The sequence below is a fragment of the Collinsella aerofaciens ATCC 25986 genome, assembly GCF_010509075.1.
GTDB lineage: Bacteria > Actinomycetota > Coriobacteriia > Coriobacteriales > Coriobacteriaceae > Collinsella > Collinsella aerofaciens.
In genome coordinates this window covers 172,342-285,350 of sequence record NZ_CP048433.1, presented here as the reverse complement: position 1 = coordinate 285,350, position 113,009 = coordinate 172,342, and the positions used below count along the sequence as shown (strand labels likewise).

Genomic DNA, 113,009 nt, shown 5'->3' with positions numbered 1-113,009 from the left:
TGCGGCGCCTCGGTCTGGGCACGTGGTGCCCGTGTCGGTGCCGTACATCATCGACGCGCCCACGGGAATCTTCGCCGCCTGCTCGGCGGTGACGACCACGCGCGTGACGCCCGTCTCGGCGAGCGCGGGGTGGATCTGGATGTTGAAGTCCGTGCAACCCGGGAAGTCCACCTGGGAGGACTTGCAGAGCGTCTTGGTCAACTGGTGGAAGTTGATATACCACTGGTCATAGACGCTCATGCCCGAGTAGCCCGTGGTCGCGGTCTTGCAAAGGTCGACGAGCGAGTCGTGCGACGTCGTGCGGTTGGCGGCCTTCGCGCCCGAGACGGAGCGCGGGCGCCCGTCGGCGTCGATGCTCATGGGATACGTCGGCGTCAGCATGTACGGTCGCAGCGTGCCGTCCGGCAGCAATGCCTTGGGGTTCGGCTGCGAGCCGCTGAATCGGCTGTCGGACCACGAGACGAGCAGGTTGCCGTTCGTCAGCACCTCGACCGCCTGCCAAACGACCGGCGCGATCTCGTAGACGTTGTTGCCGTGTCCGTTGTCCACGCGCGAGAATCCGTAGTCGACGCCGTCGATGGCCTCGACCCACGGCACGCCGTCGACGTCGGCACCGGCGTTGGCGGACACGTGGAACCACGGTCCGCCCTCGGTGTCGAACGGGTCGACAGCCGCGCTCGTCGCCGTCGCGGGCACGAACTCGGTGGAGGCCACGCGCTTCGCGGCAGCGCTCATGGGCTGGATGTCGGTGGGGCTGCCCGCCGGGATGAGGAACGTGTACACCAGCCCCGTCTTGTGCTTGTCGACCATCGCGGCGACGCTCTCGTTGGAGTAGCGGCCCGTCGAGGCGTCGCGCTCGAGCGACTTCTGGTCGCCCAGATTCTTTACCGCGCCGACAAGCGCCCACACCGCCTTGTCCGATGCCAGCGGGTCCGCGTACTCGAACCCCTCGGTTGCCTGCTCGGTTGCCTGCGTATCGGCCATTTAGGCACCTACCTTTCGCATCTGGCAAATCTTGCCGTTTACCTTCTTGAGTCCCAGCGCCGTCACGGCAGCCGCCGAGTCGATAATCGACTGGTAGTTCAGGGCTGCCGTCTTGGCGTCCTTGAGCGCCGCCTGCGCGTCGGCGAGGGCTTTGGTCGAATCCTGCTCGCGCTTCTGCTCGGCGGTCTTGCGTCCGGCCTCAGCCTTCTTGCGCTCCGTCTCGTTCCGCCCGCGCTCGGTCTCTTTCTCCTTGCGCCCCGCCTCGGCGTCGGCGCGGTCCTTCTCCGCCGTTTCGACAGAAGCCTTGAGCTGCTTGAACTCGTTGTTGACCTTGTTCACGCCAGCCGCCGCGTCCGTCGCGGGCTTCTTGAGCTCCGCGATCTGCTCGGCGGTGAGGTCGCTGTATCTCAGCGCGTCGCCCTTCGGCACGCCGACGACCAGCACGTTGCCCTCCATCGCCGCCGTTGCCTCCGAGCCCGAGGCAAGAGTCGTGGCGCGTGCCCCCTTGACCTCGGCGGCGACAGCCTTGTCGCGTGCGGCCTCCGCCGCCTTCTGCGCGGCCTTGGCCTCGTCTCGCGCCGTCTCCGCATCCTTGATGGTGCGCTGGTCGCTCGGCTCGTAGATATACTCGGCGGGCTTGGCTCGCCTCTTTACGTCCCAGAGCGCCTCGATACGCGTGCGACCGCCGTATGCCTCGTCCGTGATGTAGGCCCATGCGTACACGCGCCCAGCCGCCTGGAGCAGCTCGTCGGGAATCTTCGCCTTGCCGTTAGCCACCGCAACCGTGTAGCACGTCCCCGTGGTCGACTTGGCGAAATGCACCTGCTCGCAGCCGACAACCTCGACCTCTCGCCCGGTGTCCCACTGCCACAGCTCGCCGTCAAGCACCTGCAATGCCGCCATCACTCATCACCTTCCTCATCCTCGTCGCCCTCCTGGGCACCCTTCGCGTTCGCCGCCAGGGCGGGCGGCAGCGCTGCCATGCGCTCCTCCTGCTCCCGCTGCTTGCGCTCCAAAATCTTCGCCCTCTCGTCGGGCGTGATGTTCGGCAGCTTTCGCAGGATCGTCTCCTCGTCCAGCCACTCGGCCTCCAAGCACACGGTCTCGACCTGCTCCTTGGTGTTGCTGATGCGAGTGCGCGTGAACACGGGCGTGTCCTCGATGCCCTGGAGGGCGAGGATGTCCATGATACCCTCGCGGATGTGGCGCTCAAACTCGGCGGCCTCCTCGTCCATCGGCTGGTATGCCGCGTCGATATGGTCGTTGGTCGCACCCGCCGCGATGGTGTGGACGTCCAGCGCGCCGAAGTCCTCGTAGATGTCGGCCTTGATCTGCGCCAGCGTCTCCTTGCGGCCCTCGACGGGCACCTCCTGCGTGTACGGCGTCACGGACTGCCCCTGCTCGGCGTCGACCTCGGCCACGTGCGTCAGCTTGAGCTTCGCCCTCCACAGGTCGAGGTCCCTGTCGTCCATGCCGCCGGCTCCGTTGATGAGCCAGTAGATCTGCGCGCAGTCGCGCGTGTCGTTCACCAGTCCGCTCTTGATCAGGTCGTAGGCGTCGATGCTCTCGCGCATGCCGACAAGCGTGCTCTGGTGCGCGTCGCTGCCCCAGACCGCCACGATTGGCAGACGGGAGTAGTTCTCCGCATCGACGGCCAGCTTCATCCCGTCCGCCGGTATCTCCTGATACGTGACCTTGTAGGCGCGCTTGGCCTCGGCCACCTCGAAGTCGAAGCCGCTGCCGCCCGACACCATCTCCGTGTAGCCGTCCTGCTCGTAGAGGGTCGCATGCCACGGGTGGTCGGAGTCGAGCCGCCAGAACCTCACGCCGGCGTATAGCGCCCCCGAGTACTCGTCCCACACCGGACAGAACTCATCGGCGGTGAACACGTCGATGTGGTCGAGGTTCCAAAACGGGAATGACACACCGTGGATGAGCGCCTTGAGCCCCATCTCCATGACGTCGTCGTCGAAGCGGTCGCCAAGCCCCTCCTTGGTCGTGTCCTTGCCGCCCGCCGAGACGTCCACGAAGCTCACGCCCTTACCGAGCGAGTACGTGCAGCGCTGAACGTTTAGGCGCTTGAACAGGTTACTCGCCAGCCTTAGCTTCGAGGCCGTGAAGTCCTCGGCCTCGGCACCGGAGCACGAGTAGATCTTCTGCACGAAACGGTTGATCGTGACGTTGTGCTGGCGGTAGTACTCGTTCGCGGTGACGGCGTTGCGGTACATCTCGCTCGACATGTGCCGCTCGATGGCATCTGCCGCGAATGCCGTCGCCGACGCCGCCGCCTTGAGGTCGCCATCGGTCACCAAAGGACCTTTAGACAAAGCCGCTACCTCCCTTCAAAAAATGGGTTTACCTGCCGTTTCGCAGGCTTGTACATGCGCAGTGTTGCCACGCCGTAACGGAGCGCGTCGCAGCTGTGGTCCTCGACCTTGACGGGCCTGTCGCCGTCCGCCTTGGCGTCCCAGCAGTAGCCGCCGAGCTCGCCTATCAGCCCTGCGCAGGCGTCGGAGATGCGCACCGTGCCGTTGCCCAGGCACACCCCCGTCTCTCGTATGCCGTCCGCGACGTCGTTGCGCCCCTTCTTGGTCTTGAACCCGGCCTGCCGCATCGCGGCGATGAAGCTCGTGGCGCTCGGGTCGATGATGAACGTGGGCGGCTTGCCCAACCCGCGCACGAAGTCGGCCATGTCGGCCACGTAGTCGGCGTCCGTCTTCTGGTGCCCCGTGTCGCGGCCCGAGTAGCGGTACTCGTCCACCGCGTGCCACACCTTGCCGTCAAATGCCCACAGAAGCGCCGCGAAGGCGTTCTGCGTTCCGTAGTCGCAAGACACCGCGTACTTGGCGGCGCTGCCCGTATATCGACTCTCGAGGGCACCCTCCCACTCGGGGTAGACCAGGCCCTCGGCCAGCGTCCACTTGCCCAAGATGTAGCGGTCGTAGTACACGCCGCTGCCGTAGTCCTTGATGAGGGCTTCGATGACATCCGGTGCCAGCGCACCGTCCCAGATCGTGTAGTCCTGCCTGTAGATGTCGCTGTCGCCGTCGAGGAACCGCTTGAACCAGTGGTTCGGGCTGTCGGGGTTGCAGGTGCCGTCGAAGTGGCTGTGCTCGCAGCGCAGGCGGCTCTTGAGCATCTGGAACACGTCTTCGCTCCACGTGGCGACCTCGTCGCCGTAGACCCACTCGAACGTGGCGCCCTGAATCTTGGATACGCTTGTCTTCTTATCCGCCCCGAGGCAGTAGACCTTGCGCCCGAAAATCTGAGCCGTGTTGTCCCGCCCGATCTGGCTGACGACGTCTTCGCTGTAGAGTGAGCGCATCGGCTCGAGGATGTTGCGCTCGAGCGTCGAGCGGGTGTTCCCGATCATCACCGCCAGCCCCTCGCCCCTCATGGCGAGAAGCCTCTGCGGTATGGTCACGGCTATGTCGACGTAGCTCTTGCCCGAGCCCGTCGCCCCGCACTTCACGTTGTAGCGGTGCGTGCAGTTGGCGAGGTACTCGCGCTGCATCCTCGTGAGCGGCATCGGCTACTCGTCCCCGCCGATTGAGGACGGCACGGACAGCACCAGCTCCTTGGCGGCCTTGAGCACCGCCGTGTCGGTGGTATCCATGATGCGCTGCGCCTTGGCGTACTCCTGCGGGTACTTGCGCTCCAAAAGCCACGCCGCCGCCTGCCAGCTGTCGCCGCTCGCGTCCATGATGCGGCCCACGAGCGTCGCCTTGCGCTCGACCTCGGCCTTTTTTAGAACGTGACACAGTTGACGCTGATTGTCTGTTCTGGGGTGGTTGATCCAGCGGCTGTATGTCTCACGTGCGACCCCGAGATACGCGGCGATGTCCCTGTCGGTCATTCCGGCACGGCACAGGCGGACGGCATCCTCGATGCCCTCCTTGGTCAGTTTTTCACGCCCTTTTCCCGCCACAAAATCACATTTCCGCTGGTAAATAGCCATGTGGAAACGCGAACGTTCCCACCTTTTTACGCACGTGGACAAGCGTGTGCGTTTGCCCACGAGCGTAAAAAGGGGGTAACGTTTAAAGAAAAGGCCCCGGTTTCCCGGGGCCTTTCGGCTACTCGACCTTGGTCGACTTGATTCTGATCACCTCGGCCAGCCTCTCAAACGTCTCCGTCTAGCTTCTGCCGTCTGTGCGCGGCCTGTCGTATGCGGTTGCTCTCCGCCTCTTCCTCGAGCCGCCTCTTCCGCTCCGCCAGATAGCACCCCTTGCACAGCCTCCACTTCTTCGCCTGCGCCGACGTGTCGAACACGGGCCGCGCGTCGCACACGATGCACAGCCCATCCGTTCCGGTCGAGAAGCGCCCGTACCGCTGCCGCGCGTGCCTCACGGCGCTCGGCGTCACCCTCAGCTCCGCCGCGATCTCCGCCGCCGTCCGCTCCGGGTACGCCTGCATCCGCCTTATCATCTCGTCCGTCCACAGGACGTAAGAGGAGCGCCCCTTCCGGAGCGCCCACTCGTCCCTCAACGGATGTGTTGACTTTGTAGATGGGCCTTTTGGCCCATCTCCCATCTTCCAAGTACCCCTCAAAGGGTCCCCCAAACGCTCTGAGGGGAGGGCGCCGCTCGGGTGCCCTCCCCAGTCCGTCAGTACGGTATGCCGAGCCGCCTGAAGATGTGGCGGCAGGCCTCTATCCGCAGGCCGGTCCTCGCCGAAACCTGCGCCGGCGTGAGGTTGCGCTTGAGCGCCAGCTCCTCGGCGCGCTCGCGCATCATCCTCTCCCAGACGCCTCGCCTATAGCTCACCGGTCGCCATCACCTGCACCTCCCATCGCGCTTGAGCATCTCGACGTTGCGGCGCGAGCGCATGAGCGCGCGGGTCCTGGCGCGTTGCCATTTCGGGTCGAGCCCCTTGCAGAGTGCCCTCACCTCATGCGCCGCGCCTCGCAACACGGGTGTGAGTGAACTGTTGAAACCCGCCGCTACGTTAGCCATGATGGCAGCAGCGGCCTTCGCGGCTGGGCCGTCGGGCCTCAACAGCTCGACGGATGGCGACAGTATCGGCTTCATTTCATAGTTAGGCATTCGTCAAATCCTCCCCGCACCACGGGCAATACCGTGGGATCGTCTCGAACTCGGTCCAGCTCGTGATGTACGTGTCGTCATGCTCGTAATGCACGACGCCGAAGACGAGGTCGCACCTAGGGCAATGGACGGCGTCGACTGGGTCGACGTCCTCTATCGCGACCATCTCACCGATGTCTACCAACTTGCGTGGCTTCCACTTTTGGTGTGACGGACGCGCCCCGCATGTCGGGCAGTCGCATGGCCTCGCGAACTTAATTCTGCGTCCCATCGAGGACCACCCTCCCGCACCCCGGGCAATAGTTCCACGTGCCGCTCACGCGGTAGTGCTCCTCGTCCTCGACCTTGCAGCCGCAGACCGAGCACAGGAAGCCGTTGTCGCATGAGTCCTGGACGCTCCCGTCGTAGACGTTCTTGCACTCGCCGCGGCCTATCAGGTCGGCGAGCGCGTCGAGTGCCTCGTGCACCGTGGTATCCACATCGTCTAGGCCGAAAGCCATGTGGATGCTATCGGTGAGGCGGCGGTCCGACATGCGGATGTCCGGCATCATGCAACGCCAAGCCTCGGCCTGATCGCGCAATTTCTCGGCTATCTTGCGGCGCTCTTCATCGGTAATCATTCGTCCACCTCCACAATGAGGTCGCGCGGGTCGATGCCCATCTCTCCGGCAATGGAGAACAGCTTGTTTAGCGAAATGCTCTTACGATTGTTCAGCAGCTGGCTGAAATATGAAGCCGAGATGCCGAGCGTCTTGGCGAAATCGCCTTGCGTGAGATCGTGGTCAATCAGATAGCGCTGGATGGCCTTCCTGTTGAGCACGTAGTCAGTTGTCGCCCTCATAGCTCACCCTTCCGTTCCAAAAGCTCGCGGCGGCCTCCATCGCCGCACGCGAGTCCTCGTACCCGTAGACCATCGGGCCCTCGGCACCGCATCGGTAGCACCGGGCTGCGTAGAGTGTTACGCCTGAGCTCGACACGCGCTCGCTCCTAATCGTGGTACCCTGCCTGCCGCAGAATGGGCAGGGCTTCAGCTCGATTTCGTCCATCAGTCCTCCTTGGATATGGCCAGCGCCACGTACTTCTGGGCGAGGCCCTCGAAGTCGTCGAGGATGTAGTCGATTCGGTAGGTCGCCCCGTTGAGCGGATGCCTTGCCGCCGCCCCGACGGCGTAGCCTTCGTTCGTGACGACGTCGAATACGATCTTGTCGCCGACCTTGAAGTTGCGGTCATTCTTGCGGACCTCAAACGTCTTGGTGCCGTTCATGATTGCGTCGGCGTATTTGATAAGGACCTTGAGTCGGTGTGTCGTCATTTGACCTCACCCCTCAGCATGCGGATGCGGGTGAGAATGTCGCGCATGGCAACCCTTTCGCAGGTTCCGCCTTTGTCGGCGATGCACGATGAGCAGTCGCACGCGCTCATGCCAAAATAGGCGCAGGCTTCGTAATTAAGCGCGTCCGCGCCCCTGTCCAAGTCCTCTTCCAACTTCTCCCAGCTGTCGGGCGGGGTGGAGTAAAGCTCGTTCGGTCGCATCGAGACGCAGCAGAGATTCTCTACTTTGCCGACAAGGCACGAGAGGGACACCTTGGTGATATGGCGATAGTCAGTCAGCCTGATACCGACCACCCTGTGCTCGGTTCCGCGTCCGTCGTAATACGAGCCGCCAAACTCGATCTCCTCGCCGTCGGCGGTCTTGATGTCGATATTCATCACTCAACCTCCTCGTAGTCGCGGCACTCGCCGCACTCGTCCTCGCAGTACAGCAGGTTCCCCATGAGCCACGCCACGGCCCACTTCGCCAGGCGCCAGAACCCTTCCTTGCGGTCAGGCGCCTCCGCGTCGTAGGCGCGCTCGAACCCGAGGTGGCAGTAGCCGTAGTCGACGTGGATGTCGCTGCCGCAGAAATGCCTGCAGTTCCCGCACATCCTAGGCTCGCAGGCCCCGCCGTAGCAGCGTTCTATCGTGGCGTCGGTCACCCCCATCGGGTAGCCGCCGACCCTCGAGTCACTCATCGCAGTCCGCCCATTACAGTCTGAAGTGGGCCACCGATAAATTTCGATGGCGAGCATTCGGCGCATTGCCTACGATACGGGCAAGCCCCGAGGGGCCGCCGATCGGGCGCCTCCGGATGGCCGTCTGCCCCTGCCCCGTAGAGGGCCCGGGGGGTGTTGCCACCGGGGGCGCTCGCCGCTCCGGACGACTGATAGGAAACTGCCGGGCGCAAGCGCCACGGCCAGGTAATGTGGGTGTCGCAGGGAGGGGTTCCGATCGGCCTACCGATTGGAGGATAACACCGTGGCACCACCTAGAATGCCGGAAGCCGTCATCGGGCTCGATGTCGGGAAATTGTCCCATTGGGCATGCGTCGCGACCCGGGACGGCGAGATACTGCTGAGCGCCCCCGTCGCGAACAGGGAGGGCGATCTGGACTCGCTGTTCGGCCGCTTCCCCGACGCGCTCGTGGTCGTCGACCAGTCGCGCAACATAGGCGCCCTCGCGCTCGCCCGCGCCAAGGCGGCCGGGATGTCGGCGGCGTACCTGCCGGGACTCGCGGCACACGGGGCCGCCAGGCTCTTCGCCGGCGACGCCAAGACCGACGAGCGGGACGCAATGGTCATCGCGAAGACGGCGCTGGGCATCCCCGACGCACTCCTGCCGGTCGGGGATCCGGGCCCGACGGTCGCGGCGGCGAGGGCGCTGGCCGCCCAGAGAAACTTCCTGACCTGCGAAAACACCAGGAGCAAGAACCGGCTGCGCAGCATCCTGCTGGAATCGTGCCCCGCCTTCGAGGCGTTGGTCGACCTGTCCGACGGTCCCCAGCTGAGGCTCATGGCATCCCTCGGCGGGGCCTGGTCGGTGGCCGACGCCGGGCCCCGCAGGGCGGCGGCGCTCACGCGCGGGGCGGCGCGCGGCAAGATCGAGGCCCTCGTCCGCTCGACGGCCTCCTCGACAAGGCCGGACGCGGCGGCCATCGCCGCCGAGGACCGGGCGGTGAGGCTGCTCGCGCGCAGGATCTCCGAGAACTCGGCGGAGATCGATGTGATCACGGCGGAGATATCCGCCCTCCTCGAGGGCGACGATACCTACCGATGCCTCCTGACGGTGCCGGGGATCGGCCCCAAAACCGCTTCCGAGCTCGCGATCTCCATAGATATCGAAGACTTCCCAAGCCACGACAGGCTCGCGTCGTACTGCGGCCTGGCGCCGCGCAACCGCCAGTCGGGGACCTCGATCTCCTCGGTGACGGCATCGCGCCAAGGCAACAAGAGGCTGAAGAACCTGCTCATATTCTCGTGCAACTGCCTTACCCGGACAGAGGGAAGATGGGGCGATTACTACGCTAGGTGCCGAGAGCGGGGCATGCCGCACGGCAAGGCGCTCAAGGCGCTGGCACGAAAGAGGCTGAAGGTCATCTACGCGATCATGCGGGACAGGGTGCCCTACGCCGCCTAGTCGAAGCGCTCCGAACAGATTGGAGCCCATCGGCCGAAAGGCCTGGCGTTAGCATGTCGCGATTCAATCTCGAAAACAGCATTGCCCAGTTGACAAAACTATAGGAACACCCCCTACGCTCTCGTCGAGCAGGTCGATGGCATCCCCGACGGTCGCCTCGATGCTCGTCAGCTGGCGGCGCAGGTTCTGCACGAGGTTCGCGTCGGCGACCTCCGCCCTTCCCGCCTCGTAGGCGCGCTCGATCATGTCGGTCACCGCGACCTGCATCGCCGTGTCGTTGTAGCCGCGCCTGACGCGGTACTTCCCCAGATAGGCGTGCGCCCTGTCCTGCGGCCTGCACTCGCGGTCGAAATGGAACACCTCGACCGCGTCTGCCTTGATCTGATCCAAAGTCTCCATCACAGACGTCCCCTCTCTCGGTTCCTCTCGTTGCAGCGCTCGATTGCCGCGTCCACGTCCTCCTGCGTGAACCCCTCGGCATCGAGCAGGTTGACGACCGCCTGGACCACGTCCATGCACTCGTCGATAAGGCTCTCGCGGTACACCCTGCGCGCCGTCATGATCGGGCTGTACCGCATGTCGTCGCAGTCCTGCCACGCGCCGAACACCTCGGCCGCCTCCTCGAGCGGCTTGAGCGCCTGCACCTTGGGTTCGTCCGGCTTGTCGAACGCCCCGAACTCGAACCTGTATCCGTCGCGCATCAGATGCGCCTCCCTTCCGCCAGCGCCGCGCGCATGGCGTTGACCTCTCGGCCCGACTCACTCCTCGTTCCGAGGTACACGTCCACGGGCCGCTTGCTCGCGTCCCTTCGCGCCACGTTCTCGCACCACCCGCAGCAGTACCTCTGGTTCCTGTACGCCGTGCGGAACCGCCTGCCGCACTGCCCGCACACGAGCACGTAGCCCCCGCGCCTGTCCAGCGACTCAGCCCTCATGTCGCGCCTCCCAGTAGTTGCACCTCGCGAGCCCCTGCGTGGTGTGCACGAAGTCGGGGCAGCGCATGCACGTGTACCGTTTGCGGCCCTCGCCAGACGCCGTCATGACCGCCTCGCTCACGGCGCAGAACCCGCACGTCTCGCAGCGGGCGCTGCGCGGCCCGTCGTCGTAGATGCTCACAGACCCCTTCGGTCTGCCCATGTTCTCGTTTCTCTCGGCGTCCAAGCTCATGACGCTCTCCTCTCGCATGCGGCCCTCGCATCAAGCAGACGCCGCGCGTCCCGGTACGCCTTGAGCGCCACCGGGTCGGCGGTCGTCCCCCTCGGGGCCTTCACCCTCGCCGGGTCGATGCCCGGGTGTTCCTCGCGCCACCTGCGCTCGAGCTCCGCCCTCGTCTGCTCGGGCGTCCTCGTCGGCTTGAACGTGGCGGCCTCGACCTCCGAGGCGGTGGGCTTGCCCCTCGCCCGGTCGTCGGCGTCGATGCGCTTCTGGCGCCTGGACCAGTCGAGCGCGAGGGCGCCCCAGTTGCTCACCGGCTGGCCGTTGCCCTTGACCCAGCCCTGAGACTCGAAGTAGGCCCAGAAGGCGTCCGGGTCGCCGCTCAGGCAGTTGGCGCCGAAGTAACCGCGGGCCTCATCGAGGGTCGGCGGCTCGAACTCGGGCGGCGCGGCGGGGGCATCGCCCCCATCACAGGACAGCTCAGCACAATCCAGTTCAGGACAGGACAGGACAGGACAGGTTAGGTTAGGGTTTTCACTTTCGGAAACCTGCGTTTCGGGTTTGTCGGAAACTGGTTTCCCGTTTGAAAAACCTAGGTTTTCACTTTCGGAAACCTGCGTTTCGGGTTTGTCGGAAACTGGTTTCTTGCGCGGGCGTCCGCCCTTGCCGCCCCTGCCGCGCGCATCCTTGGAGTTGTCGATGGCGTTCTTCATCGCCTTGAAAACGCGGCGGAGGTGCTTCGGAAGGTCGGCCTCGACGCCGTGCAGCCCGTACATCATGATCGCGTCGGCGAGCATCGCGCGGTCGCGCAGGTCCTCGGGGTCGCTCGCGTCGAAGTCGTCGTAGACCTCGGCGAAGCTGTCGAACACGGTGAAGGCCATCAGAACCACCCCCATAGAAGCGAAGAGAAGAACAGGAAACCCGCGGAGAAGGAGGCGGCGAACAGGGCCGCCTCCCAGTGGTCGCGGATGATCTCGGGTACGTGCCTCATCAGAACGGCACGTCCTCGTCGTAGAACTCAGACTGCGGGACCGCGGCGTAGGCCTGCTGGGCGCTCCACTGCGGCGCGGCCTGCGCCTGTGGCTGCACGGGCACCGTGTTCGCGAGGCTCTGCTGCGGCTGGGCCTGCGTCTGCCCCTCACGGCGCACCATGACCTCGATCTCGTCGACGATAACCTCGAGCTTCGAGCGCTTCTGGCCGTCGCGCTCCCATGAGCTGTAGCGCAGCTTGCCCTCGATGGCGACCTTCATGCCCTTGGCGAGGAATCGCCCCACGGCCTCGGCGCGGTTGCCGAACATGGTGCAGTCGACGAAGTTGGGGTAGTCCTCCCATTCGCCGGTCTGCGCGTTGCGTCGGCGGTCGTTGACCGCGACGCCGAAGGACAGGACCTGCGTCCCGCCCGCCGTGGCGCGCAGCTCAGGGTCGCGGGTGAGGTTGCCGCTGATGTTCACTCGATTGATGCTCACTGCCCGTCCTCCTTTGTGGTCATGCAGCCCTTGATGGCATCGACGAGGCGCGGCCCCTGCATGTAGCCCAGGCTGCTCACGCGGCGGCCGTCGCGGACATGGCACGCCTCGACGATCTTCTGCGCCGTGACCGGGCCGATGCCCGGGAACGAGCGGGCGAACTCCTCGACCCTGAGCCTCGCCGCGATGGGCGCCTCGATGGCCGTCTCCGGCGGGATGTTCCCCGCCTTGCACGCCGCCTTGAACGCGGCGCGCTCGCGGCGCGTGTGGATGGCCTTCGCCATCGCCTCCCTGCGCTGCTCCGGCGTTCGGGTCGGCGGAAGGTTCTTCTCCTCCATGTCCTACATCCTCTCTACGTGTCCGTGGATGCCGTTGTCGACCATGACGGCCCTCACGCGACGCAGCTCGTCTGCCGTGGCGCACTCGATGACCACGCGGTAGCCCCTCTGCGGTGCTGGGGCCGCATCCTCGGCCACATCCGGCTCGGGGCGCGACGGCACCACCCGCACGCACCTCGGCACGCCCAAGGGCGGCTCAGGCTCGGGCTGCTCGTCGGGCAGAGGCTCGGGGTCGGGCTCCGGTGCGGGCGCCGTCGCCTGTTCGTAGGTCGACACGAGCGCGGCGGCCTTGGCGACCTCCTCGCGGTGCGCGGCGACCGCCGCCGCCACCTCGCCCGAGTCCGCCGGCAGCGTCCTCGTCCACCACGCCACGGCCCACGCCTTCTCGGACTCGTCCGCGTAGTCCAGCCCGTTGACGAACTTGAACTGGTGCAGCAGCTCGCCCACGCGGCGCTCGATGATGTTTTTGGCCTTGACCTCGCCGAAGCTCGCGTTGAGCCACCTGTCGTCGGCGATGCGCTCGTAGGGCACCAGCGGACCCATCTCGCCCGCGAGGTCGTAGTAGTGGCCCTTGAGCGCGGTGAGGCGGCGTTTCCTGCACTCGCCGTCGTATCGGTCGATCTCGGCCTTGTACTCATCGGATAGCTTGTCGATGGGCGCCGTTATCTCGCCGATGGTCTTGTCGAACGTCTTGAGCAGGTCGCTGTACTTCTTCTTCGCGGCCTTGCGCTGCGCCTCGATGGGCTTCTTAACGTCGTTGACCACCGCGCGGTACTTCTTCGCCGCCTTGAAGTCCTCGTCCTTCTCGATGTGCTTGACGTCCACGTAGTCCGCCAGCTTCTCGTCCACGTTCTTCTTGAGCTTCGCCAGCTTGTCCTCGAGTGTGTCGTCGATGGCGAGCGACGCCACCAGCGTGTCGAAGTCCTCATCGAGCGGCACGGCCTCGACCGCCAAAACCTCGTCTGCCATTAGAAGCCTCCCAGAAGGTCGTCGTCGGTCGCGTGCTCGGCGGGCGCGGGCTCATAGACGGGCACGGGCTCCGGCTCGGGTGCGGCGGGCTCGGAATGCGCCGAGCGGGCCGCGATCTCCTCCTCCATCCACGAGGCCGCGCGGCGCGCCTGCATGAGCGTCATGTCGTGCATGTTGCCCGACGAGCAGCCCACGGCGGCGCAGATGGCCGCCATGGCCCCGGCGCTGTCGAGCGCGGTCGCCGCCATGAACGGCTTGAACAGGTCGCGCACGGGCTGCAGGTCGGCCACGGGCTCGACGCTCTCGGCCTCGACGGTCTGAGAGCCTGCGCGCATGTCGCGCTCGACCTTCTGGTCCATCTCCTCGCCCGTGTACATCCCGCCGAACTCGCCGGGGTAGGCCAGACGCCACGCGCCGGCCTTGGCGCACTTCTCGATCATGACGCCCGGCATCTTCGCCCAGTTGCTCTTGCCGGTGCTGTAGTCGGTGAGCGCCAACTCAACGTAGGCCGGCTCCTTGCCGTCCTTGAACTGGACCTCGGCCCAGCCGCCGAGCAGCTGCTCGCCCACCTGCTTGTAGACGGCGCTGCCGCGCTTCTTGACGATCTGCCCCTCGCGCATCACCACGACGCCGCTCTTGATGCCGCCGTAGCTCTCCTGGCGGTTGGCACGGCGGTTGAACACCTGATAGCTAGTGATGATGCTCGCCGGGGCGTCCCTGTACTTCACCAGGTAGACCTCCTTGGTGAAGGGGTTCAGGTGCTGGCGGTTGCAAAGCTCCACGCACAGCGCCAGCTCGCTGTCGGTCGCGTTGGGGCACAGGCGCTCGCGGATGTCCTGCGAGGTGAACTTGACGGGCATGCCAGCATCGTCCTTGAACTCGATGACCTCGTTACTCATCGACGCTCACCTCGCATCCGTAGATCTTGGAGATCGTGGCGATGGCGCCGTTCTCGGCGTAGACGTCATCGCACTCCTTGCCGTACGCGATGATGACGGCCAAGAAGTCGCGGTCGAACTCGATGGACTCCTCGTCCATCAGTATGGGCGCGACCGCCATGCCGTAGGCGACGCCGCGGAGCACCGCGGGGTCGACGTCGCGCTCGAGCGCCTCGGCGTTGAGCTCCGTGTTGATGAGGACGTTGCCCACGGCCTGCCTCATGAGCTCCTTGAGTGCCTTTCGCTTCATTTCATGTCTCCGTTTCTACTTTTTCTCTTCGGCTGGGTCTGCCCAGCCGCGATATACCTGTATGTCCATGTGCGGTTCGATGCCGCGCCGACGGGGCCACTTGACCACGTGGACCTCGGCCACCTGGCTGTCGTCGCCCCAGACCACCCCGTTCATCCCGTCCATCACCAGCTTTGCGATGTTGTCCGCGTCCGGCTTGAACGTGTTCGGCTCCGACACGGTACGCTTCGGCCTCGATTTGGGCAGCGGCTCGTACACGTCAATGCGCACCGCGACAGGTACCCTGAACGGGAACAGCAGCCCCTCGAGCTCCGGGTACGCCTCCCGCATGGCATCGAGTGCCGCGTCGCGGATGGCGGCCTCGTTGCGGATGGTCTCGTCGGGCGTGTACATCCGGGCGTGCCTGCGGTCGAGCCTATGGCGCTGCTTGCCCGCCACGAACGGGACGGTGAACGCGAATCGCCTGCCGATCACAGTACCGACCCCATCCCGAGCGCCACGCGGATGCCGTCCGCCGCGAGCAGCATCGCCCGCAGGACGTACGGCATGAGCGCGTACACCGCGAACAGGAGCGCGATGTACGCAGCGCACCTAAGCAGCCTCGATGCCATGCGTTCCCTCCTCGATCCACTGCTCCACCCATTCCGGGCGCACCATGCGCCCCACCTTGCGCCCCTCGGGCAGCTGCGAGCGCAGGCGGCCCGCCTTGCACTCGATGCGCAGCGTGTCGTATGGCACCCCCGTCACCCTCGACGCCTCGCGCAGCGTGTACATCAGCTTGTGGCGGATGCCTAGCTCGTCGGCCATCTGCTGGAACGTTTTGGCTCTGCTAGAATCCATGAGTGACCTCCTTTCAGGTCTGGAGCCGTCCCCGCTTTCCACACCGGGCGGCTCTTTTTTGTTGCTTGCTTTCGGGGCCTCGCCCCCGGCACGGCACCGGTAGGGAACGTCCCCGCGGATGGTTATTGGAGAGCCGCGGGGCAACGGTGCCGCCCCGGGGATGGGGCCCGCGGGTATTGCCTGAGCGGCAATACCCGCGTTAACGCGTTACACACGCGTTAGGCTTCGGGCCATGATTCGTAGACAGCAGACATATCGCCCGAAGCACGTCCGACCAGCGGGCCCCCTACTCGTGCGGCTCGTCGACTGGGTCGAGCGGCACCCTCGCATCAGCGCCGCGATCGTCCTCGCCGGGTTCATCAACGACGCCTGTGACCTGCTTGGTCGCGTCGTTGATCTCGCGATGTTTCTCATGAAGCTCGCGGGTGTGCTCTAGCACGAACGCGACCGCGAGAACGTCGAGGAAGACCCGGACGGCCGCATGGATAAGGTTCAACATCGCCGCCGCCCCTACTTCGTGCCCACGATCGGCTGGGAGCCCTCGGGCACGACGACGAGGTTGCCGTCCTTTCCGATGCTCTTGAGCGCGTCGATGTAGTGCTGCTGGAGGACCTGGTCGTTGAGCGAGTTCGCGAGGACCGCGTTCGCGTCCGCCTCGCCCTGGGCCTCGATCTTCTTGGTCTCGGCCTCGACCTTGGCAGTCTCCTGCTCGTTCTGGGCCTTCTGCTTGGCGACCTCGGCGGCCTGCGCCTCGCTGTAGCTCTTGGTGATGTTCTTCGGGTAGCGGACGTCCTGCACGCTCACCTGCTCCACCGTGAGGCCAATGCCCTTCCACTTCTCGGTGAGGGCCTTCTGGACGGCCTTGGTGAACTGGGAGCGGTCGGTGAGCATCGTCACCGTGTCGAAGCCGCCCGAGACCTCGCGGGTGACGGCGCGGACGTCGTTGGAGATGTACTTCTCCACGAAGCTCTCCTGCGTGCCGTACTCGCTGTAGAGGCTGAGTGCGGCGTCGGGGTTCAGGGAGTAGTTGACTTGGATGTCGATGTTGGCGCTGGCGCCCGACTTGTCGTTAATGGAGACCTGCTTGCCCTCGTAGGAGCCGCCGTCCACCTCGTAGTCGGTGTCCCCGTAGAAGTTGATGAGGTTGTTGCGGACGTCGTAGGTCACGACGTCCTGCCAGGGGGCCTTGGCGTGGAAACCGGCCTCGGAGGTCGAGCCGGCGAGCGAGCCGCCGAGGTTGCGGATGACGCAGACCTCGCCGGTGTCCTGCGTGTAGAAGCAGGCGGTGGCGGCGATGATGGCGCCTACCAGGACGAGGGGCAGGGCGCACGCGGGCGAGAGGATGCGGGCCTCGTACTTGTTGCCCCAATGGTCCGCGGGCCCGGCGGCCCTCTCGCACTCGGCCTCGTTATACCGCTTGATGGCGACGGCGGCGGCCACGCCGCCGAGTCCCAGACCCGCTCCGATAATCAGTTGAATCATGTCTTTCTCCTTTTCCCGGCCTTCCAGCCGTTCAGATACATCTCCTCGGCACTCAGCACGGCCACCGGTAACGCCGCCCCGGCACCGAGCAGAAGCGTTATCCTCGAACGCATGGCGATACCCGCTACAACGACACCGAGAGAGAGGACGGATGCGATGAGCAACCCCTTCGAGAACGCATCGGAGCGCCTCAGCGCCCTGATAGAACGGGCGAGCGGCCTCCTAGAGGACATCGAGGACACCCCCTCGGCAACGCGGCGCGCCGTGGGCGCCGGGACCGTCGAGGCCGAGCCGCTCAGGCTCCTGCGAGAGGCGATAGAGCTGAACCGCGCCCAGCTGGAGGCCTTCCGCGAGTACTCCCGCAGGTACGACGACGAGCTCGCGGAACAGCGACGGAATGCCGCCGTGCAGGCGGAGCAGTCGAGGAAGGTGAACATCCTCAGCCTCGCTATCGCGGCGCTCTCGCTGGTCTTCGCGATCGCCGCCGTCCTCGCCCCCTACATCTGGCCGCAGCCCTAGCAGTTCGTCTCCCATGACGCCCTCCCCTACAGCTCGAAGTCGGAAAAGTCGCGGGCCTCGACGGGCTCGGCCTCGACCGTGATGGCCTCGGTGATGTTCCAGCCGCCCAGCTCGATGTCGACGTAGTTCTCGTTCATGGTTCTCTCCGTTTCGTTTTAGGGAACTTTAATTTCCCTTCATCGGCAAATAAAAATCACTGACCTTGCAGCCCAAGATGCTCGCCAGCTTCGTGGCGGTCGGGAGCTTCATCAGCGAGGGGTCCTTCTCATACGACCGGTAAGTCTGGACTGTAACCCCCAATTCCGCAGCTACCGCCTCCTGATTGAATCGAGAAGCCTTCTTTAGAAAAGGCTTCTGGCGTGCTTCTCGGATTGACTTAAGCTCTTGCATCTGACCTCCTTCCCTTTCGTTGAGACTATAGTACTTTCTTTTCCCTTTAAGCGCAATATCTTTTCTCTAGAAAGGGAAATCTTTTTTCTATAGCATAGAAAAATAAGGAGGTAGATGGTTATGGAGTTCTCTACCAGATTGAAGCGGATACGCTTAGATTCAGGCCTTACTCAGGCAGAACTTGCCGACAAGCTCGGAATAACAAACAGGGCTGTAGGTGCCTGGGAAAGCGGCAGATCAAAGCCGCGCCTCGACAAAATGAAGGAACTTGCAGTTCTGTTCGACACCACGGTTGCCGACCTCATGGGAGAGGACGCCGCCGAGGCCGCGATCAGCGGCACCTCGCGCATGGTCCCCCTGCTGGGCTTCGCCCACATGGGCGACTTCGAGGACGAGGGAAACCTCGCCGACGAGGTCGAGGTCCCCGCCTCCATCGCCGACGCGCACCCGCGCGGCTTCATGGTCCACGCGCAGGGAGGCTGCATGGACAACCGTTTCCCCCACGACGCCCTGCTGCTGGTCGACCCCGACATGGAGCCGCTCAACGGCCAGCCGGTGCTCGCCGAGACGGCCGACTACGGCGCCGTGGTGCGCAACTACACCCGGGGCCGCTCCACGGTCATGCTCACGGCTGACAGCCACAGCGGCGAGTACGACGACATCCTCGCCGGGCCGGGCGACGAGCCCGTGGTCTGCCGCGGCCGCGTCGTCTGGTACATGGGCGAGCGGGACGAGAGGTAACGGTATGGGGTTCTTCAAAGAGGCCCGCAACGCCTTCGTGACGGCGTGGCACGAGGAGTTCGACGGCAAGGACATGAAGAAGGAGTTCCGCGACGCCTTCATCGAGGGCTGGGAGAACGGGTGGAGCGGCGGCTCGGGGATATACGAGAACGGCCGCGAGGTCAGCAACGCCGAGATGGAGAGGCGGCGCCGGGCGCACGACGAGCAGGAGGCCGCATATATGCGCGAGCAGGTGGAGACGCGCAGGGCGCTCGCGGACGCCGGTGCCAACGTCGAGGCCATCGACGCGGCCCGCGTGCTGGCGGACGCCCGCGACATAGCCGACGGCCTGTGCCGCGCCCGCATCGGGGATGCCGCGAAGCCGTGCGAGCCGCTCATCGACTGGAGGCCGCTCACGAAGACCGGCAAGCTCCCGAAGTGCGTGGCCCGCGCCACCGCCGTCTGGGACCGGCCGAACGGAGACAGCGTGATAGTCCACATGGGCTACACGGCGGACGCGCGGCCCTACACGGCAGACGTCCACATATGGACGGCCGGCGAGCGCTACTCGTACAAGATCAGGACCGTCGACGGCGAGCTCGCCGTCGCGGGCGAGGGGCCGGCATAGCCTTTGAAAAACGGAAAAGCCACCCCGTTCAGGCTCAAATCGACCGCAAGGGGCGAGATTCCATGCATCTACATCTAGGGAGGTGATGCCCATGAAAGCAAAAAATCTCGGGACCGCAGGCTGATGCCGCGGTCCCGAGACTAAGGAGACGGCCCCTGCACTTTGGAACGTGAGACGGGGCCGGGGTCAGAACCGGGCGAAACGGAGAATAAGCCCGCGATCTGAACGGATCTGATTATATGACAAAGAAGCAGCGCCGCCGCGTCTGGGGTTCCGTGACCGAGATGAGGCGCGGCAAGAAGTACGTCCTGCGCTGGATGCAGAACACGCCGCAGGGCCGCAGGCGCAAGACCAAGACCGTGTACGGCACCTACCGCGAGGCGTGCGCGGAGCTCGACCGCATCCACGTCGAGCACGCCGACGACGCCCCCGTGCCCACCATAGCCAAGGCCTACGAGACGTGGCTCGTCCCCAAGATGGCCGCGCAGGTCGAGGCGGGGACGCTCGCCCCCAACACCCGCGACCTCGTGCTGCGCTCGTGGAAGAACTACGTCGGGCCCCGCTGGGGCGCAATGCCCGTCGACCAGCTGCGCGCCGTCGAGCTGCAGGACTGGCTGCTGACACTGCCCGCCGCCACAGCAGATACCGCCCTGCTCACCCTGCGCAAGGTCTACGCCTGCGTCTCGACCTTCATCCGCCTGCCGCTCGACCCGTTCGCCGCCAGCGTCAGGTACACCATGCCCACCCGCAAGACCCGCGAGCGCTCAAAGCGCGTCTACACCCTCGACGAGGCCCTGGGCGTCCTCGACGCACTGCGCGGCAACCCCCTGGAGCCCGCGTTCATCCTCGCGTGCTTCGGCTCCTGCCGCTCGGGCGAGTCGCTGGGCGTGCGCACCGAGGAGGTGCTGCGCTGGGAGCGTAGCGGCACCGTCCTCGCCTCCGCCGACATCTGCCGTCAGATGCAGCAGTCCGGCACCGAGCCGGTGGGCGCCCTCAAGACCGCCAAGTCCGCGCGCACCGTCGTGATCCTGCCGCAGGCCGCCGACCGCCTCGTCGAGATAGCGGCCGCCCGTGCCGCCGAGGGCCGCGAGTGGCTGTGCGACCGAGGCGACGGGCTGCCCATGAACCGGAGCATATGCAACAACCGCTGGCGGAAACTCTGCGCCGCCCGCGGCATCGAGCACATCCCGTGGTCGAACCTCCGCAACTCATGGCGTACGATAGCGGAGGTCGAGCTTCGCCTGCCGTGGGACCTCATAGAGATGCTGATGGGCCACGCCCTCCCCGGCGTATCGGGACGGCACTATATCCGCCCCACCGCCGAGCAGGTCGTCCGCGCCGCCTTCGACGCGCTTGGGATAAGTTAGGATATTCCCCCGCAAAGCCGCAGGTAGATGGCACGCCGTTAGTTGTGGCAGTATTAAGATTCGCAGCCCAAGCCACCGCAAAGGCGCCCGTCCCCTTTGCGGTGGCTTGGGGTCGCGCTACTCTCCGAGCATCTCTTGGAGCTTGGCTGCCACGGCGTGGCCCAGGCTCTCGTGGCTTTCGGGCATCATATGCAGATAGTCGATATCGCCCGGCTCGGCAAACTCCGCTGCATTCAAAAAGTCGCAGCCAAACTGCTCGGCTACGTGCGCGTAGTACTCACCAAAATGTTCCGAGGCTTCTACGGAATGCTCGTCAAAATCGGTCATATATACGTCGGCGATCTGCGGCTTAATCTTGATAGGCGCCATCAGCAGAATGCGCGGACAAGGCGCAGCGTCGGTCCACGGAAACGCGCGGACGGCGCGAATCAGCGCCATGGCGCCACGGGCGATATCGGAAGCTGTCACGTTAAAGACCGTCTTACAGTCGTTGGTGCCCAGCATGATCACAATGGCGTCCAGCGGCTTATGGGCCTCGAGCAGCATCGGAAGTGCGCGGATGCCGTTAAGATTGGTGTCCAGATGGCACATGTCGTCGCGTACCGTCGTGCGGCCGTTGAGGCCTTCTTCAATTACATGCCAGCCCTCGCCTAAGTCACGTTGGGCCACGCCGCACCAGCGCACATCCTGCGCATAGCGCACCGCGGTGCCGTCGCGCATGCCCGCCGGATCGTAACCATAGGTGTTGCTGTCGCCAAAGCATAGAACGTTTTTCATCGTAAGCCCCTCGCTCAGTAAAAAGCCGACGGAAGCAGCCTCTCCCGCCGGCTCGACCTATCTGTCAGCACGTACCGATTACAGGTACTTGCGCCAATCGTCCTCGTCCTCATCATCCTCGGTAGCAGCCTGGGTCTGCTCGGCGGCGCGAGCTGCCGCAGCGCGAGCGGCAACCTGGGCATAGGACTCCTCGTTGCGCTCGGGGAAGTTTGCCAGCACGTGCTCGAACTTGGCAAAATCCTCATCCCAGCGCGTAGAAGGCACGGCAAAGAAGACTTGCTTGACCTTAAAGTCGCCCGACGCGAGCTCCTTGCGGAAGAGCTCGGCCACGGCCTCTGCGTCAAAGCCGTTGTTGTCGCAGCCCCAAGCGCCCAGCACGAGCTTCTCGCGACCTAGCTCGTCGCAGATGGCAAGCACAAAGCGAATGCGGTCGCGCAGGGCGTCCAGCAGAGCATCGTCGCTCACGCGATACTCCTGGCGGGCGCGCTTAACGTTGGGCGCGGCGGCCACGATCACGTCGGCGTATGCATGCACGTGGTTGCGGTCGAAGCGCACCGCAGGCACCACCAGCGCACGGTTGCGGTAAAGCTCGCAGTTGATGTTGCGGCGACGGTTCTCGCCGTACCATTTGCGCTGCTTATCGAGAACGTTGTACAGATACGAATCGGCGCACAGCGTGGCCTCCTGGCCCAGATAGCCCTGGATGTAGCCACCGCCCGGGTTGGTGAACGAGGCAAAGGCGAGCACGGCCATGTCGCAGAACTGCGCATAGCCACGACCGTTGTCCAGGATGGCCTGCGTGGCGGAGGCATCGAGCACGGTGACCTCAGGCAGAACCGGAGCGGGCTCCTCAGCAGGCGCGGACTCAGCTTCGGCGATTTCCTCGGCAGGCTCAGGCGCTGCCTCGGTCTCGGGCGCCGTCTCGGTCTCGGCAGCCTCCGCGCCCTCGACGTCCTCGGCAACCTGTTCTTCGGCGGCCACAGCACTCTGAACCTTGGCCTTCATCGCCGCGACAAAACCGGCAGGCATACCATCGAACTCGCACACGCCGGCAAGCGAACGCTCGATATCCTTGGCGCACGCTTCGGACACAGTTGCCACGTGACGCTCGGCGGCCTTGGCACGGGCCTCGCGCTTGGGATTGGGCTGACCCGCTCGGTTGGACCTGCGGTTACGGTTCCTGTTGTCGACGTCTGCCATAAGTGGTCACCTTTCCTGTCGCTGCCGCTATCGGCTTTTCCCATCCATGATACCCCGCCGAGTACAAAAAAGACGGCCCCGAAGGACCGCCTTTCGCATCGATTTACACGCACGGCAAGCACCGCCGCAATTCGCCACTAGTCGCGACGGCCGAGGATGTTCAGAATGCGCAGGAACACGTTGATAATATCCACGAACAGGTTAGAGGCCATAAGCACGGCGTTGGGCAGCGTAGGCGGCACCGTCGTGGCAACATAGGTGTCGTAGCCAATAAAGCCGGCGAACACCACGATCACGATCAGGTCGGTGATGGTCTGTGAGACGCCCATGAACATCAGCACGATCTCAACCAGAATAGTAGCGAGCAGAATGCCAAAACCGATGCCATATACGCGCTGGAAAAACTTGGGGAACGTCACGCCCAAGGCGCCAAAGACAAAGGTGATGGCGGCCGTGGCGATAAAGGCAGTGTTGATGGTGGGCAGGTCGTAGTTGGCAAGGCCAAACGACGCGGTCAGGCCAAAGGTGCTCGCAAAGATTACGTAGCCCACAAGGGACAGGCCCACGGACTGCTTGCTGGCGGCGGCCGACATCATGACCATGCCGACGATGGTCAGAATAAATGAGCCAAAGACCAGCGGCAAAGCGGCGCCGCTCATCATCATGCGCGCAAACGACATGGTGCTCGTAAAGTAAGCACCGACGCCCATGGCGCAAAAGCCCAAAAAGATCAGGGCAGACATGACAAGGTTGTACGCGCGCGGCGACATCTCCTTGGCGCGGCTTGCGCCGCTCTCGACGGGGCCGTTCTGATAGCCCTGGATATCGTTCATAGGTTCGTCCTTTCAAAAAGTGCCGTGAAAGACGGCGCAGCAGGTGACAAGATTCCTGTCATTGTACCCGAATGCCGTACGTCCTTACCCACGGCGCTCGCCCTCGAGCGTACGGTCGAATGCCCACACCCACCAACGCATCAGATGGGCCTGCGAACCATCTGGTCGTTCGCGCGTCTGGTCCTCCAGATACAACTCGGTCGCGTGCCCGCCAAAACGCACCTTATAGGTTGCCGTACGAATGCCGTGGACCGTCAGGCCAAACCCAGTGGTCGAGACAATCTCGTCAATCGTAAAGCAGCGACCGTCGACCCAGCAGACGGTAACCGGCACGACTTGTCCGCCCGCGAGGATGCGAGCTACAACGTCCACATACTGCTTGTGCACGCGTCGAGTTTTGCCATCTGTCTGTCGATATTCCATGCCTCCTATTATCGAACGCATGTTTGCATGTTGTAAAGCGAACAGACTGTGGTTTTGGAGTGTCGTAGTAATCGCACGTGTCCGCATGGCGTGTTAGCAAAAAGAACACCCGCGGTCAACAGGGCTAATATTCAATTTTAGTGCCAAAAAGTTCACTTCTCCCATCAGAACTCGGTAAAGAAACCCACAGGAGGTGATACGATTTATCATGTTTTTGTAACGTGTCTGCAAACTTCGAGAAAGCCCATATATGGACGTAACGTTCTCAACCTTCCTCGGCCAAATTGTGTCGAACCCAGTCCTTGCCGTCACCGTGATCCTCGCGTTGGGCGCCATCTTCGTCAATGGATGGACCGACGCGCCCAACGCCATCGCGACCTGCGTCACTACGCGTTGCATGCCCGCCCGCGCCGCCATTCTCATGAGCGCCGCATTCAACTTCCTCGGCGTGCTCATCATGACGCACTTTAACGCGAGCGTCGCCAACACCATCTCGCATATCGTCGACTTTGGCGGAAATAGCACCATGGCGCTCGCCTGCCTATGCGCGGCGCTGTTCTCCATCGTCGTCTACGGCGCCACAGCGTCGCGTTTTGGTATCCCCACCTCGCAAAGCCACAGCCTTATCGCCGGCCTGACCGGTGCTGCTATCGCCCTCGGCGGCGCGAGCAGCGTCAACGTCCACGAATGGATGAAGGTCATCTACGGCCTGGCGCTCTCCATCGGTCTGGGCTTTGTCATGGGCTGGGTCCTGTGCAAACTCGTCTCGATTCTTTTCGCCGCCGCCAACAGGCGACGTGCCAATGTCTTCTTTAAATACGCTCAGATCGCGAGCGCTGCGGCCATGAGCTTCATGCACGGCGCGCAGGATGGACAGAAGTTCATCGGCGTGCTCTTTTTAGGCGTGGCCTTTGCCAGCGGCCAGACGAGCGTCGGCGATGCAGGCATCCCCATCTGGATTATGCTGCTGTGCTCGGCCACTATGGGTATCGGCACCAGCGTGGGCGGCGAGCGCATCATCAAGTCCGTCGGCCAGAGCATGGTCAAGCTCGAAAAGTATCAGGGCTTCTCCGCCGACCTCGCAGGCGCCGCAAACCTGCTGCTTGCCACCCTTACCGGCATCCCCGTGTCCTCCACACACATCAAGACCTGCGCCATCATGGGCGTCGGTGCCGTCAAGCGCCTCTCAGCCATCAACTTCGGCGTCGTCAAAGACATGATGTTCACCTGGTTCTTCACCTTCCCCGCCTGCGGACTCATCAGCTTTGTCATGGCCAAGCTGTTCATGATGTTCCTCTAGTCAAACCGAACGTCCATCCGGACTGCATTACCTCGCCCACCCGTCTTCGCCTCGAAAGGACCCACCCATGGCAAAGAAACCCGATTCGTTCTACTTCGACAACTACGTCGCCTGCGCCGACCTTGCCGTCCAGGCCGCCGAGCTGCTCACCAAGATTTTCGAGAACTTCGATCCCGCAAAGATTCACGATATGCTCAACAAGATGCACGCGATCGAGCATGCGGCCGACAAGAAGCACCATGAGCTTGAGGACGCCTTGCTCACCGCCTTTATCACCCCGCTCGAGCGCGAGGATCTGGATCTGATGAGCTGCTCACTCGACACCGTGCTCGACCGTATTGAGGGCGTCGTGCAGCGCGTCTACTTCACCAACATTCAGAGCATCCATCCCGACGCCATCGTCATCGCCCACAAGGTGACTGACGCCTGCCGCGCCATGAAAGACCTGATGGTCGAGCTTCCCAACTACCGCAAGTCCAAAACGCTGCGCGAGCTGGTCATCCAGATCAACACCATCGAGTCCGAGGCCGACGAGCTCTACATCAACGCCATGCGCAACCTGCACGTTAACGGCAAGGATCCGCTCGAGGTCATCGCTTGGCGTGACGTCTACGCCTTCCTGGAGTACTGCGCCGACTGCTGCGAGAATGTGGCCGATGTTGTGGATTCGATTGTCATGAAGAACAGTTAATTGGGGGTACGTGTCCCGGCGGCGAAGGGCCGGCACCTGTTTGCTTTCTCACTCCGGCTGCATGGCAGAGTCGTTCGAAAGTAAACAGGTGCCGGCCCTTCGCCTTACGTACCACCATTGGGAACTTTGGCTGATACTTTGAAAGCGATGGGGCTTTTGTTGGCGGGGCCTTTGGACCCGATTGGGAACTTTGGGACCGCCTTAAACGTTTGGGTGGATGGGGCTTTGGGTACCCTTTGTTTTACTTTGGATTGATTCGTTGAATTTGGAGGTCTTGGTTGTGAGTTATTTGGATCTGGCTCGTGGTCGGTATTCTTGTCGTTCGTTTGAGGACCGTTCTGTTGAGCAGGCTGTGGTGGATGCCATTGTTGAGGCTGGGCGGATTGCTCCTTCTGCTTGTAATAATCATCCTTCTCGTGTGATGGTGCTGGATACGCCTGAGCTTCTGGAGAAGGCTGCTGCTTGTCAGCCTCGGTTTGCTCGTGATGGATCTATCTTTGGCGCTCCGCTCATCTTCCTTATTTGTAGCGTTACCGAAGACGCTTGGGTGCGCCCATATGACCAGATGAATTCCAGTGAAATCGATACGTCCATAGTGTGCGATCAGATGATGATGGAGGCCACCGAGCAGGGCCTGGGAACGTGTTGGGTATGCCATTTTAAGCCCGAGGTGGCACAGGAGCAGTTCAACCTGCCCGAGGGCGTCTATCCCTATCACATGCTCGTCTGCGGATATCCTGCCGACCACATCGCCGATTCCGAGCATCGCGAGGCCCGTACCATTCCCCTCTCCGACTTCCTCCTCAAGTAGATTTTGGGACATGCCCTAAAACCTATCCTTGCGCTCAGGTAGTGTCGAGAAAGTTGGTGTAGAGCCCCATCCGAAGCGAGTCGGCCCGGCGTCCTGGAATCTGGAATACGGTTGATATCCTATGCCGCCTCGACCCTGTCCGCAAGCTCGAGGCCGGACTCGAGCATCTTCCTGGCCTCCGCCTCAAGCCGCGCCCAATCGACGGGACCGTCGATTCCCCGAGTGCGACCGTCATCGTAGAGCTCGTTCATCCTCACCTCCGAGAAGTACCTGGACTCCTGCCATATCTCGTCCTGCTCGCACATGACCGCGCCCGCGAGCCGCACCAGCGAGCCCGTGGAGGGGAACACCTGCACGACGCGCGACCTGCGCTTTATCTCCCGGTTGGTCCTCTCCTGCACGTTGTTGGTGCGCAGGCGCTTCCAGTGGGTCGGCGGGAAGTCGAGGTAGGCCAGCGCGTCAGGCTCGGCCTCCTCCAGCACCGCCGCCGCCCTGGGGCAGCACCCCTCCAGCATGTCGCACGCCGCGTGGTACATGGCCGTCACGGTGGCGGCGTCGCGCCCGCGGAACACCTGCGACACGATCCTGCCCACGCGGCGCCTGAGCTGCCAGGAGCCGGCCTCGCGCATGCAGTCGCGCATGAGGTGGACCGCGCAGCGCTGCCACGCGGCGCCCTGGAAGACCTCGCCGAGCGCCCGGACGAGCCCCGGGTGGGCGTCCGAGACGACGAGCCGCACGCCCGCCGCCCCGCGCGAGCGGATAGCCCGCAGGAAGGCGAGCCACGAGTCGTAGGACTCGGTGTCGACCACGTCGACGCCCAGGACGCGCCTCCAGCCGCCCGCATCGCAGCCGATGGCGGTGACCACGGCGGTGGAGGCGACGCGCCCCTCGCGGCGGCACTTGACGTAGGTCGCGTCGAGCCAGACGTAGGGCACCGGCGAGCCGCCGAGCGGCCTTGCGCACAGGTCCTCGATGTCTGCGTCCAGGCTCGAGGCGATGGCGCTCACCTGGTCCTTCGAGAGTCTGGAGACGCCCATCTTCTCGGCCACCCTCTGCACCTTGCGGGTGCTGGTGCCCGTGGCGTACATCTCGGCCACGGCGGCCACGAGGGCGCGGTCGACGCGCTGGTAGCGCTCGAGCACGTCCTCGGGGAAGAAGCTGCCGGAGCGCAGCTTGGGGATGCGCAGCGTCAGCGTGCCGACGCAGGTGGCGAGCGACCTCTCGCGGTAGCCGTTTCGGCTGTTCCCCCCGCCACCGCAGAGCTGGTCGGCCTCGGCGTCCATCACGGCGTTCACGACCTGCTCGGCGAGACGCCTGAGCAGCTCCTGCATGTCGATGGCGCCGTCGTCGAAACGGGGCATGGCGAGCATGTCCGGCGTCGGGTCTGATAAGATTTCCATAGCGGTCTTCGTCCTTTCCTAGAACCTGTTGTTGTGGTGATTTCAGATTCTAGGACGAGGGCCGCTCTTCGTTAAGCGGCCGCTGGGGCGTCACCCTTACACCAACATTTTCGACGCGATCACCGCTCACCCGTTCGCCGAGTTCTGCGCCATTATGTGCAGGGCTCGGTTTTTTATGTTACGCACTCCGGCACAGTCATAAAAAAGGACCCGCAAGCTGCGGGTCCTTTCTAGGCACTAAATTGTAGGCCGAATGTTAGTCCAGGTCGTCGGCAGCAAAGTTGTCGATCGGGGCGAAGGGATCGGCCACGGGGACAACCGGGTCAGCGACGGGCAGCGGCTCGGCGGGAACAGTCACTGCAGGAGAAGCGGCAGAACCGACCGGCGTGGAGGCCATCAGATCGGCCGGGAAGGAATTCTGGGCATCGTCCATGAAGTGCTGGATGAGCTTGAGATACTCTGCCTTGAACTCCTCACGGGAAGCCTTGAGACGATCGATCTCCTCGAGCTCGGCCTGCTTCTCGGTCAGAGCCTGGCGGATAACCTCGCGGGCCTTGGCGTCAGCCTCGTTGCGGATACGCTCAGCGTTCTCGTTGGCATCGTTGACGATGGTCTCAGCGGTCTGCTGGGCAGCGATCAGGGCAGCGGAAATCTGGCGCTCCTGAGCGGAGAAGTCAGGGGCGGGAGCAGCCACGGGGGCGGCAGGAACGGCCTGGGCGGTGGCATCCTGAGCCTGGGCAAGCTGAGCCTGCGCATCGGCAAGCTGCTGCTCGGTAGCAGTCAGACGACCCTTAAGGTCGACGATCTTAGCGAGCATAGCGTCAACCTCGGAGGACAGCGTCTCCAAGAAGACGTCGACCTCGGCAGGATCGTAGCCACGCTTGGCCTCAGAGAAAGTCTGAGCCTGGATGTCTGCAGGGGTAATAGCCATAACAAGTCTCCTTTTTCATCGCCTCGGCGCTACACGCCCGACGTAAGTTACTAAGACAGTTCTACACGAGTATACCTATAAGAAGCTGCAGAACCAGCCTCTGCACCAACTGCAACGCAATAATCGCAACGACCGGCGAAAAATCGATACCGCCCATCGGCGGGATGAAACGACGGAACAGGTTGAGCCACGGACCGCACACGCTATCAAGCACCGCAGCAATATCCTGAAGCAAACCACCCTGCTTCATGGGAATCCACGTCATAAAGCAGTAGACGACAATGAGCGTGGAATAGAAGTTGAACAGCGTGTTGACCAGCTGGACGATAGTGTAGATGTTGATGGGAATCTCCTCGTCTTGTCTTTACTTAAGGTAGCCGTCGGCACGAAGCTTCTTGAGATCGGAATCTTTGACCTCGCAACCGGCGGGCAGCACCATGAACACGCGGTCGCCCACCTCCTTGACCGTGGCACCCAGACCGCAGGCAAAGCCGTAAGAGAAGTCCAAGACGCGCTTGGCAACTTCGGTGCGTACGCCCACAAAAATCAGTGCGACAGGCTGCTTGGTGCGAACGCGGCGCACCACAGTCTCCACGTCGTCATAGCTCTCGGGGCGCAGGACATAGGCCGGCAGCTGCGGCGTGGCGTTGATGATATTGCTCGCATAGGCCGAGGCATCGCTCGGTGCAGGCGCGGGTGCAGCGGCGGCACGGGCGCGGGTATTCTCGGCGTAGCTCGACGGCGTGTCATAGGCACCGGGACGATAACCGCTCGCAACACTGTCCTGCGAGCGCGAAGGCGGGTTATACGTCGTGGCATGGCGGGAGTCATCGCCGACCAGCTGACCGGAGCGCGTATACACGGCAACCGACTCAGCTTCACCGCGGCGCGTCTGACCAAGCAGGCCGTTGCTCGGCTCGTCTTGGGTGTAGAAGCCCTCGCCCGAAGCACCGCTGTAGCCGTTGTTCTGATAGCCATCGTCGTAGCCGTCATCGTAGCCGTAGTCGTCGTCCTGGCCATAACCCTGGTCGTAACCCTGTTGGCCGCCCAGGTGCATCTTATTTTTAATCTCGTCAAGGAAGCCCATGGTTGTGTCCTCTCGCGGTTTAGTGCAGGCGCCCCGATAATCAGTGCGCACTTCAGAGCCTTATTTTACTGCAAACTCCGGGCTAAATACTACCCTGCCCAGGCGAACGAGCGTAGAGCCCTCCTCAAGGGCAGACTCAAAGTCCTCGCTCATACCGCAGGAAAGCTCAGGCAGGTTCAAATCGGGATGCGCCGCCTCCAGCTCATCCCTCAGCTCACGAAGCCCCGCAAAGGTGCGGCGTGCCACATCCTTATTCCCCCGGGGCGCCATAGTCATAAGCCCCTGTACGCAAATTCCCTCAAGTTCTGCAAGCTCACCCGCGGCGGCGCGAATCTCATCGGGTGAAAAGCCTCTCTTCGACTCCTCACCACTCACATTGACCTCAATGAGCACACGCTGGGGGCCGACGAGCTCGCCTGCCTCAATCTTGCGAACAGCACGGCTCGAGATCGCCTGCGCCAGATGCAGCGAACCCACCGAGTGAATCAGCTCGGCTGAGCCCAGCACCGCATTGATCTTATTGGTCTGCAGGTTGCCGATCATATCGAAGCGCACCTCGGGCAGCTCCGGATGCTCCGCCAGACCCGTGAGCTTGCGAACCAGCTCCTGCGGGCGGTTCTCGGCAAAATGGCGATACCCCGCCTGGATGGCGGCAACGGTCTCATCGACACCAACGGTCTTGGACACGGCAATGAGGCTCGCGGCGTCGTGGGGACGGCCCGCGCGATCGAGCGCCGCATAAAAACGTTCCAGAATCTGCTCGCGGCGAGCGCGCATCAAGTCCAAATAGTTATCCATTGCCAATCGCCTCCGCTGACAGCCAAACAAGTAGTCCCATGCTAACGCAAGAGCGCGGCCCCGCATGTGCAAGGCCGCGCTCACTTAGGTATTTACAATCTTTCGACGAACGGGGTTACTTACTCCTCGTCGTCCTCGCCATCGTCCTCATCCTCAAGATGATCGAGCAGGTAGCGAAGACCCTCGCTGACCTCGTTAACGGGCACCTTGGCAACGTAGCGTGCATCGACGGCGGGCCTCATGATAACACCCTCGCCCGAAGGCACGCGCATGCTCTCGAGCTCATCCTCATCAGTGCAGGCGATATCACCGGCAGTCATACGCTGTCCGGTCAACAGGAAGGTCAGACGGCAGGCGGCATCGATGGAAATCGAGGCGATGCGATCGAGATAGCGCGATACCATGATGGCGCGGCGCAGGTCGTCATAGTTGCTGTCGTCGTCCATAAAATCGCCCGTGTCCATGCGGTTAAAGGTGCGGAAGAACTTCTCGTAGGCGGCGTGCACTGGCTCGTCCTCGACGGCCAAGTTGCAGATGATGGACATGTCGTTGGTGACGAGCGCAGAAAGCGAAGAGCCCAGCACCTGGTAGACGGCCTCAGCCTCGGCCTCGACCGTGCCGACAAGCTCCTTGGGCAGCGAGATGTCGGCCTTGATCATATGACGCGTGGCGCGGCAAATCTGGCGAACCTTATCGGTCATGCGCTGCAGGTTAAAGTCGACGTAGATGATCGTCTGCAGCAAGCGGAAGTCGGAGGCGACCGGTGACTGCGTGGCAATCAGGTTGTAGCAGACGGCCTCCAGGTTGGCGCAGCGTGCGTCAATCGAAAGCGTGCGCTTCTTGGTCTTGGTGGCGAGCTTGCGGTCGTCGGTCACATAGGCCTTCACGGCATCGTGGAGGGCCAGATCGACGGCCTCGTAGATGCTCAGCATCTCGTGACGGGCCTCGATGAGCTGACGGGAAAACAGTTTGCGCATGGTTCACTCCAATCAGTTGGGTGCGGTCATGCCGCCCGCACAGTGAATACGCACCGGACCAGATCCGATCGGCTTGGGACTAGTCGCACCGATCAGCCAAAGCGGCCGGTGATATAGTCTTCCGTCCGCGAATCCACCGGGCTGGTGAAGATCGCGTCGGTTTGACCATACTCGATGAGCGTAGCGGGCTCGCCGGCAACTTCCTGCAAGAAGAATGCGGTGTAGTCGCTAATGCGAGCTGCCTGCTGCATTGAATGCGTGACGATGATGATCGTCATCTCGGGCGCCAGCTCGGCCATCAGATCCTCGACCTTAGAGACGGACGTGGGGTCGATGGCGGAGCAGGGCTCGTCCATCAGAAGGACATCGGGTTGCACCGCAAGCACGCGCGCGATGCACAGACGCTGCTGCTGACCGCCCGAGAGCGCCAAACCATCCTTGTTGAGCTGATTGGATACCTCTTTCCAGAGGTTGGCGCGCTTGAGCGATTCTTCCACGATGTCATCGAGGTCGCTTTTGCTAGTCACGCCCTGCAGACGAGGGCCAAAGGCGACATTCTCGTAGATGGATTTGGGAAACGGGTTGGGCTGCTGAAAGATCATGCCCACGCGACGACGGAGATCGACCGGATCGACACCCTCGGCATAGATATCGTTGCCGTCGAGCGTCATGGTGCCCTCGACGCGCGTGCCCTCGATCAGGTCATTCATGCGGTTGATGCAGCGCAAAAACGTCGACTTGCCGCAGCCCGAAGGGCCAATGAAGGAGGTGATGGCGTTTTTGGCGATGTTGAGGTCAAGCCCCGTCAGCGCATGAAAGTCACCGTACCAAAAGTTGAAATCCTTGGCCGTAATGGCCGCTTGCTCCAACGCGGGAGCGGACTGATAAACGGACATGGGACTCCTTAACTAGCGACGCTTGCGCGACAGGAAGCGCGCAAACAGGTTGAAGGCCAAAATGATCACCATCAGCAAGAGCGCGGTGCCGTAGGCTGCGTTCATGTTGATGCCGTCGTTGGCAAGCAGGTACAGGTGAACGGTCATGGGACGACCGGAATCGAGCGGCGAAATAGGTAGATTGATGGCCTGGCCCATGGTGTAGAGCACCACGGCGGTCTCGCCGATGGCACGGCCGATGGCAAGGACGATGCCCGTGGCAATGCGGCCAAAGGCCGAAGGAAGCACGATCTTGGAGACGACCTGCCACTTGGTAGCGCCCAGGCCGTACGCGCCCCAACGGATATAGCGCGGAACGGCGCGAATGGCTTCTTCGGTGGTGCGCATGACGATGGGAAGCATCAAGAGCGCGAGCGCCAGAGCGGCCGAGACCATCGAAAGGCCCAGGCCCATAGCCTCGACAAACAAGGCGTAGCCAAACAGGCCCATAACGATGGAGGGCACCGAGGCCAAAGCGTCAGCAGCGTAGCGAATGAGCTCGACGACCTTGCCCTGCTTGGCGTACTCGGCCAGATAGACGGCTGCCAGCACAGCGATCGGCGTGCAGATAAGCATGGCGAGCGCCGTCACGTAGACGGTCGAGACGATCGTGGGCCAAATTCCGCCCTCGGCGTTGACGCCCTGGGGCCAACCGAAGATAAAGTCGAGCGAGATGTGTGGCAGGCCGTTGATGACCACGTAGGCGATGATAGCGACCAGCACCAGCGTGGTGATGTAGGCAGCGGCACGAAACACGCCAAGCATGATCTTGTTGGACAGGTCCTTGTTGATGCGGCCCTTCTTGCCGTGGGAAAGGGCACGCTTGATGCGCTCGCGCGACGAGGTCGTATCGACCGTCGTGTCAACGGAATCGGACATAGCCTACCCCCTCTTCTTCTTGGAAATCAGACGGACGATACCCACCAGCGTGGCGGAGATGATAAACAGGACCACACCCATGCCGAACAGCGCCGAGCGGTGCAGACCCGAGGAATAGCTCATGTCGAGCGCAATCTGGCTCGTGAGCGTCGAGATGGGGCTCGCAATGCTGTCGGGAATAACCGGGGCGTTACCTACGACCATGAGCACGGCCATGGTCTCGCCGATGGCACGGCCCATACCCAGCACGATGGCATCAACGATACCCAGCTTCGCGGCAGGTAGCACGACCTTATAGATGGTCTGCCACTTTGTGGCGCCCATGGCATACGATGCCTCGCGAATGCCCATGGGAATGGAATTGAGAGCATCGATGGTGAGCGTGGTGATGGTAGGGACGATCATGATGGCGAGCACAAACCACGCCGTCAGCGCACCAAAACCAAGGCCGCCGGTCAGTTGTGCGATAAACGGGCGGATGATGATCATGCCAAAGAAGCCGTAGATGATGGAGGGTATGCCCGCCAGCAGGTCAACGGCGGGGCTGATGAGCTTGCGCACGCGCTTGCTGGCAATCTCGACCAGGTAAACGGCCGTACCCACGCCCAGCGGCACGCCCATGGCGAGCGCACCGACGGTCACCAGACCCGAGCCGGCAAGCAGCGACAAGATGCCGTAGTGGCCCTCGGAAGGCGCCCACGTAAAGCTAAAGAAGTCAGCCAGACCGATGTCAGTAAAGACGGGCAGCGCCGAGTACGTGGTAAAGACAAAAATCAGGATGACGGTAACGACCGCCAAGAACGCGCAGGCAAAGAAGATCCACTGCAGCGCCTTCTCCTTGATATAGGTACTGCGCGATACGAGCGCCAGCTCGCGCTTCTTGGGCGTCTGAACATTCTGCTCAGTCTGGGAGTTTTCCTGTGCTTCCATGCTACTCACTCCCCTTCTCGTCGTTGGTGACGGGAATAAAGCCCGCCTCGCGAATCTGCTTGTCCATCTTTTCGGACGTCACATAGTCGATGTAATCCTGCGCCTGCTGCGAAGGCACACCCTTCACAAAGAAGTAAAGGTCGCGCGAGATGGGATAGCCGCCACTCGCGACCGTCTTCTCGGACGCCTCAACATGATTGACCGAGACGGCCTTGACCGAGGTCTTGGCGTTGAGGCTCTCGACGAAGCCCAGCGAAATGTAGCCGATGGCCCCACGCGAACGAGATACCACGTCGCGCACCTGGCCCGTACCCGAAAGAACAGCCGAGCGGCGATCGAACGGCGTGCCATCCATCACGATGGTACGGAAGGCCTCGCGCGTACCGGACGCCTCGTCTCGGTTGATGACCTGAATCCTCAGGTCCTCGCCACCGACCTCTTTCCAATTGGTAATCTTGCCGGCGTAGATATCGCGGAGCTGCTCGGTCGAGAGGTTATCGACGGGGTTGTCGTCGTTCACGATGACCGCAATACCGTCGTGGGCAATGACGATGGGAGTCAGGCCCAGATCCTGTTCGTCGGCATTGAGTCCACGGGAGGAGCTGGCGATATCGGCCGTGCCGGCGCTGACGGCCTCGATGCCAGCAGAAGAACCCAAACCGGAAACGAGCACGTCGATGCCGGTCTCCTCCTTAAAGCCCTCGGCCGCAATCTCGGCGATAGGAAGGCAGGTCGTGGAGCCAGCGACGGTAATGGAAGAGGTAGAAGATCCCGAAGAACAGGCGCACAGCGTAAGCGTAAGCACAGCGGCGCTCAGGACCGATACGATCTTTCTCATAGCATCACGCCGATCGCAGCATGGCGCCCACAGGTGCCGCCCTCGTTACGGTAGGAATAAAAGCGGTCGTTCTGACGCACGGTCGAAAGCTGGGTATCCACGATATTATCCGCGTCGACACCGACATCTACCAGCGCCTCGCAAATGGCAGCGGAAAGATTGAGCATGCGAGAGGTGCTCGCATCGATGCACGAGAACTCGGCGGCAAAGCGATCCATGAGTTCCTGGGATACCTCATATTCGTCACCCAAGATATGGGGGCCGATATAGGCCGAGATGTCACTTGCATCGCAGCCGGCAGCATCGCAAAGCGCCTGGCACGCCTTGGCGGAAATACGTGCAATCGTGCCCTTCCAGCCGGAGTGCACCACGGCAAATCCGCCAGGGGCCACCAGCACCACGGGAACGCAGTCGGCAAAGCAGAGTAGCACGGGTACGTTATGCGCCGTGCAGACGATGGCATCGCAGCCCTCGGCAATCTGCTCGCGAACGTCCTCAAGGTCATCGGCGCCGTTCGAGGTCACCGCAACGATATGGTCACCATGGACCTGATTGGGAACGAGCAGGTTGTGCTCGCACTCGGCGGCACCCATAGCCTCGAGCGCGCGACGACGATTTTCTTGAACAGCAAAGGGGTCATCGCCAACATGCGAGCCCAAGTTGAGTGAGGAGTACGCATCTTCGGAAACACCACCGGCGCGTTCGGTGAAGGCAAAGCGAACATCGGATGTCGCGCCCTCCACCAACGTAACTCCATCATGGTCGACACGCGAAACGTTGTCCGCACGTGCTGCCATACTAAAGCCTCCTAATAACACCAGTATTGCGGCGACGCCGCAGCAGTCCGTGCCATACGGCTGCACACTTCATCAAAAAGGATACCCGCAGCGGTAAGGAGCAAACGTAAAGGGAACGTAAGGAGATTGGAGGCTTTCGTTTACAAAGGCGAAACACAACAAAAAAAGGGGCGCGCCCAATCGGACGCACCCCCTTGCAAGTCGTTGAGAAAAACGAACTAGAAGCTGCCGCGCTTCAGGAAGTCGGGAAGCTCGAACTGATCGTTGCCGAAGTTAGGAAGCTCGGTGCCACCGACGTTGCGGGTCGGAGCGGCCTGAGCCGGGCTCGTGGCAGGAGCGGTGCGCTGCGGCTCAGCGGAGGCAGCGGCCTTGCTCTGAGACTGCTGAGCAGCAAAGAGCTCGTCCTGACGGTTGACGTTGGAGTCGGAGAAGCCCGTAGCGATGACGGTGATACGCACCTGATCGCCCAGGGACTCGTCGACAACGGTACCGAAGATGATGTTGGCCTCGGGGTCGACGGCGTTGGCGACAACGTCGGCGGCGTCGCTGATCTCCTGGATGCCCAGGTCCTTGGAACCGGCGATGGAGAGCAGCACGCGCGTGGCGCCATCGATGGAGCTCTCGAGCAGCGGGCTGGAGATGGCCTGCTGGGCAGCGTCGACGGCACGGGTATCCCCAGAAAAGGTACCGATACCCATCATGGCGGTACCGGCCTGCTTCATGATGGTCTTAACATCGGCGAAGTCCAAGTTGATGATACCGGGGACGGTGATGAGGTCGGTGATGCCCTGGGTGCCCTGGGAAAGGACGCCATCGGCAATCGCGAAGGCCTCGAGCATGGTGGTCTTCTTCTCGGCGATGTCGAGCAGCTTATCGTTAGGGATGACGATCATGGTGTCGACGCAATCGGAGAGGGTCTTAATGCCCTCCTCGGCGCTCTTCTTGCGCTTGCGGCCCTCGAAGGTGAAGGGCTTGGTCACGACGGCGACGGTCAGCGCACCGACCTCGTTCATCGCGATATCGGCAACGATGGGAGCAGCGCCGGTACCGGTGCCACCGCCCTCGCCGCAGGTGATGAACACCATGTCAGCGCCAGCGAGCGCCTCGGCAATGTCGTCGCGGGACTCATCGGCAGCCTTGCGGCCAACCTCGGGGTTGGCGCCGGCGCCCAGGCCGCGGGTAAGGTCGGTGCCGATGTGCACCTTGATATCGGCATCAGAGATCGCGAGTGCCTGAGCATCGGTGTTGATGGCAACAAACTCGACGCCGCGGATGCCCTCTTCGATCATTCGATTGACCGCGTTGGTACCGCCGCCGCCGACGCCGACCACCTTAATGACGGCAAGGTAGTTGTTGATCTCTGTCTCGTGCATGTCGGTCCTCCGAACAAAGGTTATAGCCATAGCATGGGTCGACCCCGCGCACATTAACCTTCAGGTTGAAAGTAAATGCAAAGGTAAACCGTATTATGGTTGCACATTATGAACGTATCAGTCAAATAATTGACCGTGAAAACCAAACAAACCAGATAAACGGCGTGGTATGACCCCTCAACAAAGCATCAACCAGCGCTACGAGGTCGGAGCGTTCCTAAATGTATAGTTACCCGGAGAGCGCACATTGATATACGTTACGCCCTCTACCTGCGAAAGCAGCTTGGTGACTACGCGCTCCTTCTTGACGATATCGTTCGAATCACCCAGCGACACCTCAATGCCGTTATTGAGGTTTGCCGAGATGGCTTCGACCGAAGGCGTGGAAATATCCTTGACTTGTCCCAAGAACTCGCTCGAAAAACCACGCACATAATCCAAGCCAGCCTTAACGGCCTTGGAGCTCACCGCCTGGCCGGAAACCGGAGCGACATCCGCCGAGACATCAGTCAACAACACCGCGCCATAGTGCTTAGCGAGCGCCAGCGCGGCATCAATGCCGGTCAGGGTATTTGAGCCCTGCCCCGTCGTGATGACGTTGCCCTGGTCATCCACTTCGACCGACGTCGACAGCGGGGCGATCCAGGTGTCATCATCCCCGATGGCCCAGGCAAGGTCATCGGAGCTGATATAGGCAATTGCGATGACCTTGCGCTCCATCGGCGTAATGATGAGCGTATGCGGGAACTGACGCTGGACATCCACGCCCGACACCCACGGGTTCTGCTTGAGGTCCTCGGTAATCTGGTCAGGATCGACGTTAAAAAGCGACGTTCCCTCGGGCAAATCGATCAGCTGGATAGCATCGTGCTTCGTCACATGCTCGCTGCCTTGAATCTGAATATCAGTGGCGGTAAACAATCCAGAGTTGATCACCACGACGGCAACGACGACGAGCACGGCCAAGACGGCCAGAACGCCGCCCACGATTTTGCCTTTGCCTGTAACGAGAGAAGCGGCGTCTGACGTTTTATTTGCCATCGCCCCAAGTGAAGACAACGGGTTGACGCCTTTTTTACCCGAAGGCTTTTTGGCGGTAGCCGGCACCGATGTCAGCGAGCGCGGTTTCGATGCGCCCAGCGTGCGACCCGGACGCGCCGCCTTAGTTCCCGTCGAGGGCTTAGGAGTTGCCATGGGACGGGCAGGTTTGGCGCCCATAACAGGCTTTGACGTCACCGAGGGACGCGAGGACTTTTTTGCGGCCGGACGATTACCGAGCTGCGAGCCGACAACCGGACGACTGGTCTGTCGAGCATGCCCGACAGACTTAGAGTGCGCGACGGTATTGCGTTGAGGTTTGGCAGGCGCGCCGGAACGCCCTCCGGCGCGGCGGAAGGTGGGTTTCGATGCTCTAGAAGCCGAGGAATTTAACTTCCGGTCTGAGCTCGATGCCATACGCCTCCCTCACCTTTCCGTGCACATGTCTGATAACCGCGGCAACGTCATCGGCCGAGGCAGTTCCGTTATTAACGATAAAATTAGCGTGAACGGGCGAAACTTCCGCGCCGCCAATCGAAAAACCCTTTAATCCACAATCCTCGATAAGCTTGCCCACGCTCGCATCGGGCGGATTGCGAAAGACCGACCCGCAGGATGCGCGACCCATGGGCTGTGTACGCTTGCGCCTCGTAAGGTACCGCTCCATGCGCTCGCGAATGTCGGCCTTGGGCGCCGGTTTAAGCTTGAGCACGCACTCGAGGATGATCTCATTGCGGGGAAGGCTACATTCGCGGTAGCCCCAAGTGATCTCGGACCCCGCATAATGCTTGATACCGGATGCCGGGTCAAACGTTACGACATCCTCAACCAGCGAGCCAATCCACTCGGTCCGTGTGCCGGCATTCATAGATATCGCACCGCCGACCGAACCAGGGATGCCAACGGCAAACTCAAGGCCCGAGAGGCTACGCGACAGGGCATCGTTGACCAAGCGCGCAAACATCACGCCCGCACCGACCGTCAGCGTACAACCGTCATCGGCAACAACCGTGCGCTGAAACTCACGTCCGAGCGAAATGACGGCACCGCGATAACCGCCATCGGCAACCAGCAGATTGGAGCCCTTGCCGATGATGACCCACGGCACCTGCTCGCGATCGAGCACCGCCACGGCACGGCGGAGGGCATGATAGCTATGGCACGTCACAAAGAGGTCGGCCTTGCCGCCGATACGATAGCTCGTATGACGCGCAAGGCGCTCGTCCTCGATCACATCCGTGTCGATCATGCCCGAGAGCGCCATGACGGCGTTAAACAGACCCATTAGACTTAAGCGTCTTTCTTGGCAGTCAGATACTCAATGAACTCGGGACCGACGGTCGTAACGTCACCAGCACCCATAGTGAGCAGCAGGTCGCCCTCGCCCACCATCTGCTCGAGCTCCTGATTAAGCTCAAGACGGCTGGAGCAGTACACGACCTCCTTGCCAGGATGCTTGGCGCGCACGGTATCGGCGAGCATCTTAGAGGTGACACCCGGAATGGGCATCTCGCCAGCCGAGAACACATCAATCAACAGCAGTTTATCGGCATTGGCAAATGCATCGGCAAAGTCGTCGCACAGGGCCTGCAGGCGCGAATAGCGGTGCGGCTGGAACACGACGTCGACATGCTTGTAGCCCAGCGACGAAGCGGCAGCAAGCGTCGCCTTGATCTCGGTGGGGTGATGGCCGTAATCATCGACCACGGTGATGCCATCGATATCGCCCACGTGGGTAAAGCGACGGCGGACGCCCTCAAAGCTCGAGAGCGCCTTGGCGGCGGAGTCGATGTCAAAGCCCAGGACATGGGCGACGGTGAGCACCGCCGTGGCGTTGAGCATGTTGTGGCGACCGGGATTGCTCTTGATCTCCACAGCATGCTCAGTGCCGTCCTCAAAGCGAACGATAAAGTCACTCTGGATGCCCTTGACATCCGGGTGCATGCAGACGATGTCGTTACTCTCGGCAAAGCCGTAGGAAAGCACGTGACGGCCCGTCGACTTGGCGAGCTCGACCAGATGCGGGTCCTCACCGCAGACGATGACGGTGCCGTCCTCGCCCACCAGGCTCATGAATTTGGCGAAAGTTGCCTCGATCTCCTCGATACCCGAGTAGTGATCGAGGTGGTCGGCCTCGACGTTGGTCACGATGACCACGTTGGGGTTCAGGAACAGGAAGGAGCTGTCGGACTCGTCGGCCTCGGCGACAAAGTAGTCGCCCGAGCCGTTCTTGCCGTTCGTGTCATAGCCCTCGACAATGCCGCCGATCAAGAAGCTCGGATCCAGGCCCATGCGGTCGAGCATGGTGGCGCACATCGAAGACGTGGTGGTCTTGCCATGCGTGCCGGCAACAGCGACGGTGGTGTAGCCGTGGCCCAAAGCAGAGAGCATCTTGGCACGGGGCCACACGGGAATACCAAGCTCGCGAGCGCGCACGAGTTCAGGGTTGGACTCCGGAATAGCGGTAGAGACAACAACCACGTCGGGCTTGACCTCGTCGATCGTGGCGGCCTCATGGCCCACATGCACCTTCACACCAGCGCGGGTAAGCTGGCGGATATAACGTGACGTCTTAAGGTCGGAGCCGGTAACGGCATAACCGCGCTCGTGCAGAACGAGGGCGATGCCGCTCATGCCGGCGCCGCCGATACCGATAAAGTGGGCGCTCTTAAACTCGGGCGCGGAGGTTGCAGTCTGGGAATCAGCCATGTGCTCGTGTACTCCTTGCGTAAACACTGCCTGTAACCCGTTAACTGTACCGCACCAACCGCATCAGCGCGAGGGCGACCGACGATATCCCGTCTAACTAACGCAAACCCTCTACCGCATCCGCCAGAAGAGCGGCGGCCCTATCCTGAGCCAGACCACGCGCCGCCTGACGCATGGCGTCGCGCGCCGCCGCGTCATCGACCAGGTGCAGCAGCTCATCGGCAAAGGCAGAACCGTCGATATCGGCATCGGCGCAGAGCACGCCGGCCCCGGCGTCGACCAGATAACGGGCATTGGTGGTTTGGTGATCGGCCGTGGCGTGCGGGTACGGCACGAGCACCGAAGGCACGGCGAGTGCAGCGATCTCGGCCACGCTCGATGCGCCCGAACGCGAGAGCACCAAATCGGCAGCAGCCAGCATATCGCCCATGTTGTCGATGTAAGGCTGGACGCGGTAACGCTTCGCCTCCTCGGGCGTCAGCGCCAAAGCGCGCTCGGTCTCCTCAAAGCCGTCGGCACCCGTCGAATGCAACACATAGAGGTTCTTGCGCGAAAGCAGCTCGTTTTTGAGCGAAGCCACGCGCTCGTTGAGGTGCTGGGCGCCAAGTGAACCGCCAAAGACGAGCAGCAGCGTAGCGTCCTCGGGAACGCCAAGTGCCTTGCGGCCGCGAGCGCGATCGCCCTCGATTACCGAGCGACGTACGGGGTTGCCGGTCATGAGCACGTGGCCAGGGTCACCTTCGCGCTCAAAGACCGAACGCGCTGCCGGCACCGAGATGCACACGCGGGCGGCGTGGGAGTTCATCATCTTGTTGGCCAGGCCCGGAACAGAGTTCTGCTCATGCAGCAGATACGGGACGCCTGCGCCCTTGCACCACCCCAGCAGTGGAACCTCGACATAGGCACCAAAACCGATGGCGGCATCGGGCTTGCCGACCTTTGAGAAATGACTGGCGAGCGCACGCTTGGCCTTGTTGACACGCCACAGCGAGGTCAGCGCCGTCCAAGGACGGGAGCGGTCGAAGCCCGTGACCGTAATGGGCACAAAATCAAACCCAGCCTCGGGGACCAGACGACCCTCGAGCTTGCGCGACTGGCCCACGAACACAACGTGGTGGCCACGGTCACGCAGCTCTTCGGCCAAGGCGAGCGCGGGGTTGATGTGTCCTGCCGTGCCGCCGGCTGCAATAGCAACGGTCATTTTATCGGTCATGGTAGTCCCTTCGTACACGCGGTCCCTGGTCGTCGGTACGCAGACGCGCCGACGGGTCCGAGTTCAAATCGATTCGATTATATCCGCCGCCCGCATTGCGAGGAGTGGGGCGCTGAGGACGACCTTGCGGCACCGTTCGCTGACGCGGGCGGGCTGCCGGCTCGGTCGCAGAGCCATCCAGGACGGTAAAACCGTTACGCGAAGATCGCTCGCCGCGCACGTGGGGCAAGCCGGCGGTACTCTCATCCATAACGGCAAAGCTCTCACGGCGGCGGTCATACTCATCGCGGCGGGCGCTCTCGTACGAAACGCGCAGGATCAACCCGGCAAGCATGAGCGACACAATAATCGACGAACCGCCGTAGCTAATAAACGGCAACGGTTTGCCCGTCATGGGAAACACGTTGAGGATGCCCAGCGCGTTAATCAAAAACTGCACCGCGAGAATGACCGCGGAGCCAGACGCCATGAGCGCGCCCCGACGATCGGTCGCCTGCTCGGCAATGCGAAACGCCGAGTAGATCAGCATCGCAAACACCAAGAAGAACAGCACGGTTCCGACAAAACCGACTTCCTCGCCAATGATGGCCAAGATGTAGTCGTTGTGTGCCTCGGGCAGATACGAGTACTTCATGGTTGAGTTGCCGATGCCACGGCCGAACAGACCGCCCGAGGCAAAGGCCATGATGGCAAGCGTGGCCTGATAGCCGTCACCATACTCGTCGGCCCAAGGGTTCAAGGCAACCTGAATACGCACCATACGGTACGGCTCTGCGACAAGCGCAATCACGATCACGAGAATGCCGAAGATTAGCACGCCGATGATAAATCTGGGGTCGAGACCCGCAAACAACGCCATGCACATGAGGGTCAACAGGATGATCAGGACAGTACCGAAATCGGGCTGGATAAAAATCAGAAAGAGCGAAATGCCCAGGTAGATGCCCATCTTGCGAAGGAATTCGTTGATGTTGCCACCGGGCGAAAAGAAGCGATCAAGCATGATGGCCGAATACGCAATGGCAAATGGCTTTAAAAACTCGGAAGGCTGGAACTGAATACCGGCGATGTTGAGCCAGCGCGTGGCGCCGCGGCTGCCGCTGCCCACCAAGAACACCAGAAGCAGTAGCCCTATCATGCCGATAAGGAAGATCCTGAGCACATCCTCCCCAAACCAGCTGTCCGGCAAAACGCGCACGATGGCAATCAGCGCCAGAACACCGACCACGGCAAACGCGGCCTGTCGACCCAGAAAAAACGTCGCCGAGCCATTCTCGTGCAGCGCCTCGACCGAAGACGCCGAGTACACCATCAGCAGGCCAAAGCATACCAAGGTAAACAAGCAGGCCATGAATATCAAACGGGGGCGCATGATACGGGCGGGAACGCCGGCAATATAGCGTTCGCTAAACGACTGCCCGCCGCGGCTGGAACGCGGTGTGGTGCGACGTGAGGAAGCACGGTCCGAGTCGGGCCTCCTCATACCTTGTCGGGGGCTCTCCTCTCTCACCGCAACCCCTATTCCATTTGTGATTTCGCTGTAGCGGCAAGCTGAGCCACGTAGTCCTTAAACACGCGGCCGCGCTCCTCATAGCCCGAGAACTCATCGAACGAAGAGCAGGCAGGAGAAAGTAAGATCACGTCACCACGGCTCGAAAGCGAACGGGCAACGTCCACGGCGTCGCGCAGGTCATCCGCCTGGGCGATATCCACATCGCCATCGACATCGGCCTCGTCCATAGCGGCGGTGAAGCGCTCGCGCGCATCGCCAAAGCAGACGACCGAGCGCACGTTGTCCATAACGACGCGCGCGAAGTCCGTGAGCGGCGTGCCCTTATCGTGGCCGCCGAGCAGCAAGATCACGTCGTCATCGGGAAATGCCGTCAGTGCCTTCTCGACCGCATCGGTGTTGGTCGCCTTGGAATCGTTGACGTAGCGCACGCCGTCAATCTCGCCACACGGCTCCACGCGGTGCTCGAGCGGCTGGAACGAGGCAAGACCGCGGCAGACACCATCGACATCGGCACCGACTGCCAAGGCAGCCGTGGCAGCGCACAGGGCATTGATAACATTGTGATGGCCCGAGATCTTGAGCTCGGATGTAGCGATGAGCGGGGTCTCGACACCCTTCAGACGCACGATCATCTTGCCATCGCGCACAAAGGCGGCATCCTCGCCCTCAGGCTCGTCAAAGGCAACCTTGCAGATGCGACGACCCGGCGTGTAGATGTACTCATCGAACTCGTGAATGCCGGCGTCTTCGACGTCGACAACCACCAGATCGTCATCGACCATATTGTCAAACAGTTTGATCTTGGCAAGCGCATAGTTCTTATGGCTCTTATGCCAGCCCAAGTGGTCGGGAGTGATGTTGAGCAGCACCGCCACGCGGGGGTGGAGCTCGGTTGTCGTAGCAATCTGATAGCTCGAGAGCTCAGCCACAAACCACTCGTTGTGGGCTCGGCCGTCAATCTCGTTGACCGGCGGCTCGCCGATGTTGCCGACAGCAACGCTGGCCTCGCCGGCAGCCTTAAGCAGAAAATCAGTCAGCGACGTGGTGGTCGTCTTGCCGTTGGTGCCCGTGATGGCAATCCAGTTATCGGGCGACAGGCGATAGGCAAACTCGGGCTCACCCATAATCTGGGCGGCATGCTCGCGCCCGGCCTTAAAGAAGCCCGAGAACTCCGAGATGCCCGGGCACGTCACGCATACGTCATAGGCGCCCTCGACCTGTTCGGTCCCATAGACAAACGACGCACCAGCAGCCTCGAGCGCACGCGTGGCGTCATTGGGCTCAGAGGTGCCGCCGCCATACACGGTAACGGCGCTTACGCGCTCGGGATGTGCCAGCGCCCAGCGGGCGACATCGAGACCGGATTTGCCCTGACCCAAAACGAGCAGGCTAAAGACATCAGCAAGAGGCATGAAAGACCACTATCCCAACTGGAAGAACAGGGCAAGGCCAACGGCACCAAAGGCCGCAGCGATAATCCAAAAACGGATGACGACCTTGGTCTCGGCCCAGCCCTTCTTTTCGAAATGATGATGGATGGGCGCCATAAGGAAGACGCGCTTGTGCGTAAAGTGGAAGTAGACAACCTGAATCATGACCGACAGGGTCTCAACGATAAACAGGCCGCCGATGATGAGGGAGACGACCTCGGTGTTGGTCATGATGGACGTGCAGGCAAACGCGGCGCCCAGGGCAAGCGAGCCGGTATCGCCCATAAAGATGCTCGCCGGATAGCAGTTGAACCACAGAAAGCCCAAGCAGGCACCGGCACACGCGGTGCAGAAGATGGACAGGTTCACGTCTCCGTGCAAAAACGCCATGGCAGCCATGGCGAGCATGGCAATCATGGAGGTGCCGCCAGCAAGACCGTCAAGGCCATCGGTCAGGTTCACGGCATTAGAAAGACCGGCGATCATCAGCCAGCAAAAGACAATGTAGAGCCACGGGAACGAAAGGCCGCAGATGGTGGTCGAAAGCACGCCAAGGTCAATCGTCAGGCCGCCGGGAAAACGAATCTCGGGGGCGACGCCGCACCAGTTAACGGCAAGTACCGTAAAGGTGACACAGATAATGGTTAGGCCGATCATCTTGGCATGAGGCGTCAGACCGAGCGAGCGCCCATGCGTAACGGAGGTCAGGTCGTCGATCAGGCCCAGCACGCCGGTCGCCAGCGTGGCGAGCAGCACGAGCACGAGCTCGGTGGTGAGCTTGCCCATCAGCAGGCAGGTCAGCGAAATCGCGACGAGAATGACAACGCCACCCATGGTGGGCGTTCCCTGCTTAACCAAATGACGCTTGGGGCCGTCGGCACGAACCTGCTGACCGATACCCTCGACCTTGAGCAGCTTGATCCACCACGGCATGAGCAGCAGCGCAATGGCAGCGGCGATGCCAAGCCCCAAAAAAGCCTGATACGTTGGATACGAGGGATTGCCGAACATGGGCTAGCACACACCTTCCACAAAGCGGTCGAGCTCAACAAAACGGGAACCCTTGACCAGTGCAACATCATGTTTTTCAAGCGCGCCGCCCATGCGGTCGAGCACCTGCTGATAATCGGAGAACACCTGGATGCGGTCCTCGTCCATGCCCATCATGCGCGCGGCATCGGCCATAAGCTGGGCCAGCTCACCACCCACGCACGCCAGCATGTCGAGCTTCTTGGCGGCGGCATAGGCGCCCACGAGCTCATGCATGCGAGGAGCCTCATCGCCCATCTCGCCCATCTCGCCCAGGATCGCCATGCGAGACCCCGTGCACGAAAGCGAGCACAGCAGATCGAGGCCAGCAGCCATGGATTCGGCACTGGCGTTATAGGAATCGTCGATGACGCGGGCACCGCTCTTGGCGCGCTTGATCTCTTGGCGGTGACCGGTGATCGTGAGGCCCCTAAAGGCAGCATCGATCTGCTCGGGCGTCACGCCCAGGCGATAGGCAACCGCGGCGGCCTTAACGGCATTTGGGACGGACTGCACGCCGGGGATGGCAAGCATGGTATCGATTGTCTCGCCCTGACCAAAATCGAGCGTAAAGACCGGACGGCCCTCGTCATCAACTCGAACGTCGCGGGCACGGACCTCATCATCGTCCGAGACGCCGGCCAGCATCACGTCGATACCAGCAGGCTGGGCGAACGTATCGCGAATGAACGGCGTAAAGTCGTCCTCGCCGCCCAAAACCAGCAGCGGCAAGAAGTCGCCAGCGGCGCACATACCCTGGACAATCTCGGCCTTAGCGCGGGCGATGTTCTCGCGGCTACCCAAAATGCCGATATGAGAGGTACCAATCTTGCTCACGATGGCAAGGTTGGGATTGGCGGACTGGGACAGGCGCTCGATCTCGTGGAAATGGTTCATGCCCATCTCGAGCACCAGGACCTCGGTATCGGCCGGAGCGGAAAGCACCGTGAGTGGCATGCCGATCAGGTTATTGAAATTGCCCTTGGTGGCCCAGACACGATAGCGCTTGGCGAGCACAGCGGCGAGCACGTCCTTGGTCGTCGTCTTGCCGATGGAACCGGTAATACCAACGACCAGGCAGCCAAGCTCCAGACGGTACGTGTGCGCCAAACGCAGCAGAAACTCCTCGGGATCATCGGTCAGCAAGATGGCACAGCCCTTGTCCTGCGCCAGCGAGACCAGCTCGGCCTCGGGCTCACGCGTCATCACTACGGCGCCGGCACCCGACTGGACGGCACGGGAAGCAAAATCATTGCCGTCGACGTTTTCACCGGGAAAGGCGACGAAAATCGTCCCTTCCTCGACCTGGCGCGAGTCGATAACGCACCCGCGGCATACCTGATCGGCTTCTCCCGTCACGGTTCGGGCCCCTGTTGCGGCCGCGAGGTTGTTGACGGCGATCTCTATCATTGCAGCTCCCCTGTAAACCTAATAATGCTATCGGCGTATTGTATCCCAGCGCCGCGCATGCGTGGTGCAGGGCATGTGAACACCCCTCATATGGGACAACAAACCACGCCCCAAAGATTGTAACCCCCTACTTCGTGTGCGGGATACCCAGCACGTCGAGCGCGTTGGCCATAATGGACTGGAACGGCACCGCAGCGGCATCTGAGCCGCTCGGCGTTCCGTCGAGCGTGATATAGCACAGCACCTTGGGCGATTGTGCCGGTGCAAAGCCCATAAAGGACGACATGTAGTTCTCCTTGAGGTAGCCGCCGTTCTCGTCGGCTCGTTCGGCCGTACCGGTCTTACCCGCCACGTCATAGCCGTCAACCGCGCCGCCAACGCCCGTTCCCTCGGACACGACCGTCTGCATGCACGATGTCACCTGGGATGCGGCGTCCTCCGAAATCGCGCGCTCGCCTTCGCCCCAGTCCTTCTCGTCGCCTTTGCTGGACTTATAGAAGTGCGGGGTCATCATCACGCCGCCGTTGGCGATGCCGCCCACGGCACGTGCGATCTCAATCGGCGAGACGGACAGCGCCTGTCCAAAGCTCATCGAACCCAGCGTGGCGCCGTCATACTGGTCACGCTCCTTGACGATGCCCAGGCTCTCGCCCGGAAAATCGACACCGGAGCTGTGACCTATGCCCCACTTGTCCACATAGGCGGCAAAGTCATCCGCACCGATCTTGCGCCCCACCAGGACAAAGCCCACGTTGGACGAACGGCGCATCATCTCGCGCACATCCATGGTCATGGCATAGTCGCGCTTGTCGGCATCGGTGACGGTATCGTCACCCACCTTGATGCTCGCCGGCACCTCAAACGACGTACTCGATCGCACGACGCCCAAGTCGAAGCCGGCGCCCGCCACGAGCGTCTTAAAGACCGAGCCGGGCTCGTAGGCGTCGGTGACCAGGCGCAAGTTCATATCCTCGGTCTTGGCGTTTTCCAGATCGGTCTGGTCGTAGGTCGGGTACGAGCAGGCGGCGAGAATTTCACCAGTCGTGGGGTCGGTGACCAAAGCCGAGCCGTTCTTGGCCTTTGTCTTCTCGACAGCCTCCGCCAAAGCATCCTCAGCCGCTCGCTGCATATTGACGTCGAGCGTCGTCACGATGTCAACGCCGTCGACCGCAGCCACCTTTTTATAGGCACCGCCCGCGATATAGCTGCCGTCCCTCGCGCGCTCGCGCACGAGGGTACCATTCGTGCCGGTCAGAAGCTTGTTGTATTGCTTTTCGAGACCCGTCAAGCCGTCGTTGTCTACATTCACTACACCCAGCACCTGCGATGCCAGATTGCCGTATGGATATACGCGCTTCATGGCCTGCTCAAAAAGCACGCCGGGCAGGTTTTTCTTCTCCAGCGCCGCAGCATCGTCTTCGTCCACCTGGCGCTTGATATACACCCAGGTGCCATCGGACTCGACGAGCTTGCGGCAGGTCTTTTTATCGATTCCAGTTGCCTTGACCAGCGCCGACACCGTCTTGTCAACATCCTCGACAAGCTGCGGGTTCACGGCGATGTTGCGACATTCGACCGACGACGCCAGCACGTTACCGTTGCGGTCGTAGATGGTGCCGCGTTTGGCATAGAGGGTCTGTGCAAGCAGGCGGCGCGCATCGGCACGCTCGCGCAGTTTATCGGCTTCGACAATTTGATAGTCGGCAAGGCGAAAGACGCCCAAGCCCAAACCAAGCCCGATGAAGCCCATGATGGCTTTGCGGCGAGGCAGAGGCGTGCCTGTGAGCCATTCGGTCGACGAACTCTTGCGCGACCTGGTGTTATGCATTTGAGGGCCGTCCGAGCCGCGAAGTCGCGACGCCGGGTCGTTGCCACGGGACTGCCCGGCGTTGTAAGATTGCCGACCCGTTCCTTGATAACCAGAACGTCCCCGCGACGAGGGACGTCCAGAACCGCGGCCCCCATCGGAACCGCGGCGATAGTCATTTGTCATACTCAGCTACCGTCTTGCTACTGAGCGGTCGCGGTCGCGTTGGCGCCCGCGGCTGCATCCTGCGAAAAGTCAAGTGTAACGCTCTCGCTGGGCTCCACCATGCCATAAGCGCCCGCAAGGTCGCGAATGCGCGTGTCGGCGCCATAGACCGAATGCATGACCTCCAGGTCGGAGCTCTCATCGGTCGCCTTTTCGAGCGTGTTGGTAAGCTCGGCGTTGCTGTTGAGCACCTGGGCCGTAACGCCGGCGAGTGCCACGCGGGCGATGCCGATCGTCATGAAGATAGCCGCAATGATGCAAAACGTTTTAAGAACGCTCATGAAAACCGGGCTTACCGCCTGGTTTGCCTGACGGCCCGCGCCCGTGTAGACATCAAAGCGCGGCGTGCGCTGCTCACGGGGAGCAACGGGGGCCTGCGGCGTCTCACGATAGGCGGGCATGGCGTTCATATCATAGGCAAGTGCTGCGCTTGAAGTGTTGTAGCCCATGATATGCCGCCTCCCATCCCGAGTACGTTGGTAGTGTGTTTAAGCTTCGTTTATGGTGCGAGCGGGAGGTCCAATATCGCGCGGTCGCGCCTACAGACGCTGCGCCACGCGGATTTTGGCTGATCTCGCCCGAGGGTTGCGCTCAACCTCATCAGGCTGGGCAACCAAGGGTTTGCGGGTGATGACCTTGAGTATCGGCACGTTGCCGCACACGCACACCGGAATCTCCGGCGGACACGTGCACCCCTGGCTCATCTCCTTAAAGTGGTTCTTTACGATACGGTCCTCGAGCGAGTGATACGAGATGACGCAGATACGTCCGCCCGGGTTGAGCCACCTGGTGGCGGCATCAAGCCCTCGTTCGAGCACATCGAGCTCGTGATTGACCTCGATGCGAATGGCCTGGAAACTTTTCTTGGCCGGGTGTCCGCCATGCCGACGAGCGGCAGCCGGGATACCCGCCTTGATGATCTCGACAAATTGGCCGGTGGTTTCGATCGGTTCTTGCTCGCGGCGGCGCACGATCTCGCGCGCGATCTGCGAGGCAAACTTCTCTTCGCCGTAGACGCGTAGAATCCGGGCGAGGTCGTGTTCGTTATAGGTGTTGATGACCTCAGCTGCGTTTAAGGTGTTATTACCCGGATCCATCCGCATGTCCAATGGGGCGTCCTCGTTATACGAAAAGCCCCTGCCAGGGATATCGAGTTGCGGTGACGAAACGCCCAAATCGAACAGGAAGCCATCGACCCCGGGCACCTCGGCCGAGCAAAGCAGCTCGTCCAAGTCGCCGAAGTTGCCCTTCAGCAGCTGGTGCGGAACTCCGGGAACCTCGCGGTCCAGACGGGCGCCAGCGGCCTCGAGGGCCATGTCGTCCTGATCGACGCCGAGCAAAAGGCCCGTCTCCCCCACCTGCGCGGCCATCTTTACCGAATGGCCGGCACCGCCAAGGGTGCAATCGCAGACAACGGAGCCGCTCTTTAGCCGCAGCGACTCAAGCACTTCGCCGAGCATGACAGGTTCATGCCGATATTCTTGTGTCAAGATCCCACGCTCCATCCGTTACCCGTGCCTTGCCCTTACGAGAAGAAGAGGTCCAGCAGGGCCTCATCGTCATCGTCCTCATCGGCCGCGGCGCGATCCCAAACCTCAAGGTGGTCGTAGTTGCCCACAACCGTGACCTCGCGGTCGAGGTTCGCCTGCTTGCGGAGAGACTCGGAAAGACCGATACGACCGGCGCTGTCCACGTCCATCGACGTGGTGCGCTTGTTGATCGCCCTCATGAGCTTCTGGTCATTAATGTCACGCGGGTTAAAACCCTCGTGGCCCTCACGACCCGCGAAGAGTCCTTCGACCCACTTATCGAAGGCCTCGGCAGAGAACACGTACAGAGCATCGACATCCAGGGCTTTAAACACGCGAACGTGCTCTCCAAGCTCCTCGCGAAGGGGTGCAGGCAGGGATAGACGACCTTTTGCATCGAGATTGCGCTCGTATGCACCAGTCATTCCCATGTGCGCCCTCCCCTCGGTTACTCAGATGGCACGTACGCGGGGAACCACCCCGCCTGTCGACGTCATCAATAATATGGGGAACCGCCCCATTTTTCAACACCTTTCCCCACCCCTTCCCCCACCCAGCCCCACCATTCCACCCCCAATATGTTGTAAAACACCCCCGAGCATATGTTCGAAAACACAATATGTTGTGTTTACAGCAAAGGCGGGATGCCACCTGTGGCACCCCGCCTTTCAACCTCAACCTTCAAGTTGACCTTGAGGCGATTTTTGCGTCCTTTTACATGGCGTTCACATCGCCCCCAAACTCCCCCACCCAAGGCACGTGCGGCCCACCACCGCGACGACAAGTGGCGAAAAATGGGACGGGCCCCAGATTGCCCATGCGCGCGCAAAAGCACGCCGCAGCAATCTGGGGCCCGTCCCCAAATACCTATAAATATGCAGGCCAGCGATGTGTTAACGATGCGCCAGCGGATGCGCCGCCAGATAGACCTCGGTCAGTTGCGTGCGGTCGACATGCGTGTAGACCTGCGTGGTCGAAATATCGGCATGGCCCAAAATCTCCTGCAGCACACGCAGGTCGGCACCGCCCGCGAGCATGTGGGTGGCAAAGGAGTGGCGCAAGGTATGGGGATGGAGCCCCACCAGCCCCACCTGACGCCCATACCGCTCGCATATCGCATGCACGGCCTGGCGCGACAGGCGACGTCCGTTCTTATTTAAAAAGACCGCCGAGGTCTCGGTTCCGCGGGCATGGGCCGCCAAGCGAGAACGTCCCTCAGTTACATAGAGCATCAGAGCTCGCGCCGCGCTTCCCACCAGCGGGGACAGGCGTTCCTTTGAGCCCTTACCGCGAACGAGTACAAAGCCATCGTCAATATGGATATCGCCCACATCGAGCCCCACCAACTCGCTCACACGCAAACCGCATCCGTAGAGCACTTCCAAGATGGCATGGTCGCGCAAGCCCATCTCGCCCTCGGGGAAGTCTTGATCGAGCAGAGCCGAGACATCCTCCACCGATAGATACTCCGGCAAACGCTCAGCCTTTTTAGGCAGGCGCAACGCCGCCGTTGGATTTTGGGCTACAGCCCCATCGCGCACCAAAAAGGCATGCAGGCCCTTCACGGCTGCAAGCGCACGCTCCACCGAGGCATCGGAATAGCCCCCATCGCGACGGTCGGCGACAAAGCCCTCCACGACCTGACGAGTCACCTCTTCAAAAGACACAATACCCGCCCGCTCCAGATAGGCGCAGTACGTCGTCAGGTCACGACGATAGGCCGCAATCGTGTTGCGCGCCAAACCCCGCTCGACCGCGAGGTAATCGAGATACTCCCCCGCCGCCACGGCGAGCGACGAGGGAGTAGCTTCGGTATGTTCCTTATTCGCCGGCACCCTTAGTCCGTAGCGAGGTTCATGGGCGTCACCTGCAGACGGTCGACACCCTCGTGCTGGCCGATCGAAGCGCGTACGAACTCGCGGAACAGCGGCTGCGGGTTGGTCGGGCGGCTCTTGAACTCGGGATGAGCCTGGGTTGCCACATACCACGGATGCACGTCGCGCGGCAGCTCGACCATCTCGACCAGGCGCTCGTCAGGCGACAGACCCGAGATAACCAAACCGGCGTCCTCGAGCTGGTCGCGGAAGGCGTTGTTGAACTCAAAGCGGTGACGGTGACGCTCGTAGACGAGTTCCTCGCCATATGCCTCGCGAGCAAGGGTATCGGCGGCGAGCTTGCACGGATAGGCGCCCAGGCGCATGGTGCCGCCCTTCTCGGTCACGTCCTCCTGCGAGCTCATCAGATCGATGACACTATACGGGCCATCCGGATCGAACTCAGAGGAGCTGGCGCCGGCAAGGCCGACGACATTGCGCGCAAATTCGCACACGGCCACCTGCATACCCAGGCAAATGCCCAGATACGGAATCTTGTGCTCACGGGCAAACTCGGCCGCGAGGATCTTGCCCTCCAGGGCGCGCTTGCCAAAGCCGCCGGGGACCAGGATGCCCGAGGCGTCGCCCAGAACCTCGGAGACATTCTGCTCGTCGAGGCTCTCGCCGTCGACCAGCTGGACGTCCACATGGCGATCGTAGAAGACGCCCGCATGGTGCAGGGCCTCGATAACCGACAGGTACGCATCGGGCAGCTGCGTGTACTTGCCCACGACGGCGATCTTCACCTTGTCGGCGTGATGGTTGGCGTGATTCTGTTTGCGCAGGAACTCGTTCCACTCGCTCATGTCGCGCTCACGCGGGTCCAGACCCAGGCGCTCGCAAATGCGCAGGTCAAAGTCCTGCTCGGCAAGCAGCTGCGGAACATCGTAAATGCTCGCGCAGTCCTCGTTGGTAAAGACGCAATCGGTGTCGACGTCGCAGAAGCTTGCGATCTTTCCGCGGATAGCGTCATCGATATGGTGGTCGGAGCGCAGCACGATAATATCGGGCTGGATGCCAAAGCTGCGGAGCTCCTTGACGGAATGCTGTGTGGGCTTGGTCTTGACCTCGTGGGCGGCGGCGATATAGGGAACGAGCGACACGTGGATGTAGCAGACGTTCTCGGGGCCGGCCTCCTTGCGGTACTGACGGATGGCCTCGACAAACGGCTGGGACTCGATGTCGCCAATCGTGCCGCCCAGCTCGGTGATGACTACATCGGAGCCGGTCTGCTCCTCGATGCGGCGGAACTTGTCCTTAATGGCATTGGTGACGTGGGGAATCACCTGCACGGTACCGCCCAAAAAGTCGCCGCGACGCTCGCGGGCGATTAGGCTTTTGTAGATGGCACCGGTCGTAAAGTTGGAATCGCGGGTCAGGTTCTCATCAATAAAGCGCTCGTAATGACCCAGGTCCAGGTCGGACTCGTAACCATCCTCGGTAACGAAGACCTCACCATGCTGGAACGGGCTCATGGTACCGGGGTCGACGTTCAGATACGGGTCGGCCTTCTGCATCGTTACTTTGTAGCCACGCGACTTGAGCAGACGGCCCAGCGAGGCCGCGGTGATACCCTTGCCCAGGGACGAAACCACGCCACCGGTTACGAACACATGCTTGGTCATATTGAGTTACCTGCGCTTCCCGTAGAAGTTGTTTATCCACATCTTACGGGTCTTCATTGTAATACTCGCGCCGCGGACCGTTCGCAATTTTTCTCGCGTGCGATTGCATTTCTCAATCTTGAAACAAAACGCCGCCCGGTTTCCCAGGCGGCGTCGCTATGGCAAGGGTTACATGCTGCTATCGATCAGCAACCTCGTCCTCAAGCATTTCTTGAACGAGCATGCCGGTACGGACGCCCTCAAGATACCACTCGCCACGTTCGGTGAGGCAAATGCCATTTGCAAGCTGACCGCCGTCGTCGCTATAACGCGAGACGACATCAATCATGCCTTCGGAATCCAAGCGATCGATTGCGGCGCGGGCACGATACGGCGAAACCCCCACGCGCTCGGCAAGCGTTTTGCGCGAGAAACCATACGGCCCGCCATTGTCTTCGGTTTGCTGGTCGATTTCCATCAACACCAGCACCTCAACACGCTTCATATCGTTGACACTCGCACGACCCTTGCCCGCCATAGCAGCCTCCTCAAACCGAGCACGAGCATCTAACGCGCCGTGCGCGACCGACACACCTCACGATGGCAGGTAATATCCATCATGCGGCATCCCGCTAAGGATGAAACAGTTACGGTTATTGTATACCGCTCAAATTGTTTCTAGGCAGGTAAACGGCTATTTTTCGCCGAAATAGGCGCTTTATTGATCAAAAAGCCGTACCGGGCGCCAACCCGATACGGCCAAAATGCAATGCAATTACCGCGGTGCTTCAAACTTAGCGGTGGAAGAAACCGCGGCGCTCAAACTTGGGCTCGCAGCACACGTTGATACCCAGTTTGCGCAGTACCGTCTCGTCCGTCGGCGAGATAATCACGCTAAAGAAGGCATCGCAACCGCGCAGCTGCTCCAGGCCCGAAAGGACGCGAGCGGCCGTCTCACTCGTGGCCGAGGTGATCGACAGCGCCATAAGCGTCTCGTCGGTGTGGAGGCGAGGGTTTTTGCTGCCCAGGAAATGCGTCTTGAGCTTGCTGATGGGCTCGATCGCCTCATCGCTAATGACCTCGAGCTCAAGGTCGACGCCCGAGACATGCTTGAGGGCGTTCATAATGAGCGAACTTGCGGCGCCCAGGCGCGTGGAGGTCTTACCGGTCACCACGGAGCCATCGGGCATGACCATGGCACCCACGGGACCACCCGTCAGCTGCTCCCTGGTGAGGGCCGCCGAGCGCGCCGGTGAGTAGTTCTTATCGATGCCGGCTTTCTTCATAATAATCTTGAGACGGTCGACTTGCTCATCGCCCACGCCGGTACGGCGCACATTTTCGACCGCGGTAAAGTAGCGGCGGACGATCTCCATCTTGGAAGCGTCGCGGCAGGCATCGTCATCGGTGATGGCAAAGCCGACCATATTGACGCCCATGTCCGTAGGACTCTGATAGGGGCTCTTGCCCAGGATCTTTTCCATCAGAGCACGGACCACCGGGAAGGCCTCGACGTCGCGGTTGTAGTTGACCGTGGTCTTGTTGTAGGCCTCCAAGTGGAAGGAGTCGATGATATTGGCATCGTCGAGATCGGCCGTTGCTGCCTCATAGGCGATGTTGACCGGATGCGTGAGGGGCAGATTCCAGACCGGGAAAGTCTCGAACTTGGCGTAGCCGGCGGCGGTGCCGTGCTTGTGCTCGTGATAGAGCTGCGAGAGGCAAGTGGCGAGCTTGCCTGAGCCGGGGCCGGGAGCGGTGACCACGACGAGCGGACGCGTGGTCTCGACAAACTCGTTCTTGCCGTAGCCATCGTCGGACACGATCAGATCGACATCGTGCGGATACCCCTCGATGGGATAGTGCAGCTTGGCGGGAATACCGAGCGCGTTCAGGCGGTTGCGGAACACATCAGCAGCAGGCTGGCCAGCGTACTGGGTGATGACCACAGCCGCGACGGCAAAGCCGTTGCCGCGGAACAGGTCAACCAGGCGCAGCACATCCTCGTCATAGGTAATGCCCAGGTCACCACGAGCCTTGTTTTTCTCGATGTGGTTCGCGTTGATCGCGATGATAACCTCGACATCGTCGGCGATGCTCTTGAGCATGCGGAACTTGCTGTCCGGTTCAAAACCCGGTAGCACGCGGCTCGCATGATAGTCATCGAATAGCTTACCGCCAAACTCCAAATAGAGCTTGCCGCCAAACTGCGAGATGCGCTCCTTAATGTGAGCAGCCTGCAGCTCGATATACTTCGCGTTGTCGAAACCCTGGCGCATATATGGCTCCCGTCCCGTTTCCAATTAATGTTCTAGGCGATTATAACGGAGCAGACCCTCCCCAACGCCCAAGCAATCAACTGGCACCAACCAAACACGCCATCGATAAGTTGCGGTGAAATAGTTCCCGTTTAACCCCTCAAGACGGCCAAACAGGAACTATTCCACCGCAACTTCCCCTTTTTGGTTCAAACAAACCTGGCCTTTGTATCAATAATGGATACGTCGCAGGTTGAGCATAAGCCAGCGAAAGCCCGCCAGAGTAGGCAAAGCGCCCTCTGCACCAACAATGGAAAGCGCCGCAGGCAGAGGACGGACAGCGAGCGCCGTCCAGAACGTACAAGTTGGCATGAAAAAGGCGAGGCATAGACCTTTTGGTCATGCCTTGCCTTTTGAATGACAAATTGTCGTTCTGGACGGCGCGTAGCGTCGACCGGTTCCGCGGCTTGGTAAAACCGCGGAACAAAAAGTCGCCCCCTCCCGCGCACGGAACGGAAGGGGGCTAAAGGTAGGAGTCTACCGGTGGGTTTACCCCGCCGGACAGACGATGACCAGGTGATCCTCTACAGGATCGTCAAGGTTTCCGTGGGGTACCCGTTGGGTACTTAGATCAACACGCAGGCGACGGTCAGGATGATGGCGCAGACGACGGAGAGCGCGACGATGAGCTTAAGGGCAAACTTGAGCCAGGTCGTCCACTCGATCTTGGCCAGGGCGAGACCGCCCATGATGGCGCCGGAGGTCGGGGTGAATAGGTTCACGACACCGATGGCGGCGGAGAAGATCATGACCATGACCTCAGGCGAGAAGCCGAGCTTAACAGCCAGCGGTCCCATGATGGGCATGGAGACGGTGGCCATACCGGAGGTCGAGGGGATCAGGAAGGACAGGCCGAAGTAGACCAGGAAGCTCATGGGAGCGAAGATCACGCCGGACAGGCCAGCCAGGGCATTGGCGGCAGCGTCGAGGACGAAGACATCGAGGCCGGTGTTAGCCATGAGGACGGAGATACCACGGGCGAGGGCGATGACGAGAACAACGGACATCATGTCGGCAGCGCCGGTGATGAAGGTGTTAACGATCTGCTTCTCGGACAGGCCACCGATGATACCGATCAGGACGGCCATGAGGAAGAACCAGGTGGAAGCCTCGTCGAAGTACCACTGGCCAATGGGCAGGCCGGTGATCAGGGCAGACCAGCCCTGGACGACGGCGTTACCGTCGGCGTCGTAGACAGCGCCAGCGTCGAAGAAGTTGGCGACGCCCTCGTTGAGGTCGGCCAGCGGAATGAAGCCGACGATCATGACGACGAAGGTGAAGGCGAAGGCGATCAGAACACCCTTCTGACGACCGGTGAGCTTGACCTCCTTGTGGACCTCGGAAGCAGCCTTGCCGTGAGCCTCTTCGGCGTCCTTGAGCTCCTGCATCGACAGGATGGTGGAACCCTTGTCAGCCTTGACCTTCTTGGCATAGTTCATCACGAAGAAGATGGACATAGCGGTAGTGACAATCCACAGGACGGCACCGAGGCCGATGATGATGGACTGGTTGACCTCAATGCCAACGCCGGTCAGAGCGTCGACGGCAGCGCCGACGGCGAACGGGTTAACCGTGGAGCCCAGGCAGCCGCAGCCAGCGCCGAGCAGGACGGTAGCGGCACCGACCATGGGGTCGAAGCCAGCAGCCATCATGGTAGCGGCGAGCAGGGCGTAGAAGGGAACGGTCTCCTCGCACATACCATAGGTGGTACCACCGAGGGAGAAGATGAGCATCAGCACGGGAATGAGCATAATCTCGTTGCCCTTAAGCTTCTGCACCAGAACGGCGATGCCGTTGTCCAGGGCGCCGGTCTCGGTCATCATACCGAGGAAGCCGCCCAGGATCATAACGAAGAGGCAGACGGGCAGAGCGTCAGCGAAGCCCTTAATCGGGGCGGTGCAGAAATCGCTCAGACGGGCGGCAGTAACCGCGCCGCCGGACGTGCCGGAGACGATAACGGTAATCACTGCGACAATTGCCAGCAGAGCAAGAAGAATGGTGAACGATGAAGGCATACCGCGCTTTTTCTTAGCGGTCTCAGTCATAGTTCTCATCCCCCCTTCATAAATCATTTACTGATCTCGCCAGAAGCGGCTCTTCCGTGCCGTGCCTGCCGCTTGATGCGAGATTATTACCAGATAAAACCGCTCGGGGTGTGCAGCAATACACCCCGAGCGAGATGCTAGATGCTCTTACTTGAGCGTGGCGTACATGACAGCCTTGATGGTGTGCATGCGGTTCTCGGCCTCGTCGAAGACCTTGGAAGCGGGGCTCTCGAAGACCTCGTCGGTGACCTCCTGCTCGGTGATGCCGAACTGCTCGCACTTCTCGGCGCCAATGGTGGTGTTGGTGTCGTGGAAGCTGGGCAGGCAGTGCAGGAAGATGGCACCCGGGTTGGCCATAGCCATGACCTCGGAGGTGACACGATACGGGGTGAGCTGAGCGATGCGCTCGGCCCAGACCTCGTCGGGCTCGCCCATGGAGACCCACACGTCGGTGTAGATAACGTCGGCACCGGTGACGCCGTCCTTGACGTCTGTGGTCAGCTTGATGGTGCAGCCGTTAGCCTCGGCGATGGGCTTGCAGGCCTCGATGACGTCGTCAGCGGGCATGCACTCCTCGGGGCCGCAGGCCACGAAGTTCATGCCGAGCTTGGAGCAGACGACCATGAGGGAGCGAGCGACATTGTTCTTGCAGTCGCCCATGAAGACGAGGGTCTTGCCCTTGATGTCGTAGTTGAAGTTCTCCTGGACGGTCAGGATGTCGGCGAGCATCTGGGTGGGGTGCCACTCGGTGGTCAGGCCGTTCCACACGGGCACGCCGGACTTAGCAGCGAGCTCCTCGACGTCGTCCTGAGCAAAGCCACGGAACTCGATGCCGTCATACATGCGGCCGAGAACGCGGGCAGTGTCCTCGATGGACTCCTTCTTGCCCATCTGCGACGAACCCGGATCGAGGTAGGTGACGCCCATGCCCAGATCCATGCCGCCGACCTCGAAGGCGCAGCGGGTACGAGTAGAGGTCTTCTGGAAGAGCAGAACGATGTTCTTGCCCTCGAGATAGCGGTGCGGAACGCCAGCGCGCTTCATATCCTTGAAGTTCTTGGAGAGCTTGAGCAGGTACTCGATCTCCTCGGTGGTGAGGTCGAGAAGCTTGAGGAAGCTACGGCCGGAAAGGTTAACACCCATGGTTTGATTCCTTTCGAAGAAATGAATTACGTAAGTATTAGTGGTGCCCGTTTAACGGGCGAAGCCGGTGCGGTTGTAGGGGGACCGCACCGGAAACGGAAAGACTTAGAGGTCCTCGCGCCAGAAGGGCATGCTCATGCAGCGCGGGCCGCCGCGGCCGCGGGAGAGCTCGGCGGAGGGCACGACGAGAAGGTCCAGGCCCTCCTTGTACAGCACGTCGTTGGTGACGGTGTTGCGGGCGTAGACGCAGATCTTGCCGGGCTCGACGCACAGGGTGTTGGAGCCGTCGTTCCACTGCTCGCGGGAGGCCGCGATCGGGTCGCCGCCGCCGCAGGGGATCAGCTTGACCTGGTCGACGCCGGTGGCGTCCTCCAGGACGTGCTCGAGGGTGTCCTCGATCAGGCGGATGTTCACGTCGCCCGGGTTCTTGCCGGCGGTCAGCTCGTAGACGCGCAGGGTGCCCATGATGGCGGGGTGGATCGTGAACTTATCGACGTCGATCTGGGTGAAGACCGTGTCGAGGTGCATGAAGGCGCGCGAGACCGGGATGTCGAAGGCCAGGATGCGCTCGACCTTGGAGTCGGAGTTCCAGAAGATGTTCTGGGCCATGACGTCGATCGCGGCGGCCTGGGTGCGCTGGGAGATGCCGACGGCGAGGGTCTTCTCGTTGATGTTCAGCACGTCGCCGCCCTCGGTGTGGAACTGGCAGTCGCGGCGGAAGTACAGGGAGACGTCCTTGTAGTCGGGGTGGTACTTGAAGACGTACTTGCCGTACAGGGTCTCGCGGTTGCGGGTGACCGAGTACATGCGGTTGAGGTTGACGCCCTCGCCGACGACCGCGAACGGGTCGCGGGTGAAGTAGAGGTTGGGCATCGGGTCGATGATCAGGTCGGACTCGGACTCGGAGTTGACCAGGGAGTCGAGGGTCGTGGACGCCGTGAGGGGCATGTCGATCTCGGACTTGGTCATGCCGGCCATGGTCTTCTTGACGAACTCGAGGTTGTCCTCGATGGAGTCCAGCTTCTCGCGGACGATCTGCGGCATGTGCTGGCCGCGGATGCCGGCCTCGGCGATGTACTGGTCGGTGAACTCGGCGCGGGCGCCGGGGACCTGGTCGAACACCTCGGCGACGAGGTTCTCGAGGTAGAGGACCTCCACGCCCTGGTCCCTCAGGATCTGGGCGAAGGTGTCGTGCTCCTGCTGTGCGACCTCCAGGAACGGGACGTCGTCGAACAGGAGTCGCTCGAGCTCGTCGGGCGGCAGGTTGAGGAGCTCGTCGCCGGGACGGTGCAGGCAGACCTTCCTGAGCTTGCCGATCTCGGAAGGCACGTGCAGACCTTTCGTCATGGCCTCCTACCTTTCTTTCGGGCCCTTGTCAGGGCCGATTCGTTAGCGCCCCTCCGTGTGAGGCGTTATTGCTGACGACATATTTATATCCAAAATCAGCTCATACTTCCACCTTGCCCCCGAACGGTTTTTTATAGGGGGTGAACGGCATACACATATACTTCACGCATGGCACACTTCATCTTAATAAAGCGTATTTACGTGCTTAAACGCGTTTTAATCCTAAAATCAAATGGAACTAAACTTTGTTAAACCATCCTCAAATTGCATATTTCCAATAAAGCTATGAATAGAATTAGCGGTTCACACCGCGTCTCAACCATTTTCATTTTTATTCAGAAAAAAGTTTGTCCTATTCATTTCTGATAAATAAATTACCGTTTACCAGACGCTTGATACCGTTCACCGGAAACTCAGTATAAGGCCCAGCGGATACCGCCTCGCTTTACGGCCCCATTTGTAACAACTTGACTTCTCGGTATAGAAAAACGGACCCGCTTCCCCTAGGGAAACGGGTCCGTTTTCGATTATCTTCGGCTAATTTGGATAAGGCCCCCGAAGACCATCGGAATCCTAGCGATCGAACTCCGCCAGTGCCTCGCCCAAAAGCCTCAGGCCCTCGCGCAGAACGTCCTCGCTCGCGCAGTAGCCCAGGCGTGCGCCGCAGGGAAGCTCAAAACGGCTACCGGGGACCAGCAGCACTCCCCTCTCGGACAGCAGGCGCCTGCAGAACTCCTCGTCATCCTCGGGAATATCCAGCTGGATAAACGAGGTGGACACGCCCTGCGGGGCCGTCCAGGAAACGCGATGCTGCGTATCGATCCAAGCCTGCGCGATATCGCGGTTGCCAAACACGATCTTGCGATTGCGCTCGAGAATCTTATCCTTGTGCTCAAGCACATAGGTCGCCAGAGCATCGTTGAACACGCCGCCGCAGATCATGGTGTAATCGCGATAGGTACGGATGCGGTTGGACACCTCTTCGTCGGCCACGACCCAGCCCACGCGGGCCGCAGGCGTCGAATAGGTCTTCGACAACGAGTTGGTGACAATGGCCCTCTCGTACACGTCGACCATCGACATAAAGGACTCAGTGTTTTCGAGCGGCAGATACACCTCGTCGCACAGCACGTAGGCGCCCACCGAACGGGCGATCTCGGCAATCTGGCCGAGCATATCGGTATCGAGCACCGTACCGATGGGGTTCGATGCGTTGTTTATGCAGATAAGCTTGGTGTTGGGGCGCACCAAGCGCTTGAGTTCCTCGATATCGGGCTTCCAGCCGAGTTCCTCGCAAAGCTCCCAATACTCGACCTCGGCGCCCAGCGTGCGCGGAATCTCGTAGAGCGGCGCGTAGGTGGGCCACTCGGCGATAACGTGGTCGCCGGGCTCGACCACGGCCATGATGGCGTTGAGGTTCGCACCCGTGCAGCCATTGGTCTGCAGAATGTGGTCGGGATTGACCTCCCGACGATACAGCTTGGCAACCACGGCCTTAAACTCCGGCGAGCCCTCGATCCAGCCGTAGTTCATCTTCTCGCGGTCCAAGCGCTCGTAGAACGTGGCGCCGTCCTGCTCATCGAGCGCGCGCAGCTCGCCCATGGTGAGCGACGAGATCGTCGACTGGGCGATGTCCCACGTGGCACTTTTCTCCCAAACGTTGAGCCATTCCTCAACGCCAATCGTCTTGATGTCCATGGCCAAGCTCCTTACAAAAGCAGTCATCCAATCGTGTTGACGTCCCTCATACAAGATTGGGGCGGTGCGAAAACCCGCACCGCCCCAATGGGAGACATCTAATGGCAGCTAGATGTATGTATTATGACCTGTACGGGTCCTGAAAGACCTTAGAGGTCCTCGCGCCAGAAGGGCATGCTCATGCAGCGCGGGCCGCCGCGGCCGCGGGAGAGCTCGGCGGAGGGCACGACGAGAAGGTCCAGGCCCTCCTTGTACAGCACGTCGTTGGTGACGGTGTTGCGGGCGTAGACGCAGATCTTGCCGGGCTCGACGCACAGGGTGTTGGAGCCGTCGTTCCACTGCTCGCGGGAGGCCGCGATCGGGTCGCCGCCGCCGCAGGGGATCAGCTTGACCTGGTCGACGCCGGTGGCGTCCTCCAGGACGTGCTCGAGGGTGTCCTCGATCAGGCGGATGTTCACGTCGCCCGGGTTCTTGCCGGCGGTCAGCTCGTAGACGCGCAGGGTGCCCATGATGGCGGGGTGGATCGTGAACTTATCGACGTCGATCTGGGTGAAGACCGTGTCGAGGTGCATGAAGGCGCGCGAGACCGGGATGTCGAAGGCCAGGATGCGCTCGACCTTGGAGTCGGAGTTCCAGAAGATGTTCTGGGCCATGACGTCGATCGCGGCGGCCTGGGTGCGCTGGGAGATGCCGACGGCGAGGGTCTTCTCGTTGATGTTCAGCACGTCGCCGCCCTCGGTGTGGAACTGGCAGTCGCGGCGGAAGTACAGGGAGACGTCCTTGTAGTCGGGGTGGTACTTGAAGACGTACTTGCCGTACAGGGTCTCGCGGTTGCGGGTGACCGAGTACATGCGGTTGAGGTTGACGCCCTCGCCGACGACCGCGAACGGGTCGCGGGTGAAGTAGAGGTTGGGCATCGGGTCGATGATCAGGTCGGACTCGGACTCGGAGTTGACCAGGGAGTCGAGGGTCGTGGACGCCGTGAGGGGCATGTCGATCTCGGACTTGGTCATGCCGGCCATGGTCTTCTTGACGAACTCGAGGTTGTCCTCGATGGAGTCCAGCTTCTCGCGGACGATCTGCGGCATGTGCTGGCCGCGGATGCCGGCCTCGGCGATGTACTGGTCGGTGAACTCGGCGCGGGCGCCGGGGACCTGGTCGAACACCTCGGCGACGAGGTTCTCGAGGTAGAGGACCTCCACGCCCTGGTCCCTCAGGATCTGGGCGAAGGTGTCGTGCTCCTGCTGCGCGACCTCCAGGAACGGGACGTCGTCGAACAGGAGTCGCTCGAGCTCGTCGGGCGGCAGGTTGAGGAGCTCGTCGCCGGGACGGTGCAGGCAGACCTTCCTGAGCTTGCCGATCTCGGAAGGCACGTGCAGACCTTTCGTCATGGCCTCCTACCTTTCTTTCGGGCCTTACTGGCCGAATGTATCAGCGCCCCTCCGTATGGGACGCTGCTTGCTGACAGCTCTAGTTATATCCAAAAACCACCTGCAATTCCACCTCGCCCCCGAACGGTCAGCAAAGTGCGATGAACGGTATATCTCATATGATTCCCCCATGATGCACTTCGGTTCTCTAAAGCAGGTTTTCAAAGGTAAATGTTCTTTTTTCTAAGGAATTAAGCTAGATTGCACAAATATTTTCATGTTTAGGAATTGCATAGCTAAAACGGTTTTCTGCATATATATGTCGTTTGTTCATGATTCAATTTGGATTCGATTATATTCAGCTCGCAATCATTCTTATTCATACATCCTCACCAATTGAGTATGGATATAGATTGTTTCTAAACGAGTTGGGCAGTTAGTTGCATGCCTTGGCAGCGTAAGAAGTAGGTAAAGATACCGTTCACGCAATACGTCCGTGCCACAGGTCGACTAAATTGAGACAATAGTGAATAGTGTTAGGCTACCGTCCCCTGTGGGGACTGAACGGACAGATGCATATGCCGAGCAAAATCGAAAAGAAGCAAGCCGCCGCAAAGCTGCGCAAACCGCCGCGCGACTTCTCATACACGCAAAACCGAGAGCTCAGCTGGCTACGCTTTGACAACCGCGTGCTCGACGAAGCCTTCGACGAAACCGTTCCGTTATTCGAGCGACTAAAGTTCGTCTCGATCTTCGAGTCCAACCTCGATGAGTTCCTCATGGTGCGCGTGGGCGGCCTGTCCGATCTGGCGGAGCTCAAAAAACAACCTGTCGACAACAAGAGCAATATGACCGCCTCCGAACAGGTCGATGCTGTCATGGCCGAAATGCCCGGGCTCCTTACCCGTTGGGAGTCCATCTTTAAGAGCATCGAGGGCAAGCTCGACACCTTGGGCGTTCACCGCGCCCACATCGATTCGCTTACGCCCGAGGAGCGTACCTTTGTAACCCGCTACTTCCAGGCCTACGTGTCGCCGGTCATCTCGCCGCTGGTCATCGATCCTCGCCACCCCTTCCCCAACCTGCGCAACGGCGCGCTCTATCTGGCCTGTGGTCTGGACGGCGCCACCGACGAGGAGAGCCTACTGGGCCTTATCGAGATTCCCGCCTCGATGAACCGCGTGGTCGAGATCCCCTCGCCCACCGGCACCTACTCCTACATCTTGCTCGAGGACGTCATCCTCGCCTGCCTGGACAGCTGCTTTGGCTCCTATAAGCCGCTGGATCGTGCGCTGATCCGCGTCACCCGCAACGCCGACATCGATCCGGACGGCGAGGGCGTCGAAGAGGAAGAGGACTACCGCCAGCACATGAAGCGCATCCTCAAGAAGCGCCTGCGTCTGCAGCCGGTAGTGCTCGCGGTCTCGGGGTCGCTCGAGAAGGCAACGCTCAAGACCATCCGCAAGGCGCTCGAGCTTTCGCGCCGCTCTGTCTTTACCTGCGATATCCCGCTCGACCTGGGCTACGTCTTTGGCATTGAGGGCAAGATTCCCGAGCACCTGCGCAACGAGCTGCTCTTTACGCCGTTTAGGCCGCAGCCCAATCCCACCATCGACATGACCCGCTCCATCCGCGAGCAGGTGCTGCAGCACGACAAGCTGCTCTTTTATCCCTACGAGGCCATGAACCCCTTCCTGGATCTGGTGCACGAGGCCGCCTACGACCCCGAGTGCATCTCGCTGCGCATCACGCTCTACCGCGTGGCCAAGCAGAGCCGCCTGTGCGAGTCGCTGATCGATGCTGCCGAGAACGGCAAAGAGGTCACGGTGCTCATGGAACTTCGTGCCCGCTTTGACGAGCAGAACAACATCGAGTGGGCCGAGCGCCTGGAAGAGGCCGGCTGCACCGTCATCTATGGTTCCGAGGGCTTTAAATGCCACTCAAAGATCTGCCAGCTCACCTATCGCGAGGGCATGGCGCTAACGCGCCTCACGCTTTTGGGCACCGGCAACTTTAACGAGAAGACGGCCAAACTCTACAGCGACTTTATGCTCATGACAGCCCATCCCGGCATCGGCGAGGACGCCAACCTGTTCTTCCGCAATCTGTCGCTGGGCAACCTGCGCGGCGACTACCGCTTCCTGGGTGTGGCGCCCGTCGGACTGAAACCGCTCATCATGCGCGGGCTTGACCGCGAGATCCAGCGCGCCCTTGCCGGCGAGCCCGCCCGCGTGTTCTTTAAGCTCAACTCGCTGACCGACCGCGAGGTTATCGACAAGATCGCCGAGGCATCGTGTGCCGGCGTGCGCGTAGACATGATCATCCGCGGCATCTCGTGCCTCAAGCCCGGTGTTCCGGGCAAGACCGAGAACGTGCATGTCCGCTCCATCGTCGGGCGCTTTTTGGAGCACGCCCGTGTTTACGCTTTTGGCGTGGACTCGGACATGATTTACCTGAGCTCGGCAGACATGATGACACGCAACACCGAGCACCGCGTGGAAATCGCCTTCCCTGTGCTCGACCCCACCTGCCGCGCCCTGGTACACGAGTACATGGGCATGCAGCTGCGGGACAACGTGAAGGCCCGCAGCCTCACGAGCGACGGCACCTGGGTCCCTGTGGAGCGTGCAGAGGGTGAGAAACCCTTCAACTCGCAGGAAGCTCTACTGGAGCGTGCCTATCGCAACGCCGAGGCCGCCGCGCAGCAGCGTGCGCAGGAGAAGGAACGTGTGGCCGAGGAGGCCATTCAGGCCGAGGTTGAACACGGGGCAGCTGCCAAACCGGAAGCGGTTGCAGCTCCCCCGGTGAATGAGCCCGAGGCTGCCGCAGAGACCGCCGTGGAGAAAGCGCCCGAGCCCGCTACCGCGACTCCGGAGCCCGCCGCCGAGGCAAAGCCCACCCCTGCTCCTAAGCCGCAGCCGACCACACCCGAGGTTCAGAAGGTCCAGGCGACTGTCATTGAGCCCGAGCCCGCACCTGCACCTCAGCCCGAGCCGCAGGTCACCAAGCCCGTATCCGAGACGAGCACCCGTCGCGATAAGCCCGCCGGCAAGACCAAGGCCATCGAGCGCCATCGCCCCGGTCGCGTGCGCATGGGCCTGGGCCTGATCGGCCTGGGTCTTAAGACGCTCATTACCGGCAAGACGAAATAGTCGTTTGTAGAAGCAGTTTGTAGAAGCGCCCCGCATTTGAGGAAAGCCTCGGATGCGGGGCGCTTTTCCCTGCTACCATGGTGCGAGCAACAACGCGAATGACAGGCAGGAATATGAAGCTCACTATAGAATCGATGACCTACGGCGCCGACGGGCTGGCGCACGCCGACAACGGCAAGGCCGTCTTTGTGCAGGGTGCCGTGGCAGGCGACACCGTCGAGGCCGAGGTCGTACAGGACGGCAAGTCGTTCATGCGCGCCCGCACCACCGAGATTCTGGAGCCAAGCCTCGATCGCATTCAGCCTCCCTGCCCCTTCGTGGGCATCTGCGGCGGCTGCTCGTGGGGCAATCTCTCGCGCACGGCACAGCTCGCCGCCAAGGAGCAAAACCTGCGCTCCACGCTCGAGCGCATCGGCAAGTTCGCTCCTGAGCAGGTCGATGAGTTGGTACAGCCCATCTGCCACACCAAGGACGACTGGGGCTACCGCAATAAAATCGAGCTCGAACCGACCGTCGTCAACGGTCGCGTGCGCCTTGGCATGCACGGCGTCGACCCCAGCAAGATCGTGGCCGTCGATTCGTGCCCGCTGTTCGATAAGCGTTTTCCCAAGGCGCTCAAGTCAGTCGTCGGCGCGCTCAACTATCTGAGCGGCAGCCACAACCTGGGTCTGGAGCGCGTGGGCATTCGTGCCTCGCGTCGCACCAAGGCACTCGAGGTCGCGCTTTGGACGCCCACAGGCTCTTTTCCGCGCTCGCAGGTCTCCCGCGTGCTGGCGGACGCCGCTCATCCCACGAGCATCGTGCGCGTGATGAGCAAGGGCGAAAAGAAGGCCCGCCGTGTTTCCAAGGTCGAAATGCTCGCCGGAGAGGGCTCATGGACCGAGAATATCGCCGAGGGTCAGATGCGCCTGTCCGCCCCATCGTTTTTCCAAGTCAACACCAAGGGCGCCGAGATTTTGATCGAGCTCGTTATGGAGGCGCTCGATCCGCAGGAAGACGAGCTTGCCGTGGACCTGTACTGCGGTGCCGGCACCTTTACCCTGCCGCTCGCCCGCCGCTGCGACTTTGTCGCTGCCGTCGAGGCCTACGGCCCCGCCGTGCGCGATCTACGCCGTAACCTGGAAATCAACAAGCTTGATAACGTCGACGTCATTGGCGGAGACGCGGTGCGCGAGTTCCCCGACCAGGATGCCGACGTCTTGGTGGTCGACCCGCCGCGCGCAGGCCTCGCCCCCGAAGCGATCGACCTTATCGCCAGCACGAGTGCCCACGATGTCGCCTACGTGAGCTGCGACCCGGCCACCCTGGCGCGCGATCTCAAACGCTTTGTCGAAGAAGGCACCTTCTCCCCCGTAAAGATCACGCCAGTCGACCTGTTCCCACAAACCTTCCACTGCGAGACCGTCGTCCACCTCAAGCGCAACTAGACTGTTTGCCCAAAACCACGCCCGATGATTTTTCTGAGACGGGGATAAAAATAAATTTGCTCCGAATGATTATTTAATCCCCGCCCCGAAATTGAACCGCCCCCTCATTTCTTGAACATTAGAAATGGGTGCTTCTTTATGAACGGGAGAGTCAGGCACGATGCCACGCTGAGGACTCTTGCAGCAGAGCTTTGCGACAGGGGGTACGAGCGCGCCGAAGGCCGGCGGGAGGCCGAAGGGTGTCCGTACCCGGCCGGGGCCGGCGGCGTGCGAGGGCAAGCTCATGCGACGGAGCTGCTGCCCGGGCGCCTGAAGGACGAATTCTACAGGAACCGGACGTGGCGGAGCTTCGAGGAGTTCAAGCGGGACCTCGAAGCCTATACCGTTCACTGGAACAAGAGGAGGCGGGTTAAGCAAAAGGGACTGACCCCGGAGGAGTTCCGAAATCAGTCCCCATGTGCGGTATAGGCCGCTAATTGACCCGTCCAAGTATCGGGGCGCAGTTCATTTCAGCGCCGCCCGAGAAAGCTAAACGCCTTCTGGCAGGTTGTCCCGGGCCGAGGGCGGCCACCTTGATCGCCCTCGGCCCTCACCCACCTCAACTGCTCCTCAATTACATGGAGCTGGTCGAGAAGAGGCGCAAGCTAGCGGGCGCCTTCCTCTTCGTCGTTGGGCCGGTAGGTGATGAACTCGATAACAAAGGCCAGGACGGCAGAGACGAGCGAGGCGATGATCGCGAAGATCATGTGAGAGATCCCGGCGCCACCAGGGGTCCCGTCGATGAAGTTGAGCAGGTTGAAGACGCCGAGGCCGCCCGAGATGTACATGAGGGCGCCCGTCATTCCCACGATGGCGCCGCCAACGGCGGAACTCAGGCATGCCACGACGAATGCGCGCTTGTTGGGCAGGGCGATGCCGTAGATGCCCGGCTCGGTGACGCCGAAGAAGAAGGCGGAGATCATCGCGAGAAGGGCGATGCCGCGGAAGCGCTCGTCCTTGTTTCTGAGGTACATGGCAAAGATGACCGCTCCGAGCGCGAACCCGTGGCCGATGGTGGCGGCGAGCACGCTGTCGTGGCCGAGGGTGTTTAGGTTCATGATGGAGATGGGGATGAGGCTCCAGTGGAAGCCAAAGCTGACGAGGCACATCCACAGTCCGCCGACCAGGGCGCTGCCCAGGACGGAACCAACCACGGGAAGCTGGAAGATGAACGAGAACGCCGCGCTCAGCAGGTTGGTGATGAGGGTTGCCACCGGGCCGATGACGAGGTAGCCCAAGACGATGGAGACCGTCATCGTGGCGAGCGGTACGAGGAACATCTTGAGCGCAGTCGGCATCCAGCTCTTGAGCCAGCGCTCAAGGATAGAGCCGAACCACACCATGAGAAGGACGGGGATCACCGAGCTCACGTAGCCGGACACGGGCATGATGATGGGGACCCCGAGGGCGGTGGCGTACCACGAGAACGTGCCGGCCACGCCGAGGTCGATGCTGCCGAGCGCCTCGCCCGAAGTCAGGGCGACCATCGTCGGGTAGAGGAGCGCCACGCCGATTGCCACGCCAGTGAACTCGTTCATGCGGAACTTGCGCGCGGCACTGAACGCCAGGGCGACGGGAAGGAAGTAGAAGAAGCCGTCAGCCACGGTGTAGAGCAGCGTGTAGAGGCCGTCGTTTGCAAAGGCCGGGACGAAGTAGGTGATGAGGGCAAGCAGTCCCTTCATGATGCCTGCGGCGGCAAGCGGTCCCAGGATGGGCTGGAAGATGCCAGAGATGAGGTCGATGATGACGGAGGCAACGGTCTTATCGCCCTGGGGCTCGTCGTCGGCGCTTGCGCCGCCCGAGAAGTTGCCGGCCTCCATGACCGCGTCGTAGACGTCTTCGACGATGTTACCCACGACCACCTGGTACTGGCCGTTGGCCTGGATGACCTGGATGACGCCCTTGAGGGTCTCAATCTTGGCCGTGTTGGCGCGGGACTCGTCCTTGAGCTTGAAGCGCACGCGCGTGATGCAGTGCGCGACGCTGGCGACGTTCTCGGCGCCGCCTACGTTCTCGAGTATGGATCTGGCCAGATCGTCGTATTTTTCAGCCATTATTATCTCCTTAGTGATATTGCCCGGGCGGCTAGCCCAGGTCGCCTCCGTTGGTGGCGATGGCCTGTTGATACCAGTAGAAGCTCTTCTTGCGCCTGCGCTCGAGCGTGCCGTTGCCCAGGTTGTCGCGGTCCACGTAGATGAAGCCGTAGCGCTTCTCCATCTCGCCGGAGCCCGCGCTCACGAGGTCGATCGGCCCCCAGGTGGTGTAGCCGAGCATCTCGACGCCGTCCTGCTCGATGGCGTCGCGCATGGCCTCGATGTGCTCGCGCAGGTAGGCGATGCGGTAGTCGTCCTCGATCGTGCCGTCGGGAAGCACCTCGTCATAGGCGCCGAGGCCGTTCTCCACCACAAAGAGCGGCTTCTGGTAGCGGTCCCAGAGATCGTTGATCGTGATGCGGAATCCCAGCGGGTCGATGACCCAGCCCCAGTCGCTCGTGCGCACGTAGGGGTTCTCCACGCCGGCGAAGGCGTTGCCCTCGGCGACGCCGCCCACGGAGTCGGGGTCGCCCGCGGTGCAGCGCGAGGAGTAGTAGCTAAACGAGATGAAGTCGACGGTGTTCTCCGCAAGGATGCGCTCGTCCTCGGCGGTCATGCCCACGTCGATGCCCTCGCGCTCGAGCATCTTGAGCGCGTAGCCGGGGTAGCGACCGCGCGCCTGCACGTCCACGAAGAAGAGGTCCTCCTGGTTCTTGACCTGCGCCGCGCGAACGTCCTCGGGACGACAGGAGTAGGGGTAGTAGCTTCCCGCGGCGAGCATGCAGCCCACCCTGTTCTCCGGATCGACCTCGTGGGCGATCTTGGTGGCCCAGGCGCTCGCCACGAGCTCGTTGTGCGCGGCGCGGTACTCGGCCTCGCGGGCATTCTCCCCGGGCTCGAGGACGATGCCGGCACCCATGAAGGGACGGTGCAAGATCATGTTCATCTCGTTGAACGTGATCCACCAGCGCACGAGGCCGCGGTAGCGGTTGAAGAGCACCTTCACGAGCCGCTTGTAGAGCTCGATGAGGGTGCGGTTTCGCCAGGCGCCGTACTTCTTGACGAGGTGGATGGGGCAGTCGAAGTGCGTGATGGTCACGAGGGGCTCGATCCCATGCTCGCGGCAGCAGCGGAACACGTCCTCGTAGAAGGCGAGCCCGGCCTCGTTGGGCTCCTCCTCGTCGCCGTTGGGGAAGATACGGCTCCAGGCGATGGAGAGGCGAAAGACCTTAAAGCCCATCTCCGCGAAGAGGGCTATGTCCTCGCGGTAGTGGTGGTAGAAGTCGATGCCCGTCTGGGCCGGGTAGTAGTACCCGGGCTCAAAGTCGAGCATGCGCCTCAGGCCGCGACTTACGTCGTTGCGCTCCGACCCGTGTGGGATGACGTCGACATTGGCAAGGCCGCGGCCGCCCTCGTCATAACCTCCCTCGCATTGGTTGGCAGCGGTGGCTCCTCCCCAAAGGAACCCTTTAGGAAATGGCATAGTGCCTCCTTCTCTCTGGCACCCCCATCTCTGCGGGGGACGCTTTATAACGTCCTTGCGACCTCACGCGCCGGGCCCGTGGCCCTTTCCCTGATGCGCGCGGGCCGCCTGTGAAGGGGTGACTAGCTGACGGCTTGTCCTGCGGCGGCGCGACGTGCCTCCCGGCCTCCAAGCAGAGAGGGGACCTGTGCCAGGCACACGCCGGCGAGGATGATGGCGACGCCCAGCCACTCGACGACGCCGAGCGGCTCGCCGAGGACGATCATGGCGATGAGCAGGCCGGCGGGGAGTTCCGCGGCGGCCATGACAGTGGAGAGGCCTGCGGGCAGGTGCGGAGAGCCCATGCCGAAGAGCAGGACCGGGCAGAGCATGCCAAAGAAGCCGGCGATGACGGCAAAGGGCAGGATGCCCTGGGCGAGGACGCCCGAGACGACGTAGTCCGGGCATACCGTGAGCGACATGACCACGGAGCCCGCGCATACGATGACGCCACGCTGCTCGGACGAGCACGGGGCCTCGACCTTGCCGGAGAGGGTGACAAAGAGGGAGCAGGACACGGCCGCCCCCAGCGCGCAGAGCAGGGCCACGGGGTCGTACCCGGTGATGCCGGTCTTGTAAACGCCGCTGGCGAACACCGTTCCGAAGACGATGACCAGGGCGGAGACCACTTGGAGGACCCTCGGCGGTCGGCGCGTCATGACGGTCTGCCACAGGAGCCCCAGCCACGTGAACTGGAAGAGGAGCGTGAGCGCCACCGGGGCGGGCAGCACGCTCATGGCGTAGCAGTAGAGGATTGAGGTGAGGCAGGTGAGGGCCCCCAGGCCCATGAGCTTAAGGGCGAGCTTCCAGCCCACGCGCTGCCAGCGGTGCCCGAGTGCGTGGCCCGCGAGTGTGGCGAGGGCAAAGAAGAGGCAGCCGAACCACGCCTGGCTCGCCACCACCTGCGCCGAGGTGAAGCCCGCGGCGTAGGCGAGCTTGTAGGTCGTGGCCATCGCGCCGTAGCAGGCGCCGCCCGCAAAGACCTGGAGCGCCGCCTTGGCCTGTCCCGCGCCCGTGGCTCCTGCCCCGGCGGCCTGTTGCTTGATTGTGTTTGTTCCTGCCATTAGGCTCCCTTCCGTCTGCTGTCTTGCAGATGCACGTCTCGTGCGTCTGCTCCCTGCAGTCGGAAGGTGGGCTCGTGCGGTCTTCTGGCGGTACATGTGGTACCTGCTGCCAAGACGAAAAAAGCCACGCAACCGACTGCTCGGTTGCGTGGCAAAAAGGTGGCTAGCGCCCAGAAAAGTCCACGCGTTTTTAGACTGGGACAAAGTACTACAACAGGTGAGATTCCGTCAAGAAAAAACCGAGGAAAAAAGTGAGCCTCTGCCCGCCGCACCTGTGGCGGTCGTTTCCCCGAACGGGGCGGTGCCGTTGGGGACTGTCTCGATCTGTAACAGTAAGACCCGGTTTTGGTCCATAGATGTTACAGATTTAGACGTTTTGTCGGGGCGGTTTCCGTTTGTCTTGATCTGTAACAGTTGGGGGTCAAAAGTGGGTCTAGATGTTACAGATTGAGATTGTTGAGGATGGGTGAGGGTAGCTAATTCAGACGGGGCTATTTTAAACATTGGGAAATCGAGCGTGGCAAGCGGGGGTCTTCGGGGTATAAGACGGCTAATTGTATGCCGCCCTATGAAAGGAACCCTTATGCCCAGCGTTGCCGTTCTTGCCGCCGATGGCTTTGAAACGATTGAATGCCTGACCATGGTCGATGTCATGCGTCGCGGCGGCGTGCGCGCCACGCTCGTCTCGATTATGCCCACGCGCGAGGTCGTAAGCTCGCTGCAGATCCCCGTGACCTGCGATGCGCTCTTTGATGAGATCAACTTTGACGAGTACGACTGCGTCGTGCTGCCCGGCGGCCTGCCCGGTGCCACCAACCTGCGCGCCGATCAGCGCGTCTGCGACGTGGTCTGCGAGTTCGCCGCGACCAAGCACGTCGCCGCCATCTGCGCCGCCCCGTTTATCCTGGGCGAGCTCGACCTGCTCGAGGGGCGCCACGCCACGTGCTTCCCTGGCTTTGAGAAAAGCTTCCCCGAGGGTGCCTATACCGGCGAGAAGGTTACGCAAGACGGCAACATCATCACCGCCAGCGGCATGGCCCAGTCGCTCCCCTTTGCGCTTGAGCTGCTGCGCACGATCGCCGGCGACAAGGCTGTCGAGAAGGTCGCCGAGGGCATCCAACTATGATTTTGGCTTCGCAATCACCGCGCCGCATAGAGCTGATGCGCGAGGCAGGCTACAACATTCGCGTGATTCCCGCGGATATCGACGAAACGCCCTTTGATGGCGAGGCCCCGCTCACGCTTGTCGAGCGCTTGGCACGCGCCAAGGCGGCTGCCGTTGCTGCCGAGTATGCCGAGCCCAATGAGCTGACGGTCGCGGCCGACACCATCGTCACCTTCGACGGCAAGATTTTGGGCAAGCCGGCAACCGAGGGCGAGGCGCGCACCATGCTCCGTGAGCTTTCGGGCCGCACGCACCAGGTCGCAACCGGCGTCTGCATCGTTAAGGCAGGCGATACGGCCGCCCCGCATGCCGCCGAGAGCCTGTCGTTTGTCGATATGACCGACGTGACATTCTACGAGCTCACCGACGAGCAGATCGAGCACTACGTTGCCTCGGGTGAGCCCATGGATAAGGCAGGCGCCTACGGCATCCAGGGCACAGGCGGCCGCATGCTCGTGCACGATATTTCGGGCGACTTCTATAACGTGGTGGGCCTACCCATCGCCCGCGTCGCGCGCGCGATTCAAAAACTCTCGTAATTGCATCTGGCGCTGGGTATCCCCCAGCGCCTACAATTTTGGCGTACCGTACGGATCCCGACCGGGCACAAGGCGCGGCGGAAAACCGATAGGAGTTAAACATGGATACACTGCTCGAGGCCATTGACGTCTGCGATGTCGATGGCTTTTGCTATGGCAACTATACGGACGAGGAGGCCGGCACCGGTTGCACCGTAATCGTGGCACCCGAGGGCGCCACCGGCGGCGTTGACGTTCGCGGCGGTGCTCCCGCTTCGCGCGAGACCGACCTGCTGCGACCCGAGAACACCGTCGACAAGGTCCACGCCGTCTGCCTTTCGGGCGGATCGGCCTTTGGCCTCGAGGCTGCAAGCGGCGTCGCTCGCGAGCTTGAGAGCCGCGGCATCGGCCTTCCCGTCGGCCCCACGCAGGTGCCTATCGTGTGCTCGAGCTGTATCTTCGACCTCGCCTTTGGTAACCCCACCGTTCGCCCCGACATTGAGGCCGGCATCGCCGCCGTGCGCGAAGCACTCGACAACACCCCCACCAAGCTCGAACAGGGCAACGTAGGCGCCGGCACGGGCGCTACCGTGGGTAAGCTCATGGGCCCCGCTACCTGCATGAAGGCCGGCCTTGGAGCTGCCGCCGTGGCACTCGGCCCCATCAAGGTGGGCGCCGTGGTCTCGGTCAACGCCTGCGGCAACGTTGTCGACCCCTTCACCGGCGAGTGGGTCGCCGGCATGCGCGCCGCAGCCGATAGCGACCAAATCGTCGACATGGAACTCGCAGCCTTTGCCGCCGCCGGATCCATGCAGATGCCGCTCGACCGCACCAACACCACCATCAGCTGCATCGTCACCAACGTGGAACTCACTAAGGCACAAGCCACCAAGGTCTCCCAGATGGCCGCAGACGCCTACGCACACGCCATCCGTCCCACGCACACCACCAACGACGGCGACACTATCTACACCCTCGCCAGCGGCAAACTAGACGCTCAGACAAGCGCCGCCGTTCCCCTAGACCTACTGGGCATGCTCGCCGTAAGGGCCCTACAGACCGCCATCGTAAACGGAGCCAAAACCGCCAAAACCTCCCACGGCATCCCCGGCGCCGCGAAGTAGCCTAACCTGACCGGTTGCCCGGTGGGGCTTGGTTATGTTTGCTGCTCTACAGTCCTGGCTCGCACGAAGAACACATTAAGTGCTCTTCGGCTCGTGCGGAACTCGCGACAAACATAACCAAGCTCCACCGGGCAACCTACCAACCAGATTCTTTTCAGCCCAGGCCCCTGTGTACCGCGCGTCTAAGATCTTCAAATTCAGGCAGCCTGACAATCGATTCTTATAGCAGAAGCCCCTTGGCCTTTAGTTTGATACAAGTTCCGCACGAGCCGGAAAGCACTTAATGTGCTTTCCGTGCGAGCAGGACTGTTCGCAGTAGCAAACTAAAGGCCAAGGGGCCCAGTCAACCTATCAGCAGCGATTACTCGGCAGCTAGTTGAATTTGAAGATCTTTGAGGCAAGACGGTATAGGCCGAGTGTGGTTTTGTCTCCGGCCCGTCCGCGCAGATTGGTGAAGAACCCGACCACGCCGTAGCGGGCACGACGATACATGCGCTCGTCGTAGGCCTTCAAATCATTCCACAGCGTCTTTAGGCGCTCGTCGGCGCAATCTTCCTCGGAAAGCTTGGTGAGCACCGAGCAGATCGCCATCATCATGGTGAAATAGCCCATCATGTACGAGCGCAGACGCGACGACTCAACATCGCTGTACAGGTGGTACGACTCCATCATGATGCGCGTCACACGGAACTGCTGGTCCAGACGCTTGACCATCGTGGCCTCGTTGACACTCTGGCCCTCGCGACCGATAAAGTAGCGATAGAGGTCGATGTCGGCGTAGTACATGGTCTTGCAACGCGGCAGCGGCACGTAGGCGTAGATGTTGTCCACATAGAACGTGTGCGGCGGCATGGGAAGGTTGGACTCGCGCAGCACATCCGTGCGATAGCACAGGCTGTGCATGAGTAGGTTCTGGTCCAAGCGGAAATGACCGATCTGATCCCAGGAAAAGATCTTTTTGCGCGGCAGGGCAAATTTGTAGCCAATAGCGGTATGCGTGCCCTCGTAAACCTTCTCGTACACGTAGTTCGAGATAAACAGGTCAACGCGCTGGTCACGCTCTTCAAAGCCACGCAGAATCGACAGCATAGTCGAAAGAGCCGCAGCATCGAGCCAGTCATCCGAGTCGACGACCTTGTAGTAGGTGCCCTGTGCTTCGCGCAGACCCGAAAGGACGGCAATACCGTGGCCGCCGTTCTCCTGGTGCACCGCGCGAATGATACCGGGATAACGTGCCTCCCACTCGTCGGCCTTATCGGCCGTCTCGTCCTTGGAGCCGTCGTCCACTACGATAATCTCGATATCGGTGGCGTAATTGCTCCCCTCCAAGATGGAGGTGATGCAATGGTCCATGTCCTTGGCGGCGTTATACGAGGGAATACCGAATGTTATGACTTTATGCATGGCAGGCGATAATCTCATCCGAAAGATCGAGGGCGGAATTGGTCACAGCGTCCATATCGTAGTAACGATACTCGGCCAGACGACCCACCGGGTGGAAGTTCGTCAGGTTCTGGACGCGCTCAAGATAGCGCTCATAGAGCTCACGGTTCTCGGGCTCAAGAATGGCGTAGTACGGCGTCTCGCCCGAGCCGGGCGTATAGGCCTTGGAATACTCCTTCATGATGGTGGTCTTGCCGGGCAGGATCTGACCGGTCATGTTCTTGAACTCGGTAATGCGCGTGTAGTCCTCGCTCGTGGTGTAGTTGACGGTGCCCACGGGCTGGAACTGGTCCATATCGAGCGTCTCGAACTTCATGTCGAGCGTGCGGTACGGTAGCGCGCCCAGATCGAGATTGAACAGCTCATCGAGCGGACCGGTGTAGACGATCTCGCCACCATAGACCTTGCCGTCGATCTTGACGGTAGTCTCGTCGATTTCAAAGAGGTCACGGGCGTCCACGTCGCAGAACACGTCGATCAGGTCGTGGTCGAGCATGTGCTCAAAGAGCGCCGTGTAGCCCTCCTGCGGCATGCCCTGGAAGGGAGCTTGCGGGAAGTAGCGGTCATCATCGCCCACAAAGACGGGAACGCGGCCGGTGATCGAGGGATCGATCTGATCGGGCGTCTGGCCCCACTGCTTCATGGTGTAATGCAAAAAGACGTTCTCGTAGACGTAATCGGCGACCTCGGCAAGATCCGGGTCGTTCTTCTTACGCAGCTCCATAATGGGCACCTTGACATCCTTGCCAAAGGTCTCCACGAGCTTCTGATACAGCTCCTCACCGCGCTCGTCACCAAAGGCGAGCTTGAGACTCGCATGGTTGAAGGGCACGGGCATAAGGGTACCGTTGATGTTGGCGAGCACCTTGTGCTGATAATCCGTCCACTTGGTAAAGCGCGACAGGAAATTGTGCACGCGCTCGTTAAAAGTGTGATAGATATGCGGACCGTACTCGTGGATCAGGATTCCGGCCTCGTCAGTGCAGTCATAGGCATTGCCCGCAATGTGGCTACGGCGCTCCAAAACGGCAACACGATAGCCGATGGTCTCGGCAAGACGGCGGGCGCAAACGGCACCGGCATATCCAGCACCGACGACAATCATGTCGTACGCGCCGGCGTTAAAGCCTTCAGGCAGGCCTGAGGTAATCTGCATCGATACTCCTTGTCAAAAGCCACGGGCTCGTTAGCTGGGCTTTTCTCGAACATTCTTCGAGACATATTTATCAGAGCGATTATAGCGCTAATGCGTCCTATAATGAGCTTGCCACACAAGGAAAGCTCAAGCACCGCGGCGTACATAATTGAAAGGTAAACCCGCTAGCAGCGGGTTTATTCGTGAACAGCCGGGTGCCTGGAGCTTAGCGAAACGCTTGTAAGGAGTAACATGAGCGATTTCCTAAACCGTATGAAGTCTGCCGCCAAGGCCGACCTTAAGACGATCGTCCTGCCCGAGGGCGAGGATCCGCGCACTATCGTCGCGGCCACCAAAATCATCGAGGAGGGCCTGGCAAAGATCGTCATCCTGGGCAACCCCGACGAGATCAACGTTCCCGGCGCTACCGTCATCGACCCGCGCAATGCCGAGAAGCACGAGGAGTACGCGCAGAAGTTTGCCGAGCTCCGCGCCAAGAAGGGCGTTACCATCGAGCAGGCTCGCGCCCAGGTGATGGACGCCACCTACTTTGGCACCATGATGGTCAAGATGGGCGATGCCGACGGCCTGGTCTCCGGCGCCTGCCACTCCACCGCCGACACCCTGCGCCCCGCGCTTCAGATCCTCAAGACCGCCCCGGGCACCAAGCTGGTCTCGGCCTTCTTCGTGATGTGCACCGACACCCCGCAGTTCGGCACTGACGGCACGCTGATCTTCGCCGACTGCGGCCTCAACATCAACCCGTCCTCCGACGAGCTCTCCGAGATCGCCATCGCCTCCGCTCACTCCTGGTCCACCTTCATGGGCAACGTTGAGCCGCACGTGGCCATGCTCTCCTACTCCACCATGGGCTCCGCTGGCGGCGAGGTCGCCAAGAAGGTCCAGGAGGCCGTGAAGTTCTGCAAGGAGAAGGCTCCCGAGCTCGCCATCGACGGCGACCTGCAGCTCGACGCCGCTATCGTCCCCACCGTCGCCCAGCTCAAGGCTCCCGGCTCCTCCGTCGCCGGTAAGGCCAACGTGCTCGTGTTCCCCGACCTCGAGGCAGGCAACATCGGCTACAAGCTGGTCCAGCGCTTCGCCGGCGCCGACGCTTACGGCCCCATCCTGCAGGGCATCGCCAAGCCGGTCAACGACCTGTCGCGCGGCTGCTCTGCCGACGACATCGTGGGTGTCGTAGCCATCACCGCCGTCCAGGCTCAGATGGCTGAGTAGCTGACGTATCCCCTCGGGACCCTACAGGGTAAAGCTCTGAAAACGTCCTCGGACATGTCGGAAGCCCCCGCTGCGCACTACGTGCGGCGGGGGCTTCCTCCGTCCTGACGCTCCTATTTGGCAAGGTGTTTTTTAGAATCCATTTTGCGCTCGGCCTCGAAGGCTTGCCTGTCCCAATCGAGCGGAAGTCCGGCCTCGACCCATGCCTCGTAGGCCCTCCTTATGGGCTTGAGCTCCCTTTGGCCCCTCTCCAGCATCGAGATGTACTTCTCTGGATTGGCTACACTGATGTGGACAGTTCCGGGAGGGGCGCAGGAGACGGGAGGGCCGTATATGAGGGACCCCAGGCACCCGAGGCATTTCACCGACGAGTTCAAGAGGCAGATAGTCGACCTCTACAACGCCGGCAAGCCCAAGCGCGAGATCATGGACGAGTACGACCTCGGCAAGAGCACCGTGGAGAGGTGGATCAAGTCGATAAACGCGACCGGCTCGCCGCGCGCCGCGTGCAACCGCACGCCCGAGCAGAACCGGATCCTGGAGCTCGAGCGCGAGAACCGCAGGCTCCGGATGGAGGTCGACGTCTTAAAACAAGCGGCGCTGATATACGCTCGAAAGTGAGGGCCATAGCGGCCAACGAGGGCCGCTACCCCATATCAGCGCAGTGCAGGCTCCTCGGCGTCGCGAGGTCGACGTACTACTCCATGCGCTCGCGGGCCGACCGGCCCGCCGCGCCGGACCCCGCCGCGCCGGCCGTGGTCGCGGCCCACGCCGCCAGCAAGGGCCGGTACGGCTCGCGCAAGATAAAGGCGTCGCTCGAGAGGTCGGGCGTCACCGTCAGCCGGCGCCGGGTCTGCCGCATCATGAGGGAGAACGGCCTGGTCAGCGCATACGGCAGGAAGAGGTTCAAGGTGCACCCCGGGGCGGTCAACGAGGCCGACGTGCCCAACGTCGTCGCGCGCGGCTTCGGCGGCAGGGCGCCGCGCACCCATATATGCAGCGACCTGACCTACGTGCGCGTCGGGGCCTCGTGGAACTACGTCTGCCTGCTCGTCGACCTCTACAACAGGGAGATCGTCGGCCACTCCGCCGGGCCCAGGAAGGACGCCCGGCTGGTCAAGTCGGCGTTCGCGACGCTCTCCTTCCCCATCTCGGACATCGAGGTCTTCCACACGGACCGCGGCAGCGAGTTCGACAACGCCGAGATCGACCTGATGCTCGAGGCCTTCGGCATTGAGAGGTCGCTGTCGGCCAAGGGCTGCCCCTACGACAACGCCGTCGACGAGTCGACCAACAGGATACTGAAGGCCGAGCTCGTCCACCGCGAGACGTTCGGCACGACGCGCGAGCTCCGGGCCAAGCTCTCGGACTACGTGCACTGGTACAACAACTTCAGGATCCACTCGACGCTGGGCTACATGTCTCCGGTCGAGTTCAGGGAGGCGGGGCTGTCCCTCCCGGAATCGTCCAAATAGGTGTTGCCAATCCACGCATGACCCTCTGCCTCGCGATCTCGTGCAGAGCGCTGTTCGCCTGCCGGTCGCCGCCCCTGTTGAGCCTGTGCCTCACGGTCTTGCCGCTCGAGGCGGGGATGGGGCAGGCGCCGCATATCGCCGCGAACGACGCCTCGGAGCGCAGCCTGCCCGGGTTGTCCCCGGCCGCGACCGCGAGCTTGGCCGCGCTCACGGGCCCGCACCCGTACATCGCCAGCAGCGCGGGGCAGTTCTCCTCCAGGGACGCCTCGATCGCGCGCTCCATGTCGAGCGCCGCGTCGCGCGCCGCCGCCCACAGGTCCGCCAGCGCGCCGAGCGCGGCGCCCAGCGCGCCCTCGGCGCGCACGGAGGGGAGCTCCTCCATCAGCCTCGGCCCTCCCATGCCGCGGAACCTCGACCTGAGCCCTTCCGGCGCGGTGGTGAGCAGCGACCTCGCGGTGTTGATCGCCGAGGTCCGCGCCTTCACCGCCCCGGAGCGCGCCGCGAGCATGCAGCGCACCCCGTCGACCCACCCGTCCTGGCTCTTGGGGGTCCCGAGCCTTGAGCCGGACATCGCCGCGCGGGCCGCCCTCTCCGCGTCCGACTCGTCGCACTTCCCCTGCCCCGGGCGCCTCCTCTGCGTCCTCGCCGGGGAGAGCGCCTCGCGCACGGGCATCCCAAGCGACGCGAGGTGCCTGGTGAGGCCCGCCCCGTAGGACGACGTCCCCTCCATCGCGACGCAGGCCGGCTCCCCGGCCGCCGCGATCGCCCCGGCGAGCGCCTCGTAGCCCGCCGCGTCGGCGGGGAACTGGCGGGACAGGACCTTGCGGCCCCTCCAGTCCAGGACGCACAGCCAGTGCGAGTCGGCGTGGGTGTCGACCCCGCAGAAGACCGGCCCGCGGGCGCCGGGTGCCGATTCGTTTTGCATGTCTCGCTCCGTTCTTTCCGTGCTCGCCTGGACCGGGCAGACGGCACACTGACGGGGCGCGATAGAATGCGGTTGTTCGGGTCCGCGGTATCGCTCCATGCTCCTATTAGGTCATGCGGCGGTCTCGGCTCGCCGCGGCCCGCGCGGGACATGTCAGGAAACGAGGGCAGCCCCATGGGCGCCAGCGGAATGTGGGGTCACCGCGCGGTCCGCATCTGATGGTGTCGACGTCAATGGTATACGGGTGCACCATCGACGTCTTCAATACAGAAAATATCAGTGCGGAAAGTTTTCAGAGCTTTACCCTGTAGGGTCCCTGCCGCCACGTGGCAATCGGGGCATCTGGAGTGGACGGCGGCTTGGCTACGAGCTGGAGCTGAAAATCTGAATGGATGGGTGCCGTTGCTGGGAGCACAGGCGTTGCTGATGATGATCACTTTGGAGATTGAAAGGCCGATGGGCTTCGGCGGTTGTTGTGCCGGAAACTACATCCCAGTTTGGAGGCGGATTGTGGGATGTGGCTTCCGCTTGGGGCCTGTTTGGGAAACTTTGGGACGGAATTTTGCTTTATTGTGGGTCGCACTTTCCGCAACGTGCCTCAACCGGAAAGCGTGTCCCAGTATTTGCGCTCGAAATGGGATGGGGTTTCCGCCGTCCGCCTGCTAGCAAAAAGGCCTCCGGAGCTGCTGCTCTGGAGGCCTTTCGTTTACTTGCAAATGCGCACGTTAGTTGTTCTTGGTCAGACGCTCGACGTCGTGGGCGATCATGTATTCCTCGTCGGTGGGGATGACCATGACAGTGACGGCGGAACCGGCGGCGCTGATGACCTGCGGGCCGTTGCCCACGGCCTCGCGGTTCTTATTGTTGTCGATGCGTACGCCCAGCCACTCAAAGCAGTCGCAGAAGGCCTTGCGGATCGACCAGTCGTTCTCGCCGATGCCGGCGGTAAAGGTGATGGTGTCCACGCCCGCCATGGAAGCGATCATGGAGCCAGCCTGCTGCATGGCCTTGTAGGCGAACATATCGAAGGCGAGCAGGCAGCGCTCGTCGCCCTCGGAGGCGCGTGTACGGATGTCGCGGGCGTCGTTGGAGATGCCCGAGATGGCAAGCAGGCCGGACTGCTTGTTCATCATGTCGTCGACTTCCTGGTAGCTGTAACCGCCCTCGCGCTGCAGGTAGCATACGGTAGCCGGGTCAATGGAACCGCAGCGGGTGCCCATCATCAGACCGTCAAGCGGCGTGAGGCCCATCGTGGTGTCGCGGCACACGCCGTCCTCGATAGCAGCAAGCGAAGCACCGTTACCCAAATGGCACGAAAGCAGACGGTGGCAGCGCGAACCCAGGATCTCCTTGGCCATCATCCACTCATAGCGGTGGCTCGTGCCGTGAGCGCCGTACTTGCGCACGTGGTACTTGTCGCACACGTCCTTGGGCAGCGCGTAGGTATAGGCGACCTCGGGCATGGTCATGTGGAACGAGGTGTCAAAGACGGCCACGTTGGGCAGCTCCGGATACTTCTCGCGGCAATATTCGATTGCCGCGGCCTCGCCGTAATTGTGCAGCGGAGCGAGCGGGGCCACCTCAAGGATCTCAGCCATGACCTCATCGTCGACGACCGCGGAATCATCGAAGTGCCAGCCGCCCTGAACGATGCGATGCCCAATGCCATCAATCGTAAAGTCGGTCTTCTCGAGCTCCTCGAGCACGCGAGCGATAGCAGAGCGATGATCGGGGAAAGGGACCTCCTCGGTCTGCTTGGCGCCACCGTTCTCGGAGTGGCCAAAGATGCCCATGTCCGAACCGATACGTTCGCAGTTGCCCTTGGCGAAAACCTCTCGGGTATCGGTATCCAAAAGCTGATATTTAAGGCTTGAGCTGCCGGCGTTGACAACAAGTACGTTCATGAGACTCCTTTGCAGTGCAATACGGTCGACGCAGACCTCTTAAGGCGGCCGCATTTTAATAAGAAGTTATCATATCTTGATAAATAGCTATCAGCATATCGCCCAACGAGCGCAAAAGAGGGGCCGAACGGCGCTCGGTCGTCCAGCCCCTCCCCTCTTGCAATTACTTGCCGTTGACGATGCGCTCGACGTCGGAAGCGATCATGAACTCCTCGTCCGTAGGGATGACGAAAATCTTGACCTTGGAATCCTTGGCGGACAGGCACCAAGCGCCGTCGCCACGCAGGGCATTACGGGCGTGATCCATCTTGACGCCCATAAAGGCCAGACGATCGGCCACGCCAGCGCGAACGGCCGGAGCGTGCTCGCCGATGCCGGCGGTAAAGACCAGGGTGTCCATGCCGCACATGGAGGTGGCCATCTCGGCGGCCTTAGCGGCAATCTTGTAGACGAACATATCGAAGGCGAGCTGAGCCTCGGGGTCACCAGCAGCGGCGAGCTCCTCAACGTTGCGGCAGTCGTTGGTCTTGCCACCGGTCACAGCCAAAAGGCCAGACTTCTTGTTCATCATCTCGTCGACCTCGTCGAAGGTGTAGCCACCCTCGCGCTGCAGGTAGCACACGGTAGCCGGGTCGATGGAGCCGCAGCGGGTGCCCATCATGACGCCGTCGAGCGGCGTCAAGCCCATGGTGGTGTCCATGCACTTGCCGTCCTCGATGGCGCACAGGGAAGCGCCGGAGCCGATATGGCACACGACGACCTTGCGGGCCTCGCCGTTGGTCATCTCGGCGACCTTCTTGGAGATGTAGCGATAGCTGGTGCCGTGGGCGCCGTACTTACGGATGTGCAGCTTGTCGCAAACATCCTTGGGAAGGGCGTAGGTCTTGGCGACCTCGGGCATGTTGAAGTGGAAAGCGGTGTCGTAGACCGTGACGTTGGGCAGATCGGGATACTGCTCCAGGCAGTACTCGATAACGTTGGCCTCGGGGTTGTTGTGCAGCGGCGCCAGCGGGGCGACCTCGCGAATCTTGGCGAGGACGTCCTCGTCGACGAGGGAGGAATCACCAAAGTACCAACCGCCCTGAACGATACGGTGGCCGATGCCCTCGATCTTGACGCCGTTGGCCTCAAGGTCCTTCAGGACGACCTCGATGGCGACCTTGTGGTCGGGGAACTCGATGTTCTCGGTCACCTTCTTGGAGCCATTGGCAGCATGGGTGAAGGTACCACCGGTAAAGCAGACGCGCTCGCAGGAGCCCTTTGCGGACACCTTATGGGACTTGGTGTCGATGACCTGATACTTAAGGGTCGAAGATCCCGCGTTGACGACCAGAACGTTCATGTGTCTCCCTACTAACAGGCGGTGTGGCGCCGCCAGGTTACATACGCTTCAATAATAAACCCAAACGCCCTCGCGCTCGGGTTTATTGCGTTGATATATAAGTTATCGGTGCCTAAATACTCATGGCCTTTGACTTGTAAGACGAAATAGCGCGGGGATATACACCAGGGAAGAAATCCCGAGCGCAACAAGCAATACGACTCGAATGCCCGCGATGCTGCTCAACGCAGCATTGAACAGATAGAAAAGGATGGCACCCACCGCCACCATCTGGCTTTGGACCGAAATCAGTGAACAGCGCATCGAAGAATCGACAGCATTTTGAAAAATTGAGTATTTAATTGGAGCAAATAACGAGTACGCGACCGTCTGCAGTACATAGAACACGGGCAGCAAATAGACCGGAGTAAAGGGAATCAAAAACAGAGCAGCCAGGGAAAGGCGCACGATGCCGCAAATACGCGCAAAACGGCCCTTGTCGACATGAGCAATCACACTGGGCACAATAAGCCCCATGGAGGCCGAGGCAAGAAGCTGGACCGCAATGATCACACCCGAAGCGACGGCATTCATTCCGCGACCCGCAAGCAACAGTGAGAAAAAGTCTTCCAGGGCGACAAAAGCAAATGCCTGAGAGCAGTCCATGATGAACGCTGAACGAAGAATGCCGTTACGCGCAATAGCGGCACCGATCATCTTCGGGCTAATTCCACGCTTAGGTGTCGCTGTAGTGTCCCCTCTTCGCATCTCAGGAATGCAGACAACGACAACCAACGTCAACACCATTGCGATGATATCTGCCAAAAGACCAATGAGATACGCGCCAGCGGACGAAATGAAACCGCCCACACAAGCGGAGAGGGCATAAGAGGCATAGAAAACAAATCGCTCAACGACATTAAGCCTTACGAGCTGGTCCAGAGAGACGCTGTCAATGTAAATCGCTTCCATGGACCCGCTCATACATGCAGCGGCAAAACCTTTGAGAGCAAACGCGCCGATTAAAAGCAGAGGAGAACGGACGAGAAGCAGGGCGGCGTAGTATCCAAGCATCCCCACGACGCCAACGAGACCACTTGTCTTTCGTCCAAACCTATCGGCAATATAGCCAGTGGGAACTTCAAGGATGAACTTGCTCACTTGATATGCAATCATCATGCTAGAAATCGCCACCATCGAGAATCCGACGAATTCAAGGTAAACCGTCAGAAAATACAAAATGGTGCTGAAGTTCGACAGAAAAACAAACGTCATATAAAGCAAAACCGTACGGTTTTTCATGCTCCGCCCTCGGTACCGTCAAGATTCTTTCGCAAATTGATTTAGCCGTCTCCGGCCCCGTCCTCTTCTAGCCCTCCGCCTTTCCCCTCAGCTCGTCCATCTCCTCCAGCTTCGACATGTCCAAGTACCTCCTCTTGCCCCACTCGTGCTCCACTATGTACTTCAGCCTCGCCGTCACCAACATCAGAGCCGAATTGCCGTCTGGGAAGGTCCCGACGACCCTCGTCCTCCTCCTGATCTCGCGGTTGATGCGCTCGATCCCGTTGTTCGTCCTGATCCGGCGCCAGTGCTCCGGTGGGAATTCCGTGTAGGCAAGCGTCTCGGCGAACCCGTCGCGCACCGTCCTCGCGGCCGCCCCGAGCCTCATCGATTCCAGCTCCTCCGCCACCTCCTCGGCTTTTCTGGCGCATGCCTCGCGCGATTCCTGCGCGTGGATCGCCTTCAGCATGCGCGCCGCGGCCTTCCGCCTGGTCACGGGAACCCTTCCCAGCACGTTGCGGTAGAAATGCACCGTGCAGCGCTGGTAGCGGGCCCCGGGGAACACCTCCTCGAGCGCACCGAGCATCCCCGCGCACTTGTCGCCGGTGACGAGCCGTACGCCGGAGAGCCCGCGTCCCTTGAGCCAGGAGAAGAATTCGCGCCAGGACTCCGCGGACTCGGTGTACCCCTCGGAGCAGCCGATGACCTCCCGGTCGCCGGCGGAGTTGACGCCGATGGCGACCAGCACGGCCACGTTCTCGTAGGACCCTCCCCAGCTGCGCTTGAGGTAGATACCGTCGACGAAGACGTAGGGGTAGCCGCCCTCGAGCGGCCTCTGCCGCCATGTCTCGATGGACGCGAAGGCCCTCTCGTTGAGGTTGGAGACGGTGCCGGAGGACACCGGCGCTCCCCACAGGAGCTCGGAGACGTCCTCGATCCTCCTGGTGGAGACGCCCGCCAGGTACATCTCGACGATGGCCTCCTCGACCGAGGTCTCGCGCCTGCGGTAGCGCTCGATGACGGCCGTCTGGAAGGTCGCCCCGCGGAGCTTCGGCACGCTGAGCTCGACTTCCCCGGCGCCCGTGACGAGCCTCCTCGTGTAGTGGCCGCTGCGGTAGGCCTCCCGGCCCGCCGTCCTCTCGTAGCGCTCGGCCCCGACGAGCTCGGACGCCTCCTCGTCGAGCAGTGCGTTGAGCGTCTCCTCGACGGTCTTCCTCACCAGATTCTTTATGTCGTTGCGCAGCGACTCCTCGTCGACTGATACGATGTTCGCAGACACGGCCCGTGCCCCCTTCGTCGGTGATTTGTTGTTTAGTCGCTAGAAATCATATGACGGGGCGCGGGCCGTGTTCCGCTATGCGGTTGTCAATTTGCGAAAGAAATTATGCGTCACCCCGCCCTCCAAGAGTCAACAATCTAAATCGGAATCTTGGAAAAGCATGAGGGCAAAGCCGTCAGTCATGTGTTACAAGGCGTCAACATTCACTTGACGACACGAGGCCAAATGGCCTCACGAAGCAAGATGACGCAATAGGTGAAGAAATACCGTCTGGTGTCGATCGGTCCAGGCATTTTGTCGATAGCAAAAGTAGATGGGCAAGGCTACGTCATGCGAACCTTCAATAGAGTACTCGCTCACTTCCGACCCATCTGATGCGAGAGAAGAGCCAGAAAAACCCAATATCAATCCCCCGGCTTGAAGAAACTCAGCCTGCGCTCTGTTTCCGTATTCGACGTCGCGGAAGCGAAAATTGACGAGCTGGGCTTCAGGGCATTGATTGATTGCATTGAGACAGGGTGACAAATTAATGGGAACAGCGAGCCTGCCGCCCAGTAACTCACGAATGGTCATAGCGTCAACAGATTGATGACCAGCTGGGCATGAAAGAACCTTGAGCTCCTTTTCACCCAAGTATTTCGAAGAAAGGACACTATCCCTTGGTTCCTCAAATGAGATGGCCGCATCCGAAATGCCAAGCACAAGTGATTCAAAGCATGTGGCCGTTGGCTGATGCCAAACATCAAGGTGAATCTGAGGGTGCGAGCTTTCAAACGAGTCATACCAGTTTTCGGCAAAAAGACGCCCCCGCCCATGAAGGCAGGGGGCGTAAAGACGGAAGTGGCCGTCGGGCGAAACGCCGTCGTCCCTCGATTGGGCGTACTTTTTGAGATCGTCGACTTGTGCCAGGATCACGCGTGCACGACGCGCAAATTCTCTGCCCGCCGGAGACAAAACAGCCTCCCCCGCCGATCGGTCGAGCAAAACAATCTGATACTCAGATTCCAACTTTTTGATTGCCGACGAAACGGCCTGCGGACTCACATGAACCGCGCGAGCTGCTTTGCGCACGCCGCCATGGTTCGCTACCGCTTGAAGGTATTCGAGTTGAGAAAGCTGCATAGGTTACTCCAAAGGCAGCCAAGTCGACGGGCTACGCGCCCTCAGATGAGGTTCTCGCCCAGGTTCTTGCCGCCGAGGATGTGCATGTGGAAGTGCATGACGGTCTGACCGGCATTGACGCCCTTGTTGGAAATGACGCGGAAACCGTCCTCTAGGCCCTTGGCCTTGGCGACCTCCTGGATGGCGTGAGCCATGGCGCCCATGGTCTCGGCAGGCACGTTGTCGGCGATGTCGCTGTAGTGCTTCTTGGGGATCACGAGCGTGTGGACCGGCGCCTGGGGGTTGAGGTCGTCGAACGCGATGACCTGATCGTCCTCATAGACAACGGTCGAGGGGATCTCGTGGTTGGCAATTTTGCAGAAGATGCAATCACACATGGTTGGTTCCTTTCTCACAGACCAAGGTAATTATATTTGGTCGGGATGGTTAGAACGAGAGGTTGTCGTCGGTGTTGGCGGCCTCGCCGTCGGCGAGCACGTCGTTGCCGTCGACATCCTTAAGGAGCACCGAGACCTTCTGCTCGGCATCGGACAGGCGGGTGCGCAGGCTTTTTAGAAGCTCAACGCCGCGGGTATAGCTCTCGAGCGACTCCTCGAGCTCCATATCGCCCGACTCCAAGCTGCGGATGATGAGCTCCAGTTCCTGCGAGGCCTGCTTGTACGTAAGCTGCTCGACCGGGGTCTTCTCTGCCATATCTGTTTCCTTTCCTAAAGGTTTTCGCTATGAAACGCGGACTACTCGACTGTATCGACCGTTGCCGCCACGTTGCCGTCTGCCATGCGCACGCGAATGGCGTCGCCGGGCTTAAAGGTCTTGGCACTCGTAGCCACCCCATCATCGCTGTACGCGATGGAATAGCCACGGGCAAGCACCTTGAGCGGCGACAGGGCATCGAGCGACGCGGCAGCTCGGCCCAGATCGGACGCAGGTTTGCTGAGCATCGTGCGCCCCTGATGCTCCAGGCGGGAACTCGCAAGCGTGAGCGCATGGCGTTTACCATCGAGCCCTGAAGTGCTTGCGACCAAGCGCTCGGGCAGACGCTCGAAGTTGGAGCGGAAGGCCCCAACCGAACGCGTTATGGCGCCGGACAGACGATCGGCCGTCAGGGCAAGCTCAGACTCGCGGCGCTCGACCATAAATGTGGGGTCGTTGAGGCACGGGCGGCACGCGGCCGCATCGAGCGCGTCGCCCAGACGAGCCGTATAGGTGTCCCAGGCACGACGACCGCGCTGGTCGAGCATTTCCAGATCGACCTGATCCGACCCGATCATCGAAGCCATCGCGGCGCCCAGACGCTGATGGCGCGTCTCGAGCACGTCGGCCAACTCCGTCATAGCCGGTGCCACCGATTCCGCCGCTGCCGTTGGCGTGGAGGCGCGACGGTCGCTCACCATATCGCAAATCGAGGTATCGGGCTCATGGCCAATGCCGGTCACCACGGGCACAGGACAAGCCGCCACCGCGCGGGCAAGCTCCTCGTCGTTGAAGGTCATGAGGTCCTCAAAGGAGCCGCCGCCGCGCACCAGCAAAATGCAATCCGGCGCCGGCGTAATGGCGGCGGCACGGTGCAGCCCCTCGATTAGCTCTGCCGGTGCGCCCTCGCCCTGGACCTTGGCGCCCACGCAGACGAGCTCGACGAGAGGGTTGCGACGACGCAACGTGCGCTTGACGTCGTCGATTACGGCGCCCGAAAGCGAGGTGACGACCGCCACGCGGGAGCAGAACACCGGGATGCGGCGCTTGCGCGCTTCGTCCATCAGGCCCTCGCGGCGTAGCTTTTCGGCCAGTTGCGCCACTTGTTGACGCAGCAAACCCTCCCCCGCCAGCGAAAACGAGCGAGCGACAAAGCTCATGCGGCCCGTGGCCTTATAGAGATTGAAGCTGCCCTTAAAGCTCACCTGCATGCCGTCGCGCAGATCGAACGTGCGCTTGAGATAGGCGCCCTTCCAAATGATGCAGTCAACGGCGGCCGAATCGTCCTTGATCTGGAAATAGCAGTGACCGCTTCGGGCGTTAGGACCACGAAAACCTGTGACCTCGCCCAGAACGCTCAGCTGCGGAATGGCATCGAGCGCACCGGCGGCGATCTCCACCGCCTGGCTCACGCTGAGCTCCTTGCGCTCCTGATCGTCCGAGCCGTCAAACTCGGCGGAAACAGCATTGCCGGTTAGGTTCCAGCCTGCCACGCAGCCTCCTTTCGTTATCGAGCACAGAGGCTCCGGCCCCGTGCGAAATTAAGTCCAACACATAGTACAGCGCCGCGGGGACACGAATCCCCGCGGCGCCCAGTGACCCAATTTGTTATCGGTTGGAGTTTCTGTTGTAGCGAGCCATAAGGTAGAGCAGCTGAATAATCGAAGTGAGCGCTGCGGCCACATAGGTAAGCGCGGCTGCCGTCAGTACCTTCTTGGCGCCGTTGACCTGCTTGGAGCTCATGCCCGACTGCTCGATGTACGCCACAGCACGTCGGCTGGCGTCAATCTCGACAGGCAACGTAACGAGTTGGAACAGCACACTAAACGAGAAGAAGATCAACGCGAGGGTCGTGAGCCCGGCAATGTTCATAAACAGGCCCAAGAGTAACACGATGGTCCAGGTGTTCTGGGTAAAGTTGACGACCGGCACGAGGGCGGTACGCACTTTCATCATGGCATAGCCGCTTTGACGCTGGGCGGCATGGCCCGCCTCGTGGCAGGCGACGGCAACGCTTGCGACCGAACCGCCCGAACGGTTGGCATCCGACAGATACAGGTTGTTGTCCTGCGGGTTGTAATGGTCGGTGAGCTCGCCAGCGACACCCTTGATACCCACGGCGCTACAACCGTTGGCATCGAGCATGCGGCGAGCGACTGTGGCACCCGTATCGCCGTCCGAGCGAACCTTGGACCAGGTTTTGTACGTCGAGTTGATATAGTTCTGTGCGGCAAGGCCAAGCACCGTGCAGACAAGAACAACCAGCAGGTACAGCGGGTCGATGCCAAAGCCGTATCCATAGTAATAAGGCATGCGAATTCCTCCGAATCGAGTTACACGTTGGAGGCATTTTACCCATTCGACTGACCAGCAAATCAACATCAATGTTTTGGCAATGTCAGCGAAAACGGCCGAGAGCGAGCAAGGTGACGTGAAAGAGAAGCGACGCGTACTTTGGTACGCGAGCGACGATTGAACGTCAGATTGCCGCTCTCGGCCGTTTGCAGCGTCGAGCTGTTACGCGGTTTGGTAAAACCGCGTAACTATATACCTACAGCAATTCGATTTTGCCGTCCTTCACGGTGAGTCCCATATTGCCGGAAAGCAGATCGTCTAGACGCGAACCCACGAGCTCAAAGCGCCAGCCTTCGCGCAGGGGGCTCTGCTCGGGATGCTCAATGTAGTCGGCCAGGTCATCGCGCGAGGCAATGACCGAGGTCGCCACGCCCGAGCGCTCGGCAACTAGGCGAATGAGCGCATACATCAGGTCCGTCACGCTCTCCAACTCCGGCGAAATCTGACGGTGCCCGCGCACCATGAGCGGCAGGCGATCGTGCGGGCAGCTCGCGCCGCGCTTGATGGCCATGAGCGCACCGTCCACGTCGCGCTCCCCCAACTGATCGGTACCGCGAATGCTACGGAACTCCTCAACGCGCACGGGATTGCGCTTAACGAGCGCAAGCAGCGTGTCGTCGGACATGACCCACTTGCGCGGGATGTTACGGCGCTCGGCGCGATCCTCGCGCCAAGCGGCGAGCTCGCGCGCGATGCCCAACTGGTGACGGCTACACGAATTGATGCGTTTGACCTTGCGGAACGCCTCGTGGCGATCGGCGCGATAGTGCGACTCGTCAGCCAGCGGGCGCAACTCGTCGAGCACCCAGTCCACACGGCCCAGCTCGCGCAGACGGCTCATCATCTCGGTATAGGCGACGATCAGGTACTTGACGTCGTCGATCGCATACTCAATCTGCTTATCGGTCAGCGGGCGGCGCGACCAGTCAGTCAGCGACTCGGTCTTGGGCAGCGATACACCGCAGAACGTCTGAACAAGCGCGCCATACGAAATCTGCTGGCGCTCGCCCAAAAAGGCGGCGGCCACCTGCGTGTCAAAAATCGGTCGTGGCAGCACGCCCACGGTATGGAGCATGACCTCCATATCCTGCGAGCACGCGTGGAAGACCTTGGTCACGCTCTCGTCGGCCATAAGCTCGGCCAGCGGCGATAGGTCGTCGATTACCAGGGGATCGACCGCGACGCTCTCAGCAGGGGTGGCAATCTGAACCAAACATAGACGCGGATGGAACGTGCGCTCGCGCAAAAACTCGGTATCGACGGCAATCGCGTCGAACTCACGGGCGCGCTGGCAAAAGTCGAGTAGAGCCTGATGTGTGGAAATGTACATATCAACCCATCGAATAAGGTTAGGCCCGAAAAACACGGGTAGGATATCGGCATTGCCTTACAACTATACTCGGTTAGTCACAGAACGGGAACGTAAGTATGCGCTGCCTTATCATCCACAACCCGGCATCGGGCCCCAGCTCAGATGAAATCTTCGCATTCACGCACGCCCTTGCACAGGGCGGCGACGAGGTCGTGATGCGCTTTATCGGCGATGGCATGGAACCCGAGGACGCCGTGGCAGACGTGCGCGAGTTTGACCGCGTGGTCGTTTCGGGCGGCGACGGCACTGTCTCCAACGTGCTCGACCAGATGCGCGGATGCGGTGTCCCCACGCTCGTCTTCCCCTCCGGTACGGCCTGCCTGTTCTTCAACAACATCGGCAATGCCCCCGAGGCGGCGGCGCTCGCCAAGGCCTGCCGTGCCGGTCGCACGGTCAAAGTCGACATGGGCGAGCTCTTTTGGCTCGACGAGAACGGCAACGAGAAGCGCCACGGCTTCATCATCATCGCCGGCTCGGGCTTCGACGCCGAGATCATGATGAAGGCCGCCCCCACCAAAAACGACATCGGCGAGATCGCCTACTTCCTCTCTGCGCTCGCCACGCCCAACCCTACGGTAGCGCACTTTACGATTGAGCATGACGGCATTGTCGAGGAGCTCGACGGCATCTGCTGCATGGCCGGCAACACCTCGGTCATCCAAAACGACATCAACCTGTTCCCCGACTGCCGCATGAACGATGGCATGGTCGACATTGCGGTCATCGAACCCGTGCGCACCGTGCAGCTGCTGCCTACCGTGATCACCGCTGCGCTTGACCCCGCCGGCAAGGTACTCGGGCGCCCGCAGTTCAAGATCATCCAGACCAAGGAAGCCAAGATCACCTGCACCCCGTCGCTGGGCATGCAGTTCGATGGCGAGATCATCTCCAGCAACTCGGGCGTCTTTGGTGCCCGCGCACTTCCGCAATGCCTCGACCTCATCGTCGACGAATTCTCACCGCTCGGAAAATAGGAGGACCTCATGAACGACAATCCCCTGCTCGGCTTTATCGTCATCGTTTTGGCCATGCTCGTCGGCTATGCGATCAACGTGATCCACCGCCGGAAGAAGTAATTCCACATTGGTATGATATTCATCCGATTATCATCTCCCCCGCTGTTTATGCATTTGCCAAACAGCGGGGGATTTTTCATTTCGGTATTTCCAGACGCTTTATCCAGATACAGTAATTGCAGGGCGTCTTTATTTGGCTAAAGCTACAGACTGAGTATAATTAACCGCTCATCGTATATTTCATTACGCTTATCGAGTAAGTATTTTTCATAGATGAATATTGTTTCCGATTCGTTACGCTAAGGGAGTGTCTTTATTGGCTGAAGCCCTCTGGCGACAGAGGGCTTTCGCACGCTGGGAGGGAAAATGAGGAAAACTCACCCCGTCAACGCGCTCAAGAAGTTAGGCATAGGCCTCGCCTTTGGAGCTGCAACCATCATGTCCATGCCGACCTCTGCGCTCGCCTGCACGCAGATCTACATGGGCAAAAACCTAACGGCCGATGGCAATACGTATTATGGCCGCACCGAGGACGTTGGCACACGTTACCTCAAGCACTATGGCATTGAACCCTCGCATGGTCCCGGCCATATCTACGGCTCAGACGAGTCCGACTTCGCATACACCTCGACCAAGACCACATATCGTTATAGCTACGTGCGTGACCACCCTTCGCAGTGGCACGGACGCTGGGACGCCTACTCCGAAGCGGGAATTAACGAGAAGGGCGTTTCTTGCTCTGCCACGCTGAGCACGAGCATGAATGACGAAGCAAAGGCCGCAGATCCCCTGACCAAAACAGGCATCAGCGAATACGTCTACGCCGGCGTCATCCTTGGCGAGAGCGGCACGGCCCGCGAGGGAGTCGAGCTCATCGGCAGGCTCATTAACGAACAGGGCGCCAACGCCAACGACCAGCTCATTATTGCCGACAACAATGAGACCTGGCTGTTCGCCGCGCTTTCCGGCCATCAGTGGATTGCCATGAAGTCGACCGATGATATCGCGTCGCTCAATCCCAATATCAGCAATCTCAACTTCAAGGTTAACCTCGATGACACCGTAAACTGCATTCACTCCGAAGGCATTAAGTCCCTACCTGAAGAAAAGGGTTTCGCCAAGTATTTCGACGACGGACAGTTCGATGTTGCCCAGACCTACGGTTCGCCCATCGACAAAACTTCCGTTCACGCTTGGTCGCGCTACGTCCAGGGCCGCGATTACCTTGGGGCTCCGCTTACTGAGGGCACCGACTATGAAATCGTCCAGGACACTAGCGAAAAACCGCGCGCTAAGGTTGGCGCCATGGTAAATGAAATGCAGCCGCTGTTCTTCCAACCCGAAAAGTCCGGTTGGAATACTTTTGAACTTATTCGCGCCTTTGGCAATCGTGGCGAAAACGTTCCCGGCCTCAGCGCCAACACCGATGGTGCCTATTGCATCGGCACCGAGCGCAACGGTGAGGCCCATCTCTTCCAGATTCGCAACGGCCTCAACCCTGAAATTGCGACCATCCAATGGGAGATGCTCTCTCGAGCTGAATTCTCCATCGCCATCCCGCTGTACTCCGCCCTGATGACCGAGGTCAGCCCCTACTTCAGCGACCAGACCGTATCTTTCGACCACTGCGATGAAACAGACGTCGTAAACAACGAAGAGCCTGAGAACTCCATCAACTACGTCTTTATGGACATCAGCTCGCTTGCCTTCGAGAATCGTGCCACCCTCGGTGCTGGCGTCCATGCCTATCTTGACGCCCTCCAGAATGAGCTCATCGAGCAGAACAAGGAAGTTGACGCCGCCATGCTGGCCGAGACGACCACCGAGGGCCGTACTGCCCTGGCCAACAAGGCCGGCAAGGCTGCCACCGAGAACACCTACAAGAAGTGCAAGGCCCTGCTCCAGGAGATGCGCGCCTATCAGAAGGCCGAAAACTTCGACCAGCCCTTCACCCCGAGCGACCTGAACACCGAGACCAACGGCCTCAAGGTGTCCATCACCTACGCCAAGGACGCTCTTGCCACCGACCCGGTAACCCCGGATCAGCCTGGTACTCCCGAGCAGCCCGGTACCCCCGAGCAGCCCGCTAAGCCCGAGCAGCCCACCACCAAGCCCGAGAAGCCTGGCAAGTCGGACACCACGACCACGGTAACCACCAACAAGACGAACACCAAGGGCGGCCTGCCCACCACCGGTGATCGTTTTGATGGCCGCATGGTGGCCGCATTCGCCATCGCTGGCGTTGCCGTCATCTCCGCGGGCGGTTACTTCCTCTACCGTCGCAATAAGGGGTAACGTCTTAGCTGAGCGGACAAGGCAGCAATGGCAGCCTCGCCCGCTCAGCCCGCTCTTTTGACCGGCGGGAAACCCGCCTGAAATCTTTTTAAAAAAGATTTCCCCGCACACACTTTGCTGTGCTATAGTGCAGCGCAACAGCAACAAGGTGCGACCGCGCCACGGCACCATGAAAGGAGCCACCGACATGAAGAACACGATGAAGTCTCTCAACAACTGGTGGTGGCGTGATGCGAATACGATCGGTCGACAGTGAGTCCCTCACGCCTGCTTTTGCGCTCTAGGTGATTGGAAGGCCTCCGGTTTCGACCGGGGGCCTTTTTCTATCTCGAGCCCGATCGCATTCGCATCACGCGCCTCCGTTTTTCTCTTACACTCCCCTTTTTGAAAGGATTTTCACCATGTCTCAGAACACCACCGCCACCGCCCAGCCCCGCACCGTCCAGACCGCCGACCGCGGCAAACTCGATGTCCGTGCCCTCGTCCTGCTCGCCATCCTGCTCGCCGCCGGCTTCATCCTCAACTTCACCGTCGGCAAGGCAGTCTCGAGCATTTCGGGCGGTATGATCAGCCCCGAGTTCATCATCTCGGCCTTCTGCCTCACCATTCTGGTCGTTCGCCCCAACATCGGTCAGGCGCTCGTCATTGGCCTCATCTCGGCTGCCGTGATCCAGATCACCACCACTTCGCCGTTCGTCGATTTTGCCGCCGAGGGCATCGCCGCCATGCTCATGGCCGGCATCGTCAACGCCGCCGGCAAGAACGGTCAGGTCAAGCCCGCCATCGCCATTGTTGCAACCTTCCTGACCACCTTTGTCTCCGGCGTCATCTTCATGGTCATCAAGATGGCCATGCTCGGCGTGGTAGGCGAGCTCGCCGCCGCCATGCTGCCCGTCGTTGCCATGACCGCCGTCTTTAACGCCATTCTGGTCGGCGCCCTCTACCTGCCCATCCAGAAGGCTCTTAGGCTCAACTAACCCGCTCGGCTTTACGAGCCACCCCATCTTGGCGTTCATTCGTCGCTCGCGTACCCAAGTACGCTTCGCTCCTCTTTCTTGCGCCAACCTGGGGCCCCTCGTAAAGCCGTCTCCGTGCTTCACCACCAAAGACTGTCCCAAACGACTAGCTTTTGGGGACGTTCTTAAACGACTAGTCATTAAAGAACGTCCCCAATGACTATGAAAGGTATCCATGGAAACGATCATCAACGTCGACGATGTCTCGTTCTCCTATGGCACGCAGACCGAGCAGGCGCTCAGCCACATCTCGCTCAGCGTGAACAAGGGAGATTTCATCGGCATCATCGGGCCCTCGGGCGCCGGCAAGTCCACGCTTGCCGCCTGCCTGTCGGGTGCCGTGCCCCACCACTACACCGGCACGTTCTTTGGGTCCGTCATGGTTGACGGCCACGACACCTGCGAAGCCTCGCTCACCGACGTGTCGCAAATCGTCGGCAGCGTGCTGCAGGATATCGACACGCAGATGGTCGCCTCGGTCGTTGAGGACGAGATGCTCTTTGGCCTCGAGAACTTTGGCGTTCCCCACGACCAGATCGAGCAGCGCGTGAGCGAAACGCTCGAGACCGTCGGCATCAGCGACCTGCGCGACCGCGAGATCGCCACCCTTTCGGGCGGACAGAAGCAAAAGGTAGCCATCGCCGCCATCCTCGCCATGCGTCCGCGCGTCTTGGTTCTCGACGAGCCCACCGCGGCACTCGACCCCGCCAGCTCCACGTTGGTCTTCGAGACGCTGCGTGAGGCAAACCGCACACTTGGAATCACCATCGTCGTCGTTGAGCAAAAGGTCGCCCTGCTCTCGGAGTACTGCAACCGCGTGCTCGTGCTCAACCATGGCGAAATCGCGCTGCAGGGCGAACCACACGAGGTCTTCGCGCATACCGACGAGCTCTGTGCCATCGGCGTCGACTGCCCTCGCGTCACGCGTATCTTCAATAGCCTCGAGGCCGATGGCCTGGTAAGCGGTACCCCTTGCTTGGATGTCGATGAGGCCGAGCGCCTGATTTCGGGCATTGTCGACCCCGCACACGCAAGCAGCGACATTCAGGCACCCGCCGGCTCACCGCACGCACCGTCGTTGCGCCCTCATGCCAAGGACGCCGAACCCGTGCTCACCTTCGATCACGTTGAGTTTGCCTACCCCAACGGCGGCGCTGCCGTCCACGACCTTAGCCTTACGCTCTATCCTGGCGAGCTCGTGGGCATCGTCGGCCAAAACGGCGCCGGCAAGACCACGCTCACCAAACTGCTCACGGGCCTGCTTAAGCCTGCCTCGGGCAGCGTGCGCGTTACGGGCCTGGACACCGCCGCGGTCCCCACAAGTCGCATCGCCCGCGAGGTCGCAACGCTCTTCCAAAACCCCGACCGCCAGATCTGCAAGGATACCGTGCTCGACGAGGTCGCTTTTGGACTGGAGCTTGCCGGCATCGACCGCGCCGAGGCCCTGCGTCGTGCTCAGCTCGTCATCGACCGCTTTGGCCTGCCCGCCGACGAGGCGCCCTTCTCGCTTTCGCGCGGCCAGCGACAAATGGTGGCGCTCGCCTCCGTCGTGGTCGTAGAGCCCAAGATCGTAGTACTCGACGAACCCACGAGCGGCCTTGACTACCGTGAGTGCATGACCGTCATGGAAACGGTACGCACCATGGCCGAGCGCGGCTGCGCCGTAATCATGGTCTGCCACGATATGGAAGTCGTTTCCGACTTTGCCGAACGTATTGTTGTGATGGCCGACGGCCGTATCCTCGACCGCGGACGCACGCACGAGCTGTTCTCGAATATTGAGCTCATGCAGCGTGCCTACGTGGAGCCGCCCCAGGTCATTGAACTCTCGCGCCGCTTGGCATCCTCCGTCTCCCCCGCTTTTGCGCAGGTGAGCGAGGTCACCGATATCGTTCGCATTACCAAGGAGATGGTCCGCCGTGGTTAACGTCATCGACTATATGCCGGGCGATACGCTGCTGCATCGCCTGAATCCCGTCGTCAAACTGGGCCTCGCCGCCGCCATCATCGTCGGCATCTTCTTGTCCGACACCTACGTGGCGCTGCTGGGCTTTTTGGCACTCACCCTTGCGCTGGGTGCCTATGCCGGCGTCGTCGACCGTCTGTTCTCGCTGCTCAAGTTGCTGATTCCGCTCGCGCTTATCATGCTGGTGCTCCAGCTGGCCTTTATGCGCGATGGCAACGTGGTGTGGGGCTTTATCACCGACACGGGTCTCATCACGGGATCGAAGGCCTGTCTGCGCCTGCTGGGTGTGGCGTTACCGCTCATCCTCATGCTCATGGTGACCAAGCTCAACGACCTTGCCAACGCCTGCGTCGAGGTGCTGCACGTGCCGTATCGCTATGCCTTCACCTTTACCACGGCGCTGCGCTTTGTGCCGGTGTTTGGTCAGGAGATGAACGCCATCATGGAAGCGCAGACCGCGCGCGGCGTCGAGTACGACACCAAGAACCCCATCAAGAAGCTTAAGCTCATGCTGCCACTGTGTGTGCCACTGCTCATCTCGAGCGTGGGCAAGACCGATGCCACAGCCTTGGCGGCAGAACAGCGCGGCTTCTATCTGCGTACGCGCGCCAGCTCGTACAAGCGCTACCCCATCAAGGGCCTGGACATCGCCGTACTCATCGTCAGCATCGCCCTCATCGCCATCGGCTTCCTGTTCTAGTTCACCACCGGCAGCAACCACCCAACGCAAAAGGCCTCGGCTCGCACCAAACGAGCCGAGGCCTTTACTGTTTCACCAGATAAAACCTACCAAAATTAACCTGTCCCTTTTTGACAGGTCGGAAGCTAGAGGCGGTAGGGAGCGCCGCTGCGGATGATGGATTCGCGCACCAGGACATCCATGGCGTCGAGGGTGATCTCGGGCATCTCTCGGTACTTTTGCAGCACCGAGAGCTCGGTGCAGGCCAGAATGACGCGGTCGCAGCCGCTACGGGCAAACTCCCACATCACACGGTCGAACTTATCCATATCGGGCTCACGCCCGGCCTTCACATCATCGTAGATAAGCGACATCACATCGTTCTGACGTTTCTCGCTGGGATAGACAACCTCAACACCCGCAGCCTTACATTCGCGGCCGTAGACGCCCGCGCCCACGGTGCCATCGGTTCCCATAATGCCAATCTTGTGCACCGGCTCGGCCGGCATACTCAGGTTGGGATCGAACTCGCACTCCCCCATCACCGCACCGGCCAGAGCATAGCGCACCGACTCACGCGGCATGTGGATAATCGGCACCTTCGTAAACGACTGGATCTGGTCGTAGAAGTAGTGCGACGTGTTGCAGGGAATGGCAATGTGCGCACAGCCCAGCGACTCGAGTGCCTGGGCGCACTCTTTCATGGTCGCCAGCAGCTTGGCATGCTCGCCGGTCTTAATGGCCAACGTGCGGTCGGGCATGGTCGACTTGGAGAGCACCACCATGTCGATATGTTCCTGATCGCAGGCAGCAGCCGTATGACGCACCACCTGGTCGTAGTAATACGACGTGGCCTCGGCGCCCATACCGCCGATAACTCCCAGCTTTTCCATCGCCGCCTCCTTGGTGACGCTTGCGCAATTGCGCGTATCATACCCGCGCCCGCCCGAAGCAAACCGGACGGGCGCCGCGCTCATCTACTTGTAATACGTCTTGAACAGCTTAAAGTGGCGCAGCTTGGTGTGCCACATGCGCAGCCAGCGATTAAAGACAAAGTCGCCCTTCATAAACGAAGGGTCGGCGCCCTTGCCTTCCTTGTCCAGGCGATGCACCTTAGCGCGCAGCTCGGGATCCTTGACGTACTTGTCGACGACGCCCATGGGAACGACCATCCACAGCGCCTCGTCCTGTGCCGTCACAAACTCCGGCTCAAACGGGCGGTCGAACACATACTCGTCCACCACATACTTGGCAACGTTAAAGCCGCTGTTGGTAACGTAGTAGTTGCTGCGGCCCTGGCGCGTGTTGAAATCGAAGAACTTAAACGAGCCGTCGCGCTCGTCGTACTTAACGTCAAAGTTGGAATAACCTACAAAGTTCAGGTCCTCGAGCAGCTTGCGCACGCCGCCCATGAGCTCGTCATTGGGCTCGGTAATGATACAGGCATGGTTGCCGACACCGTGGGGCTGATGCTCCTCGAGCAGCACGTGACCCAGGCACATCATGCGGACCTTGCCGTTGCGGTCGGAATAGCTGGTGAGCACGCGCATGTACTCGTCGTTGCCGGGCACGCGATCCTGCAAGATCAGGTCGTCGGTGTAGCCGCTGGCATACGAATCGCGAATGACCTGTTCCAGCTCGGCGCGGTCGGCAATCTCATAGGCCTTCTTCTGGCCCTCGAACTCATGCTGCCACCACATGATGCCGTCAGAAGGCTTCAGAATCATCGGGTAAGGAAAATCGATCTGGTCGAGCACTTCGGCAGGCGCCTCACCCTGGGCATTGAGCATCGCCTTGGTAAAGGTAAACGTGTGCGGATAGGGCACGCCATGCTTCTCGCACAGCTCGTAGAAGATCTCCTTCTTCTGGCACTGCTCGAGCATGCTGTAGGGCGCGTAGGGAGCGACGATGTTATCCGCCAGCTCATGAGCATCCTTGGCTTGAGCCACGAGAGCGACATAGTTGTCGCCACAGCCCACAAGGACAATAGTCTTGTCGGCATGCGCTTGGGCAATGCCGTTGACGGTTTTGAGCATCACGGGCATGGTGTCGATATCCACGTTGGGCGTGTAGTCGATAATCTGGCTGCGGTACGCGGGACCCGTCTGATACTTGCCAAAGACCAGACTCTTGACCTGGTACTCCTCGTAGAAGGCGCGCGCCACCGAATAGGCGTTGATGTCGCCACCAAGCAGCACGGGAATGAACTCGCGCTCTGTAAATTGCAATGCCATGGAAACTTCCTATCATGAACTGCCCACACAACGGGCGGTCTTTGCGCAACTGATTTATTCTAGCGTGCCAAGCCGCCGGCGCCCAAAGCTCCACCGTATCTATGGCAATCGACGTATTCGTCCAGCACGAAGACGGCGCCCACCGTTGTATGACAATGGGCAATGAACCTACCGTTGTTGTAGGATTCAGCGTATTGACATCTTCGAGCGAAAGGCGCACACGTGCCCCAAGACCATCCGACCGATAATCCCATCCTCAATGCCGCGAGGCGCGAGCTGGCGGAACGTGCGAAAGCGACCGCTCCCCTGTGCACGGCAAACGACGCCTACAACGGACCCGCCCGCATCGTCTCGATCAACACGTCGGCACACAAGGGCACGCGCAAGTCGCCCGTCGCCGATGGACACGACACCGTTATAGAGCAATTTGGCCTCGCCTCCGATGCGCACGCCGGGCATTGGCACCGCCAGGTTTCCTTTTTAGCTGCAGAGTCTATCCAGACGGCGCAGGCGCGCGGGCTCGATGTGCACGAGGGCGACTTTGGCGAGAACTTCACAACCCAGGGCATCAACCTGCTCTCGCTCCCCCTGGGAACGCAGCTCAAGATTGGCAACGATGTCCTGGTCGAAATCAGTCAGATCGGCAAGGTCTGCCACACCCGCTGTGCCATCTACTATCTCGCCGGCGACTGTATCTTTCCCCACGAGGGCATTTTCGGCGTGGTGCTACAAGGCGGAGAAGCCCATACCGGCGACGACATACAGGTGGTCAAGCTCGGCGATGGCACCTGTTCCTTCACTCCCGCCGACGCACTCAAAGAGGTGGAGCAGGCTCGTCGCGAAGGAACCCTGTAGTTGCAAAATCCCACGTTGAAGTAGCTTTTACAGCCAAGAATCCCGTTGCAATAGGGTGCCGTAACGTTAAAGTTGAACTCTATGGTTTCTCAACAATTCATCATAACTGCAGGTCAAAGCCAAAGCCTCAAGTTCAACTTGACCCTTTGGGACCTTTAAGGTTCAAGTTGAGGTCGAAAGCAGTAGTAGAATACACCTCGAACCATAACCTACGATTGATTGCAGAGGGACTGGATGCAGCATTCGAATCATCGCACCGCAGCGCTCATTGCGTCGAAGCCGGCTCGTATCATCACGAGCGCCGCGCTCGCCGTTGCGCTGACGGCCACGCCGATGCTCTCCCCCGTTGCGGCGTATGCCGCCTCGCAGGCAACGCAGGACCAGCTTTCCGCAGCCCAGCAGAAGATCGAAGCCGCCACGAGCGCCTACAACGACGCCCGCACCAAACTCGATGACCTGCAAAAGCAGATTGACTCCAATGAGGCAAGCATCGAGGAAATCGAGGCTAAGCTTCCCGAGCAGCAGGCCAAGGCAAGCTCCGCCATGCGCGATCTGTACAAGTATCAGAAGGGCACCAATCCCATCGTGAGCTTCCTGGTCAACGCGCAGAGCCTGGGTGAGTTCATCACGACCTGCAAATACACCAACCAGATCACGAGCTCGAGCGTCGACGAGATCGAGCAGCTCAATAACATGCAAACCGAACTCGAGCAGAACAAAGCCGAGCTCCAGCAAGCCAAGTCTCAGCTTGAGGCAGAGCAGAAAAACGCCGAGGATGCGCTGGCGCAGGCCCAGCAGCTCCGCAGCGAGGCACAGGCAAAAGCCGAGCAGGAAAATGCCGCCGAGCTTGCCAAGCTTGAGGCCGATAAGGCCGCTGCCGCCGAGAAGCTCTCGGGCGAGGGCGTAAGCGGCAGCAATTCCAGCAGCCAGGCCACCAACACCAACACCACCATCGACACCACGGTGAACAACGCCAATACCGGTAGCTCCGATTACGATTCGTTCATTAATGAGTGGACGAGCCGCATCGACAATTATCTCGCCGGCTCCCCCATGGCAGGCCAGGGCTATAACTTTGCCGTCGCCGCTTGGAATACCGGTGTCGACCCCCGTTGGTCCCCCGCCATCGCCTGCATCGAGAGCACCAAGGGCGCTTATTGCGCCAATTCTTACAACGCCTGGGGCTGGAGTGCCCGTGGCGGCGGTTGGCGCAGCTTTGGCAGCTGGAGCGAGGGCATCTCCGCTCACGTTGCCTATCTGGGCGCCAACTACGGCTCCACCCTTACCCCGGCAGCAGCCAAAAAGTACTGCCCGCCCACGTGGCAGGACTGGTACAACAAAGTCGCCGCTCAGATGAACCGCATCTAAGTGCAACTGCAAAGGGCCCCAATGGGGCCCTTTTCTTTTAGGTAGCGGAGGTATCGACGACGCCGGTCGCATTGGCAACCGCAACTATGACGATCATGCATAGGAGCAGCACACCCAATGCCTTGAGCCAGAGTTTCGCGAGCTTCTTGCCGCGATAGCTGTCGAGCAATGCGAATCGCCGACGAAGACGGCGCTTATCGAGCAGCGCAAAATGCATAAGCACCATAAGGCCATCGACAAAGAAAAAATACTCGATTATGAGAAGCCACGTCGGGTAGCTTTGGGTTGCTCCGGTGGGATGAAAGACGGCAAAGTGACTACCGGCAAAGAACACGAGCAGCGAGAAACAGACGAGCGTATTCCAAATGCGCCCCAAAGACTCCGGACCGCGAGAGAGCAGACCGCATGCAGCGGAGGCGGCAGACCTAGGAAGCCCCGCGGGGTTCTGGAGCCCTTGGGGCGTCAACACCGTCTCCGAGGCCGGAGTACGGACAGCCACAGGCGCAAGAGGCCGCACGGGGCGACTTAGATCGTATGCCGCGCGCGTCGCCCGTCCCAATGCTTCCGCACTCGCAAAACGCTTGGCCGGGTCGAGCGCCATCGACATGCAGACGGCATCGGCAAGTGGAGCGGGAATGCCACGCGCCTCGCATTGCTCGCGCAGGTCGAGCCCTGGTTTAGGATCGACTCCCGTCAAGCAGAAGAACAACAGGGCGCCAAGTGCGTAGACGTCGCTTCGCACGCTCGTCTGCCCAAACCCATACTGCTCGGGCGGCGCATAGGGCCGTGTCCCAAACTTGACGGTGTCGGCATCGGCGCCGTCGCGCCATACGCGAGCGATCCCCAAGTCGATAATCACCAGCGATGAAAATGTCAGGCCGTCATCAGGCGTATAGTTGGCACCTGTCACGATGATATTCGACGGCTTGAGGTCACGATGGATCACCGGCGCCGACGTCTCCCCCGCTATTGCAAAACCGGCGTGGAGCTCGCCCACGGCATCGCATAGGGCAGGATACAATTCACGCGCATAATCGGGGGTGGCTCCCAGACGGTCCACCAGCGCCCCGAGCGTCTCCCCTTCGATGTATTCCATAACCACGTTGAGCTCGTCGCCCACACGACGACAATCGACGATTCTGGGCAGGTGCTCAAAACGCCTGCCTGCCCGCTGAGCGGCAAACAGACGCTCGTATGCCCCGCCGATTTGAGCCGAAGCATCGATGCGTTTACGGACAAAGGGGCCGAGCGAACCACCGCCGGTTCCTTCAAAGTACACGAGCTCGGTTGCTTCAACGGACGAGCGCTTAAGTACACGCTCCACGCGATAGCTGTCGTCGCGATCGAGCGACGCCAGGTGCTCGGCAAGCGCTGCGGTCAGCTCGTCATCGGAATATGTTGGGCTCTGAGTATCCATAGCCTCCATCATAGCGCAGGGCGCAGACACCCCATGGCATCCGCGCCCCGTTCGTTTGCATCGTTGTTCGACAGCTCTACCGGCTCAGATATCAGCCGCTAACTCACCGTCTCCTCGCCAAAGCGATACAGTTCCTCGTTGACCTTTTGGAGACTGCACCCGCGATCGATGCAAAAGATGATAATCGCATCGCGGCGGTCCTTGCAGTTAAGGACGCTTACCCCGGCAGCCGTCAGCGCACGGTTGGTCTCTTTGAGCGTCAGCGCCATCGCAAAGGCAATCTGCAGCACCTTATTGCGACTCGGATGACGCGCACCGGTAAAGATCTGATAGCCAAAGGTCTCATTGAGATCAGCCATACGGACCACGCGCGAGCGCTCCAAGCCCTTTTCCTGCAGTAGCTGCTTCAGGTAGTCCGAAAGCGACGGGGCGGCAAAGTCGTGCTCCCTGATATAGCCATCGATGTTCGGCGCATCGAGAAGCTCATTGAGCAACTCCTCGGTCAGCTTTTTATCGGACATACGACTTCACCTCCCCCAGTGCATGCAACATGCTAGAAACCGCTTACGTCCGAACGCTCCCAGCTAGCAACCTGGTCGGGAGACACCGTACCCAGCGCCTCGAACTTCCAGGAGCCGCCCGCCTTCAGATGATTGGTGTTTGCAAGAGCCGTTCCAACCTGGTTGCCATCGGCATCATACAGAACATATTCAATCTGAATGTAGCTCTTTTCCTTGTCCGTGTTATTGGTCAGGGTGCCCGTGATCTTATAGGTAAACTGATTGGAAGTGTCTTCAGCCTCGTCAGCAATGGTATACGGTTCTTGCGGTTCTTTTTGCTCCTCAGCCTGCCGTGTCGTCTCGGCAGGTTTTGCCGAATCGCTCGCAGACGAATCGGTTGAGTTGCCGCCCATAGAGCCCACGGCACCGACAATAACCAGCACCACGATGATGCCTAGGACAATCTTGCCGATTGGCTTCTTTCCCTCTTTTGCCATTATTCATCCTTCCTACGATCCGGCTACCGTGCCGGTACACAGCACATCGTAGGAAGGATTGAACTTGAATTCATTAGCTGAGAGCTAAGGCTGCGGTAAACGACCAATGCAGTTATCCAAACGCCGAGCAAACGCACTGCGCGCGACCGTCTGCTGGCAGTGCATCAACCCACCGTGACGGATTCCCCGGTAAAGGCACTGATCATCAACAGGACAAAGAAAACAAGGTAGCTGGCACTCAGCAGGTACGCAATGATCAGAAAGACGACCCAGCCGACATTGGTTTTACCGTCGGCACGGCGTTGCTCGCGATTGCGGCAGAGCCAAATCGTCACGCCGATGGCAGTGATAAACAGCACGAGCGCCGCCGCGGCAAGCCCGGCAAGCGCAAACATCACGCCAATGCTCACAGCAATAACCGGAAGCAGCAGCAAACCGCACCCGCATCCACCCGGACTATATACGGCAGACTGTCGGCGTCGCCTCATCGCCGCGCCACCCCCATCATCTTTGAGCACTACAGTGCGATAGCCTGCTGAACAGGAACGATCTTGTCGAGTTCCGGTTCGATCCGCCTTTTCTCGGCCTCAAGGTCAAACGCCACCTGAGCGCGCAGCCAATAACCATCCGTCAGGCCAAAATAACGGCAAAGACGGAGGTCGGTGTCGGCCGTCACGCGACGTTTTCCCAAGACAATCTGCCCGATACGCTGAGCCGGAATCCCAGTCTCTTTCGCAAGGCGATATTGAGAAATGCCCATGGGAACAAGAAACTCCTCTTTGAGAAGCTCACCAGGAGTCACCGGCGACAGCAAATCGGCCGAAGTCTCATCACTTGTGATAATCGACGATTTCGACATTCCAAGCCATCTCCTGTCTCCACTCAAAACAGACCCGATAGCGCTCGTTAACACGGATGCTATATTGACCGGCACGATCGCCCTTCAAAGCTTCCAGGCGGTTGCCCGGTGGAACGCGAAGATCATCAAGCGAAGCACAAACCTGCAGTTGGCGAATCTTCCTCAACGCAACACGCTCAAAGGGCACGAACCTCCTGACCCGCACACCCATGGCAAAGCGTTCGGTATCCTCATCTTTATACGATGCAATCATAGTATCGCCTTACGTTAGTAACGTCAAACGTTTCTATAGACTTACATCTCTATTATATCGTACGTTTGTTCGTGTTTTCTAGAACAAATAGTCCTTTGCGCCTTAGTCAAGCAAAAGCAATCGTTTGTAGACATCGAGGCCTTTGAGAAGAATCTCCTCGTCAAAGAGCATGGTATCGGTATGCAGAGCGCTCATCGCATAGGCTGGGCAGTCATCAGCGTCGATCGGGTTTTCTTGTCCTTCTGGCACGCCCGTGCCCAGCAAGAAGAACACGCCCGGCAGATGGCGCTGATAGAAAGCAAAGTCCTCGGCAATTAACAGCGGCTCGTCCACAAGTTGCAGCTCGGGCAAGGCAGGCGCAATGTGGGCAAACAACTCGGGGTCGTTATCGACTGGCGGATAGCCCTCGGCAAAGTCGAGATCGTACGTACAGCCCGTTGCGGTGCACGCCTCGTCGAGCGCACGGCGTACGCCCTCGCGCGCACGGTCGAACATGGCGTCCGTAAACACACGCAAGCTACCGGCAACATGGGCCTCCCCCGCCACCGCATTGCAGACGGTGCCGGCCTGCAGCAGGCCAAACTTACCGATGCAGGGCTCATCGGCACCCAGCTCGTCCATCAGCTCGCGCTCGGCAACCAGGAACTTTGCCGCCGCCAGCGCCACATCGTGCGACTCCTCGACCGGAACGCCATAGGTCTTAGCGATATGGATGCTCGTCCCGTGAATATGAATGTGTGTCTCACTCGAACGCGCCAGCAGCGGACCGGAACAACTCGCCAACGTGCCGGCAGGCAGATCGGGCCACACATGGAAGCCAAAAATGCGGTCAGCCCCATAGCGCTCGAACACACCGCTCTCGCATACCGTCTTGGCACCACCGGTCGTTTCCTCGGCCGGCTGGAACACAAAGAGAACGTTGCGCCTAATGGCGCCCGGCTGCTCGCGAATCGTACGGTCGACATACGTCGCGGCGGCAAGTGCCATGGCCATGTGTCCGTCATGTCCGCAAGCGTGCATCTTGCCGGGATGGATCGAGGCAAAGGCCGCTCCCGTCGCCTCCGCGATGGGCAGCGCATCCATATCGGCGCGAATCGCCGTGGCACGCGCGGCACCAACGCCAGCGTCGAAGAAAGCGCAGACGCAGCTGGGACACGGATGGGTCACCTCGCAAGCGAGCGGCGCCAACACGCCCTCGATATAGGCGATAGTCTGCGGAAGATCGAAATCGAGCTCCGGAATGCGATGGAGATCGCGGCGATAGCGACGGAGTTCTTGGAGCTCGGTCATAGAGAATCCCTTCGTGAGGCACATCTGTTGCAACTTATTGTGATACAGGATTGTGGCACACATGTTTCCAGCATATTGCTGCATTTTTTAAACGTTATATACGAATACTCTTGTTTGGTAAAGTGCAACGTGATAGGGTCTTTACCACTTGATAGAGGCGCGGGCACGAAGAGCCGCGGGCGAGCCGGCAGGCTTTGACCCCGTGGGGAGGCGAAACCCGCCGAACTGGGTTTTTCGGGCACGAACAACCTGGTGGGCCTGTGGGAAACACCCACAGGACTGTCTGCAGCAATGCGGGAGCGCTATCCGGACATTGGGTCCACGCTATGCGGATTCGATGCGCAGATGGCGCCGTCTGGATAGCGAGGTTTACGGGACATGGCATTGACCCCCAACGAGGCATATGCGGCCAAGCAGCCGTTTGTGGACAAGGAGACACTCGAGCATATCGTCGAGCAGTTCCCCACGCCGTTTCATCTATACGACGAGGCGGGTATCCGCCGCAACATGCAAGAAGTGCGCGACGCCTTTGCGTGGAACCCGGGGTTTAAGGAGTACTTTGCCGTCAAGGCCAACCCCAACCCGGCCCTTATCTCAATTCTCAACGAATACGGCTGCGGCTGCGATTGCTCGAGCTATACCGAGCTCATGATCGCCCGCTCGCTGGGCATCACCGGCCATGACATCATGTTCTCGTCCAACGACACGCCGGCGGCAGACTTTGAGCTTGCCGACAAGTTGGGCGCCATCGTCAACTTCGACGATATCAGCCACATTGAGTTTTACGAGCGCGTCGCGGGACCCATCCCCAAGACGGTGAGCTGCCGTTTTAACCCGGGCGGCCTGTTCCAGCTTTCCAACGGCATTATGGACAACCCGGGCGATTCCAAGTACGGCATGACCACCGAGCAGCTCTTTGATGCCTTCCGCATGCTCAAGGCCAAGGGCGCCGAGGACTTTGGCATCCATGCCTTCCTTGCCAGCAACACCGTCACCAACGATTACTACCCCAAGCTCGCGCGAATCCTCTTTGAACTTGCCGTGCGCCTGGAGCGCGAGACCGGTGCACATGTCGCCTTTATCAATCTGTCCGGCGGTGTGGGTATCCCCTACCTGCCCGAGCAGCAGGCCAATGACATCCACGCCATCGGCGAGGGTGTACACGCGGCCTACGACGAGATCCTGGTTCCCGCCGGCATGGGCGATGTGGCGATCTGCACCGAGATGGGCCGCTTTATGATGGGCCCCTACGGGTGCCTGGTCACCAAGGCCATTCACGAAAAGCGGATCTACAAAGACTATATCGGCGTGGACGCAAGTGCCGTCGACCTCATTCGTCCTGCCATGTATGGCGCTTACCACCACGTTACAGTGATGGGCCAGCCGGGTGGCCCCGACAAGTCCGCAGCTCCCGTCACGAACACGTACGATATCACGGGCAACCTGTGCGAAAACAACGACAAGTTCGCCATCGACCGCGAGCTGCCGCATATCGACATGGGTGACCTGCTTGTAATCCACGATACCGGTGCGCATGGCTACTCCATGGGCTACAACTACAACGGACGTCTGCGCTCCGCCGAGGTCCTGCTGCGCCCCGATGGCGCGGCCGACCTCATCCGCCGCGCCGAGCGCCCGGGCGATTACTTTTCCACGCTCGACGTGCTGCCGTGCGGCCGAGAGCTGCTGGCCAAGTCGCGCGCCGAAAGCGCCCGCCGTCGCGCCCAAGACGAGCGCCTGGCAGTCGCAGCTCAATGGAACAAACGCATCCAGATCGCGGAGGCGAAGGAGAAGAACATGGACATCCGCAATCTCGAGGGCTCAATCGTCGCCCTGGTTACGCCGTTTAAAAAGGACGGCAGTGTCGACTTTGACGCGCTCGAGCGCCTTATCGATTTCCACTTGCAAAATGGCACCGACGCCATTCTCACCCTGGGCACCACCGGCGAGAGCGCCACGATGACCGATGACGAGGACAACTCCGTCGTCGCCGCCGTGGTCAAGCATGTTGCAGGACGCGTCCCCGTCATCGCCGGCTCAGGCTCCAACTCCACGCAGACCATGCTCACCAAGTCGCTTACTTACCAGGGCTTGGGAGCCGACGGCCTGCTGCTCATTACCCCCTACTACAACAAGTCCAACGAAGAGGGTATCTATCAGCACTTTAAGACCGTCGCCGATGCCGTTGACATCCCCTGCATCCTGTACAACATCCCCGGCCGCTGCGGCTGCGGTATCAGCGAGCGCAACGTAGAGCGCCTAGCCGCGCACCCCAACATCATGGGCATCAAGGAGGCCTCGGGCAACGTCGCCTACGCGGCCAAGATCGCCCACCTGCTGTCCGACGATTTCCGCATGT

General features: G+C 61.0%; 116 protein-coding genes and 1 riboswitch (2 of these 117 only partly in view). Of the genes, 24 read left to right on the top strand and 92 right to left on the bottom strand.

The features are described 5' to 3' along the window. The 15 genes from GXM19_RS01370 to GXM19_RS01300 all read right to left on the bottom strand — a co-directional run. Positions 1-984, bottom strand: the 5' portion of a protein-coding gene (locus tag GXM19_RS01370; protein ID WP_193684736.1) for a hypothetical protein. It extends 642 nt beyond the left edge of the window; only the first 984 of its 1,626 coding nucleotides appear in the window; its start codon is at positions 982-984; its stop codon lies beyond the left edge, outside the window. Continuing rightward, positions 985-1,887 (bottom strand): hypothetical protein, encoded by a 903-nt coding sequence (locus GXM19_RS01365; RefSeq protein WP_006234193.1) that lies wholly within the window; start codon positions 1,885-1,887, stop codon positions 985-987. It lies immediately after the preceding gene. Continuing rightward, positions 1,887-3,311 carry a phage portal protein gene (locus tag GXM19_RS01360; protein WP_147293041.1) on the bottom strand — a complete coding sequence of 475 codons (1,425 nt, stop codon included), beginning with the start codon at positions 3,309-3,311 and terminating at the stop codon, positions 1,887-1,889. The genes GXM19_RS01365 and GXM19_RS01360 overlap by 1 nt, the downstream gene beginning before the upstream one ends. Before the next feature lie 5 nt (positions 3,312-3,316). Continuing rightward, positions 3,317-4,513 (bottom strand): PBSX family phage terminase large subunit, encoded by a 1,197-nt coding sequence (locus tag GXM19_RS01355; RefSeq protein WP_006234195.1) that lies wholly within the window; start codon positions 4,511-4,513, stop codon positions 3,317-3,319. Between the two features lie 3 nt (positions 4,514-4,516). Then, complete coding sequence (locus GXM19_RS01350) at positions 4,517-4,912, bottom strand: helix-turn-helix domain-containing protein (protein WP_040358550.1); 396 nt, start codon at positions 4,910-4,912, stop codon at positions 4,517-4,519. A gap of 194 nt (positions 4,913-5,106) precedes the next feature. Next, entirely contained in the window at positions 5,107-5,472 is a 366-nt protein-coding gene (locus GXM19_RS01345; RefSeq protein ID WP_147293040.1) for a hypothetical protein, read from the bottom strand. A 119-nt stretch (positions 5,473-5,591) separates the two neighbouring features. Then, complete coding sequence (locus GXM19_RS01340) at positions 5,592-5,750, bottom strand: hypothetical protein (RefSeq protein WP_155813820.1); 159 nt, start codon at positions 5,748-5,750, stop codon at positions 5,592-5,594. Between the two features lie 9 nt (positions 5,751-5,759). Then, entirely contained in the window at positions 5,760-6,029 is a 270-nt protein-coding gene (locus GXM19_RS01335; protein WP_006234199.1) for a hypothetical protein, read from the bottom strand. Beyond that, the gene (locus GXM19_RS01330) at positions 6,022-6,213 is read right to left on the bottom strand and encodes a hypothetical protein (protein ID WP_040358271.1); all 192 of its coding nucleotides are present in this window, start codon (positions 6,211-6,213) and stop codon (positions 6,022-6,024) included. The genes GXM19_RS01335 and GXM19_RS01330 overlap by 8 nt, the downstream gene beginning before the upstream one ends. A 70-nt stretch (positions 6,214-6,283) precedes the next feature. After that, on the bottom strand, positions 6,284-6,649 hold the full coding sequence (locus GXM19_RS01325; protein WP_006234201.1) for a hypothetical protein: 366 nt from the start codon (positions 6,647-6,649) through the stop codon (positions 6,284-6,286). Then, positions 6,646-6,870: a helix-turn-helix domain-containing protein gene (locus GXM19_RS01320; protein WP_006234202.1), complete on the bottom strand. Its 225-nt coding sequence runs from the start codon at positions 6,868-6,870 to the stop codon at positions 6,646-6,648. Before GXM19_RS01320 ends, GXM19_RS01325 begins: the two co-directional genes overlap by 4 nt. After that, positions 6,854-7,075 carry a Lar family restriction alleviation protein gene (locus tag GXM19_RS01315; protein ID WP_006234203.1) on the bottom strand — a complete coding sequence of 74 codons (222 nt, stop codon included), beginning with the start codon at positions 7,073-7,075 and terminating at the stop codon, positions 6,854-6,856. The genes GXM19_RS01320 and GXM19_RS01315 overlap by 17 nt, the downstream gene beginning before the upstream one ends. Then, on the bottom strand, positions 7,075-7,341 hold the full coding sequence (locus tag GXM19_RS01310) for a DUF3850 domain-containing protein (protein WP_006234204.1): 267 nt from the start codon (positions 7,339-7,341) through the stop codon (positions 7,075-7,077). The genes GXM19_RS01315 and GXM19_RS01310 overlap by 1 nt, the downstream gene beginning before the upstream one ends. After that, the gene (locus GXM19_RS01305) at positions 7,338-7,739 is read right to left on the bottom strand and encodes a hypothetical protein (RefSeq protein ID WP_006234205.1); all 402 of its coding nucleotides are present in this window, start codon (positions 7,737-7,739) and stop codon (positions 7,338-7,340) included. The genes GXM19_RS01310 and GXM19_RS01305 overlap by 4 nt, the downstream gene beginning before the upstream one ends. Beyond that, positions 7,739-7,954, bottom strand: a complete 216-nt coding sequence (locus GXM19_RS01300) for a hypothetical protein (protein WP_147293039.1) — start codon at positions 7,952-7,954, stop codon at positions 7,739-7,741. Before GXM19_RS01300 ends, GXM19_RS01305 begins: the two co-directional genes overlap by 1 nt. Before the next feature lie 370 nt (positions 7,955-8,324). On the opposite strand from GXM19_RS01300, the gene GXM19_RS01295 reads away from it, so the two are divergent. Further along, positions 8,325-9,482, top strand: a complete 1,158-nt coding sequence (locus GXM19_RS01295) for an IS110 family RNA-guided transposase (RefSeq protein ID WP_225093533.1) — start codon at positions 8,325-8,327, stop codon at positions 9,480-9,482. A gap of 63 nt (positions 9,483-9,545) precedes the next feature. Here the strand turns inward: GXM19_RS01295 and GXM19_RS01290 are convergent, their stop codons facing one another. The 13 genes from GXM19_RS01290 to GXM19_RS01230 form a co-directional block, all read right to left on the bottom strand. Then, on the bottom strand, positions 9,546-9,884 hold the full coding sequence (locus GXM19_RS01290) for a hypothetical protein (protein ID WP_193684735.1): 339 nt from the start codon (positions 9,882-9,884) through the stop codon (positions 9,546-9,548). Further along, entirely contained in the window at positions 9,881-10,183 is a 303-nt protein-coding gene (locus tag GXM19_RS01285) for a hypothetical protein (protein WP_006234209.1), read from the bottom strand. The genes GXM19_RS01290 and GXM19_RS01285 overlap by 4 nt, the downstream gene beginning before the upstream one ends. A gap of 222 nt (positions 10,184-10,405) precedes the next feature. Beyond that, the gene (locus tag GXM19_RS01280; RefSeq protein ID WP_040358276.1) at positions 10,406-10,648 is read right to left on the bottom strand and encodes a hypothetical protein; all 243 of its coding nucleotides are present in this window, start codon (positions 10,646-10,648) and stop codon (positions 10,406-10,408) included. After that, positions 10,645-11,517: a hypothetical protein gene (locus GXM19_RS01275; RefSeq protein ID WP_040358278.1), complete on the bottom strand. Its 873-nt coding sequence runs from the start codon at positions 11,515-11,517 to the stop codon at positions 10,645-10,647. The genes GXM19_RS01280 and GXM19_RS01275 overlap by 4 nt, the downstream gene beginning before the upstream one ends. Before the next feature lie 109 nt (positions 11,518-11,626). Continuing rightward, positions 11,627-12,103: a single-stranded DNA-binding protein gene (locus tag GXM19_RS01270; protein ID WP_040358280.1), complete on the bottom strand. Its 477-nt coding sequence runs from the start codon at positions 12,101-12,103 to the stop codon at positions 11,627-11,629. Next, positions 12,100-12,441 (bottom strand): integration host factor, actinobacterial type, encoded by a 342-nt coding sequence (gene mihF / locus GXM19_RS01265; protein ID WP_006234216.1) that lies wholly within the window; start codon positions 12,439-12,441, stop codon positions 12,100-12,102. Before mihF ends, GXM19_RS01270 begins: the two co-directional genes overlap by 4 nt. 3 nt (positions 12,442-12,444) lie before the next feature. Beyond that, positions 12,445-13,410, bottom strand: a complete 966-nt coding sequence (locus tag GXM19_RS01260; RefSeq protein WP_006234217.1) for a DUF1351 domain-containing protein — start codon at positions 13,408-13,410, stop codon at positions 12,445-12,447. Then, positions 13,410-14,309 (bottom strand): phage recombination protein Bet, encoded by a 900-nt coding sequence (bet, locus tag GXM19_RS01255; protein ID WP_006234218.1) that lies wholly within the window; start codon positions 14,307-14,309, stop codon positions 13,410-13,412. The genes GXM19_RS01260 and bet overlap by 1 nt, the downstream gene beginning before the upstream one ends. Then, positions 14,302-14,598: a hypothetical protein gene (locus GXM19_RS01250; protein ID WP_006234219.1), complete on the bottom strand. Its 297-nt coding sequence runs from the start codon at positions 14,596-14,598 to the stop codon at positions 14,302-14,304. Before GXM19_RS01250 ends, bet begins: the two co-directional genes overlap by 8 nt. A 15-nt stretch (positions 14,599-14,613) precedes the next feature. After that, the gene (locus GXM19_RS01245) at positions 14,614-15,189 is read right to left on the bottom strand and encodes a RusA family crossover junction endodeoxyribonuclease (protein ID WP_147293038.1); all 576 of its coding nucleotides are present in this window, start codon (positions 15,187-15,189) and stop codon (positions 14,614-14,616) included. Continuing rightward, positions 15,190-15,438, bottom strand: a complete 249-nt coding sequence (locus GXM19_RS01240; protein ID WP_006234222.1) for a hypothetical protein — start codon at positions 15,436-15,438, stop codon at positions 15,190-15,192. A 286-nt stretch (positions 15,439-15,724) separates the two neighbouring features. Next, positions 15,725-15,937 (bottom strand): hypothetical protein, encoded by a 213-nt coding sequence (locus GXM19_RS01235; RefSeq protein ID WP_006234223.1) that lies wholly within the window; start codon positions 15,935-15,937, stop codon positions 15,725-15,727. 11 nt (positions 15,938-15,948) lie between these two features. Continuing rightward, the gene (locus GXM19_RS01230) at positions 15,949-16,920 is read right to left on the bottom strand and encodes a prohibitin family protein (protein ID WP_006234224.1); all 972 of its coding nucleotides are present in this window, start codon (positions 16,918-16,920) and stop codon (positions 15,949-15,951) included. Positions 16,921-17,076: 156 nt separating this feature from the next. Between GXM19_RS01230 and GXM19_RS01225 the strand changes: the two genes are divergently transcribed. After that, positions 17,077-17,439, top strand: coding sequence for a hypothetical protein (locus GXM19_RS01225; RefSeq protein WP_040358285.1), 363 nt, complete (start codon positions 17,077-17,079; stop codon positions 17,437-17,439). Positions 17,440-17,604: 165 nt separating this feature from the next. Here GXM19_RS01225 and GXM19_RS01220 read toward each other — a convergent pair whose 3' ends face one another. Then, complete coding sequence (locus GXM19_RS01220; protein ID WP_006234228.1) at positions 17,605-17,829, bottom strand: helix-turn-helix transcriptional regulator; 225 nt, start codon at positions 17,827-17,829, stop codon at positions 17,605-17,607. 114 nt (positions 17,830-17,943) lie between these two features. Between GXM19_RS01220 and GXM19_RS01215 the strand changes: the two genes are divergently transcribed. From GXM19_RS01215 to GXM19_RS01205, 3 genes are all read left to right on the top strand, one after another. Continuing rightward, positions 17,944-18,570: an XRE family transcriptional regulator gene (locus GXM19_RS01215; protein ID WP_006234229.1), complete on the top strand. Its 627-nt coding sequence runs from the start codon at positions 17,944-17,946 to the stop codon at positions 18,568-18,570. 4 nt (positions 18,571-18,574) lie between these two features. After that, positions 18,575-19,177 (top strand): hypothetical protein, encoded by a 603-nt coding sequence (locus GXM19_RS01210; RefSeq protein ID WP_006234230.1) that lies wholly within the window; start codon positions 18,575-18,577, stop codon positions 19,175-19,177. Between the two features lie 239 nt (positions 19,178-19,416). Beyond that, complete coding sequence (locus GXM19_RS01205; RefSeq protein WP_006234231.1) at positions 19,417-20,544, top strand: site-specific integrase; 1,128 nt, start codon at positions 19,417-19,419, stop codon at positions 20,542-20,544. Between the two features lie 117 nt (positions 20,545-20,661). Here GXM19_RS01205 and GXM19_RS01200 read toward each other — a convergent pair whose 3' ends face one another. The 4 genes from GXM19_RS01200 to GXM19_RS01185 form a co-directional block, all read right to left on the bottom strand. Continuing rightward, positions 20,662-21,321: an SGNH/GDSL hydrolase family protein gene (locus GXM19_RS01200; RefSeq protein WP_006234232.1), complete on the bottom strand. Its 660-nt coding sequence runs from the start codon at positions 21,319-21,321 to the stop codon at positions 20,662-20,664. Positions 21,322-21,399: 78 nt separating this feature from the next. Continuing rightward, complete coding sequence (locus tag GXM19_RS01195) at positions 21,400-22,521, bottom strand: TIGR02452 family protein (protein WP_006234233.1); 1,122 nt, start codon at positions 22,519-22,521, stop codon at positions 21,400-21,402. Positions 22,522-22,658: 137 nt separating this feature from the next. Further along, positions 22,659-23,354 (bottom strand): Bax inhibitor-1 family protein, encoded by a 696-nt coding sequence (locus tag GXM19_RS01190; protein ID WP_006234235.1) that lies wholly within the window; start codon positions 23,352-23,354, stop codon positions 22,659-22,661. 84 nt (positions 23,355-23,438) lie between these two features. Beyond that, positions 23,439-23,777, bottom strand: a complete 339-nt coding sequence (locus tag GXM19_RS01185) for a hypothetical protein (protein WP_006234236.1) — start codon at positions 23,775-23,777, stop codon at positions 23,439-23,441. Positions 23,778-24,027: 250 nt separating this feature from the next. Here GXM19_RS01185 and GXM19_RS01180 point away from each other — a divergent pair, with 250 nt between their 5' ends. From GXM19_RS01180 to GXM19_RS01170, 3 genes are all read left to right on the top strand, one after another. Continuing rightward, complete coding sequence (locus tag GXM19_RS01180) at positions 24,028-25,077, top strand: inorganic phosphate transporter (RefSeq protein ID WP_006234237.1); 1,050 nt, start codon at positions 24,028-24,030, stop codon at positions 25,075-25,077. A gap of 67 nt (positions 25,078-25,144) precedes the next feature. Next, on the top strand, positions 25,145-25,768 hold the full coding sequence (locus GXM19_RS01175) for a DUF47 domain-containing protein (RefSeq protein WP_006234238.1): 624 nt from the start codon (positions 25,145-25,147) through the stop codon (positions 25,766-25,768). A gap of 280 nt (positions 25,769-26,048) precedes the next feature. After that, positions 26,049-26,579 (top strand): nitroreductase family protein, encoded by a 531-nt coding sequence (locus GXM19_RS01170; RefSeq protein ID WP_040358291.1) that lies wholly within the window; start codon positions 26,049-26,051, stop codon positions 26,577-26,579. A gap of 119 nt (positions 26,580-26,698) precedes the next feature. Here the strand turns inward: GXM19_RS01170 and GXM19_RS01165 are convergent, their stop codons facing one another. From GXM19_RS01165 to arcA (GXM19_RS01005), 33 genes are all read right to left on the bottom strand, one after another. Further along, positions 26,699-27,979 carry an IS256 family transposase gene (locus tag GXM19_RS01165; RefSeq protein WP_006234240.1) on the bottom strand — a complete coding sequence of 427 codons (1,281 nt, stop codon included), beginning with the start codon at positions 27,977-27,979 and terminating at the stop codon, positions 26,699-26,701. A 256-nt stretch (positions 27,980-28,235) separates the two neighbouring features. Next, entirely contained in the window at positions 28,236-28,910 is a 675-nt protein-coding gene (locus GXM19_RS01160) for a DivIVA domain-containing protein (RefSeq protein WP_006234242.1), read from the bottom strand. 61 nt (positions 28,911-28,971) lie between these two features. Further along, positions 28,972-29,217, bottom strand: a complete 246-nt coding sequence (locus GXM19_RS01155; RefSeq protein WP_227790178.1) for a YggT family protein — start codon at positions 29,215-29,217, stop codon at positions 28,972-28,974. A 57-nt stretch (positions 29,218-29,274) separates the two neighbouring features. Next, positions 29,275-29,997, bottom strand: coding sequence for a cell division protein SepF (locus GXM19_RS01150; protein ID WP_006234245.1), 723 nt, complete (start codon positions 29,995-29,997; stop codon positions 29,275-29,277). A gap of 60 nt (positions 29,998-30,057) precedes the next feature. Beyond that, the gene (locus GXM19_RS01145; RefSeq protein ID WP_040358296.1) at positions 30,058-30,795 is read right to left on the bottom strand and encodes a YggS family pyridoxal phosphate-dependent enzyme; all 738 of its coding nucleotides are present in this window, start codon (positions 30,793-30,795) and stop codon (positions 30,058-30,060) included. Positions 30,796-30,914: 119 nt separating this feature from the next. Continuing rightward, positions 30,915-31,772, bottom strand: a complete 858-nt coding sequence (locus GXM19_RS01140) for a phosphate signaling complex PhoU family protein (RefSeq protein WP_006234247.1) — start codon at positions 31,770-31,772, stop codon at positions 30,915-30,917. A 92-nt stretch (positions 31,773-31,864) separates the two neighbouring features. Continuing rightward, positions 31,865-32,668 (bottom strand): phosphate ABC transporter ATP-binding protein PstB, encoded by an 804-nt coding sequence (gene pstB / locus GXM19_RS01135; protein WP_006234249.1) that lies wholly within the window; start codon positions 32,666-32,668, stop codon positions 31,865-31,867. 12 nt (positions 32,669-32,680) lie between these two features. Further along, the gene (gene pstA, locus GXM19_RS01130; protein WP_006234250.1) at positions 32,681-33,586 is read right to left on the bottom strand and encodes a phosphate ABC transporter permease PstA; all 906 of its coding nucleotides are present in this window, start codon (positions 33,584-33,586) and stop codon (positions 32,681-32,683) included. Between the two features lie 3 nt (positions 33,587-33,589). Then, entirely contained in the window at positions 33,590-34,516 is a 927-nt protein-coding gene (gene pstC / locus GXM19_RS01125) for a phosphate ABC transporter permease subunit PstC (protein ID WP_006234251.1), read from the bottom strand. Between the two features lies 1 nt (position 34,517). Then, positions 34,518-35,354 (bottom strand): phosphate ABC transporter substrate-binding protein, encoded by an 837-nt coding sequence (locus tag GXM19_RS01120; RefSeq protein WP_006234252.1) that lies wholly within the window; start codon positions 35,352-35,354, stop codon positions 34,518-34,520. Then, the gene (locus tag GXM19_RS01115; protein ID WP_006234253.1) at positions 35,351-36,151 is read right to left on the bottom strand and encodes a purine nucleoside phosphorylase YfiH/LACC1 family protein; all 801 of its coding nucleotides are present in this window, start codon (positions 36,149-36,151) and stop codon (positions 35,351-35,353) included. Before GXM19_RS01115 ends, GXM19_RS01120 begins: the two co-directional genes overlap by 4 nt. 218 nt (positions 36,152-36,369) lie before the next feature. Next, positions 36,370-37,524: a cell division protein FtsZ gene (ftsZ, locus tag GXM19_RS01110; RefSeq protein WP_040358299.1), complete on the bottom strand. Its 1,155-nt coding sequence runs from the start codon at positions 37,522-37,524 to the stop codon at positions 36,370-36,372. A 198-nt stretch (positions 37,525-37,722) separates the two neighbouring features. Further along, complete coding sequence (locus tag GXM19_RS11040; protein ID WP_239057629.1) at positions 37,723-38,511, bottom strand: cell division protein FtsQ/DivIB; 789 nt, start codon at positions 38,509-38,511, stop codon at positions 37,723-37,725. Positions 38,512-38,935: 424 nt separating this feature from the next. Further along, on the bottom strand, positions 38,936-39,847 hold the full coding sequence (gene murB / locus GXM19_RS01100; RefSeq protein WP_006234257.1) for a UDP-N-acetylmuramate dehydrogenase: 912 nt from the start codon (positions 39,845-39,847) through the stop codon (positions 38,936-38,938). A 5-nt stretch (positions 39,848-39,852) separates the two neighbouring features. Next, positions 39,853-41,271, bottom strand: coding sequence for a UDP-N-acetylmuramate--L-alanine ligase (murC, locus tag GXM19_RS01095; RefSeq protein WP_006234258.1), 1,419 nt, complete (start codon positions 41,269-41,271; stop codon positions 39,853-39,855). A 97-nt stretch (positions 41,272-41,368) separates the two neighbouring features. Next, entirely contained in the window at positions 41,369-42,484 is a 1,116-nt protein-coding gene (gene murG / locus GXM19_RS01090) for an undecaprenyldiphospho-muramoylpentapeptide beta-N-acetylglucosaminyltransferase (protein WP_006234259.1), read from the bottom strand. Beyond that, entirely contained in the window at positions 42,474-43,967 is a 1,494-nt protein-coding gene (gene ftsW, locus GXM19_RS01085) for a putative lipid II flippase FtsW (protein WP_050766083.1), read from the bottom strand. Before ftsW ends, murG begins: the two co-directional genes overlap by 11 nt. Positions 43,968-44,002: 35 nt before the next feature. Continuing rightward, positions 44,003-45,409 carry a UDP-N-acetylmuramoyl-L-alanine--D-glutamate ligase gene (murD, locus tag GXM19_RS01080; RefSeq protein WP_006234261.1) on the bottom strand — a complete coding sequence of 469 codons (1,407 nt, stop codon included), beginning with the start codon at positions 45,407-45,409 and terminating at the stop codon, positions 44,003-44,005. Positions 45,410-45,418: 9 nt separating this feature from the next. Continuing rightward, positions 45,419-46,438 (bottom strand): phospho-N-acetylmuramoyl-pentapeptide-transferase, encoded by a 1,020-nt coding sequence (gene mraY, locus GXM19_RS01075; RefSeq protein WP_006234262.1) that lies wholly within the window; start codon positions 46,436-46,438, stop codon positions 45,419-45,421. A gap of 3 nt (positions 46,439-46,441) precedes the next feature. Next, positions 46,442-47,866 (bottom strand): UDP-N-acetylmuramoyl-tripeptide--D-alanyl-D-alanine ligase, encoded by a 1,425-nt coding sequence (locus tag GXM19_RS01070; RefSeq protein ID WP_006234263.1) that lies wholly within the window; start codon positions 47,864-47,866, stop codon positions 46,442-46,444. 127 nt (positions 47,867-47,993) lie between these two features. Further along, a complete protein-coding gene (locus GXM19_RS01065; RefSeq protein WP_230318723.1) occupies positions 47,994-49,694 on the bottom strand; it encodes a peptidoglycan D,D-transpeptidase FtsI family protein in 1,701 nt (566 codons plus the stop codon). Positions 49,695-49,876: 182 nt separating this feature from the next. Continuing rightward, positions 49,877-50,347 carry a hypothetical protein gene (locus GXM19_RS01060; RefSeq protein WP_006234265.1) on the bottom strand — a complete coding sequence of 157 codons (471 nt, stop codon included), beginning with the start codon at positions 50,345-50,347 and terminating at the stop codon, positions 49,877-49,879. Positions 50,348-50,437: 90 nt separating this feature from the next. Further along, positions 50,438-51,403 carry a 16S rRNA (cytosine(1402)-N(4))-methyltransferase RsmH gene (rsmH, locus tag GXM19_RS01055; protein ID WP_006234266.1) on the bottom strand — a complete coding sequence of 322 codons (966 nt, stop codon included), beginning with the start codon at positions 51,401-51,403 and terminating at the stop codon, positions 50,438-50,440. 20 nt (positions 51,404-51,423) lie between these two features. Continuing rightward, entirely contained in the window at positions 51,424-51,858 is a 435-nt protein-coding gene (locus GXM19_RS01050; RefSeq protein WP_006234269.1) for a division/cell wall cluster transcriptional repressor MraZ, read from the bottom strand. Between the two features lie 462 nt (positions 51,859-52,320). Next, positions 52,321-53,262 (bottom strand): site-specific tyrosine recombinase XerD, encoded by a 942-nt coding sequence (gene xerD, locus GXM19_RS01045; protein WP_172544915.1) that lies wholly within the window; start codon positions 53,260-53,262, stop codon positions 52,321-52,323. Between the two features lie 2 nt (positions 53,263-53,264). Then, positions 53,265-54,926, bottom strand: coding sequence for a CTP synthase (locus GXM19_RS01040; RefSeq protein ID WP_006234274.1), 1,662 nt, complete (start codon positions 54,924-54,926; stop codon positions 53,265-53,267). 178 nt (positions 54,927-55,104) lie between these two features. Further along, positions 55,105-55,443 (bottom strand): helix-turn-helix domain-containing protein, encoded by a 339-nt coding sequence (locus GXM19_RS01035; RefSeq protein ID WP_040358312.1) that lies wholly within the window; start codon positions 55,441-55,443, stop codon positions 55,105-55,107. Between the two features lie 256 nt (positions 55,444-55,699). Then, positions 55,700-57,181, bottom strand: coding sequence for a DUF1846 domain-containing protein (locus GXM19_RS01030; protein ID WP_006234276.1), 1,482 nt, complete (start codon positions 57,179-57,181; stop codon positions 55,700-55,702). A 605-nt stretch (positions 57,182-57,786) separates the two neighbouring features. Continuing rightward, positions 57,787-59,274, bottom strand: coding sequence for a YfcC family protein (locus tag GXM19_RS01025; RefSeq protein WP_333494017.1), 1,488 nt, complete (start codon positions 59,272-59,274; stop codon positions 57,787-57,789). Between the two features lie 138 nt (positions 59,275-59,412). After that, entirely contained in the window at positions 59,413-60,408 is a 996-nt protein-coding gene (gene argF, locus GXM19_RS01020) for an ornithine carbamoyltransferase (RefSeq protein WP_006234279.1), read from the bottom strand. 105 nt (positions 60,409-60,513) lie between these two features. Continuing rightward, on the bottom strand, positions 60,514-61,755 hold the full coding sequence (gene arcA / locus GXM19_RS01015; RefSeq protein WP_006234281.1) for an arginine deiminase: 1,242 nt from the start codon (positions 61,753-61,755) through the stop codon (positions 60,514-60,516). 573 nt (positions 61,756-62,328) lie between these two features. Next, positions 62,329-63,453: an aminotransferase gene (locus tag GXM19_RS01010; protein WP_040358318.1), complete on the bottom strand. Its 1,125-nt coding sequence runs from the start codon at positions 63,451-63,453 to the stop codon at positions 62,329-62,331. A 149-nt stretch (positions 63,454-63,602) separates the two neighbouring features. Beyond that, the gene (arcA, locus tag GXM19_RS01005) at positions 63,603-64,844 is read right to left on the bottom strand and encodes an arginine deiminase (protein WP_006234281.1); all 1,242 of its coding nucleotides are present in this window, start codon (positions 64,842-64,844) and stop codon (positions 63,603-63,605) included. Positions 64,845-65,401: 557 nt separating this feature from the next. On the opposite strand from arcA (GXM19_RS01005), the gene ppk1 reads away from it, so the two are divergent. The 3 genes from ppk1 to GXM19_RS10985 all read left to right on the top strand — a co-directional run bounded on the left by ppk1 (position 65,402) and on the right by GXM19_RS10985 (position 69,870). Continuing rightward, on the top strand, positions 65,402-67,975 hold the full coding sequence (gene ppk1 / locus GXM19_RS01000; RefSeq protein ID WP_147293037.1) for a polyphosphate kinase 1: 2,574 nt from the start codon (positions 65,402-65,404) through the stop codon (positions 67,973-67,975). 98 nt (positions 67,976-68,073) lie between these two features. Continuing rightward, on the top strand, positions 68,074-69,402 hold the full coding sequence (gene rlmD, locus GXM19_RS00995) for a 23S rRNA (uracil(1939)-C(5))-methyltransferase RlmD (RefSeq protein ID WP_006234284.1): 1,329 nt from the start codon (positions 68,074-68,076) through the stop codon (positions 69,400-69,402). Positions 69,403-69,540: 138 nt separating this feature from the next. Next, complete coding sequence (locus GXM19_RS10985; RefSeq protein WP_006234285.1) at positions 69,541-69,870, top strand: IS3 family transposase; 330 nt, start codon at positions 69,541-69,543, stop codon at positions 69,868-69,870. 176 nt (positions 69,871-70,046) lie between these two features. On the opposite strand, the gene GXM19_RS00985 is transcribed toward GXM19_RS10985, so the two are convergent. The 3 genes from GXM19_RS00985 to GXM19_RS00975 all read right to left on the bottom strand — a co-directional run bounded on the left by GXM19_RS00985 (position 70,047) and on the right by GXM19_RS00975 (position 74,060). Next, a complete protein-coding gene (locus GXM19_RS00985; protein WP_006234286.1) occupies positions 70,047-71,495 on the bottom strand; it encodes a PTS transporter subunit EIIC in 1,449 nt (482 codons plus the stop codon). A gap of 31 nt (positions 71,496-71,526) precedes the next feature. Then, positions 71,527-72,957 carry a 6-phospho-beta-glucosidase gene (locus GXM19_RS00980; protein WP_006234288.1) on the bottom strand — a complete coding sequence of 477 codons (1,431 nt, stop codon included), beginning with the start codon at positions 72,955-72,957 and terminating at the stop codon, positions 71,527-71,529. 122 nt (positions 72,958-73,079) lie between these two features. Next, positions 73,080-74,060: a DMT family transporter gene (locus GXM19_RS00975; RefSeq protein ID WP_006234290.1), complete on the bottom strand. Its 981-nt coding sequence runs from the start codon at positions 74,058-74,060 to the stop codon at positions 73,080-73,082. Positions 74,061-74,643: 583 nt separating this feature from the next. On the opposite strand from GXM19_RS00975, the gene GXM19_RS00970 reads away from it, so the two are divergent. From GXM19_RS00970 to GXM19_RS00960, 3 genes are all read left to right on the top strand, one after another. Further along, positions 74,644-75,186 (top strand): DJ-1 family glyoxalase III, encoded by a 543-nt coding sequence (locus GXM19_RS00970; RefSeq protein WP_022094094.1) that lies wholly within the window; start codon positions 74,644-74,646, stop codon positions 75,184-75,186. Next, a complete protein-coding gene (locus GXM19_RS00965; protein ID WP_006234292.1) occupies positions 75,183-75,764 on the top strand; it encodes a Maf family protein in 582 nt (193 codons plus the stop codon). Before GXM19_RS00970 ends, GXM19_RS00965 begins: the two co-directional genes overlap by 4 nt. 101 nt (positions 75,765-75,865) lie before the next feature. Continuing rightward, positions 75,866-76,867 (top strand): P1 family peptidase, encoded by a 1,002-nt coding sequence (locus GXM19_RS00960; protein ID WP_006234293.1) that lies wholly within the window; start codon positions 75,866-75,868, stop codon positions 76,865-76,867. 372 nt (positions 76,868-77,239) lie between these two features. Here GXM19_RS00960 and GXM19_RS00955 read toward each other — a convergent pair whose 3' ends face one another. Further along, positions 77,240-78,271: a glycosyltransferase family 2 protein gene (locus GXM19_RS00955; protein WP_006234294.1), complete on the bottom strand. Its 1,032-nt coding sequence runs from the start codon at positions 78,269-78,271 to the stop codon at positions 77,240-77,242. Further along, positions 78,264-79,466, bottom strand: a complete 1,203-nt coding sequence (gene glf, locus GXM19_RS00950; RefSeq protein ID WP_006234295.1) for a UDP-galactopyranose mutase — start codon at positions 79,464-79,466, stop codon at positions 78,264-78,266. The genes GXM19_RS00955 and glf overlap by 8 nt, the downstream gene beginning before the upstream one ends. A gap of 231 nt (positions 79,467-79,697) precedes the next feature. Here glf and pta point away from each other — a divergent pair, with 231 nt between their 5' ends. After that, positions 79,698-80,678, top strand: coding sequence for a phosphate acetyltransferase (gene pta, locus GXM19_RS00945; protein ID WP_006234296.1), 981 nt, complete (start codon positions 79,698-79,700; stop codon positions 80,676-80,678). Positions 80,679-80,791: 113 nt separating this feature from the next. Here the strand turns inward: pta and GXM19_RS00940 are convergent, their stop codons facing one another. After that, positions 80,792-80,935: a hypothetical protein gene (locus GXM19_RS00940; protein WP_006234298.1), complete on the bottom strand. Its 144-nt coding sequence runs from the start codon at positions 80,933-80,935 to the stop codon at positions 80,792-80,794. A 76-nt stretch (positions 80,936-81,011) separates the two neighbouring features. Here GXM19_RS00940 and GXM19_RS00930 point away from each other — a divergent pair. Then, positions 81,012-82,153, top strand: a protein-coding gene (locus GXM19_RS00930) for an IS3 family transposase (RefSeq protein WP_370448105.1) whose coding sequence is annotated in 2 segments (ribosomal slippage) — positions 81,012-81,270 and positions 81,270-82,153 — 1,143 coding nt in all. Because the reading frame shifts where the segments join, the coding sequence is not laid out codon by codon here. On the opposite strand, the gene GXM19_RS00925 is transcribed toward GXM19_RS00930, so the two are convergent. The 11 genes from GXM19_RS00925 to rnd form a co-directional block, all read right to left on the bottom strand. Further along, positions 82,113-83,078, bottom strand: a complete 966-nt coding sequence (locus tag GXM19_RS00925) for an IS110 family RNA-guided transposase (RefSeq protein WP_050766084.1) — start codon at positions 83,076-83,078, stop codon at positions 82,113-82,115. The two genes, GXM19_RS00930 and GXM19_RS00925, sit on opposite strands and share 41 nt — an antisense overlap. Before the next feature lie 725 nt (positions 83,079-83,803). After that, the gene (locus GXM19_RS00920) at positions 83,804-84,982 is read right to left on the bottom strand and encodes an acetate/propionate family kinase (protein WP_006234303.1); all 1,179 of its coding nucleotides are present in this window, start codon (positions 84,980-84,982) and stop codon (positions 83,804-83,806) included. Positions 84,983-85,145: 163 nt separating this feature from the next. Further along, positions 85,146-86,324 carry an acetate/propionate family kinase gene (locus GXM19_RS00915; protein ID WP_006234305.1) on the bottom strand — a complete coding sequence of 393 codons (1,179 nt, stop codon included), beginning with the start codon at positions 86,322-86,324 and terminating at the stop codon, positions 85,146-85,148. A 120-nt stretch (positions 86,325-86,444) separates the two neighbouring features. After that, positions 86,445-87,605: an MFS transporter gene (locus GXM19_RS00910; RefSeq protein WP_006234307.1), complete on the bottom strand. Its 1,161-nt coding sequence runs from the start codon at positions 87,603-87,605 to the stop codon at positions 86,445-86,447. 67 nt (positions 87,606-87,672) lie between these two features. Then, complete coding sequence (locus GXM19_RS00905; RefSeq protein WP_040358202.1) at positions 87,673-88,863, bottom strand: IS256 family transposase; 1,191 nt, start codon at positions 88,861-88,863, stop codon at positions 87,673-87,675. 231 nt (positions 88,864-89,094) lie between these two features. Continuing rightward, complete coding sequence (locus GXM19_RS00900) at positions 89,095-89,985, bottom strand: LysR family transcriptional regulator (protein WP_006234309.1); 891 nt, start codon at positions 89,983-89,985, stop codon at positions 89,095-89,097. A 41-nt stretch (positions 89,986-90,026) separates the two neighbouring features. Further along, positions 90,027-90,362: a histidine triad nucleotide-binding protein gene (locus tag GXM19_RS00895; protein ID WP_006234310.1), complete on the bottom strand. Its 336-nt coding sequence runs from the start codon at positions 90,360-90,362 to the stop codon at positions 90,027-90,029. A gap of 49 nt (positions 90,363-90,411) precedes the next feature. Next, a complete protein-coding gene (gene xseB, locus GXM19_RS00890) occupies positions 90,412-90,678 on the bottom strand; it encodes an exodeoxyribonuclease VII small subunit (protein ID WP_006234311.1) in 267 nt (88 codons plus the stop codon). 41 nt (positions 90,679-90,719) lie between these two features. After that, a complete protein-coding gene (gene xseA, locus GXM19_RS00885; protein ID WP_040358332.1) occupies positions 90,720-92,171 on the bottom strand; it encodes an exodeoxyribonuclease VII large subunit in 1,452 nt (483 codons plus the stop codon). 115 nt (positions 92,172-92,286) lie between these two features. Then, on the bottom strand, positions 92,287-92,991 hold the full coding sequence (locus GXM19_RS00880) for a zinc metallopeptidase (RefSeq protein ID WP_006234314.1): 705 nt from the start codon (positions 92,989-92,991) through the stop codon (positions 92,287-92,289). 238 nt (positions 92,992-93,229) lie between these two features. Next, positions 93,230-94,363 (bottom strand): ribonuclease D, encoded by a 1,134-nt coding sequence (gene rnd, locus GXM19_RS00875; protein ID WP_006234315.1) that lies wholly within the window; start codon positions 94,361-94,363, stop codon positions 93,230-93,232. Positions 94,364-94,461: 98 nt separating this feature from the next. On the opposite strand from rnd, the gene GXM19_RS00870 reads away from it, so the two are divergent. The 5 genes from GXM19_RS00870 to GXM19_RS00850 all read left to right on the top strand — a co-directional run bounded on the left by GXM19_RS00870 (position 94,462) and on the right by GXM19_RS00850 (position 101,398). Next, positions 94,462-95,379 (top strand): diacylglycerol/lipid kinase family protein, encoded by a 918-nt coding sequence (locus tag GXM19_RS00870; protein ID WP_006234316.1) that lies wholly within the window; start codon positions 94,462-94,464, stop codon positions 95,377-95,379. Between the two features lie 408 nt (positions 95,380-95,787). Continuing rightward, positions 95,788-97,716: a C69 family dipeptidase gene (locus GXM19_RS00865; protein ID WP_006234319.1), complete on the top strand. Its 1,929-nt coding sequence runs from the start codon at positions 95,788-95,790 to the stop codon at positions 97,714-97,716. A gap of 401 nt (positions 97,717-98,117) precedes the next feature. Continuing rightward, positions 98,118-98,693 (top strand): hypothetical protein, encoded by a 576-nt coding sequence (locus tag GXM19_RS00860; RefSeq protein WP_006234321.1) that lies wholly within the window; start codon positions 98,118-98,120, stop codon positions 98,691-98,693. A gap of 214 nt (positions 98,694-98,907) precedes the next feature. After that, positions 98,908-100,659, top strand: coding sequence for an ABC transporter ATP-binding protein (locus tag GXM19_RS00855; protein WP_006234322.1), 1,752 nt, complete (start codon positions 98,908-98,910; stop codon positions 100,657-100,659). Beyond that, entirely contained in the window at positions 100,652-101,398 is a 747-nt protein-coding gene (locus GXM19_RS00850) for an energy-coupling factor transporter transmembrane component T family protein (RefSeq protein ID WP_022094111.1), read from the top strand. The genes GXM19_RS00855 and GXM19_RS00850 overlap by 8 nt, the downstream gene beginning before the upstream one ends. 125 nt (positions 101,399-101,523) lie before the next feature. On the opposite strand, the gene GXM19_RS00845 is transcribed toward GXM19_RS00850, so the two are convergent. Continuing rightward, positions 101,524-102,270, bottom strand: a complete 747-nt coding sequence (locus GXM19_RS00845; RefSeq protein ID WP_040358337.1) for an aspartate/glutamate racemase family protein — start codon at positions 102,268-102,270, stop codon at positions 101,524-101,526. A gap of 84 nt (positions 102,271-102,354) precedes the next feature. Next, on the bottom strand, positions 102,355-103,611 hold the full coding sequence (locus GXM19_RS00840; RefSeq protein ID WP_006234326.1) for a carboxylate--amine ligase: 1,257 nt from the start codon (positions 103,609-103,611) through the stop codon (positions 102,355-102,357). Positions 103,612-103,833: 222 nt separating this feature from the next. Here GXM19_RS00840 and GXM19_RS00835 point away from each other — a divergent pair, with 222 nt between their 5' ends. Together GXM19_RS00835 and GXM19_RS00830 are read left to right on the top strand one after the other, a co-directional pair. Continuing rightward, on the top strand, positions 103,834-104,466 hold the full coding sequence (locus GXM19_RS00835; protein WP_006234327.1) for an MOSC domain-containing protein: 633 nt from the start codon (positions 103,834-103,836) through the stop codon (positions 104,464-104,466). 234 nt (positions 104,467-104,700) lie between these two features. Beyond that, on the top strand, positions 104,701-105,834 hold the full coding sequence (locus GXM19_RS00830; RefSeq protein WP_006234328.1) for a coiled-coil domain-containing protein: 1,134 nt from the start codon (positions 104,701-104,703) through the stop codon (positions 105,832-105,834). 37 nt (positions 105,835-105,871) lie between these two features. On the opposite strand, the gene GXM19_RS00825 is transcribed toward GXM19_RS00830, so the two are convergent. The 7 genes from GXM19_RS00825 to GXM19_RS00795 all read right to left on the bottom strand — a co-directional run bounded on the left by GXM19_RS00825 (position 105,872) and on the right by GXM19_RS00795 (position 110,650). Further along, the gene (locus GXM19_RS00825; RefSeq protein WP_040358340.1) at positions 105,872-107,251 is read right to left on the bottom strand and encodes a serine/threonine protein kinase; all 1,380 of its coding nucleotides are present in this window, start codon (positions 107,249-107,251) and stop codon (positions 105,872-105,874) included. Positions 107,252-107,349: 98 nt separating this feature from the next. Then, the gene (locus tag GXM19_RS00820) at positions 107,350-107,772 is read right to left on the bottom strand and encodes a hypothetical protein (protein ID WP_006234330.1); all 423 of its coding nucleotides are present in this window, start codon (positions 107,770-107,772) and stop codon (positions 107,350-107,352) included. Positions 107,773-107,804: 32 nt separating this feature from the next. Continuing rightward, the gene (locus tag GXM19_RS00815; protein WP_006234331.1) at positions 107,805-108,248 is read right to left on the bottom strand and encodes an FxLYD domain-containing protein; all 444 of its coding nucleotides are present in this window, start codon (positions 108,246-108,248) and stop codon (positions 107,805-107,807) included. Positions 108,249-108,412: 164 nt separating this feature from the next. Then, positions 108,413-108,682 carry a hypothetical protein gene (locus GXM19_RS00810; protein ID WP_050766085.1) on the bottom strand — a complete coding sequence of 90 codons (270 nt, stop codon included), beginning with the start codon at positions 108,680-108,682 and terminating at the stop codon, positions 108,413-108,415. A gap of 83 nt (positions 108,683-108,765) precedes the next feature. After that, positions 108,766-109,107: a HigA family addiction module antitoxin gene (locus tag GXM19_RS00805; protein ID WP_050766086.1), complete on the bottom strand. Its 342-nt coding sequence runs from the start codon at positions 109,105-109,107 to the stop codon at positions 108,766-108,768. Then, a complete protein-coding gene (locus GXM19_RS00800) occupies positions 109,079-109,360 on the bottom strand; it encodes a type II toxin-antitoxin system RelE/ParE family toxin (protein ID WP_006234335.1) in 282 nt (93 codons plus the stop codon). The genes GXM19_RS00805 and GXM19_RS00800 overlap by 29 nt, the downstream gene beginning before the upstream one ends. Positions 109,361-109,462: 102 nt before the next feature. Beyond that, positions 109,463-110,650, bottom strand: a complete 1,188-nt coding sequence (locus GXM19_RS00795) for an N-acetyldiaminopimelate deacetylase (protein WP_040358348.1) — start codon at positions 110,648-110,650, stop codon at positions 109,463-109,465. A gap of 144 nt (positions 110,651-110,794) precedes the next feature. Beyond that, positions 110,795-110,963: riboswitch (Lysine riboswitch) on the top strand. Positions 110,964-111,028: 65 nt separating this feature from the next. Between GXM19_RS00795 and dapA the strand changes: the two genes are divergently transcribed. Beyond that, a protein-coding gene (gene dapA / locus GXM19_RS11035) for a 4-hydroxy-tetrahydrodipicolinate synthase (protein ID WP_006234337.1) crosses the window boundary here: on the top strand, positions 111,029-113,009 show its 5' portion. The gene runs 329 nt beyond the window's last position; the window shows 1,981 of its 2,310 coding nt (coding positions 1-1,981); it begins with the start codon at positions 111,029-111,031; its stop codon lies beyond the right edge, outside the window.

Coding starts and splice junctions, on each gene's coding strand:
- GXM19_RS00960 (WP_006234293.1), top strand. CDS start 75,866: ATGGATACACTGCTCGAGGCCATTGACGTCTGCGATGTCGATGGCTTT.
- xseB (WP_006234311.1), bottom strand. CDS start 90,678: ATGGCAGAGAAGACCCCGGTCGAGCAGCTTACGTACAAGCAGGCCTCG.
- GXM19_RS00860 (WP_006234321.1), top strand. CDS start 98,118: ATGTCTCAGAACACCACCGCCACCGCCCAGCCCCGCACCGTCCAGACC.
- GXM19_RS01150 (WP_006234245.1), bottom strand. CDS start 29,997: ATGGGCTTCCTTGACGAGATTAAAAATAAGATGCACCTGGGCGGCCAA.
- GXM19_RS01120 (WP_006234252.1), bottom strand. CDS start 35,354: ATGAGAAAGATCGTATCGGTCCTGAGCGCCGCTGTGCTTACGCTTACG.
- GXM19_RS00845 (WP_040358337.1), bottom strand. CDS start 102,270: ATGGAAAAGCTGGGAGTTATCGGCGGTATGGGCGCCGAGGCCACGTCG.
- GXM19_RS01280 (WP_040358276.1), bottom strand. CDS start 10,648: ATGAGCTTGGACGCCGAGAGAAACGAGAACATGGGCAGACCGAAGGGG.
- mihF (WP_006234216.1), bottom strand. CDS start 12,441: ATGGAGGAGAAGAACCTTCCGCCGACCCGAACGCCGGAGCAGCGCAGG.
- GXM19_RS01300 (WP_147293039.1), bottom strand. CDS start 7,954: ATGTGCGGGAACTGCAGGCATTTCTGCGGCAGCGACATCCACGTCGAC.
- argF (WP_006234279.1), bottom strand. CDS start 60,408: ATGGGTGTTAACCTTTCCGGCCGTAGCTTCCTCAAGCTTCTCGACCTC.
- GXM19_RS01275 (WP_040358278.1), bottom strand. CDS start 11,517: ATGGCCTTCACCGTGTTCGACAGCTTCGCCGAGGTCTACGACGACTTC.
- GXM19_RS01220 (WP_006234228.1), bottom strand. CDS start 17,829: ATGCAAGAGCTTAAGTCAATCCGAGAAGCACGCCAGAAGCCTTTTCTA.
- GXM19_RS01140 (WP_006234247.1), bottom strand. CDS start 31,772: ATGCGCAAACTGTTTTCCCGTCAGCTCATCGAGGCCCGTCACGAGATG.
- GXM19_RS01210 (WP_006234230.1), top strand. CDS start 18,575: ATGGGGTTCTTCAAAGAGGCCCGCAACGCCTTCGTGACGGCGTGGCAC.
- rnd (WP_006234315.1), bottom strand. CDS start 94,363: ATGTACATTTCCACACATCAGGCTCTACTCGACTTTTGCCAGCGCGCC.
- GXM19_RS00970 (WP_022094094.1), top strand. CDS start 74,644: ATGCCCAGCGTTGCCGTTCTTGCCGCCGATGGCTTTGAAACGATTGAA.
- GXM19_RS01190 (WP_006234235.1), bottom strand. CDS start 23,354: ATGAACGATATCCAGGGCTATCAGAACGGCCCCGTCGAGAGCGGCGCA.
- GXM19_RS01025 (WP_333494017.1), bottom strand. CDS start 59,274: ATGAGAACTATGACTGAGACCGCTAAGAAAAAGCGCGGTATGCCTTCA.
- rsmH (WP_006234266.1), bottom strand. CDS start 51,403: ATGGAGCGTGGGATCTTGACACAAGAATATCGGCATGAACCTGTCATG.
- GXM19_RS01325 (WP_006234201.1), bottom strand. CDS start 6,649: ATGATTACCGATGAAGAGCGCCGCAAGATAGCCGAGAAATTGCGCGAT.
- GXM19_RS00855 (WP_006234322.1), top strand. CDS start 98,908: ATGGAAACGATCATCAACGTCGACGATGTCTCGTTCTCCTATGGCACG.
- GXM19_RS01040 (WP_006234274.1), bottom strand. CDS start 54,926: ATGACCAAGCATGTGTTCGTAACCGGTGGCGTGGTTTCGTCCCTGGGC.
- GXM19_RS01240 (WP_006234222.1), bottom strand. CDS start 15,438: ATGGATTCTAGCAGAGCCAAAACGTTCCAGCAGATGGCCGACGAGCTA.
- GXM19_RS00825 (WP_040358340.1), bottom strand. CDS start 107,251: ATGGATACTCAGAGCCCAACATATTCCGATGACGAGCTGACCGCAGCG.
- GXM19_RS00865 (WP_006234319.1), top strand. CDS start 95,788: ATGAGGAAAACTCACCCCGTCAACGCGCTCAAGAAGTTAGGCATAGGC.
- ftsW (WP_050766083.1), bottom strand. CDS start 43,967: ATGAGGAGGCCCGACTCGGACCGTGCTTCCTCACGTCGCACCACACCG.
- GXM19_RS00975 (WP_006234290.1), bottom strand. CDS start 74,060: ATGGCAGGAACAAACACAATCAAGCAACAGGCCGCCGGGGCAGGAGCC.
- GXM19_RS00915 (WP_006234305.1), bottom strand. CDS start 86,324: ATGAACGTTCTGGTCGTCAACGCGGGATCTTCGACCCTTAAGTATCAG.
- GXM19_RS01165 (WP_006234240.1), bottom strand. CDS start 27,979: ATGGAAATCTTATCAGACCCGACGCCGGACATGCTCGCCATGCCCCGT.
- GXM19_RS00980 (WP_006234288.1), bottom strand. CDS start 72,957: ATGCCATTTCCTAAAGGGTTCCTTTGGGGAGGAGCCACCGCTGCCAAC.
- GXM19_RS01320 (WP_006234202.1), bottom strand. CDS start 6,870: ATGAGGGCGACAACTGACTACGTGCTCAACAGGAAGGCCATCCAGCGC.
- GXM19_RS00895 (WP_006234310.1), bottom strand. CDS start 90,362: ATGTGTGATTGCATCTTCTGCAAAATTGCCAACCACGAGATCCCCTCG.
- GXM19_RS01145 (WP_040358296.1), bottom strand. CDS start 30,795: ATGGATAACTATTTGGACTTGATGCGCGCTCGCCGCGAGCAGATTCTG.
- GXM19_RS00830 (WP_006234328.1), top strand. CDS start 104,701: ATGCAGCATTCGAATCATCGCACCGCAGCGCTCATTGCGTCGAAGCCG.
- ftsZ (WP_040358299.1), bottom strand. CDS start 37,524: ATGCACGAGACAGAGATCAACAACTACCTTGCCGTCATTAAGGTGGTC.
- GXM19_RS01260 (WP_006234217.1), bottom strand. CDS start 13,410: ATGGCAGACGAGGTTTTGGCGGTCGAGGCCGTGCCGCTCGATGAGGAC.
- GXM19_RS01030 (WP_006234276.1), bottom strand. CDS start 57,181: ATGCGCCAGGGTTTCGACAACGCGAAGTATATCGAGCTGCAGGCTGCT.
- glf (WP_006234295.1), bottom strand. CDS start 79,466: ATGCAGATTACCTCAGGCCTGCCTGAAGGCTTTAACGCCGGCGCGTAC.
- GXM19_RS01355 (WP_006234195.1), bottom strand. CDS start 4,513: ATGCCGCTCACGAGGATGCAGCGCGAGTACCTCGCCAACTGCACGCAC.
- GXM19_RS01235 (WP_006234223.1), bottom strand. CDS start 15,937: ATGTTGAACCTTATCCATGCGGCCGTCCGGGTCTTCCTCGACGTTCTC.
- GXM19_RS01365 (WP_006234193.1), bottom strand. CDS start 1,887: ATGGCGGCATTGCAGGTGCTTGACGGCGAGCTGTGGCAGTGGGACACC.
- GXM19_RS01065 (WP_230318723.1), bottom strand. CDS start 49,694: ATGCATAACACCAGGTCGCGCAAGAGTTCGTCGACCGAATGGCTCACA.
- GXM19_RS01010 (WP_040358318.1), bottom strand. CDS start 63,453: ATGGACATCAAGACGATTGGCGTTGAGGAATGGCTCAACGTTTGGGAG.
- GXM19_RS10985 (WP_006234285.1), top strand. CDS start 69,541: ATGAACGGGAGAGTCAGGCACGATGCCACGCTGAGGACTCTTGCAGCA.
- murB (WP_006234257.1), bottom strand. CDS start 39,847: ATGGGTCTGTTTAACGCCGTCATGGCGCTCTCGGGCATGATCGACACG.
- GXM19_RS01200 (WP_006234232.1), bottom strand. CDS start 21,321: ATGAAAAACGTTCTATGCTTTGGCGACAGCAACACCTATGGTTACGAT.
- GXM19_RS01175 (WP_006234238.1), top strand. CDS start 25,145: ATGGCAAAGAAACCCGATTCGTTCTACTTCGACAACTACGTCGCCTGC.
- murG (WP_006234259.1), bottom strand. CDS start 42,484: ATGACCGATAAAATGACCGTTGCTATTGCAGCCGGCGGCACGGCAGGA.
- GXM19_RS01115 (WP_006234253.1), bottom strand. CDS start 36,151: ATGGCAGCACGTGCGGACAACGTTTCGCGTGTCGACCATGATGGAGTT.
- arcA (WP_006234281.1), bottom strand. CDS start 64,844: ATGACGAAAGGTCTGCACGTGCCTTCCGAGATCGGCAAGCTCAGGAAG.
- GXM19_RS00965 (WP_006234292.1), top strand. CDS start 75,183: ATGATTTTGGCTTCGCAATCACCGCGCCGCATAGAGCTGATGCGCGAG.
- bet (WP_006234218.1), bottom strand. CDS start 14,309: ATGAGTAACGAGGTCATCGAGTTCAAGGACGATGCTGGCATGCCCGTC.
- GXM19_RS01070 (WP_006234263.1), bottom strand. CDS start 47,866: ATGATAGAGATCGCCGTCAACAACCTCGCGGCCGCAACAGGGGCCCGA.
- GXM19_RS00795 (WP_040358348.1), bottom strand. CDS start 110,650: ATGACCGAGCTCCAAGAACTCCGTCGCTATCGCCGCGATCTCCATCGC.
- GXM19_RS01305 (WP_006234205.1), bottom strand. CDS start 7,739: ATGAATATCGACATCAAGACCGCCGACGGCGAGGAGATCGAGTTTGGC.
- arcA (WP_006234281.1), bottom strand. CDS start 61,755: ATGACGAAAGGTCTGCACGTGCCTTCCGAGATCGGCAAGCTCAGGAAG.
- GXM19_RS00880 (WP_006234314.1), bottom strand. CDS start 92,991: ATGCCTTATTACTATGGATACGGCTTTGGCATCGACCCGCTGTACCTG.
- GXM19_RS00925 (WP_050766084.1), bottom strand. CDS start 83,078: ATGCAAAACGAATCGGCACCCGGCGCCCGCGGGCCGGTCTTCTGCGGG.
- GXM19_RS01285 (WP_006234209.1), bottom strand. CDS start 10,183: ATGCGCGACGGATACAGGTTCGAGTTCGGGGCGTTCGACAAGCCGGAC.
- ppk1 (WP_147293037.1), top strand. CDS start 65,402: ATGCCGAGCAAAATCGAAAAGAAGCAAGCCGCCGCAAAGCTGCGCAAA.
- GXM19_RS01035 (WP_040358312.1), bottom strand. CDS start 55,443: ATGGCGGGCAAGGGTCGTGCGAGTGTCAACGATATGAAGCGTGTTGAG.
- GXM19_RS01215 (WP_006234229.1), top strand. CDS start 17,944: ATGGTTATGGAGTTCTCTACCAGATTGAAGCGGATACGCTTAGATTCA.
- rlmD (WP_006234284.1), top strand. CDS start 68,074: ATGACAGGCAGGAATATGAAGCTCACTATAGAATCGATGACCTACGGC.
- mraY (WP_006234262.1), bottom strand. CDS start 46,438: ATGTTCGGCAATCCCTCGTATCCAACGTATCAGGCTTTTTTGGGGCTT.
- GXM19_RS01060 (WP_006234265.1), bottom strand. CDS start 50,347: ATGGGCTACAACACTTCAAGCGCAGCACTTGCCTATGATATGAACGCC.
- GXM19_RS00815 (WP_006234331.1), bottom strand. CDS start 108,248: ATGGCAAAAGAGGGAAAGAAGCCAATCGGCAAGATTGTCCTAGGCATC.
- GXM19_RS01225 (WP_040358285.1), top strand. CDS start 17,077: ATGAGCAACCCCTTCGAGAACGCATCGGAGCGCCTCAGCGCCCTGATA.
- pta (WP_006234296.1), top strand. CDS start 79,698: ATGAGCGATTTCCTAAACCGTATGAAGTCTGCCGCCAAGGCCGACCTT.
- GXM19_RS00920 (WP_006234303.1), bottom strand. CDS start 84,982: ATGAACGTACTTGTTGTCAACGCCGGCAGCTCAAGCCTTAAATATCAG.
- GXM19_RS00985 (WP_006234286.1), bottom strand. CDS start 71,495: ATGGCTGAAAAATACGACGATCTGGCCAGATCCATACTCGAGAACGTA.
- pstA (WP_006234250.1), bottom strand. CDS start 33,586: ATGTCCGATTCCGTTGACACGACGGTCGATACGACCTCGTCGCGCGAG.
- GXM19_RS01185 (WP_006234236.1), bottom strand. CDS start 23,777: ATGGAATATCGACAGACAGATGGCAAAACTCGACGCGTGCACAAGCAG.
- GXM19_RS01335 (WP_006234199.1), bottom strand. CDS start 6,029: ATGCCTAACTATGAAATGAAGCCGATACTGTCGCCATCCGTCGAGCTG.
- pstB (WP_006234249.1), bottom strand. CDS start 32,668: ATGTCCGTTTATCAGTCCGCTCCCGCGTTGGAGCAAGCGGCCATTACG.
- GXM19_RS00910 (WP_006234307.1), bottom strand. CDS start 87,605: ATGAAAAACCGTACGGTTTTGCTTTATATGACGTTTGTTTTTCTGTCG.
- GXM19_RS00940 (WP_006234298.1), bottom strand. CDS start 80,935: ATGCTGGAGAGGGGCCAAAGGGAGCTCAAGCCCATAAGGAGGGCCTAC.
- GXM19_RS00955 (WP_006234294.1), bottom strand. CDS start 78,271: ATGCATAAAGTCATAACATTCGGTATTCCCTCGTATAACGCCGCCAAG.
- GXM19_RS01205 (WP_006234231.1), top strand. CDS start 19,417: ATGACAAAGAAGCAGCGCCGCCGCGTCTGGGGTTCCGTGACCGAGATG.
- GXM19_RS00870 (WP_006234316.1), top strand. CDS start 94,462: ATGCGCTGCCTTATCATCCACAACCCGGCATCGGGCCCCAGCTCAGAT.
- GXM19_RS01230 (WP_006234224.1), bottom strand. CDS start 16,920: ATGATTCAACTGATTATCGGAGCGGGTCTGGGACTCGGCGGCGTGGCC.
- GXM19_RS01315 (WP_006234203.1), bottom strand. CDS start 7,075: ATGGACGAAATCGAGCTGAAGCCCTGCCCATTCTGCGGCAGGCAGGGT.
- GXM19_RS01195 (WP_006234233.1), bottom strand. CDS start 22,521: ATGGCAGACGTCGACAACAGGAACCGTAACCGCAGGTCCAACCGAGCG.
- GXM19_RS00900 (WP_006234309.1), bottom strand. CDS start 89,985: ATGCAGCTTTCTCAACTCGAATACCTTCAAGCGGTAGCGAACCATGGC.
- GXM19_RS01180 (WP_006234237.1), top strand. CDS start 24,028: ATGGACGTAACGTTCTCAACCTTCCTCGGCCAAATTGTGTCGAACCCA.
- GXM19_RS00840 (WP_006234326.1), bottom strand. CDS start 103,611: ATGGCATTGCAATTTACAGAGCGCGAGTTCATTCCCGTGCTGCTTGGT.
- murD (WP_006234261.1), bottom strand. CDS start 45,409: ATGCCTCTTGCTGATGTCTTTAGCCTGCTCGTTTTGGGTCAGGGCAAA.
- GXM19_RS00800 (WP_006234335.1), bottom strand. CDS start 109,360: ATGATTGCATCGTATAAAGATGAGGATACCGAACGCTTTGCCATGGGT.
- murC (WP_006234258.1), bottom strand. CDS start 41,271: ATGGCTGATTCCCAGACTGCAACCTCCGCGCCCGAGTTTAAGAGCGCC.
- GXM19_RS01310 (WP_006234204.1), bottom strand. CDS start 7,341: ATGACGACACACCGACTCAAGGTCCTTATCAAATACGCCGACGCAATC.
- GXM19_RS00805 (WP_050766086.1), bottom strand. CDS start 109,107: ATGTCGAAATCGTCGATTATCACAAGTGATGAGACTTCGGCCGATTTG.
- GXM19_RS01050 (WP_006234269.1), bottom strand. CDS start 51,858: ATGGGAATGACTGGTGCATACGAGCGCAATCTCGATGCAAAAGGTCGT.
- GXM19_RS01160 (WP_006234242.1), bottom strand. CDS start 28,910: ATGGCTATTACCCCTGCAGACATCCAGGCTCAGACTTTCTCTGAGGCC.
- GXM19_RS00820 (WP_006234330.1), bottom strand. CDS start 107,772: ATGTCCGATAAAAAGCTGACCGAGGAGTTGCTCAATGAGCTTCTCGAT.
- GXM19_RS01250 (WP_006234219.1), bottom strand. CDS start 14,598: ATGAAGCGAAAGGCACTCAAGGAGCTCATGAGGCAGGCCGTGGGCAAC.
- pstC (WP_006234251.1), bottom strand. CDS start 34,516: ATGGAAGCACAGGAAAACTCCCAGACTGAGCAGAATGTTCAGACGCCC.